Origin of the sequence: Budvicia diplopodorum, assembly GCF_009800925.1 — a bacterium.
GTDB lineage: Bacteria > Pseudomonadota > Gammaproteobacteria > Enterobacterales > Enterobacteriaceae > Budvicia > Budvicia diplopodorum.
Genome location: NZ_WOYF01000008.1, coordinates 1 through 115,343, shown reverse-complemented (window position 1 = coordinate 115,343; position 115,343 = coordinate 1). Strand labels below are relative to the sequence as shown.

The 115,343-nt window shown below is 49.2% G+C and carries 72 protein-coding genes and 1 pseudogene (1 of these 73 running past the window's edge); 28 read left to right on the top strand and 45 right to left on the bottom strand.

What is annotated here, in order from left to right:
* The 7 genes from GVI43_RS09770 to GVI43_RS09745 all read right to left on the bottom strand — a co-directional run.
* Positions 1-11,519, bottom strand: partial view of an autotransporter outer membrane beta-barrel domain-containing protein gene (locus GVI43_RS09770; RefSeq protein ID WP_159566678.1) — the 5' portion only. It extends 2,485 nt beyond the left edge of the window; 11,519 of the gene's 14,004 nt are visible here — the first part of the coding sequence; the start codon lies at positions 11,517-11,519; its stop codon lies off the left edge, out of view.
* Between the two features lie 1,484 nt (positions 11,520-13,003).
* The gene (locus GVI43_RS09765; protein ID WP_159566677.1) at positions 13,004-16,441 is read right to left on the bottom strand and encodes an autotransporter outer membrane beta-barrel domain-containing protein; all 3,438 of its coding nucleotides are present in this window, start codon (positions 16,439-16,441) and stop codon (positions 13,004-13,006) included.
* A gap of 1,046 nt (positions 16,442-17,487) precedes the next feature.
* The gene (locus GVI43_RS16070; RefSeq protein ID WP_425482141.1) at positions 17,488-17,703 is read right to left on the bottom strand and encodes an IS1/IS1595 family N-terminal zinc-binding domain-containing protein; all 216 of its coding nucleotides are present in this window, start codon (positions 17,701-17,703) and stop codon (positions 17,488-17,490) included.
* A gap of 179 nt (positions 17,704-17,882) precedes the next feature.
* Positions 17,883-19,406, bottom strand: coding sequence for a TolC family protein (locus GVI43_RS09760; RefSeq protein WP_159566676.1), 1,524 nt, complete (start codon positions 19,404-19,406; stop codon positions 17,883-17,885).
* Positions 19,399-21,585 carry a peptidase domain-containing ABC transporter gene (locus GVI43_RS09755; protein ID WP_159566675.1) on the bottom strand — a complete coding sequence of 729 codons (2,187 nt, stop codon included), beginning with the start codon at positions 21,583-21,585 and terminating at the stop codon, positions 19,399-19,401. The genes GVI43_RS09760 and GVI43_RS09755 overlap by 8 nt, the downstream gene beginning before the upstream one ends.
* A 39-nt stretch (positions 21,586-21,624) precedes the next feature.
* Entirely contained in the window at positions 21,625-22,878 is a 1,254-nt protein-coding gene (locus tag GVI43_RS09750; RefSeq protein WP_159566674.1) for an HlyD family secretion protein, read from the bottom strand.
* An 83-nt stretch (positions 22,879-22,961) separates the two neighbouring features.
* Positions 22,962-23,282, bottom strand: coding sequence for a hypothetical protein (locus GVI43_RS09745; protein ID WP_159566673.1), 321 nt, complete (start codon positions 23,280-23,282; stop codon positions 22,962-22,964).
* Between the two features lie 833 nt (positions 23,283-24,115).
* On the opposite strand from GVI43_RS09745, the gene GVI43_RS09740 reads away from it, so the two are divergent.
* The 5 genes from GVI43_RS09740 to GVI43_RS09720 all read left to right on the top strand — a co-directional run bounded on the left by GVI43_RS09740 (position 24,116) and on the right by GVI43_RS09720 (position 33,776).
* Positions 24,116-27,772 carry an Ig-like domain-containing protein gene (locus GVI43_RS09740; protein WP_159566672.1) on the top strand — a complete coding sequence of 1,219 codons (3,657 nt, stop codon included), beginning with the start codon at positions 24,116-24,118 and terminating at the stop codon, positions 27,770-27,772.
* A gap of 83 nt (positions 27,773-27,855) precedes the next feature.
* Positions 27,856-29,943 carry a type I secretion system permease/ATPase gene (locus tag GVI43_RS09735; RefSeq protein ID WP_159566671.1) on the top strand — a complete coding sequence of 696 codons (2,088 nt, stop codon included), beginning with the start codon at positions 27,856-27,858 and terminating at the stop codon, positions 29,941-29,943.
* Between the two features lie 13 nt (positions 29,944-29,956).
* The gene (locus GVI43_RS09730; RefSeq protein ID WP_159566670.1) at positions 29,957-31,192 is read left to right on the top strand and encodes a beta-barrel domain-containing protein; all 1,236 of its coding nucleotides are present in this window, start codon (positions 29,957-29,959) and stop codon (positions 31,190-31,192) included.
* Positions 31,192-32,805: a TolC family protein gene (locus tag GVI43_RS09725; protein WP_159566669.1), complete on the top strand. Its 1,614-nt coding sequence runs from the start codon at positions 31,192-31,194 to the stop codon at positions 32,803-32,805. Before GVI43_RS09730 ends, GVI43_RS09725 begins: the two co-directional genes overlap by 1 nt.
* A 353-nt stretch (positions 32,806-33,158) precedes the next feature.
* Positions 33,159-33,776 carry a helix-turn-helix transcriptional regulator gene (locus GVI43_RS09720; RefSeq protein ID WP_159566668.1) on the top strand — a complete coding sequence of 206 codons (618 nt, stop codon included), beginning with the start codon at positions 33,159-33,161 and terminating at the stop codon, positions 33,774-33,776.
* A 194-nt stretch (positions 33,777-33,970) separates the two neighbouring features.
* Here the strand turns inward: GVI43_RS09720 and GVI43_RS09715 are convergent.
* A pseudogene (locus GVI43_RS09715) lies at positions 33,971-34,102 on the bottom strand (transposase); the annotation flags it as partial.
* A gap of 727 nt (positions 34,103-34,829) precedes the next feature.
* On the opposite strand from GVI43_RS09715, the gene GVI43_RS09710 reads away from it, so the two are divergent.
* Positions 34,830-48,428, top strand: coding sequence for an autotransporter-associated beta strand repeat-containing protein (locus GVI43_RS09710; protein ID WP_159566667.1), 13,599 nt, complete (start codon positions 34,830-34,832; stop codon positions 48,426-48,428).
* 108 nt (positions 48,429-48,536) lie between these two features.
* The gene (locus GVI43_RS09705; protein WP_159566666.1) at positions 48,537-49,199 is read left to right on the top strand and encodes a DUF1345 domain-containing protein; all 663 of its coding nucleotides are present in this window, start codon (positions 48,537-48,539) and stop codon (positions 49,197-49,199) included.
* A gap of 175 nt (positions 49,200-49,374) precedes the next feature.
* Here the strand turns inward: GVI43_RS09705 and GVI43_RS15955 are convergent, their stop codons facing one another.
* The 20 genes from GVI43_RS15955 to GVI43_RS09605 form a co-directional block, all read right to left on the bottom strand.
* Positions 49,375-49,857: a BMC domain-containing protein gene (locus tag GVI43_RS15955; protein ID WP_159566665.1), complete on the bottom strand. Its 483-nt coding sequence runs from the start codon at positions 49,855-49,857 to the stop codon at positions 49,375-49,377.
* 31 nt (positions 49,858-49,888) lie between these two features.
* On the bottom strand, positions 49,889-50,674 hold the full coding sequence (gene pduB, locus GVI43_RS09695; RefSeq protein WP_159566664.1) for a propanediol utilization microcompartment protein PduB: 786 nt from the start codon (positions 50,672-50,674) through the stop codon (positions 49,889-49,891).
* Positions 50,675-50,693: 19 nt separating this feature from the next.
* Entirely contained in the window at positions 50,694-50,981 is a 288-nt protein-coding gene (grpH, locus tag GVI43_RS09690; RefSeq protein WP_159566663.1) for a propanediol utilization system shell hexameric protein GrpH, read from the bottom strand.
* Between the two features lie 263 nt (positions 50,982-51,244).
* On the bottom strand, positions 51,245-52,390 hold the full coding sequence (gene metK / locus GVI43_RS09685) for a methionine adenosyltransferase (RefSeq protein ID WP_159566662.1): 1,146 nt from the start codon (positions 52,388-52,390) through the stop codon (positions 51,245-51,247).
* A 195-nt stretch (positions 52,391-52,585) separates the two neighbouring features.
* The gene (locus tag GVI43_RS09680; RefSeq protein ID WP_159566661.1) at positions 52,586-53,614 is read right to left on the bottom strand and encodes a response regulator; all 1,029 of its coding nucleotides are present in this window, start codon (positions 53,612-53,614) and stop codon (positions 52,586-52,588) included.
* A gap of 95 nt (positions 53,615-53,709) precedes the next feature.
* Positions 53,710-54,984, bottom strand: a complete 1,275-nt coding sequence (locus GVI43_RS09675) for a sensor histidine kinase (RefSeq protein WP_159566660.1) — start codon at positions 54,982-54,984, stop codon at positions 53,710-53,712.
* Between the two features lie 21 nt (positions 54,985-55,005).
* Positions 55,006-55,923: a glycyl-radical enzyme activating protein gene (locus GVI43_RS09670; RefSeq protein ID WP_159566659.1), complete on the bottom strand. Its 918-nt coding sequence runs from the start codon at positions 55,921-55,923 to the stop codon at positions 55,006-55,008.
* 148 nt (positions 55,924-56,071) lie between these two features.
* Positions 56,072-58,621 carry a glycyl radical diol dehydratase GrpM gene (gene grpM, locus GVI43_RS09665; protein WP_159566658.1) on the bottom strand — a complete coding sequence of 850 codons (2,550 nt, stop codon included), beginning with the start codon at positions 58,619-58,621 and terminating at the stop codon, positions 56,072-56,074.
* A 93-nt stretch (positions 58,622-58,714) separates the two neighbouring features.
* Complete coding sequence (locus tag GVI43_RS09660) at positions 58,715-59,290, bottom strand: DJ-1/PfpI family protein (RefSeq protein ID WP_159566657.1); 576 nt, start codon at positions 59,288-59,290, stop codon at positions 58,715-58,717.
* A gap of 1 nt (position 59,291) precedes the next feature.
* On the bottom strand, positions 59,292-59,600 hold the full coding sequence (locus GVI43_RS09655; RefSeq protein WP_159566656.1) for a BMC domain-containing protein: 309 nt from the start codon (positions 59,598-59,600) through the stop codon (positions 59,292-59,294).
* Between the two features lie 39 nt (positions 59,601-59,639).
* A complete protein-coding gene (locus GVI43_RS09650; protein ID WP_159566655.1) occupies positions 59,640-61,223 on the bottom strand; it encodes an aldehyde dehydrogenase family protein in 1,584 nt (527 codons plus the stop codon).
* A gap of 65 nt (positions 61,224-61,288) precedes the next feature.
* A complete protein-coding gene (gene pduB, locus GVI43_RS09645; protein ID WP_159566654.1) occupies positions 61,289-62,074 on the bottom strand; it encodes a propanediol utilization microcompartment protein PduB in 786 nt (261 codons plus the stop codon).
* Between the two features lie 19 nt (positions 62,075-62,093).
* Positions 62,094-62,381, bottom strand: a complete 288-nt coding sequence (gene grpH, locus GVI43_RS09640; RefSeq protein WP_159566653.1) for a propanediol utilization system shell hexameric protein GrpH — start codon at positions 62,379-62,381, stop codon at positions 62,094-62,096.
* Between the two features lie 309 nt (positions 62,382-62,690).
* Complete coding sequence (gene tdcD, locus GVI43_RS09635; protein ID WP_159566652.1) at positions 62,691-63,890, bottom strand: propionate kinase; 1,200 nt, start codon at positions 63,888-63,890, stop codon at positions 62,691-62,693.
* A gap of 75 nt (positions 63,891-63,965) precedes the next feature.
* Complete coding sequence (locus tag GVI43_RS09630) at positions 63,966-64,478, bottom strand: GlcG/HbpS family heme-binding protein (protein WP_159566651.1); 513 nt, start codon at positions 64,476-64,478, stop codon at positions 63,966-63,968.
* A gap of 34 nt (positions 64,479-64,512) precedes the next feature.
* Positions 64,513-64,779 (bottom strand): microcompartment shell vertex protein GrpN, encoded by a 267-nt coding sequence (grpN, locus tag GVI43_RS09625; RefSeq protein ID WP_159566650.1) that lies wholly within the window; start codon positions 64,777-64,779, stop codon positions 64,513-64,515.
* Positions 64,766-65,569, bottom strand: a complete 804-nt coding sequence (locus GVI43_RS09620) for a flavoprotein (RefSeq protein ID WP_159566649.1) — start codon at positions 65,567-65,569, stop codon at positions 64,766-64,768. The genes grpN and GVI43_RS09620 overlap by 14 nt, the downstream gene beginning before the upstream one ends.
* A gap of 14 nt (positions 65,570-65,583) precedes the next feature.
* On the bottom strand, positions 65,584-66,405 hold the full coding sequence (gene eutJ / locus GVI43_RS09615) for an ethanolamine utilization protein EutJ (RefSeq protein WP_159566648.1): 822 nt from the start codon (positions 66,403-66,405) through the stop codon (positions 65,584-65,586).
* 23 nt (positions 66,406-66,428) lie between these two features.
* Entirely contained in the window at positions 66,429-67,220 is a 792-nt protein-coding gene (locus GVI43_RS09610) for a phosphate propanoyltransferase (protein WP_281351004.1), read from the bottom strand.
* A gap of 84 nt (positions 67,221-67,304) precedes the next feature.
* Positions 67,305-68,423 carry a 1-propanol dehydrogenase PduQ gene (locus tag GVI43_RS09605; RefSeq protein ID WP_159566647.1) on the bottom strand — a complete coding sequence of 373 codons (1,119 nt, stop codon included), beginning with the start codon at positions 68,421-68,423 and terminating at the stop codon, positions 67,305-67,307.
* A gap of 435 nt (positions 68,424-68,858) precedes the next feature.
* Between GVI43_RS09605 and GVI43_RS09600 the strand changes: the two genes are divergently transcribed.
* Complete coding sequence (locus GVI43_RS09600) at positions 68,859-69,764, top strand: DUF7973 family transport facilitator (RefSeq protein WP_159566646.1); 906 nt, start codon at positions 68,859-68,861, stop codon at positions 69,762-69,764.
* A 36-nt stretch (positions 69,765-69,800) separates the two neighbouring features.
* Here GVI43_RS09600 and GVI43_RS09595 read toward each other — a convergent pair whose 3' ends face one another.
* The 3 genes from GVI43_RS09595 to caiF form a co-directional block, all read right to left on the bottom strand.
* A complete protein-coding gene (locus GVI43_RS09595) occupies positions 69,801-70,634 on the bottom strand; it encodes an AraC family transcriptional regulator (protein ID WP_159566645.1) in 834 nt (277 codons plus the stop codon).
* 9 nt (positions 70,635-70,643) lie between these two features.
* Positions 70,644-70,985: a DUF6506 family protein gene (locus tag GVI43_RS09590; RefSeq protein ID WP_159566644.1), complete on the bottom strand. Its 342-nt coding sequence runs from the start codon at positions 70,983-70,985 to the stop codon at positions 70,644-70,646.
* Positions 70,986-71,118: 133 nt separating this feature from the next.
* The gene (caiF, locus tag GVI43_RS09585; protein WP_159566643.1) at positions 71,119-71,526 is read right to left on the bottom strand and encodes a carnitine metabolism transcriptional regulator CaiF; all 408 of its coding nucleotides are present in this window, start codon (positions 71,524-71,526) and stop codon (positions 71,119-71,121) included.
* 361 nt (positions 71,527-71,887) lie between these two features.
* Between caiF and aes the strand changes: the two genes are divergently transcribed.
* A complete protein-coding gene (gene aes, locus GVI43_RS09580) occupies positions 71,888-72,862 on the top strand; it encodes an acetyl esterase (protein ID WP_159566642.1) in 975 nt (324 codons plus the stop codon).
* 84 nt (positions 72,863-72,946) lie between these two features.
* On the opposite strand, the gene GVI43_RS09575 is transcribed toward aes, so the two are convergent.
* The 6 genes from GVI43_RS09575 to fixA form a co-directional block, all read right to left on the bottom strand.
* Positions 72,947-73,906 (bottom strand): L-carnitine dehydrogenase, encoded by a 960-nt coding sequence (locus GVI43_RS09575; protein ID WP_159566641.1) that lies wholly within the window; start codon positions 73,904-73,906, stop codon positions 72,947-72,949.
* Between the two features lie 34 nt (positions 73,907-73,940).
* Positions 73,941-75,260: an MFS transporter gene (locus GVI43_RS09570; protein ID WP_159566640.1), complete on the bottom strand. Its 1,320-nt coding sequence runs from the start codon at positions 75,258-75,260 to the stop codon at positions 73,941-73,943.
* Between the two features lie 184 nt (positions 75,261-75,444).
* On the bottom strand, positions 75,445-75,732 hold the full coding sequence (locus tag GVI43_RS09565) for a 4Fe-4S dicluster domain-containing protein (protein WP_159566639.1): 288 nt from the start codon (positions 75,730-75,732) through the stop codon (positions 75,445-75,447).
* Complete coding sequence (fixC, locus tag GVI43_RS09560) at positions 75,729-77,021, bottom strand: FAD-dependent oxidoreductase FixC (RefSeq protein ID WP_159566638.1); 1,293 nt, start codon at positions 77,019-77,021, stop codon at positions 75,729-75,731. Before fixC ends, GVI43_RS09565 begins: the two co-directional genes overlap by 4 nt.
* Before the next feature lie 225 nt (positions 77,022-77,246).
* Complete coding sequence (locus tag GVI43_RS09555; protein WP_159566637.1) at positions 77,247-78,191, bottom strand: FAD-binding protein; 945 nt, start codon at positions 78,189-78,191, stop codon at positions 77,247-77,249.
* Between the two features lie 11 nt (positions 78,192-78,202).
* Positions 78,203-78,976, bottom strand: coding sequence for a putative electron transfer flavoprotein FixA (fixA, locus tag GVI43_RS09550; RefSeq protein ID WP_159566636.1), 774 nt, complete (start codon positions 78,974-78,976; stop codon positions 78,203-78,205).
* A gap of 637 nt (positions 78,977-79,613) precedes the next feature.
* Between fixA and caiT the strand changes: the two genes are divergently transcribed.
* From caiT to caiD, 5 genes are all read left to right on the top strand, one after another.
* A complete protein-coding gene (gene caiT / locus GVI43_RS09545; protein WP_159566635.1) occupies positions 79,614-81,146 on the top strand; it encodes an L-carnitine/gamma-butyrobetaine antiporter in 1,533 nt (510 codons plus the stop codon).
* A gap of 61 nt (positions 81,147-81,207) precedes the next feature.
* Positions 81,208-82,347 (top strand): crotonobetainyl-CoA dehydrogenase, encoded by a 1,140-nt coding sequence (caiA, locus tag GVI43_RS09540; RefSeq protein WP_159566634.1) that lies wholly within the window; start codon positions 81,208-81,210, stop codon positions 82,345-82,347.
* Positions 82,348-82,436: 89 nt separating this feature from the next.
* Positions 82,437-83,648 (top strand): L-carnitine CoA-transferase, encoded by a 1,212-nt coding sequence (caiB, locus tag GVI43_RS09535; protein WP_159566633.1) that lies wholly within the window; start codon positions 82,437-82,439, stop codon positions 83,646-83,648.
* Between the two features lie 101 nt (positions 83,649-83,749).
* On the top strand, positions 83,750-85,309 hold the full coding sequence (gene caiC / locus GVI43_RS09530; protein ID WP_159566632.1) for a crotonobetaine/carnitine-CoA ligase: 1,560 nt from the start codon (positions 83,750-83,752) through the stop codon (positions 85,307-85,309).
* A gap of 274 nt (positions 85,310-85,583) precedes the next feature.
* Positions 85,584-86,369: a crotonobetainyl-CoA hydratase gene (gene caiD, locus GVI43_RS09525; RefSeq protein ID WP_159566631.1), complete on the top strand. Its 786-nt coding sequence runs from the start codon at positions 85,584-85,586 to the stop codon at positions 86,367-86,369.
* Between the two features lie 282 nt (positions 86,370-86,651).
* Here the strand turns inward: caiD and GVI43_RS09520 are convergent, their stop codons facing one another.
* A complete protein-coding gene (locus GVI43_RS09520) occupies positions 86,652-86,810 on the bottom strand; it encodes a hypothetical protein (protein ID WP_159566630.1) in 159 nt (52 codons plus the stop codon).
* Between the two features lie 26 nt (positions 86,811-86,836).
* Between GVI43_RS09520 and GVI43_RS09515 the strand changes: the two genes are divergently transcribed.
* From GVI43_RS09515 to GVI43_RS09500, 4 genes are all read left to right on the top strand, one after another.
* Positions 86,837-87,175 carry a type II toxin-antitoxin system HicA family toxin gene (locus GVI43_RS09515; RefSeq protein ID WP_425482140.1) on the top strand — a complete coding sequence of 113 codons (339 nt, stop codon included), beginning with the start codon at positions 86,837-86,839 and terminating at the stop codon, positions 87,173-87,175.
* Entirely contained in the window at positions 87,142-87,504 is a 363-nt protein-coding gene (locus GVI43_RS09510) for a type II toxin-antitoxin system HicB family antitoxin (RefSeq protein ID WP_246201657.1), read from the top strand. The genes GVI43_RS09515 and GVI43_RS09510 overlap by 34 nt, the downstream gene beginning before the upstream one ends.
* Positions 87,505-88,036: 532 nt before the next feature.
* Complete coding sequence (locus GVI43_RS09505; RefSeq protein WP_159566629.1) at positions 88,037-89,326, top strand: HAAAP family serine/threonine permease; 1,290 nt, start codon at positions 88,037-88,039, stop codon at positions 89,324-89,326.
* Positions 89,327-89,484: 158 nt separating this feature from the next.
* On the top strand, positions 89,485-90,852 hold the full coding sequence (locus GVI43_RS09500; RefSeq protein ID WP_159566628.1) for an L-serine ammonia-lyase: 1,368 nt from the start codon (positions 89,485-89,487) through the stop codon (positions 90,850-90,852).
* Positions 90,853-90,940: 88 nt separating this feature from the next.
* Here GVI43_RS09500 and GVI43_RS09495 read toward each other — a convergent pair whose 3' ends face one another.
* From GVI43_RS09495 to torS, 6 genes are all read right to left on the bottom strand, one after another.
* Positions 90,941-91,378, bottom strand: coding sequence for a helix-turn-helix domain-containing protein (locus GVI43_RS09495; RefSeq protein ID WP_159566627.1), 438 nt, complete (start codon positions 91,376-91,378; stop codon positions 90,941-90,943).
* Between the two features lie 396 nt (positions 91,379-91,774).
* Entirely contained in the window at positions 91,775-93,127 is a 1,353-nt protein-coding gene (locus tag GVI43_RS09490; RefSeq protein ID WP_159566626.1) for an MFS transporter, read from the bottom strand.
* 614 nt (positions 93,128-93,741) lie between these two features.
* Positions 93,742-94,884: a glycerate kinase gene (locus tag GVI43_RS09485; RefSeq protein WP_159566625.1), complete on the bottom strand. Its 1,143-nt coding sequence runs from the start codon at positions 94,882-94,884 to the stop codon at positions 93,742-93,744.
* Positions 94,885-94,891: 7 nt separating this feature from the next.
* Positions 94,892-96,157, bottom strand: coding sequence for a GntP family permease (locus tag GVI43_RS09480; RefSeq protein ID WP_159566624.1), 1,266 nt, complete (start codon positions 96,155-96,157; stop codon positions 94,892-94,894).
* Between the two features lie 118 nt (positions 96,158-96,275).
* Positions 96,276-97,412, bottom strand: a complete 1,137-nt coding sequence (locus GVI43_RS09475; RefSeq protein WP_159566623.1) for a sugar diacid recognition domain-containing protein — start codon at positions 97,410-97,412, stop codon at positions 96,276-96,278.
* Positions 97,413-97,785: 373 nt separating this feature from the next.
* On the bottom strand, positions 97,786-100,524 hold the full coding sequence (gene torS / locus GVI43_RS09470; RefSeq protein ID WP_159566622.1) for a TMAO reductase system sensor histidine kinase/response regulator TorS: 2,739 nt from the start codon (positions 100,522-100,524) through the stop codon (positions 97,786-97,788).
* 207 nt (positions 100,525-100,731) lie between these two features.
* On the opposite strand from torS, the gene torT reads away from it, so the two are divergent.
* Entirely contained in the window at positions 100,732-101,799 is a 1,068-nt protein-coding gene (gene torT, locus GVI43_RS09465) for a TMAO reductase system periplasmic protein TorT (RefSeq protein ID WP_425482139.1), read from the top strand.
* Here torT and torR read toward each other — a convergent pair.
* Positions 101,772-102,476, bottom strand: coding sequence for a two-component system response regulator TorR (gene torR / locus GVI43_RS09460; RefSeq protein WP_159566621.1), 705 nt, complete (start codon positions 102,474-102,476; stop codon positions 101,772-101,774). The two genes, torT and torR, sit on opposite strands and share 28 nt — an antisense overlap.
* A gap of 158 nt (positions 102,477-102,634) precedes the next feature.
* On the opposite strand from torR, the gene torC reads away from it, so the two are divergent.
* The 9 genes from torC to GVI43_RS09415 all read left to right on the top strand — a co-directional run bounded on the left by torC (position 102,635) and on the right by GVI43_RS09415 (position 115,145).
* Complete coding sequence (torC, locus tag GVI43_RS09455) at positions 102,635-103,798, top strand: pentaheme c-type cytochrome TorC (protein ID WP_159566620.1); 1,164 nt, start codon at positions 102,635-102,637, stop codon at positions 103,796-103,798.
* A gap of 29 nt (positions 103,799-103,827) precedes the next feature.
* Positions 103,828-106,347 (top strand): trimethylamine-N-oxide reductase TorA, encoded by a 2,520-nt coding sequence (gene torA, locus GVI43_RS09450; protein ID WP_159566682.1) that lies wholly within the window; start codon positions 103,828-103,830, stop codon positions 106,345-106,347.
* Positions 106,348-106,721: 374 nt separating this feature from the next.
* Positions 106,722-107,372: a molecular chaperone TorD gene (gene torD / locus GVI43_RS09445; RefSeq protein WP_159566619.1), complete on the top strand. Its 651-nt coding sequence runs from the start codon at positions 106,722-106,724 to the stop codon at positions 107,370-107,372.
* Positions 107,373-107,626: 254 nt separating this feature from the next.
* Positions 107,627-108,070 (top strand): MarR family transcriptional regulator, encoded by a 444-nt coding sequence (locus GVI43_RS09440; RefSeq protein WP_159566618.1) that lies wholly within the window; start codon positions 107,627-107,629, stop codon positions 108,068-108,070.
* A gap of 51 nt (positions 108,071-108,121) precedes the next feature.
* Positions 108,122-109,360 (top strand): HlyD/EmrA/EmrK family protein, encoded by a 1,239-nt coding sequence (locus GVI43_RS09435; RefSeq protein WP_159566617.1) that lies wholly within the window; start codon positions 108,122-108,124, stop codon positions 109,358-109,360.
* Entirely contained in the window at positions 109,357-110,883 is a 1,527-nt protein-coding gene (locus tag GVI43_RS09430) for a DHA2 family efflux MFS transporter permease subunit (RefSeq protein WP_159566616.1), read from the top strand. Before GVI43_RS09435 ends, GVI43_RS09430 begins: the two co-directional genes overlap by 4 nt.
* 467 nt (positions 110,884-111,350) lie before the next feature.
* Positions 111,351-112,766 carry an MBOAT family O-acyltransferase gene (locus GVI43_RS09425; RefSeq protein ID WP_159566615.1) on the top strand — a complete coding sequence of 472 codons (1,416 nt, stop codon included), beginning with the start codon at positions 111,351-111,353 and terminating at the stop codon, positions 112,764-112,766.
* A complete protein-coding gene (locus GVI43_RS09420; RefSeq protein ID WP_159566614.1) occupies positions 112,753-113,934 on the top strand; it encodes an SGNH/GDSL hydrolase family protein in 1,182 nt (393 codons plus the stop codon). Before GVI43_RS09425 ends, GVI43_RS09420 begins: the two co-directional genes overlap by 14 nt.
* Complete coding sequence (locus tag GVI43_RS09415) at positions 113,931-115,145, top strand: SGNH/GDSL hydrolase family protein (RefSeq protein ID WP_159566613.1); 1,215 nt, start codon at positions 113,931-113,933, stop codon at positions 115,143-115,145. Before GVI43_RS09420 ends, GVI43_RS09415 begins: the two co-directional genes overlap by 4 nt.
* Positions 115,146-115,343: the final 198 nt, after the last annotated feature.

The window sequence follows — 115,343 nt, the reverse complement described above, 5'->3', positions numbered from 1 at the left end:
GCACCCGCCTCTGGCGCTAAGGTTAGCCGGTTCCCGGCCAGCAGGTTAAGCTGCTTCAGGCCATACCCCAAGTACAGCCCGTCATTGGCGCTGCCGAAGGTCAAGGCGTAGTCGTAAGTACCCACCGCCGCAGTAAAGCCACCTTCAACAATATCGACCTGAGCGGCATGGGTGACTGGCGCACCGGCAGCATCAACCAACGTCAGATTACCCGCCGATGAGCCCGCCGCAATACGGCTTGCCCCCACCAGCTTCACCTGAGCGTTATCATCCTGAGCCAGCAGATTAGTGCTGCCCTGCCGAGTCGGGTTGATCAGCCCGCCGGTGGCAGTATTAATGGCTATCTCGCTGGCGGCAGTCACGGCCAGCGTACCGACGGTGATACTACCTTCAGCGGCCGAGTGCGCAGGAACGCGGGTGGCGGTGAAATTTATTTTGCCACCGGCCAGCGCTAAGCCGCCGATATGCTGAATGCCGCTACCCACGGTAGTCACGTTGCCGGAACCCACCAACAGTGTGGCACCGCCCAGCGCCGCCGTATTGGTGCCCGACAGATCAAACTGGTTATCGGCCAGAGCAACGGTCCCGGTAAAGGCATTGCCGGTACTGAACGAGAAGGCATGATCGTTATTAGATACGTTCAGCCTACCGCCGCCGGTCAGTGCATTAGTAAACGCAAAGGCATTATGGCTATGCACGTTCAGAATACCGCCGCTGGCCAGATCTACTGCGCCAGAACCGAGGTTAACGCTCGAACTTGCCGTCGCTGAATCAACCGTCGCGTTACCGGAAATAGCCCATCCCCCGGCGTAACCGGTATTAATACCGGTAATCGTCGCCATGCCCGCACCGGCCACCGAGGTCACGCCGTTACCCGACAAAACGTTGGCAAAGCTTTGATCGGTACCAAAGGCCAGATTCAAGCCCTGTTGCGCACTGCCCGTTGCGGTACTGACCACCACATTTCCACCGCCGAGGGCACCAGAGTGGGTCAGCGTCAGTTTACCGCCGCTAACCGAGGTACTGCCGCTGCGGCTATTCGCCGTGCCAATCGTTAGTTCACCGCTTCCGCGCTTCGCTAAGCTACCGATACCGTTCAGCGCATTGGCTATCGTCCAGTCGGTAGCCGAATCAACAACCATGCTACCGCCGTTATTTATAGCCGCACGGCCTAAGCTGGTTTCGGCCGTTGCCGTCAGGGTAGTGCCTGCCGCCGTATTCCATGAACCGGACAGTGAATGGGTGCCAGACAGGGTTACGTTGGCCGCATTGGTCAGATTAACCCGCCCCGTACCGGCCAGCGATTTCGACAGCGTACCGGTGGCATTATCAATAGTCAGCGCGCCGATGACGGTGGTGGTGCCGGTATTACCCAGCCCTGCTACATGGCTTAAGCGAGATGAAGCCCCGGCGGCGATGGTGACGTTAGCCGCTAACCCGCTGTTAGCACCGCTCACCGCCAAGTCGTTACCGTTCAGCGCTAAGGTGCCCGCGCCGGTCAGCGAACCGGCAGAAATGCCGCCGTGGCTGATGCTCAACGCGCCACCGTTCAGATTCAGAACAGAACCCGCCGAACCGGTGAAGGTATCAACAGTTTGGCTAAAATTATTCAGATCGGCCGCCGCGCCCGAAGCAATACTCAAATTGCTGGTATTACCCAGCACGCTGTTTGCCCCCAGTTGCAACGTACCGGAAGAGACCAACGTCGTGCCGCTGTAGCGGTTTAACGAGTTAGTCAGGGAAAGGGTTTTCCCGACGCCCGCGTCAACGTCGACATTACCGGTGCCGGTCAGGGTAGCCGATAAATCGGTGGCTAACCCGCTCGCACCCAATGACGGCGTTAAGGTCAGCGTCTGGCCTGCTTCAATCGCTACGTTTTTTAGCGCATAGGCTATATACAGCCCGTCATTGGCAGTGCCGGTATTGAGGCGATAGTCGTAAGTACCGGTCGCCACTTTAGCGGTGCCGTTAGAAATATCCACCAATTTACCGTTGCTGATGGCCACGCCGTTCTGGTCAACCAACCTTAGCGCACCGCCCGCGCCGATAATCGATCCTGAGGTTCCCAGCACCGCCAGCTTAGCCATCGCGCCGCTGTCATCCTGCGCCAGAAGGTTAGTCTCGATCGGCAGAACCGACGGATTCAGCACCTTGTTTGGTACGGCCACCTGCACCGTACCGGCCCCGTTCAGGTCAAGACGTTGAGCGGTAATGATACCGTTAGCCTGAGATTGAGCAGGAACCGTCGCATCAAAAATCACGTGGCCACCGGCAAAAGACAGACCACCAATTTGTTGATTACCGTGACCAACGGTAACGACCGAGCCCGCGCCCGCGGCTAATGTGGCGTTAGTCAGCGCAACAGTATTGTTGCCCGACAGGGCCAGCGCCCCGGTTTTCAGGTCAAAAATACCGCTAAAGCTATTGCCCGCTCCAGAGGTGAAATCAAAGGAACTGGCGTTACTGGCCAGCTGTGCCGTTAGCGTACCGCTACCCGTCAGCCGATTAGCAAACGACAGATTACCGGCCGCTGGCGTCATGCTTAATGCGCTGGTTGCGCCGTTAAGATTAACCGTTGCGCTACCGAGGTGGGTCATCGCGTTGGCACGGGCGGAGCCAGAGATGTCCCAAACGCCTGACAGGGTATTGGCTGCCGTCAGGGCTACGTTGTTGCCCGAAACGATCGCCCGGCCCGCACCTGAAACCACATTATTGAAACCGGCACCGTTAAAAGCCAGAGCCAGATTGCCACCGGATGCCACGGTAACCGCGGTCGTACCCAGCGATTGATTGTTTAATACCCTGACGGTACCGCCATCGACCTGAGTACCACCGCCGAGAGTGTTGACACCTGACAGGCTCAGCTGACCGCTACCGGTTTTAATCAGTAAGCTATTGCCGTTGAGCACACCGCTGAACAGCGTATCGGCCGTACTGTTAGCGCTCAGGGTGGATGAAAGTAATACCGTTCCTGCACCAGATAAGTTATTAAGCTGCTGCGCCTTGGCGTTCATATCCAGCGTAGCGCCGCTGTTGATGGTCATGGCATTGCTATTGAAAAACACGTTAGCCAGCCCGGCCTTGGCCGTGCCCGAAGAGACCGTCGTGGCACCGGTGTAACTATTGGCACCGTTAGAAATGGTGATGGTGCTGGTCGCCGCAACGTTCAAATTGCCGCTACCGGTAATTTTAGCCTTAAGCTCGGCGGCATTTCCGGTGGCAGTACTTTCATTTAGCGTCAGCAACTGTGAGGCCTGCAGGTCAAGCTGATTAAGCTGATAGCCCAGATAAAGACCGTTACCACCATCACCCGAGGAAGAGAGGCTTTGAGTATAGGTGCCTTTGGCAACCGCACGGCCCCCTTGGGTAATATCCTGAAGAGTGGAAGCGCCCGGCGCCATGCCGTCTGCGCCAACAATCTGCAAATTAGCCACAGAACCCGTTATCACGCCGGTTGTCGCCGCCAATTGGCTAACAATACCGTCATCGGTCAGCAGCACCCCGCTGGCAGTACTGATAGCAGACAGGTCAAGCTGTACCACACCGTTGGTAAGCACTAACTCGCCAGCGCTAATGCTATCGACTACCTGACCCGTGCTATTCAGACCGGCGATTAACATACCGCCGTTAAAGTGCAGGTTACCCACCGACTGATTGCCGCTAGCCTGAACTTTACCGCCGCTATCAAGGCGCAGCGTAGCATTGGTCAAGGCAACGGATGCATTATCATCAACCGTCATCAGGCCGCCGGATACCGCCGCATTGCCGGTAAACGCGGAGCCAACGTTGGAGCCAAAGCTAAACTGGCCGGTCGAAGCACCCAGCGCAACGCTCAAAATGCCGGAGCCGGTCAGGGCGTTATCAAAAATGAAATGGTCGGAAGCTGGCGTGATGCGCAGAACGCCGGTGCCGTTAATCGCCACGCCGACGCTACCCAGACTACTGGCCAGCCCCGCCTGAGCTGAAGCCCCGTTATCCACTGACCACCTTCCGCTAAAGGCAGTATTATCCGCATCCAGCATAATATTGCTGCCCCTGATATTAACCGTACCGCCACCTGTCAGGGCATTGTCGAGCACCGAGTCAGAGAAACCGGCATGCAGGGTAGTACCCGCAGCCAACGCAATAGCGCCGCTACCCGCACCGTCGGCGTTAGCCAGAGTGATTGAACCATTGGTAAGCGCAGTACCGCCGCTATAGATCGACGTATTGCTCAGCGTTAAAGTACCGCTACCGGTTTTCAACAGCTTGCCTGAGCCCGAGATAGTACCGCCCAGCGTCAGATGATGCGCACCGGTAGTAATGGTTTGGCTACCCGTTCCCAGCACAATGCCGTTAGCCACAGACAGGCCGGTGGCATTGGCGGCCAGCGTAGTGCCGTTATTCAACATAACCGAACCGTTCCCAAAGCCACCGTTGCTGCCGATACCGATAGCCCCGGCGTTAACCATCACGCGGCCGGAAAAATCGCCCCTGCTCGCATTAAAATTAAGCGTACCGGCACCGGTTTTAGTCAGGTCGCTGCTTCCGGTCAACGGCAGATTCGCGCCAAAGGTCAGTAGCCCTGTCGCATCGGCAACGTTCAGCGTAGTAGCAGAAGCTACGTTGCCGCTCATCGCCGCTGAGCCGGCCAGCGTTAGCGCATTAGGACCAATAGCGTTAACCAGACCGTTAAACGTCATGCCGTTATGCAGAATTTGAGCCCCGTTAATCGCCTGAATGAACGAGCCATTATTCAGCGAGAGTCGGCCAACGCCGACCGGCCCCATCGATACCCCGCCTAACGCATCGACAGCGCTTGATGCGCCAATCTGGAGCATTCCGCCATCAACCGTCAAACCGTTGGTAAAATTCGAAGCACCGGAGAGCAATGCCAGAGTACCAACGCCGGTTTTAGTTATCGAGGTATTCGGACCGGTGATGGCCCCGCTCAGCGTCAGGAAGCCGCTACCGTTCTCATTGATCGTCAGCATGCGTTTTAGATTCAGCTCACTGGCAATCGTCGGTGAAGCATTGCCAATCAAGCGGATTAGCGAGGGCTGGTTTGCATCGCCGGTATCTAACGTAATTGCTCCGCCGCTGAGGGTAAAGGCCTGACCACCGGTGCTTTCAAATGATATTGACCCCACGGTTACGCCACTGCCGGTCGAAATGGTCTGGCCATTGATCGACGTATCCAGGTCGGTAAATATCGCGGCATCGCCTACCGAGTTCGGCGAACCGACGTCAGTCCAGCTATTCGCCTGCCACTGGCCGTTCGCGGTATTGACGGTACCTTTCCAGATGTAGGCATTACCCAGCGGCACCAGTTCGATTTGGCCATTTGGGTTAATTAGAGCCTTAGCGCCCGGCGAATAACCGCCGGTAAACCAGACGTTATACAGTTTTTGACCATCGGTCAGGCCGCTGGTAACCCGAAACTGGTCCGCGCCGCCGCCGGATCCGGCCAGACCGCTCCAGTTATCTAAACTCAGGGTTAGCGCCGAATGACCAACCGATTTACCGTCAGACGACAGGTCGAGTGAACCGACGGTAACGATGCTGCCGGCGCTGCCGAAATCAATATGGCTGTCGGCATTGAGCACCAGCGCCATCGATGGGCTAAAGGTTTGGTTCAGGCCGTTAACCGCCAACGTACCGCCGTTCATACTCAGTTGACCAACGCCAGCGACCAGATTGGTATTGGTCAGCGACAGGGTAGCATTCGAGTTCAGCACCAGTTCCGGAGCCGCCAGCTTAGCGCCAACCCACGTGGTGGTACCGGCCCCGTCTTTAATCAACTGACCGGAAGCCGCGATAGAACCGGTGGTATTGGTGCCGGTAAACAGCGAATTGCTGTCAAACAGCGTTCTAATATTGCTGCCGCCGCTAATCATCAGGCTACCGGCATCGTTCATATTCATGCCTAAGCCAGACAGCCGGACGGTCGAACCATCGGTGGTCGCAATGCGCACGGTGCCGCTATCGATAATTAGTCGGCCCGTACCGAGGTAATTGTGGTCAGCGTCGAGAACGCCGGTAGTCACATCGCCCACGGCGGTAGCTAACAGCGTGGCCTCACCGGAGTTAACGCGGATACCATCGGATATTTGGTTATTCGCGTTCTTCAACGCCATGGTGCCGCGGCCAAGCAGCGTGATACCGCCTTTGGTTGCCGCATCCGCATCGATAAACCGGGACTCTACTGACAAAATAGCCGCCGCATCGTGGCCGGTAACGGCCCAGTCTAGCTTACCGTTACGCAGGGTTATGGTTGGCGTATCGAGGATCAGCGTGGTGGCATCTCCGGCGCGGGTAAATGCAGAGGTACTATTGTTCAGACTAATCGGATTAGAAACCCGACGGGAAGCGATGAGGCTACCGGTATCGCTGTAGGCAGAAAGCGTACCGCCGTTCCAGTGATAAGTACCAATGCCCAGTGCGCTACTGAGTAAACCGGAACCCTCTTTAACCGAATCGACCCCGACCTGAATGGTACCGAACTGATGATCAACTCTGCCGCTAAACGTATTTGCGCCTTCCAGCCGCAAAATACCATCGCTTGCGTAAACGCTTCGACTTCCCTTTTGAAGCCCGCCGCTACCGGCCAAAACGTGATCTTTGCCAAAAACAACCAGAGAAGACGCGCCCGTTTGAGCCAGACTAAATATGTTGGTAAGCGTACTGATACCGCTATAGTCAAATTTAATGTAACCATTCATGGTGGTACCATTGGCCAACGTCAACCTGTTATCGAAAACCAGCGGTGATGACTGGCTGGCATTGGTGGTGGCCAAAACGCCAAACGTTCCACTCTCTAGGGTCAAAAGCCCGGAGCCAAAAGCCCGATCGTGAGCCACGCTCACGCCGCCGCGGTTTAAGGTAAAGCCGCCAGAAAAGTCGTTACCCGTACCATTCAAATAGATAAAACCTAAGCCATTCTTATAAAGATGACCGCTTCCTGTCACCCTGCCGTTTAAATTCAAGGCAACGTTATCCGTTTGTGTATAAATGGCATTGGCGCTGGAATAGACGTTAATGGTTTTGCTGCCGCTCGCTAAGGTGACAGGACCGTTCAACGTTAGCATTCGCCCGACGCTTGTCGACGCGTCGACGATGCCGAGGTTGGTATCTTTTTGCAACATCAGATTACCGGCTAGGGTAACCGGCCCGTCGACGGCCAGTGAGCCGCCGCGCGTTTCCAGCGAGTAGGTTTTATCGCTGTTGTCACCAATGGTTAAGCCTCCGGTGCCAAATAAAGAACCATTGCTATTCAGCTGAATCAGTGAGGCATCCTGCCATAAAAAACCACCGGTATAGGTATTGGCTGAACCGCCCGATAAACGCAGCGTACCGGCTCCGGTTTTAATGATGTCACCGCTACCGGCAATGCGACCGGACCAGTCCAGATAACCGGCGGTATTCGCCACCGTATCCGCATAGGCTAGCGTACCGGCCAGATGGCTATTGGCGGAAAAGGTTACCGTGTTCAGGCCCGCGTGGCGGAACCGACTATTGGCACCGTTACCGTCAAAGGTCAAAACCCCGCTACCGCCCAGCGTGAGAGACTGACCAGAGCTCGATTCAATATTCAAACGACCAACGGAGTAATCGGCATCAACGTTGATAATTTTGCTATTTAAGCTGCTATCGGCATCTCGAACGGTGGCGCTTTTGCCCGCACCATCGGGCACCACGCCGGTTAGCCAGTTACCGGCGTGGCTCCAATTATTGCTAACCCCGGAGGCCCCGCTCCATTCGTTGGTAACCAGCCCCTCAGGCTGCAGGGTCCAGAAACCTCCATACCGCGAAGTAGATAAAACAGAGCCAGACTCATAGCCGGTAAAGGCGATATTAGATAGCTGAGCGGAAGTAAAATCAGGATTAGCCGAAAAGCGCACATAGGTACTCCCCGCCTGCGTCCAGTCCTGCCCCTCATTTTGCAGAGTCAAAATTTTGCCATCGACCCAGTCGGCGGCTCCGCCAGCAACCGATGAAAAGGTCAAACCGCCGCTGCTACCCAGCAGTAACGAAGAGTCGTTACGTAAGTAAAGCTTGCCCAGACTGTCGGTAAAGTTATTGGCATTCAGCGCCCCGCCGTTAAGCACAAAGTTGCTGGTCGACGCAATTTGATTATTGGCGCTAAGCTGTAGAACGCCGCCGGTTAAATAAATATTATCGGCGGCGAGGCTGGTAACGCTACTATCCAGAATGGTGGTGCCTGAACCCGCTTTGGTAAAGCTCGACAGGCCGGAAATCACCCCGTCGTTACCAGAATAAACGCGGCTAGCGCCGGTTAAGTTAGTTGAAGTAGCAACGACAATACCCGGCATATTGACCAAAGCAGTACCATCAAACGTTAAATCACCGGCAACGGTTAAGGTTCCTTTTGAGCCAGTTCCACCGTCAAGCGTTCCGCTGGCTAAAATAAAGGCACCGCCATTGAGAAATTTGAACTGCCCTTGATTATTCAAGTTCAGAACAGAATCCGATAGTGAGCCTGCATAGCCCGCGCTGTTAACCGAAATGGTAGCTGAACCAGTAGCTGAACCAACCGAAACGTCGGCCGAGCCAAGATAGTTATGGCCCGCGTTAAGCTGCCCAAGGGTTAAATCACTGCTTAAGGTGGTGAACAGCGTACCGTTTATGGCACTCAGCCCCCCGCCAAACGTGCCGTTCGGGCTAAGAATCTCTAAGGTTCCGCTACCCGACTTGATTAGCCCGCCGCTGCCGGTGAAGTTAACGTCAGCGCTAAAGGTGGTTGATGCTATTTCGCCGGGCACCACCGATAAACCATTGGTATTAATGGTGTGAACGGCATCGAGTACCAGATCGCCTGCGTGGGTAAACCGCACGTAGTCAGCGGTAAAATCACCGGCAATATCAAGCCGATTATTAATGGAATATTTATTGGTATTAAACTGGGTACCAATAGCGCCCGACTCGATGCGTAAATCTCCCGTCCCCAGATTGTTATTACTATAAACGAGAATCTGCCCGGACCTCAGCGTTATGCCACCGTTCCATGCTGCTGCCGCTAAAGCCGCTCGGGTAAAACGCAGCTGGCCGCCGTTGACAATAACGCGCCCATTACCGTTGAGGCTGGGCCCGCTAAAATAAATGATGCCATTTTCGGAATTCACGACAACATCGTTGTTGAAAACCATATCCGTGCCGAATAATAACCACACGTTATTCGCCGCCGTTGCCGTAATATGGGATACGCCACCGACAGCGCCACTATCAAAAATCAGGGTTCCGTTGGAAATCCGCAGCGACCCTCTGCCGGATGAAATACTAGAGTCACCGATAATGGAACCAACGGTGCGCGTAGCGCCGGCTAGCGAAACGGTTTTACCGACCAGATTACCGGCCTTATTGCCAAAGGTGACCGCCGCCCCGGTGTGGTTTGGCACGTTATAAGCATCGTCGCCCACCCAGTTAATGCCGCTATTCCAGAGACCGTCGTTGGCCGTTCCTTTCCATTCCGATGAAATATTTGCTACCGGCAGTAGCTCATTATCAACCTGAACGGCACCTTTCCCATACCCCTGAAACCACACTGAGCTGAGCTGTTCGGCATTGGCCAGGCCGTTAATCAGCACGCGGTCAAATGACGAAGTCAACGATCCATCCCAACCGCTGATGCGCAGTGCACCGGCGGTACCGGTTAACGCGCCCAGTGAAATAGTATTGGCCGTTGAAGACGCACCGCCCATATCCAGCGTCAATTGGCCATTGGTGATTGAGTTGATGCCCGAGTAAGACTGGTCATAGCCGTTAAAATTCAGGATAGAACGGGTATCATCTAGCAGAAACAGCTTCGCTCGGCTGGAAAGCTGATTAGTCTGATGCAGATTAACCGTACCGCCTCCCAAATTAACGGTATTGGTCACGATCGCCGCATCGCCCAGATCTAAAACCCCTCCCAGCGCCGACAGGCTCGACACGCCCAACCCCGTCAGGCCGCTTTGAACCGTTGCCGTACCGCCACCGGTTTTAGTCAATCCGTTTAGCCCATTGATATTGCCCGTACCGTTAATTTTCTGGGCGGTTGCCGAGCTAAGAATTAAATCGATACCCGACTGGCCGATGGTTGAACCCGGCATAAAGGTCAGGTCTTTACCGATGGTCATTGCCGCCCCAACTGCGTGCAGGAAGCTAGCGTTGCCCAAGGTAACCGAACCGGTGAAATTCAAAGCGCCTTTAGCCGCGCCGGTACCAAAATCTAGGGTGCCGCCTGAAAGCGTTACCGCAGCGCCGTTAAGCACATTGATTTTTGCACCGTTAATGGCACTGATACGGCTGCCAGCAAAATTTACCGTTCCATCAGCAGCCGCGTTAATATTCAACGCGGAGGAGGAATCGGTCAGACTGATGTCGCCGGTTCCTAACATATGGTTAGCGCCGTCGGTAGCGCCGATAACTAGATTGTCAGTAAAAGAGCCGGTATTAACGATTCCTTGTTGAACATTCAGCCCGCCCGCAAAGGTATTATTTTTTGATTCAAGAACCAGAGAACCATAGCCATTCTTAACCAGGCTGCCTGCGCCCTGTAATGCAAAAGCGGAGCCCAAATCCAGCGTGGCAACGTTACCGGTATTCAGCGTGAGCACGCCGGTTAATGGTGAATTCTGGCTGGCTGACAGGGTCAGGGTTTTACCTGAACCCAGCACGGAAAAGCCATCGTTGAGCGCCACTTGGTTGCTCAGGGTTCGGCTGCCGGACGACACGTCAAATATCGGGTTACCACCGTTAGCCAGCACAATGGTTGAAGTACCAAATGCCGCGTTGTTACCGACGATAATGGTACCTGCATCGAAATTGAAATTATTCGCAAAGGTGTTTGCCGCATTCAGTGCCAGCGTACCTACGCCATTTTTGGTGACTAACGCGGTATTGGCGATTACACCGTTAGCCACAATCTTGGTATTGATACCCGAGTCAAAAATCAGGCTATTAGCACCACCATTTAGCGTGCCGCCCAGCGTCAGATTAGTCCCGTATGGGCTGGTATTGCTGATATGTAGGTTATTTTCACTGGTGATAGCGGAGTTAATGGTCACAGCCCGGTTACCAGACAGTGATATCAGAGAATCTGCACCGGCGTTGTTAAAGTTCAGCGTGCCGCCGCTCAGGGTAAACGCCCGCAAAGAGCGATTATCAATACCCCCTACAGCCAGACTACCCAGCGTAAAGGTCGAAGAACCCAGAGAGAGGGTTTTACCGTTGAGGCTTGCATCGCCGTCAACAAACTGCACCTGCAGACCAGCCGCATTAGGCGTGCCCATCGGAGACCAGTTGGCCGCCGTTGCCCATTGAGAATCGACTCCGCCGATCCAATCGGTAGCCGCATTCGCATTGCCGCCAATAAGCATCACTCCACCGCTTAACGCGCCGAAAAGTACGTTTCGGGCAGAACCACCCATAGCGCTATACGCCTCTGGCCGCCCCTTGCGGGCAGAATTCAAAACCATTGCCAACGCGCTGGCCAGACGATTAAATGAAAATGTAGCATTAGGCCCGAGGCTATTCTTCATGTGTCATATCCTATAAACAAATATAATCGTGCGGCCGCGCCGGCACGTAAAAAAGCATTTTTCTTTGCTGTACCAACTTTCTTTGCCGTACCAACCAATGGAGTTATTTACCCGTCTCTATTTTTATATCGTTAGGTCGGTCTATTAGTCGGTCAAAGTAACGTTAAGCGAAGGAAGATAAATATCATTCCAAAGAATTAACAACCAAGAAGTTAAATAAGAAACGCTTAATAGCCCCTTAAGCAGAAATAAAAAATTTAGAGCGAATAGGCACGATAGCTTCAGGCCAGATTGCTCATATAAACGGCTTGAAATCAAATTTACGAAAATATTTTCTAAATAAGTTTACCTACGCATCAATGCGTTACCCGCTATCTCTACAGGTGCTACATTGAACTGTTTGCTACCGTTTTTCAACCCTCAATTTCCTTAATCATAATTTAATCCTTAAAGCGACCCACACCAAAAACATGAGATAGATTATAGCCTTATAAAAACCCATCAATCAGGCTTATTCAATTATTTAACGAATGAAATTATATTTTTATGCCAAAATAAATATATATTAAGGATATAAAAACCAAGATATAGATTAAAACCGATAGAGCTAATATAAAAACACCGACAGAATTCAGATAATTATTAATTTTAATGTTCACTCTTAATGAACAATGAAGTCATTACATGATTAAAATATGAATTAAATCCTAGAATATTTTTATCTTAAAATAGAAATATTATTAATTAACCAATTAAGTCGTTAAGGTAATTATGTTCCAATAATAGGTTATAGGTTCTCGTTACTTTTATTTCTAGTCGCTCGCCAGAAATTAAATATATTGCCTGATTCCCTTAATCTCTCGATTCTTTAATTGGCCTCACCGCGCTACCTGTATACTGGAGTTCATCAATCAATTTACGACGACATGCAAACAACAAAACCCCGTAATTCGGGGTTTTGTTGTTGCTGACAACGAGGTTTAATCTGCTTTCAGCGTAAGCTTCGTCCGCGAAAAAAACGTCAAAATATTAACTTTTCATCGAGGCCTAGGATTAACTCTGTTGAAGAATAAATAATTAACCGTTGGGTTTGTCATCAATAAGAAACGCCGGAATACGGGGTTTCTTACCATTACGTTATACAAGTGCGATAAGAGAACAGATTCAAACTCCGCCTCAATGTGTACCCGATTATTTATTAAATAGTCGATCCGTCTCGAACAACCTTCATGTAGTTTCAGTCTGTTACTTCCCGTTTATGGGAGAAAGATCTCATGGTTAAACGTATATCTGATGAGGGCACGGATGCTGGTAGCCAGTGTTTTTGTGACGGACGAAATATCAGTAAAAAATACCGCTACCGCCGGGAGCATAAAAAAAATCCGGCAAAATGAATATTCGCCGGATTTAAGCAGGATGCGGGTTGGCATGATTCAGACCATCAAATCTAAACGCCGTACCGCTGGTTAAGCCGTTTTAGAAAATTACCAGTTAACTCTCACACCAAGGTTGCCAGAGAAACCGTGCATATCTTCATCAAGACCTTTCTTATATTTAATATCAGCATATAGAGTGGTGTTCTTGGTGAGATCGCCGGTAAATCCACCGCCGACTTCGCCCCACTGAGAGCTGTAATTCTGATCGAAAGTAGTATTACTCACCGACACGTCCGGTGAACGGCCAATAACGTTCAGCAAATCTGCGGTGATGTAAGGGTGTACGTTCGATGTCGCTACGCTGTCATAGCCGATACGCGCACCTAACCGGGCTATCCCTGAGCTATCGTTAGTCGCAGATACCCCTGCAACGCCGTCATTGATGTCGCCTAAGTGCAAGTATTGGTATATCACCTGCGCCTGAGGTTCAATAAACCATCCGCTGGTATGTTTAAACGGTTTACCGATTTCAACCGACAGCGTCATACCGTCACCGCTTTGGCTGGCCGTATCGCTATAAATGCTACGGTAGTCGTTGTGATAATGGGTATATTGAGCCACCGTATCGATGTAAGAGCTGTCTGCCGTATAGCGAGTAAAGTATGCGCCAACGCCATAGCCTTTTGAGTTCACATTACCCGTGTTTACAGCACGCCCAAAGTAACGACTGCGAGAACCATCTTGCGCGTTGGTAGTGACCTGACCAACGGTTGCGGTAACGCCCGCGTGAGTTCTGGCACCTGACTCACTGTAAGCCTGATATAAATCGCCCCCGAACTGAGCAAACCAGGTTTCTGCATCGTAGTTAAACCGGCCAGAGCCTGACTTAACTCGGCCACCGCTGATTCGGCCCCAGGCTCCCTGATTAAACTCTGCGTTTTTACGCAGATTTTCTTGGTCGCCAACGCGTTCGTGCAAGGTTCCGACCGTATCAAATCCATACATACGACTAATATAGGAGCCTACAACATAGCCCGGAACTGATGGGTTATAAGATACCGGCGAAGGCGATGAATCTGAGGCAGCCTGTGAACGCAGGTACCAGTCATCCCGATCGTCAGCTCCGCCCTGATACAGCAAGTATTCATAAGCACCGGCGGTAACAGGATTAGCCAACGTTACCGATGTTCCGGTGGTGTCGCCGTCCAGTTGAGCAACTTTAATACCGTCGTTAACGGTTTTTGCGCCGGTACCTACGGTATTATTCACCAGAAGCTGATAGCTACCGCTGGCGTTACCCGTGACGTGTAACAGATCTGAATGCGTATTGGTGCCACCGTCATTGAGCTCAGTATTAACAATAAATTGGCCATTGCCGCTTAATGAGCCGGTGGTTAAAGTTTTATAGTTCACGCCATCACGAACAAAATGGACCTGACCATTATTAATCTGCAGGCCATTCGTTAATCCAGTAATGGTCGATGACTTCGTCATATTCCACTGTGAATTACTGAGGTTCGCTGAAGTTACGTTTGTCATTCCACCGGTAACGACAGAATTGTTGGTTGCAGTGAATGTCAGTGCATCCGTGCTCGCCGCCGGGGTGAAAATAACATCACCGCTCAATTGAGAATTATCGAGCTGAGCGTTCAGGTTAGATGAAGCATCGATTGCGCCCTGAATCGCAGAACCATTAACCGCACTGAACGAGGTGTTACCGGCGGTTGAGGTCAATAATGCGGCTTCGCGACCCACTAACTGGCTGTGGTTCAGAGAGATAATACTGTCGCCGGGTTCAACATAGATGCCCTTTGCCGTATCACTTTTCAGAACGGTATTGTTAAGCGTTAATAAGGCGGTACTACCATTAATCACTCCGCCGGAAATCCGCGCGCCATCGGCCTGACTGCCCTGAGCCTGAATTTGGCTGTCTGTTAGCGTAACTTGGCCACCGCGCAGTAGCGTAATGGCGTGAGCCGATCCTCCGCTGGTGACCACATTCAGGTCGCTACCGACGATTTTGCCTTGCTGACTAATGCTATACAGGCCATAAGCATCCTGGCCTGAAGTGCTAATTATCGCTTTGACAATATTCACAATGGACTGGCTGCTTGGATCAATATCACCCGTTCCGGTAAAGTCCTGCAAACTATTGCTGCAGTCTAGCCCGTCACCGTGCAGCGAACAGGCTTCTACGCCAAACCCATTTTTACCTGATGTACTAATAAGAAGGGTGTTAACGCCATCGCCGGCATTAATCACGGAGTCATTTATACCCAGACCTCTTACCTGGGCCAGTAAGCCTATAGCATGATTACCTGAAGTTTGAACTGAACTCACACCGGTCAAATTGACAACACCACCAAACTCAGCAACCACGGCAGATGCGGTATTTCCAGTTGGTTCCATTGCACCAAAAGTGTTAATGCTCAGGTTATTGGCATTGATAATGCTGCCTGAATTAAACGCATCGAGTCCGTAGGCACCATCACCATGGGTAGTAATTTTGGAATCTTGAACCGAGGCGGTGGTGTCCTTGATTCTTACTCCTGCTGATAATAACCCCTGAGTTTCAACCGTTGAATGGTCAATACTGAATGATGAACCGGCAGAGGCCACGCGAACACCGTCGCTGTTTACGCCGGTGGTTTTAATCTTTCCGCCAGAGAATATAGCGTGCCCGCCCTGCTCGGTGTAGCTACCAAAAGCCACATCTCCCGTGGTGCTAACGTCTAAACCCGATGCAACAACTTTCCCGTCGGTGCTAGCATGAAGCGTGTGGCTATAGCCACCGCTAGTGCTGATGCTGCCATTATTAAGATCGGCCAGGCTGCCGCTCCCTTTGGCATATGCGCCATTAGCACCAAAGCCATGGGTAGTAATTGCTATATTATCAATGTCTGCAATGCCGCCATTCTCGACTTGAATAGCAGAAGCCACATCGCCGAAGGTAGTCATCGTAGTATTGCTGAGCGTCTGCTTAGACGGGGTAGCACCAGAACTCAAGATATAAGCGCCATAGGCCTGATAACCATGAGTTTCAATATTCAGATTATCACCGGTCAGGGCTCCCGTACCGCTGGTCTTAATACCATGAGCAAGGTAACCCTGAGTAGTAATATTGCCGTGGTTAACGGTCGCAATACCATTTAGAGCTAAAATACCGTGTGCGTCATAGCCGCCGGTGTTGATGACAAGATTCCCGGCCGTGAGGGTCGCAGCGCCGCCGGTAGCATCAATATACAGGCCGTTAGAACTCTGGCCTTGAGTTGAGAGCGTTAGCCCTCCGTCGGCAATAAAATTACCATTATTAGAGATTTTTACGGCAGAGGTATACGCGGTGCTGCCGGTATTTTCAGTAACACCAGCAACCGCATGAGTCGTAGAGCCATTGACAACAATTTGTGCAAACGCGCTATGGGTACCGAGAATAATAAGCCCAATTGCAGCGGCTAATTTGGTGGGTTTGGTTGCTCTATTCTGCTTAGTTTTTCTAGATTCCAAACTGAATCGTTCTAATGTCAACGTCCATATCGATTTAGACATATCATTCCTTTATTTATCCATTAATAATTGAGTGTGTTAGCTTGATGATTTAACAACATGTTACTTATATAATTAACGTTCTATTTCATCTTTATTTACATCTAAATAAAGCGTAATTAATAGCACGTAAATCGCTAACGAAACCGGGGGTTTACTAATAAAAACCAACAAGAAAATCATTCTTTAGCTTATAAAAACCAGATTTAATAGTAACGAGCAATTATACATAACAAAAGCACTCACTCAACCATAAGATCGCAATATATGAATTTATTGGTATAATATACTGAAAAATTGCGTAAAATCCAGACGAATTGGATAATAAATTCAATTATTCCATTTAAACCAGAACCAAAGATCGATAATAGACAAATAGTCAGAACTTAAATCTAACATTAGCTTTTGGCTTAAATTAAAGAGTTAGAGTCATATAAATAAAATAATTTAAATCCAATTTAAACATCCAAGAAGTAATTAAATAAAAAGGTGTCAAAGAAATACCAATATCTGCTGTTAACTATCGTAAATTGATTATATAGAGGTGCAATAAGGTATGATGTCGAGGATGATATCATTATGATTTACTTTATTTTGTTAAGTCAGATTGGATTAGATAGGCCAAGAAAGTACTCATTATGACAATCTAGAGACAACAACCAATAAAAATCGACCGCGCCCAAGGCCGTTTACTTTCAGCAGCAATATGAATATTCGGCGCATCAGATCGGGTTTGTCTAACATACCCGGAGAAAGGACATTTTGGCACCGTGGAAATAATCGCTCCACGGTGCGATATGACTATGGTATGGGGTATGGGGTATGGGGTAGCGGGCAATTATCTGCCCGCTACCGTTCAAGGTGATGCGCTCATTACGATAACATTACCGCGACTACCTTTAATGCTCTATAAGCTCAATAATATGTTATCCAACTTATAGGAATTAACTCTGTCGACCAGTTGGCTTTAATCACTAAACTGAAAAACCAAAATAAGCATCACGCTCTTTTCCACCGATTAATAGAATCGGGCGAATTAATTAACGCGCTCAACAGACATCAGAGAGCGCCACCGCATCATGGATAGGTCGATCAAGCTTTTGCTCTTCACTTTTCTGTTTATACATATGATAAATATATTTAACCTGAAAAGTTTTTTGGCATTCACAACAAAAATATCGCTGGAGCCCCGAGCGTGCTTTACCATGCTTACGAACGCCGCGCTTCTCACTGCAATAGGGACAATCAGGCAAACCCCTTTTCATATTAACGCCTCCATAATAATCAGAATAATTGGTTAATCGTGCGTGCTATTTATCGCCTTTGCCCAATAGGGTCATTGGCATTGGCCGGAAATGAAAATAGATTTCACAGATAGACCAACAGGTTACTAAACTCACTGAAATCTACAGTCGATAGCCAGCTATCTCACTGTCATTCAGCGTTATTGCCCTAACGTAGAAATACTTAATTGCCCAAGGCTAGACGCTAGCCCCAGCCGGGCTAAATGCCAATCCACTAACATATTGACGTTATTCATTTCGGCTTCAGAAAGGTTATTCTGGGTATTCAGTAATTCCAGAATACTTCCCACCCCGGACTGATAACGACCTCGGGCAATGTCATAGGCTCTGCGCGAAGACTTCACGAGCTCACGCATAGTTTCTAAATTATTTTGTGCCGTAGAGAGACGTTGATAGGTCTCCCATACGTTCAGTGCCACATCCTGCTGAGTCTGTAACAGCTGGTTTTTACTGGAATCCAGACGATTTTGAGCGGTACGAATATCGTTGTACTGGCTAAAACCGCTAAAAATGGGCACTTTTACATTCAGGCCGACATAGAATTCATCGGTTTCATAGCCGGGACCGTACTTAGGGCGGTCGTTACCCATCCGGGAAGTCAAATAGACCGAAGGCAGTAATCCTCGCTGGGCCTGAGACAGCGCTTTCTCGGAGGTTTCAATCTGTTGTTTCGCCGCCAGTAGCTGCGGATGCTGGTTCAGCGCTTTACCAATCATCAGGTTAATATTCTGCAAACTAAGCGCTGACGGATCGCGGAGACTATTCTCAAAGCGGATGTTTTTTGTGATGTCTTTACCCAGAATTGACGCCAGCGACCCCATGGCAATATTCAGTTCGCCTTCGGCCTTAATCCTATAGTTTGTCGCTGAAAGCGCGGCATTTTTCGCCTGAAGCTCGTCGGCCAGTTCCCCTATTCCAGAGGCATGCTTACCCTGAGTAACCTGCAGGCTTTTATAAGACATCAGCTCAATATCACGGGCCGCATCCAGATAGGCCTGTGCGGCAATCACGGCAAAATATTTTTGTGCCGCATCCAGAACGATATCCTGTAAGGATGATTGCGACAGTAATTCAATCGCCTGTAGTTCGCTTTTGGCCTTATCAACGCCAGCTTCACGCTGGCCGAAGTCAAACAGTAGCCAGCTCAGCTCTAGCGTGTGCGTCCATGACTCTTTATCAATATCAACGGTCTGTTGGTCAACGTGGGTCCGGTTTTCACTGTGATTGAACGATGAATTCAAATCGACGGTGGGCATATAGCCCGCGTAGCTTTTGTCTCTGGCAATCTGATACTGGCTTAAGGTTAACCATGTTTCTTTGGCTTTCGGGTTATTACATATGGCCAATGCCACTACGTTATATAAGCTGAGCGACGTTTTGGCTGACGTGTCAGTCAGACAAAAATCCTCCCTGACGGGCTCCGGCTTGGTCAGTAAAATATCGTTACTCGGCTCAGCGGCTGGCGGTACTTTTACCTGCTCCAGCGTCAGGGATGGGTCAGGCAGTCCGTGGGGAAAGCGATCGGTTATCGGCTTTGCACTATTTATCGAAACCGGCTCAGATAGCCGGTCGACTAAGCTAATCATGGCCTCTTGACTCGCGGCCACGCCGTTCAGTGGGCCGCAGGCCAGATAAATCACGCCAACGTACGCCAGCTTATTCATCGCCTATCTCCTTCTGTTCGACGGATTCAGGCGCTTGGTCGATTTGTTGGGTACCGAACAGCTGAGCGGGAAGTAACTCTTGAGATACCGTTCCGTTTTCAATCACAATAATCCGGTCAACCATCGCCAACGTTTGTGGACGGTGCGCAATGATTAGCCTGGTTATCGCTAACTGGCTTACCGCACCGTTTACCCGTTGCTCAAGATCCACATCCAGATGGCTGGTCGCTTCATCCAGAATTAGCAATAACGGCCTTTTATACAGCGCCCGGGCCAGTAAAATCCGCTGTTTCTGACCGCCCGATAACGCCCCCCCCATATCGCCCACCAGCGTGTTGTACTGCATGGGCATCTGTTCAATATCATGATGAATCGCCGCCATTTGCGCGCATTGGTACACCCACGCTAAATCAACCTGGCGATCAAAAAAGGTAATATTTTCAAGAATTGAACCGGCAAACAGCACATCGTCTTGCAAGACCGTGGCGCTAAAGCGGCGTAAATTGTCCACACCAAGCTTGCTCAGGCTAATGCCGTCAATCAGGATGTCACCGGAATTCGGTTCCAGACTCCCGCACAGCAGTTGGCTTAAGGTGGTTTTTCCACAGCCGGAAGCACCGGCCAACGCCACGCTCTCACCGGGGTTAATTACAAAAGAGGCGTTTTTAATCACATCAGGCTCATGCTCTGAGTAGTGAAAGCTAACCTGCTGGTATTCCACGCGAGGCGGAGTGGTCTGTGTCACCAACTGGGTGGAATCCACCTCGGCTTCCGGCGGAGTCATGACGATATCCGCCAGACGCTCGGTCTGAATACTGAGCATCTTTAACTCAAAGAACTTATCAATCAGACTGCTAACCCGGCTGCTGAACTGGCCTTTGTAGGCCATAAAGGCCATCAGTACGCCAACGGTGAAGGTCTGTTCCATCACCATCGAGGCACCCAGAGCCATAATCACTAAATTCTCAGCGCCAAATAAAATGCCGTTAAGCTGCTGGTAGTAAATTTGTAGCTTCTGCGCCCTGACGCCGGAATTGATCTGGCGGACTAACAGCGCCAGCCAGTCCGATGTGCGCTCGCTCTGGCGTTGAAATAGTTTGATCGTTCTGACGCCGCGAATAGTCTCTAAGAAGTGGCTTTGCTGTTTAGCACCGTGAATAATTTGCTCTTCGGTGGCCATTCGCAGCGGGCGATACCATAGGATGCGGCCAACAATATATAACAGCATGGTGACGAGATTGATGGTGGCCAGCAGTGGGCTATAAACGTACATCATGATCAGCGTCATTATCGTCATCAAGCCGTCAAGAATGGCGACAAAAAATGAGGACGATAGCGTCGACTGAATGGCATCGATGGAACCGAAGCGTGAAACAATATCGCCCAAGTGACGCTTTTCAAAATAGCTAATGGGCAGGCGCATCAGGTGGCGAAATACGCTATCGCGCCACTGTAAACTGATCGAGGTAGAGATATACATCATCACCCAAGCTCTGACCGCCGTGATCAGTTGCTGAACCAGCATCATGAAGCCAAAGCCAACAATCAGCGTAGTCAGTAGATCTTTATCATTCGAGATAATCACATAGTCGATGGTCCACTGGGTGAGCAAGGGTGAGATTAACCCGAACACCTCAATAGCCAGCGCCAGAACCAGTACCTGAATAAAGCTGCTTTTTAGCCCGCTAATTTTACCGATCAGATCGCTGAACCGGACTCGGCGTTTTGCCTGTACCGGTTTGAATCCTTCATCCGGCCATAGCTCAACCGCAACGCCGGTGAACGATTTAGAGACTTCTGGAAACGTTAGCTCGCGGGCACCAAATGCCGGATCGTGAATAATGCACCGGTTTCCCTTGATGGCTTTAAGCACCACGAAATGGGAAAAATCCCAATGCAGAATACAGGGCAGCTTTAGCTTACTCAGGTCTTCCATCTCAAGGCGCAGTGAGCGATTAGCCAGATTCATCTGTCTGGAAATCGTGAGTAGCTGGCTCAGGTTCACGCCTTTTTGAGAAACGCTGAATTTTCCCCTGAGAGTAGCCAAATCGATGCTATAACCATAATAGCCGGCAACCATAGCCAGACAGGCTAGCCCACATTCAGCCGTTTCCGTCTGAATAATAGCCGGTAGCCGCTGACTGACTAAGCCGAAATTAATTTTACTCACAAAACTCATTCTGGTATTCCCTGTCTATTCCCTGCTTTTTGGCCAAAATTAACCTGCTGATTTTTTAGTCATGCTAAATAAAGGCTCTAATACCCATTCATAAAGCTTTCTTTTATCTAACGTAATATCGGCCTCCAGCTCCATTCCGGGCTGTAGGTCTTTATCATTGCCATATACAGAAATGGTTTGCCATTCGGGTTTTACGATGATCTGATAGATAGAAGGCTCATTGGCCGCGTTGCGCGTGCTGGAAAGCTCATTCTGGGGTAGGGCAACCTTAGATACGGATAGTACTCTGCCGCGATATTGGCCAAACTTCTGATAAGGGTAAGCCTGATAGCGTAGCCATACCTCTTTTCCTTCCTGAATAAAACCGACCGACTTACTGGGTGCATAAAGGTGAACCAGCATTTGAGAGTTTTCAGGGATCAGGCTCACTAAAGGGCGCGTATTATCAACATACTGGCCAATCTGGGTGGTCAGCGCCGTGATAATTCCAGCCTGAGGAGCCTGAATAGCAATTTCACGCTTGGCTTCGCTCTCGGCCAGTTCTTGCTTAGTGACGGAAATATTGCGTTCAATGGCTGAACGCTGTTGATCGGACTTGAGTAGCAATCCCTCTAGTTCAGACTGACGGCTGAGCAGATCTTTGCCGGTGTTAATCCTGTCGCGCTCATAGCTGGTTAATGCACTTTGCTGCTGAAGCAGCTCCTCTTTAACCCGCTCATACTGTTCTCGAGAGATAAATTCTTTTTGATAAATGTCTTGATATTGCTGCTGGCGGCGTTGAACCAGACCGACTATTTTAGTTTGATTAACAATCTGCTTATCTAACCAGCCCAACTGCTGCTTTAGCTGAACAATATAGCTTTCTAGCATTTTTTGGTCGGCCACAAACTGCCGATCGTTTTTTACTAAATCATCGTTTAATGAAGCTAAACGAGACTGGATCTGTGCGCTGATAGTTTTTTGGGTTCCCGCTGCGTTTTGCGCATCTCGCTCCCCAGAAATAATATAAAGCACATCACCCTTTTGCACCCGGCTGCCTTCGGTCACTTTTTTATCGATAACCACGCCGTATTGCGGGCTGTAGATCTTAATCACCCCTTTATCCGGTACCAGTTGCCCAGTGACGGTTTGCTTGCGGGTGTAAGAAAATAAAATTAAAAAGGCCAAAACGGAGATAACAATGATGCTGACAAAATAAGTAAAAAACGTCAGCTTAAGCGGGGTGCTTAGCACTACGCCGCCTAACCACTTCTGTTTTTCAGCCTGTATGGCTTCTTGGCGAAACAGCCCCATCAGCACACCTTTAGATAACGTTTAACGCACTGTTATATAAATAGGCCATTACAAGAATGGCCCAGAATAAGGTTAGCCTTTACTTACTTAGTAAAGTTAAACCAGTTGTTAGCCAGATCGTTTGCGCCTTTAAGGGCCGCATCTTTACCTAAACCAACACCGTGGCTGATAGCACCAGGAATGGCCAGAATTGGGCCAAGGAATAGACCAACAATGGCACCGATTGGAGCAAAAATTGGACCAGCGGCTTCTGCGCCAAGGCGAACGCCGTTGAACATACCAGAGTACAATCCTGACCATGCGCCAATCAGGCCACCGGTGGCTGCATCACCCAGAGTTTTTTCGCCGCCAAACAGACCAGCACCTGATACTTCCTGTATTTCATTAGTATTTAATTCACGCATATTAATAATCCTTAATTAAAAAGTTAAATAGAATGTCTATCGACATAATCTTTTTAGGAAGAAAGAGGTTTTTAGATACATAAAACATGATGAACTGAATAGAATCAGTTCAAGATTAATAAATTTAAACTTACGTAGCATAAGCAAATAAATATAAACAACATATCCAACACTTACTAAAAGTAAGCGCTGGCAATTGATCAAACCTAATATCATCCAAAAAGACGCTGCAAGTATAATTAGAGAAAAAGTCATGTCAATGTAATTATCGGCAGAAATATTCTATATTTATGTTTTCTAACATCCCCCCTAGGAATATCTAAGATTTTTTTGTGTTGAAAAATAAAATTAATATGGAATTAAATAACGAAAACCTTACAGCACACGATCTGCAATAAAATACAAAAAAATCGAAATATATTATAATTCATTAAAAAACAATGAATTAAATAGATTAATAATTTAAAATTAAATAACCATTAATGGTTAGCGTCAAAAACAAAATACTTTATAACCAAAATGACCACTTATAAATAAAACATAAGTAATAATAAGATTTTATTTACTTACATATAAATATTAGACGTTATCATTTATTTAATCTTGCAATAAATACTCTTTTTGTTAAATTTGGCTGAATAGGAAAAACATTATCATTTTTTAAGGGAGGAAAAGGATTTATTCGATTAAAAAATACAACATTGCATTCCATGTAGAAAACCAGAATTAACCGCACACCACAATTCCGACTATTAATTTTATAATAGCACTAAGGAAGCCAAGTGCATTTAATTAATGAAACTAATTTTACACCTCAAATATAGGTTACGGCTATGAAACTATTCGTACAAAAGGCAGGGCAAGCTGTTCAGGAAGTTCCGTTATCCGGTTCAGTAAATATTGACGCTAACGCAGGTACTCGACTGTTTGTTGAAAACAATAATGCCAATATTAGCCATATGAGCCGCTCTGGCTCAAAGCTAGTCATTAATACCACTGATGGCAAAGTCATTAACGTAGATAACTTCTTTGGCTCTACGGAAAATAGTTTAAGTTCACTGACTATTGATAATGCACCCAATTCAGGGGCCCCAGAAAAGCAGATAGTTTTGGGTGATGAGAAAATCTATGCGGACGGAGCTGAAGTAACGGCCTATACGCCAGAACAACTTAAAGAAATCATTGCTGGCAATGAGTATTACGAACAGCGCGCTGCAGAAGCCGCTGCCGGCGGTGAAAGCGATGACAATACCGGAATGTTTGTGGCTTTAGGCTTAGGCGCTGCCGCCGTAGCCGGTCTGATCGCACTAGCCGTTGACGACGACAACGACGGCAACGGTTCAAGATCGAACAGTTCGGCGAACCCTGCTCCAACCAACCTTACCGATCCAACCATGTTGGTGGTCGATCGTTCTAACGGTTCCAGCCTGACAGGTATCAGCGATCAACCGAACGGAACGCTTTATATCGACATCAACGGTGACGGAAAATCCGATCACACCGCAAAGATCGATGCTAACGGTAAGTGGTCATTCAATTTCCCGGTTGCTCTGGCTGATGGGCAAGTTGTTACCGCTTGGTTGATGAATAACAAAGGAGAGAAAGTCACTCCGGTCTCTATTACCGTTGATGCGCTACCGCCGGAATCACAATCCGTGGTTATCTCACAGGATCTCACTACGGTAACCGGAAAAACCGAAGCGGGCGCAACGGTTAAACTGGATGTTAACGGTGACGGCGTTGCTGAATATCAGGTAAAAGCGGATGAAAAAGGAAACTACAAGATTACGCTGAACGGCGGCACGGCACTAATTCCGGGCACCAGCGTTATCAGTCTGGCTGACGATCTGGCTAACACGATCAAATTTAAAATTCCGGCATCGTCTAAAGTGAATATTCTGGGCATGAGCGACGGTCAACACGCGATGGACCTCTCTTCTACCACGGTAGAAAGCTCGCCAACTATCCACGGCTTGGGCAAAGCAGGCTCCGTTATCAATATTCTGGACGGCGACAAAGTTGTTGCGACCACAACGGTCGGCGCCGATGGCCAGTGGAAAGCTAAGATCGATAATCTGGCCGCCGGTGCGCATAACTTCGGTATCCAGACTTTAGTCCCGGCACCGGCGATTGACAGTCAAAAGACGGTCAATGTCACGTTCCAGGGTAAGCCTTATAATATGGCGGTAATGAATGCCGACATTCGTGCGATTGAAACCAATGACACGATTGATGCGCCGATTTCTATTACCCGCGCATTGCCTAACGGTGGCTATTTGGTTGCCTATCCGCAGGCTGAAGTAGCTGGCTCTAAGTTCTATGACATTAAAGTAAAAATCTTTGATGCGAATGGACAAGTCGTGTCAGAAATGACGCTGGGCGAAAAAGGCATAGCTGACGGTTACTCGGGCAGCTCTTATCAGTCATTTATGAGCAACTTCGACGTTGCCGTATCTCCTGTAGATGGCGCCATTACCGTTCTATATGCTAAGAATGAGAGCAGCAACACCTACATCGGTCACGACGTGGTTTTCCAGCGTTTTACTGCTAACGGCACTGAAATCACCAGTGGTCCACAGTTAGTTAAATCTAGCAACGACGTTGGTGGTATGAACGGCGCTCTGAAAGAGTGGCTACCGGACAATATTGCTGACGCGATTACCAATACCCTTTCAGGCATTGTTAACCCAATTGCAGACTTCATGACCACTGCACTGAAAACGGTCGACTTTTTAAATATCCTGCCGGATACCGATTTCAAAGCCATGGTTGACCTGTTTGTTAACGGCCTGACTAATCGCGTATATGGCGCACTTTGCGGTCAGGGCCTGCTGGATTCATCCATTATTCAGATGGAAGACGGCAGCGTTATCTTCACCGGTTCTAGCTATCGTCAACTGCTGGATCTCGAAGGCTTGGCTGACCGTATCGACGTTTCAGGCTTTGTCAAAGATTTCTGTGACGCACTGGGCCTAAAAGGCATTCCAATTATCGGCTCTCTGATCAATAGCATCACGGCAGGCGTTCTGGGCCTGATCGTTCAGCCGATTGAATCACTGGCCGATACCCTTCTCTCCTTTGTCGATATTGACCTGCTTGACGGCGGCTCAAATCTGTACAGCTCGCGCTATGAAACCGATGCCAAAGGCAATCTGGTCAAAGTCAGCGATAATACAGAAACCCCTCACGATATCCTGATGGGCGGGTTCCTGTCTGAGAATGGCTATATCAGCACCAATTCAGGAATACTGGATGCGGTTGCTAACATTATGTTTGGTACCAATCCGGGCAGCGATAGCCAAGGTTTAGCCGGTGCCGACATCGGTGGCGGTAACTATGCGGTTGTCTGGCAGCAAAGCTGTAAAGACTGGAGCATCGATCAACTGCTGAATAATCCGGTAGATCTGAAAATTTCGGTAGTTGACTTCAAAACCGGCAAAATTGTGATTGACGGCTATACGCTAAACTCTGGCGCTAATGGTAATACTGCCGACGTTGCACCGAAAATTGTCACTCTGGCCGATGGTAGTATCGCCGTAGCCTGGACTCGCATCTCCGGTACCGATAAAGGCGATGTCATGATGCAGCGCTTTGAAATGGTTGGTAATAAACTACAGCCAATTGATGCTCAACCCATTCGTGTTAATCAACAAACTGAGGGCGCACAGGGCGTTCTGATGAATTCGTTGGTTGGCGCGATGGACCTGACCGTACTGGAAAACGGCAACTATGTCGTGACTTGGGCATCGATGGCCACCAACGGCGAATCACACATTGTTTCCCGCGTATATGACATTACGGGCAACGCCGTTTCCGGTGAAATCTATGCGGATAAAGGCGTTAATGATGCCGGTACCTGTTCATTACCTTCCGTTGTTGCTTTAGCAGACGGTGGCTTTGCTGTGACCTGGTCTGAAGTCTCAAACACCGGCAGCGGTAACCTGTACAGCCGGACCTATAACGGAGACGGCTCATTCCGTGCCGCAGGTACGCCTGGCGATATTACTGCTCCGGGCAAATTCGTTGAGGGTACTTATCAGGCCGCTAACGGCACCGACGGCAGTGATGCTATCGACGGCCGCCATGGCGTAACTAACGTTACCGCTGGTAAAGGTGATGACACCGTTATGGTGATGAAAGACAAGTTCACGTCAATTGACGGCGGAGACGGGTTTGATACCGTCATGTTTGCCGATAAAGATGCCATCATCAATTCAGCCACGCTGAGCAAACTGAAGAATATCGAGCAAATCGATCTCAACACCACTTCAGCGAATACCTTAAATCTTCAGTATGACGATTTAATTAAGCTGAACGGTGAAAAGCACCTGTTTGTTAGCGGCAATAGTCAGGATAAGGTCGATCTCGATCTGACTAACTGGTCTAACGTTGCTGCAGCAAACAAAAACGGCGTTGAGTACAACCTGTATGTCTACAACAAAGATGAAGATGCACAGGTCTGGGTACAAAATACCGTGGCTGTAATTTAATAATCCTTCCCAAAGGGGCGTGTTCAGCGCCCCTTTATTAAAAATAAAATCATATTGTTATAAAACAGTTCAAAGGATTAACGATGAATTTTTCCGCGTGGAACGACTGTGCCATTATTATTGCCAAAGAGCTCGGCATTAACGTTACTCAGAATAATTTACAGCACATCACGCAAAATGGCGGGAATAACGACGAGTTATTAAACAGTCTAATTACCCATATCGGATTAAAATGTAAAAGGATTGAACAATCGCTGGCAGCCGTTCCGGCATTACTATTCCCAATTTTAGTTCCTCTGGCCAACGATCAGGCCGCCGTAGTTTATGGCATTAATGATAAGACGGTTACCCTCTCCTTCAGCATTTCACCTGATGTGAAAACTCAGGTCGATCTGGCAAAGCTTAACGGCCTGCGGGACGGCGGATTCTGGCTTATTTACCCAAAAGAACGCGGTGACGACCGTCGCGTTGACGACTTTCTAAAACCCTATAAAGAAAACTGGCTACTCCAGCTCATCGCTAAAGATAAAAAATTCTATGGGCAGATTGCCGCCGGTTCACTATTTGGCAATATTCTTGGGCTCTCCAGCGCCCTGTTCTCCATGCAGGTTTACGACCGCATTATTCCGGCACAGTCCTATTCAACGCTTTGGGTGCTATTTATTGGTGTAACCCTTGCGTTGCTCATGGACATGGGGCTAAAGCTGGCCCGTGGGCATTTAGCCGACGCTATCGGTAAAAGAACCGATCTGTTTATGTCAGGCCTGTTTTTCTCCCGGGCGCTGAGAATGAAAAACGACGCTCGCCCCAGTTCAACCGGCGCGTTTATTGCCCAACTGCGGGAAATCGAACATATCCGGGAACTGCTCACCTCAACCACGGTTATCGCGATGGTTGATATGCCCTTTATCATGATTTTTATCGGTGTCATTGCCTATATTGGCGGCTGGTTGGCAATTGCCCCCCTGCTGGCAATTCCCTTAATTGTGATCCCCGGGCTGATCGCTCAGTGGCCTCTGGCCCGGCTTTCACAGGCCGGCATTAGAGAAAGCGCCATCCGCAATGCCATGCTGGTCGAAACCGTTGAAGGGCTTGAAGACATCAAGCTGATGCAGTCAGAGGAGCGCTTCCTGCGCATCTGGAATAACTGTAACACCACCACGGCTCAGATCGCGCTGGAACAGCGCCACTGGTCAAGCTTAGTCACCAACTGGTGCCAGTTTATTCAGCAGTTTGTCTATATCAGCGTCATCGCCATCGGCGTTTATCTGGTAATAAACAATGATATTACCACCGGTACACTCATTGCCTGCTCCATTCTGTCTAGCCGAACCGTCGCCCCCTTAGGGCAAATAGCTCAGGTTTTAACCCGCTGGCAGCATGCCAAAATGGCTAAAACCGGCCTTGATGAGTTTCTTAAAAAACCGTTAGACCAAAAGGAGTTTAGCCAGACGTTACACACCGATCGGATCAACGGAAATTACAGCTTAAGAAACGTCAAATACCGTTTCAACCCGGAAGCACCGATGGTGCTGAATATTGCCGATCTGAAGATTAACCCGGGTGAAAAGATTGCGATTCTGGGGTCTATCGGTGCCGGAAAATCAACCCTACTGCGATTGCTGTCAGGCATTGCCGAAGCGACCGAAGGTGAACTATTGCTCGACGGGCTGATCATGAAAGATCTTTCAGCCAATGATATTCGCCGCGATATCGCCTACTTGCCACAGGGTGCCCAACTGTTTCATGGCACCATCCGCGACAACCTGATACTAGGAAAACCGCAAACTTCGGCCGAAAGCATTGTGCAAGCGTTATCCATGGCCGGTGCTGCCAGTCTATTAAAAACCGGCCAAGGGCTTGAACTCTCTATCGCGGAAGGCGGCCGGGGGCTGTCGGGCGGTCAGAAACAAACGCTGCTATTAGCCCGAACCTTATTGCGGGACTCTCAGGTGCTGTTCCTCGATGAGCCAACGGCAAACATGGACGAAAATTTAGAAAAACACGTGGTGAAAAACCTTGCCACGTATATCGCCGACAAGACATTTATCGTGGTCACCCACCGGCAGGCTCCGCTACAGCTGGCAGACCGAATTATCGTTATGGATCAGGGAAGCATTGTCCTTGATGGCCCCAAAGACTGGGTTTTGGAAAAGCTAAAAGCACAATAGTAGAGACAATAAAATGAGTTGGTTTAAAAAGAAAAAGACTATTGATATTAGCGAAAATAACATCGGTAGCAACGCCACAATTATCTGGCTAATTTTGTCCGCCTGTTTAGTGCTGTTTATCTGGGCCTACTACGCCCAGCTTGATGAAGTCACCAGCGGGCAAGGTACGGTGATCACCTGGAACCGATCGCAAATCATTCAGGCCAGAGACGGCGGCGTTATTCGTGAACTGATGGTCCGCGAAGGCGATTTCGTCAGCGCTGGCCAGCAGTTAGCCATTCTCGATGCCACTCGTTTTCAGGCGGGCTACGACGAAATTGGATCGAAGGTTAAGGCGCTGGCGGTCAGCATTGCCCGTCTGACCGCTGAAATTAAAGGTGAAACCGACGCGCCCGATTTTATCGCCCTGCTGCGCGAATATGACGCAGGCCAAAGCAAAACCCTGAACGATACGCAGCTATTGGCAGAGAACCAAGTACTGATTGACCATGAAATGTCGCTGCTTATCGCCCGTCGCCGTAGTCTGGAGGAGAATATTTCCGGTCTGCAACGTAGCCTGAAGCTGGCACAAAATGAGCTTAATCTGGTCCATCCGTTAGTCCTGAAGGGCGCGGTTAGCCAAGTAGAAGAACTACGGCTGAGGCGAGAAGAAAATGAGTTCAAAAACAAGATTTCCGAAGCCCGTAACCACTATTTTGAACAGGCCAAAGAAGAGTTGGTTAAAAAGAAAAACGAGCTCGACTCTATCTACTTCCAACTGATACAGCGTAAAGACCAATTGGCCAGCATGGTGGTCACTTCTCCGGTTAAAGGCATCGTCAAAGATGTGCAGATTACCACCATGGGCGGCGTACTTGAGCCGGGTGGAAAACTGATGGAAGTGGTTCCTTCTGAAGAGCAACTGCTGATTGAAGTGCGGATCAATCCACGGGATATCGCCTTTATTCATCCAAAGCAAAAGGCCATCGTCAAAGTCAGCGCCTATGAGTCATCCATTTACGGAACCATGGATGCCCTCGTGGAGCGAATATCGCCGGATACCATCCAAGATCCTGTCCGGCGAGAACAGTATCACTATATCGTTTTTGTCCGCACCGACCGGGCCGCGCTGGAAACATCCGACGGTAAGCTGCATGAAATTGTACCGGGTATGCTAGCGACCGTTGATATTAAGACCGGCCAAAAGAGCGTGCTGGACTATCTAATCAAACCCCTGAATAAAGCGAAAGAAGCGCTGAGAGAAAGATAATGAATATATATAAGCATTTTTTGCTGGTGGCAGGCCTAAGCTGCGGGGCCACCACATCAACGATGGTTATGGCACAGTCACTCTCTGAAGCCTTACAAACGGCGGTTAACCGCTCACCGACCATCAAATACTATTCAGGTAAGGTCGCCGCGGCAGAAAGCTCCGTCGGAGAAGCTAAAAGCGGATGGCTGCCCAGCGTATCGCTCAGTTCCGGTAACGATCTGCTAGGACGGGATGATGATGACGGCAACGGACAGACCTACTCCGTAAAGGTAGAGCAAAGCCTGTTTAACTTTGGCCGGACCGGCGATCGGGTTGATTATGCGAAATCAAGCAAGGATTCGGAACTGTTTAATGCCGTCGATGAGTCAGAGATACTGTCATCAAAGGTGGCCGAGGTTTATCTGAACATCCTTAAATATCGCGATCTGATTGAAATCAACAACCGCAATCATCAAGAACATAACAATATTCTCATGGTTGCACAGGCCCGAGCCAGCGGTGGCGTAGACAGCCGTGGCGATGTTGAACAGGTCGAAGTCCGGATTAAAGGACTGGATGCAGAGCTGTCAAACTATAAGGCTCAGCTGGAAGCAGCAAAAGAAGACTACCTGATCCTGATCGGCCGAAAGCCCGACGGACTCTCGGTTCCCGATATTGCATTTTTAAAAGATAAGCTGGCTGGCCATATGCGAGAGCGGATCGCCAGCTCCCCAAGGGTTCAGGCAATAAAAGTGAGCAAAGACGCGGCCAAGGCGGAATATGAATATACCCGAAAAAGCTGGCTGCCAGAGCTAACGGTTTCCGTTGTTCAGGGAAAGACCTCGACCAACGGAGAAAACGACACAAGAGTGATGCTTAACGTTAATAGTAATATTTTTGACGGCGGTGGTTCGATCTATCGCAGCCAAGGTGCTGCACAGCGGGTAGAAAGCGCCAGATGGAATATTGAAAAATCCATTGAAGATTTATCCACTAAAGTCTCCCAGATGTATCAAGAAGCGCTTAGCCAAGAAAATCAGGCCGCTATCTATGCACAACGAATTATTCACTCACAGGAGGTTAAAGATCTTTACCATGAACAATATAAAGTTAACCGCCGCTCAGTGCTGGATTTATTAAACTCGGAACAGGAGTTTTTCCAAACGCTAAGCAATAAGGCAAACGCTGAGTTTAACTTTAAGATTTTACTCATTCGCGTATTTTCCGAACTGGGTGAGGTGAATAATGCATTTAATATCCAAGTTAACTTAGAAAAAAATGATGACGGTAATATCCTGAGTGACACCTTAGGATTTGCTAATAGCAGTGATAAAAACCAGACCAATCAGAATAACAAACCGGATAACCAAGAAAAAATAAACGTAATAAAGGAAACGGCCCCCGAATTATCGCCACAAATCCCGGCCAATTTACCAAAGAGTACCGACAATATCACTCCGCTAACGACGAAAGATGATAACCGCAACGGTGATAGGAAAATTGATATGGATAAGGAGATAAGTATCGATAAGCAGACAGGTGTGACCTGTACGGGCGACTGTGACTTTAACCAGAGCAGTCCGCCTAAAAATATAGAAGACCCTCTACTGCTGCTTGGGTTGGTTAAATAATTTCCAATATATGGCATTACCTGAGAGTGTATCTATTAATACAATCAGATTAATGCCACTTAAATATAATCTTTGGTGATTACATTCAATCAATGATTGCTTTAATAGCTTACTTTATGAACGATATTTATCGCGTTAATTATAAGTTTTAACTATTGAGGTTATAGCCATTAACAAATGAATTATTGTTAAATAATAAAGCCATGAAAAACGTGTTAAAATTAAAAAACAATAAGACAATACAATATAATTATAAAAAATTCTAACGGTTCCGCCATCACATGTTCAACAGTTTACTGGGCCAACTAACTGAAATTAATACATATATTAAAAATATATAATAGGTACTCAATATGAATAGTGAAAAAGTAAAGACGCTAATTGTCGAAAATAACAAGCTAGTATGTTTTGCTATCAGTGAAATACTGAAAACAACCGGGTATCATGACATCGTAGACATTTTACATACAACATCAGACGTTGTTAATGTAATCAAAAAACAAGAAATTCAACTTATTCTAATCAATATTAACCTCATATATAGTGACAACGAAAAGCTGGTAAGTGATATTTACGATGAAAATTCTGAAATTAAAATCATTGGCTTATCATCTGAGAATTCAAAATCTAATCTAATTAATATGTTGGATATCAGTATAGACGGGATTATTGACAACACGCATGACATAGAATCCCTGACAATGGTCTCTAAGCTGGTAATGAACGGGTTTCAGTGTATACCCAATAACAAGCTCTGCTGCAAAAAGGTCAATAAAACCTCAATGCTCACTAACCGAGAGCGTGAAATTTTACAGCTGATAATCCAAGGCATACCTAACAAAGAGATCGCTGACAGATTGAATATTAGTAGCAAAACGGTCAGCGTCCATCGCTATAATATTATGTTTAAACTGGATATTAAAAACTCGTTAGACCTGTTTAAGTTCGGTCAATACACTACAGCAGTATAGAAACCAAGGGGGCGATTACGCCCCTCTTTTTCCCTATAGCTCGCCTGTTCGACATCATTATTCTATTCCCGGTTAAATCAAGTCCAAACTCCATCACGCACCGGCCACCCACGAATAATCCATTTTATTATTTATTACATGGCCGCCAATGCTAAAAGCATATATTTATCCACCACAGGTCTAAACCTACGCCAGTAAACATACATACATCGGTAGCGTTCTTCATTAATATTACCGTTAAAGATCTTGTACCTGTACTTTGGCGTCCAGACGAAGTGATACTGACAACGATAGAATACGTGTGAAACAAATTCATATCTGCTCATGCTATTTACTACTTTTATTTGCTGCCTAATAAGCCTAGCTAATATTTAGCACGGCATCCTACGGGCAAAGCCCCACAGGAACACTCACCACCTCCATAGAGGTAGTTTAAGAATAACAACAAAATGACTAGTCTGGGTTGACAAACCTATATTAGAAATTGATACTAACGTATCGACTTGTGAAATTAAATCTATCTCATCTCTAAGCAGCCCGAAGCCCGAAATTTATTGGCACTATCGTCTATCAGACGGAGGAAGACGCAGATGCGATTAGCAAGGATGTTACCCATTTCCAAACCCAGTCACCGCAGCGGCCCGATATTACCGGGTTAAAGCGTGATCGCGTGGTGTTGCAAGTAAAGAATACCTTTTAGGCTAATTCAGAGCCAAATAATACCCCATGTTGGGTATTGATTAATAGCCAATTAACAACTCTTATATACCTAGTTTTATTCAATTAGTTGGCGCAACAAAATTCTTACAAATTTTATTATCACACTAATTTAATGATTAACATAACTTTTACTTAAAAATAATTTTAATTACATACCACCACATTTATTAAATTTAAACGCATTGAACGCAGGGCCAAATGAGCGGATATAAAATATCATTTCCACTCGTTTGTTAATTAATTAATTAGCTACTAAACTAATAAGCTAAGCCTTTAAATATACTATAAAGATCACGTTCCGCTTTGCGCGGATTACCCTAAGGACAAGTAATTATGGACAACAAAATCAGCGCAAAGAAGAATAAGAGAAATGCGCTTAACTCGTTACAAAAAGCTATCGTTATTGCATTCCCCTCGTTTTATTTGGGACTATCCCTCAGTGCCTTTGGCGCGCCAACCACGTTAACCAATAATCAGGATATTTATACTAATGGCCTGAACATCGGCGTTTATGACTTAATACTTGACGGTGATGTGAATTGGAACACGGGTTTTGCTGTAAATAGTGCGGCTAGATCTATTATTTCGATTGACGGTAATGGCTACACCATTTCTGCCGCTGCTTCCAGCGGCCAGCGGTTATTAGATCTGTCTGCAACCACCAGTACTATCTCCATTAATAATGCCATCATTACCTCGAAACCGTTCACGGGCCCTCAGAACGCGTTGATAAAGATGTCTCAATCCAATGATGTTGCCAATATCAATTTGGAAGGTACTACGTTCCTGAATATTGGCCCGACGGATTACAACACCTTTGCTTCCGCAGACTATGGACCTATCTTAGCGATTCGCGGTGGTACAAATTCCACCATGAATATCGATGGTGGCACCGCCGGAGTCGTGTTCAGAGGAAACCATGGGCTAGCCGATCAACCCGGCGTAGTTGGGCTTTATGGTCAGAACACCATGAACTTTAAAGGTAAAGTCACCTTTGACAGCAACTGGACGGCTGACTACGGCGGCGCACTATCGGTATATGATGTCAATGGCGGCACAATGTCGTTTGCCGACGAGACCAATTTCACCAATAACCATTCATCGGTTTTCGGTGGCGCCATTGATGCTTGGGGAGGTGCTGCCAGCATACAATTTAATGGGCCTACCACGTTTTCCGGCAACTACGTCTACGGTACAACAACCAATTCCGCTACTTATCCCGATCACGTTGACGATCAGCATTCGCGCGGCGGTGCGATTAATATTGGTTACCTAAGCCCCGGCTCGGCCGGCGTTAATCTAATATTCAATAATACAACCACCTTTGATGGCAACTATGTTATTGAGCCGAAGAATAATTATAACGCACTGGGCGGAGCAGTCAGCGCCTATGGTAATGGTGGTAACTACAACTACCTGATGACCTTTAACGGTGCGACTACGTTCAAAAATAACTACGCTTATTCATTAAACGGGTTCGGCTACGGCGGTGCCATTTATTACGATGCGGGCTCGGCGGCAACGCTAACCCTTGGAGCGGGTTCCAGCGTAACCAATAACTATGCTAAAACTCTGGGCGGAGCCATTTACCTGAAAACAGGTACCATCAACCTGAATGCCAACGGTGGTGATATTACGTTTCAGGGTAACCGTCAGGCCGCTAGCTTCACCCCAACTAGCGGCGGTCTTTATGCCCCGGTAGCCGATTCTGGTAACCCCAATGCCATTTATCTCGGTGGCGCAGGCAGCCTGAATATGGATGCTTCTGCGGGCAATTTCATCCATTTTTATGATCCTATCGCGTCAATATCTACCGCTACCATTGTCGTAAATAAGACCGGTGCCGGTGAGGTAATTTTCCACGGTAATAATGGCGATGCATTATATAACTCAGATATTCAAACCAATACCACGGTAAACGGGGGAACCTTCTCGCTTACCGACGGAGTTCGTTATGGTAACGCTGGGTTTGGTCTTTTTGCCGTTAACAACGGCGGAACCGTGCAAGGTAATAACGGCAGTACGCTGCAGGCACAGACCATCAACATCAATTCTGGCGGCACGGTAGCGGCTAACGGAGGGGTGTTTAACCTGAATGCGGGAACCGGCGGTATAACCTCCACCGCAGGCCGTTTCAGCGGCAATGGCAGTATTGTTGCCCCCAGCATTTCGCTAAGCACCAACGCGGCAAATATATCCACGGCAGACATTGCCAGCGGTAATATTCTCATACTGGATAGCCTACTAACCAATGCCGGCGGGCTAAGTAAAGTGAGTGACGGTACGTTAGTACTGACTAAAACCAATACTTATACCGGCGCAACCTCCATTGCGGGAGGTGTGTTACAGGCTAATACCACCAATATTATTACCGCCAGCTCTGGCCTGAATATTACCGGCGGCACGTTTGATTTAAATAACTTTAACCAAACGCTAAAAAGCCTGAGCGGTACGGGCGGCGCTATTACCACAGGAACCGGGCTGCTAACCGTTAACAGCACGGCAAGTACTACCTATGCCGGTACTATCAGCGGTAATGGAACGGTCTCTAAGCAGGGAAGCGGTACGTTAACATTAACCGGCGCGATAGCGCTGTTAGATCCAACGTCTTTATTGCAGGTTAGCGGCGGAGGCGTGGTTATCAACGGTGGAAATACCGTTCAGGTAACCAAAGGTACCATTGATAACGCCAGTACGATGACCGTGAGTAACGCCGGTTCAAACGTGGTGATGGACACGTTGTCCATTGGTAATGCCACCGCAGGAAATAACACACTAACCGTGAATAATGGCGGTCAGGTCAACGTTGCTAACGCCCTATATCTGGGTTATGCAGCGGGCACTGCGGGCTATATGACGATTGACGGTACCGGCTCTCAGGTCAATGCGGGTAGCGTGCAGGTCGGCAACGGTACCGGAAACGGCACGGTTAACCTGAACAATTCAGGCACGCTATCAACAAATAGCCTTCAACGCGGCACCGGCACCACAGGGATCGTCAATTTCAACGGCGGCGTACTACAGGCCAAAAGCGATAACAATTCATTCATTAGCGGTTTTTCTACCAGTAATTTGGTACTGGGTACCAATGGCGGCACTATCGACTCCAACGGTTTTGCTATTGCCACTGACAACATTTTTAGCGGTGCGGGTAAACTAACCAAAACGGGAACCGGCGTTTTCACCCTCACCGGCGTAAATACCTATACCGGCGGCACGGCCGTTTCTAACGGAACCTTGCGCCTGACCAACGGCGGAACGGTCAGTTCCGGCGCGGTCAGCATTGCTTCGGGAGCATCACTGTTTGTTGATGAGCCGTCGGCCGGCAACTATACCTTTAATAACGCACTTTCCGGCGCGGGCTTACTACAGGTTGGTTTACTTGCGGATAGCAACACTTTCCAGTTTGGGTCTGGCGTGGGAAGCGCATTCGCCGGTACCGTTCAACTGGGTAAGAGCAGTTTTGTTTTATCAGGTAACAATACCGCCGCATTAACTAACGCGATTTTACAGCTGGATAGTGGCAGCTTAACCACCGTCGGTGCTAATACTCAGAATATTGGAGGCCTGACGCTCAACGGCGGTAAGCTAACCTTTAATAATCTGGCGACTGGAACGATTAACTCCACCGGGCTACTAACGCTGAACTCCGGTAATATATCAATCGATCCGAATTCAATTGTTAACACTTCAGCTAGCTTACTGACTCAGGACGATGGTATTAATTTCCGCCTGATAACCTCTAACGGCGTATCGGGAAGTTCTGAAAACTTAACGCTGACCGACTTGGCCGGTAATCCGGTGGTGGATACCGCCAACATTGTTCAAAGCTCAAATATCGTTGCTATCGGCACCTATGGTTTTGCTCTTGGCGATGATTCAACCGGCCTGTTTACGCGCTATACCCTTTCGCAACTTGATTTACAGAGTGGGCAGACCCTGTCGCTGTCAGGCGATACCACAACGCCGTCAGGCGCGAATGAACTGCGAGCCAAGCTGATTGGCAGCGGTAATCTGGCGATTAATGCCACCACTAGCATCACGCTGAATAATGCGGCCAATACCTATACCGGAAGTACTACCGTTGCCAGCGGCACCTTAATTGCCGGAAGCGATAACGCATTGGGTAAGACCAGTAATTTGATTATCAGCAGTGGCGCGAACACCAACCTTAACGGTAAGACGCAAACCGTCGGCCAACTGAACGGTGCGGGTAATCTCAATATTAACGCTGGTAATCTCAATATTACCAGCGGCGGTAGCTTAGCCGGCGTGCTAAGCGGTACAGCAGGAACGCTAACGCTACAAGGCGGCACCTTAACGCTGACCGGAAGTAACAGCTATACCGGCGATACCCAGATTAATAGCGGTTCTACGCTACAAATTGGTAGCGGCGGGCTCACCGGCGACTATGCCGGAAATATCGCTAACGACGGCGTAGTGCTTTTCAACCGTAGCAATAATTCAGCCTATACCGGCGTTATCAGCAGCGATGGTAGTGTGACCAAAAATGGTGCTGGTACGCTAACCCTTAGCGGGGCGAATACCTATACGGGTGGAACGACGATTAGTGCCGGTACGCTGCTGGCCACCCATGGTGGTGCGCTGGGAACGGGAACCGTGGCTAACGGCAGCACCCTCCAGCTCAATTTTGCCAGCAACAGCACCCTGAATAATGTACTCAGCGGTACCGGCAGTCTGGTAAAAACCGGCAGCGGTGTCGCTACTCTATCCGGAGCGGGTTCAACTCAGGGCGAGATAGCCGTCAACGCTGGCACCCTGAATCTCACTCAGACCGGCGCATTTAACGGAGAAAGCCTGACCACCGCCAGTGGCGCAACCACCGCACTGGCGGCAGATTCGACGTTAATCCTCAGCGACGCACTAAGCCAAACTGCCGGAGCCATACTGAACATCGCGATGGGAAGCGACACGCCAAAGATCAGTGCCGATAGCGCAACGTTAGGCGGGACGCTCAACCTATCGGGCATCGATACCAGCGTAACGCCAACCAGCGCCAGCGACCTGCCCGACAGCCAATATACTGTGATTCATACCACCGACGGCATCAGCGGTAGCTTTTCCAGCGTCAATCTGGGCGGCGCTGCCAGCAGCGTCGACTACCTCACGCTGGCCGGTCGCGTGGTGGACGGCGTTGACTACAACGTCGGCTTTGGCCTGACGTGGTTAGCGGGTACCACTCTGGGTAACGGCCTATTTACGCTTACCGACTCAACTGACGCGTTTAATGTCGATGTAGTACTGGCTAACCAAGCCGCATCCGGCATCTGGAACGGTACTACCCTGACCAAAGCCGGTCAGGGAACGCTGACCCTATCCGCCGCCAATACCTATACCGGCGACACCCTGATTAACGCAGGCACCTTACGCACCGGCGTCGCTAACGCCTTTGCTAACAGCGCCAACGTCTCAGTGAGCAGCGGAACCACGCTAGATTTAAACAACTATGCCCAGCAGGCCAATAACCTAACCGGCCTCGGTCAAATCACCCTCGGCACGGCCGCGCTAACCGCCAACAATAGCGCCAACACCACGTTTGGCGGCGTTATCAGCGGCACCGGCCGTTTAGCCAAAACCGGCACCGGTAGCCTGACTCTGAGCGGTAACAATACCTATCAGGGCACCACCACCGTTAGCGCCGGTACGCTGATTGCCACCAAAAGCCAAGCGTTGGGAACCGGTGCCATAGCTAACAGCGGTACTCTACAGCTCGATTTTTCCGCCGATGGAGCCCTGAGTAGCGTACTCAGCGGTACCGGCAGTCTGGTGAAAACCGGCAGCGGTATTGCCACATTGTCCGGAACCGGTTCAACACAGGGAGCTATCGCCGTCAACGGCGGTACCCTGAATCTGACTCAAACCGGCGCATTTAACGGAGCCAGCCTGTCTACCGCCAACGGTGCAGCCACCGTGCTGGCAACAAACTCCAGCTTAGTCCTGAGCGGCGCACTGACCCAAAATACCGGCTCAATGCTGAGCACGGGTATCGGCAGCGTTAATCCTGCTATCACGGCCCTGAGCGCCTCACTGAGCGGCTCGCTGGCCATCAGCGGCTTCAGTGCTACCGCCCCAACCAGCGCCAGCGCCCTGACCAACAACCAGTTTACCGTGATTCATACCACCGGAGGCGGCATCACCGGTGACTTTACCAGCGTCGATCTCGACGGGGCTGCCAGCAGCGTCGACTACCTCACGCTGGCCGGTCGCGTAGTGAACGCTGTCGATTACAACGTCGGCTTTGGCCTGACGTGGTTAGCGGGCTCCACCCTTGGCAGCGGCACCTTTACGCTCGCCGACTCAACTGACGAGTTTAATGTCGATGTGGTACTGGCTAACCAAGCCGCATCCGGCGGCTGGAACGGTACTTCCCTGACCAAGGCCGGTCTGGGAACGCTGACCCTATCCGCCGCCAATACCTATACTGGAAATACTTTGATTAGCGCTGGCACCTTACGCACTGGCGTGAACAATGCCTTCGCCAGCAGCGCTAACGTTTCGGTAAGCAGCGGAGCCACGCTGGATTTAAACAACTATGCTCAGCAGGCCAATAACCTATCCGGCCTCGGCAAAATCACCCTCGGCACGGCGGCGCTAACCGCCAACAATAACGCCAACACCACGTTTGGCGGCGTTATCAGCGGCACCGGCGGTTTAGTCAAAACCGGCACCAGTAACCTGACCCTAAGCGGTATCAATACCTATCAGGGCGGCACCACCATTAGCGCCGGTACGCTGATTGCCACTCAAAGCCAAGCGTTGGGTGCCGGTGCCATAGCGAACAGCGGTACCCTGCAGCTCAATTTCGCCACCGCGGGCACCCTGAGTAATGTACTCAGCGGCACCGGCAGTCTGGTAAAAACCGGCACCGGTATTGCCACATTGTCCGGAACCGGTTCAAAACAGGGCGCGATTGCCGTTAACGGCGGCACCCTGAACCTGGCTCAGACCGGCGCGTTTAACGGGGCCAGCCTGACCACCACCGGTGGCGCAACCACCGCGCTGGCGGCAAACTCCAGCTTAGTCCTGAGCGGCGCACTGACCCAAAATACCAGCTCAACGCTGAGCGTGGGTATCGGCAGCGTTAACCCTGCTATCACGGCGCTGAGCGCCACGCTGGGCGGCACCCTGTCCATCAGCGGCTTCAGTGCTACTGCCCCGAACAGCGCCAGCGCTTTAACCGGCAGCCAATATACTGTAATTCATACCACCGACGGCATCAGCGGTAACTTTTCCAGCGTCAATCTGGGCGGAGCCGCCAGCAGCGTCGACTACCTCACGCTGGCCGGTCGCGTGGTGAACGGCGTTGACTACAACGTCGGCTTTGGCCTGACGTGGTTAGCGGGCACCACCTTCGGCAACGGCACCTTTACGCTCGCCGCCGCCGCTGACGCCTTTAATGTCGATGTGGTCCTGGCTAACCAAGCCGCAGCCGGCAGCTGGAACGGTACCGCCCTGACCAAAGCCGGTCTGGGAACGCTAACCCTATCCGCCGTCAATACCTATACCGGAAATACCCTGATCAACGCAGGCACCTTACGCACCGGCGTCGTTAACGCCTTTGCCAACAGCGCCAACGTATCGGTGGGCAACGGAGCCACGCTGGATTTAAACAACTATGCCCAGCGGGCCAATAACCTGTCCGGCCTCGGCAAAATCACCCTCGGCTCGGCAGCGCTGACCGCCAACAATAGCGCCAACACCACGTTTGAAGGCGTTATCAGCGGCACCGGTAGTTTAGTCAAAACCGGCACCAGTAGCCTGACCCTGAGCGGTAACAATACCTATCAGGGCGGCAGCACCATTAGTGCCGGTACGCTAATCGCCACCCAAAGCAAGGCGTTGGGAACCGGTGCCATAGCGAACAGCGCTACCCTGCAGCTCGACTTCGCCACCGCGGGCACCCTGAGTAATGTACTCAGCGGCACCGGTAGTCTGGTGAAAACCGGCAGCGGCATTGCCACATTGTCAGGAACTGGGTCAAAACAGGGCGCGATTGCCGTTAACGGCGGCACCCTGAACCTGGCTCAAACCGGCGCATTTAACGGAGCCAGCCTGATCACCGCCAATGGCGCAACCACCGCGCTGGCGGCAGACTCCAGCTTAGTCCTGAGCGGCGCACTGACCCAAAATACCGGATCAACGCTGAGCGTGGGCATCGGCAGCGTTAATCCTGCTATCACGGCGGTGACCGCCTCACTGAGCGGCTCGCTGGCCATCAGCGGCTTCAGCACCACCACACCAGCCAGCGCCAGCGCTTTAACCGGCAGCCAGTTTACCGTGATTCATACTACCGGCGGCATCACCGGTAACTTTACCAGCGTCAATCTGGGCGGAGCATCCAGCTCGGTGGATTATCTGAAGGTCAACGCAGGTAAGAGCGTCGATAATAAAGACTACAACGTGGGCTTTGGCCTGACGTGGTTAGCGGGTAGCACGCTGGGTAACGGCCTATTTACGCTCGCTAACGCAAATGACGCCTTTAATGTCGATGTAGTATTGGCTAACCAAGCCGCATCCGGCATCTGGAACGGTACTACCCTGACCAAGGCCGGTCTGGGAACGTTGACTCTATCCTCCGTCAATACCTATACCGGCGATACCCTGATTAACGCAGGCACCTTACGCACCGGCGTCGTTAACGCCTTTGCCAGCAGCGCCAACGTCTCTGTGGGCACCGGATCCACGCTGGATTTAAACAACTATGCCCAGCAGGCTAATAACCTGTCCGGCCTCGGTCAAATCACCCTCGGCACGGCGGCGCTGACCGCCAACAATAGCGCCAACACCGCGTTTGGCGGCGTTATCAGCGGCAACGGCCGTTTAGCCAAAACCGGCACCGGTAGCCTGACCCTGAGCGGTAACAATACCTATCAGGGCGGCAGCACCATTAGCGCCGGTACGCTGATTGCCACCCAAAGCAAGGCGCTGGGAACAGGTGCCGTGGCTAACAGTGGCACCCTGCAGCTCGACTTCGCCACCGCGGGCACCCTGAGTAATGTACTCAGCGGCACCGGCAGTCTGGTGAAAACCGGCAGCGGTATTGCCACATTGTCCGGAACTGGGTCAAAACAGGGCGCGATCGCCGTTAATGGCGGCACCCTGAATTTGGCTCAGACCGGCGCGTTTAACGGAGCCAGCCTGACCACCGCCAATGGAGCAACCACCTCATTAGCGGCAGACTCCAGTCTAGTCCTGAGCGGCGCACTGACCCAAAGTACCGGCTCAACGCTGAGCGTGGGCATCGGCAGCGTTAATCCTGCTATCACGGCGCTGAGCGCCTCACTAAGCGGCTCGCTGGCCATCAGCGGTTTCAGCGCCGCCGCACCGACCACCGCCAGCGCCCTGACCGGTACTCAGTTTACCGTGATTCATACTACCAGCGGCGGCATCACCGGTAACTTTACCAACATCAATATGGGCGGAGCCGCCAGCAGCGTCGACTACCTCACGCTGACCGGTCGCGTGGTGAACGCTGTCGATTACAACGTCGGCTTTGGCCTGACGTGGTTAGCGGGTTCCACCCTCGGCAACGGCACCTTTACGCTCGCCGCCCCAACTGACGCCTTTAATGTCGATGTGGTATTGGCTAACCAAGCCGCATCCGGCGGCTGGAACGGTACCACCCTGACCAAGGCCGGTCAGGGAACGTTGACCCTATCCGCTGCCAATACCTATACCGGCGACACCCTGATTAATGCAGGAACCCTGCGTACCGGCGTGAGCAATGCCTTCGCCAGCAGCGCCAACGTCTCGGTAGGCAGCGGAGCCACGCTGAACTTAAACAACTATGCCCAGCGGGCCAATAACCTGACCGGCCTCGGTCAAATCACCCTTGGCACGGCGGCGCTAACCGCCAACAATAGCGCCAACACCACGTTTGGCGGCGTTATCAGCGGCACCGGTAGTTTAGCCAAAACCGGCACCGGTAGCCTGACTCTGAGCGGTAACAATACCTATCAGGGCGGCAGCACCGTAAGCGCCGGTACGCTAATCGCCACCCAAAGCAAGGCGTTGGGAACCGGAGCCATAGCTAACAGCGCTACCCTGCAGCTTGATTTCGCCACCGACAACACCCTGAGTAATGTACTCAGCGGTACCGGTAGTCTGGTGAAAACCGGCAGCGGGATTGCCACATTGTCCGGAACCGGTTCAAAACAGGGCGCTATCGCCGTCAACGGCGGCACCCTGAATTTGGCTCAGACCGGCGCGTTTACCGGAGCTAGCCTGACCACCGCCGGTGGCGCAACCACCTCGCTGGCGACAGACTCCTCCTTAGCCCTGAGCGGCGCACTGACCCAAAGTACCGGCTCAACGCTGAATATCCACATAGGAACGATTGAACCAATAATCAGCGCGGCTACTGCGACACTTAGCGGTACGCTAAACGTTACCGGTATTGATGCCAGCATCAGCCCGACAAAAGCCAGTGAATTACCCAACACTGAATTTACTCTGGTTCGTACAACGGGCGGTATCAGCGGTGATTTTGCCAACATCGATCTAGGCGGAGTATCTAGCTCGGTAGATTATCTGAAGGTCAGTGCAGGTAAGAGCGCCGATAATAAAGACTACAACGTGGGCTTTGGCCTGACGTGGCTGTCTGGCGCTCTAACGGGCAATGGTGTTTTCACTCTGGATAACGAAGCTGATACCTTCAATGTGGACATCGCATTAGCCGATCGGGCAACGTCAGCAACCGGATGGAACGGTAAAGATCTGACTAAAGAAGGCGCAGGAACCCTGATCCTTTCCTCAGCCAATACCTTTACCGGTGGTGTGAAGATCAAGGACGGAACGCTACAAACCAACGTAAATAACGCATTCTCTAACGCGGCAAGCGTAACGATGAGTAATGGCGCCGAACTTAACCTGAATAATTTTAGTCAGATAGCCAATAATTTATCCGGCCGCGGTGCAATTCTGCTAGGCAATGGCCACCTAACGGTAAACAGCCTAGCGGCGACCACCTTTGATGGCTCTATTAACGGTAACGGTAGCCTAATTAAAACCGGTACAGATACGTTCACGTTAACCGGTATTAATTTCTACAGCGGCTCAACCACGATCAATCAGGGACGACTGGTTGGAACCCAAGCGCAGGCTCTGGGTTTATCAGGCATTACCAACAACGATGAACTGGAACTGGCATTTGCGCAGGATAGCACGCTGACTAATCAGCTCAGCGGCGGCGGAACCCTGATTAAATCCGGCGCAGGAATCGCGACGTTAAGCACCCTTGGCTCATCACAGGGCCAAGTGTTAGTCAATGAAGGTAAACTGAAATTTACTCAAAACGGAGCATTTAACGCGGGTGATTACCAAACGGCCGCGGGCGCAACCACGTCAATGGCGGCGGATGCCTCACTGACCATCACTAATCAGTTTGAAACCGAAGGTACGCTGGAAATTGTGGCGGGCAATACTAGCCCGGTAATAACGGCAGATACCGCCGATCTCGGCAGTAATTCAATCTTTAACCTGTCCGGCTACAGCGCTCCTGAAGCCGCCAGCGCAACGCAGTTGGCCTATAGCCTGTTCAACGTTATTCAAACGTCGGCGCCGGGTAACCTGACGGGAGATTTTGCCGCGATTAATCTAGGTGGCGCTTCTAGCCCGGTGGATTATCTGTCTATCACGGCCATTAATGACGGCCAGACCTATAATATTGGTCTGGCATTAACCTGGTATGCAGCACATACGGCAACCCCGGCCAACGCGAATGGAACATTCACGCTGAGCGACGCTAACGAATATTTCGACATGGACGTAGTTCTGGCTGATGAAGCGGCCAATTCGGCAACCGGCTGGGATGGAAAATCCTTGACCAAGGCCGGTGACGGTACGCTACAGCTAACCAAGTCCAATACTTATAGCGGAACAACGTTAATCAATGGCGGTACCTTACAGGCCGGACATACGGATATCATCGCTAACAGCCAGCAGGTGCTCGTTGCCGATGGCGCAACGCTTAACCTTAATCACTTCGATCAGCACGTTAATAACTTAAGCGGTGCCGGTAATGTTGTGTTAGGTAGCGCGACCTTGACGACAAATAACACCACTGACAATACTATCAGCGGAGTTATCTCCGGCAGCGGTAACCTGACGAAAACCGGCAGTGGTACGTTAATACTGACCAACAAGAATACGTTCTCAGGCATCACCACTATCGATTCCGGCACCCTACAGCTGGGCAACGGCGGCGATTACGGTAGCGTAATGGGAGACATTTCTGACAATGGCGTACTGATCTTTAACCACGGTAGCAACCAGTTATACGATGCAGTTATCAGCGGCAGTGGCGATGTGATTCAACAGGGCACTGGCAAGCTGGCTCTGAATAAAAGTCAGACCTATACAGGTACCACCTCGGTTAATTCCGGAGGGCTGGTTCTATTTAATGATTCAGTCTTAGGAAGCCTGCAAACGGTTACCGTTGCTCAAGGGGCAATGCTCGGCGGTTACGGTGGCGTGAACGGCAGCGTTATCAACAATGGATTGCTGGCCGTTGCCGATGCCGCCGTTGGCGTAACGGCCTCACCAACGGGTAATTTTACCGTCGGTGGCAATATGATCAACAATGGCCAAATATTGATGGCTAGCCCAGACCCTCGCAGCCGGTTAATCGTTAAAGGCAACTACGTTGCTAATAATGGTCAGCTGACGCTGAGCACCAGGCTGGGCGACGATAGTTCGGTTACCGATAAACTAGTGGTATTGGGTGATACATCAGGTACCACCAATGTAATTATCAACAACGCCGGTGGAACCGGTGCCCAGACGGTTAACGGTATCGAAGTAGTCAGCGTTGCCGGGCAGTCAAACGGCCAGTTTACGCTAGCCAATCGCGTGGTCGCCGGTGCATACGAATATAGCCTGTATCAGGGACAACCTGGCTTAGCCGATGGTAACTGGTATCTGCGTTCATGGGGCGGTAACTCCCCGGCGCCAACCCCCGGCGTAATACCGCAATACCGCCCGGAAATCGGTGTCTATCTGGGTAACCAGTCAATGACCAACCTGCTACAAATGCAAACGCTGTTCGATCGTCAGGGCAGCCAGTTTAAGAGCGATAACGGTAACGCATGGGGTCGAATTATCAGCGGTCACGTTGATAGCAAGGCCGCTGGCGGCAATATCGATATGAACGGTGATTACACGCTGGTTCAGGTCGGTGGCGATCTACTCGATTTCACCGATAGTGAACAGCGCCTGTCAATTGGAGCAATGGGTAGCTGGGGCGATGTAGATACGGATTCTACCGGTAACCGCAACCTGAACGGTGTAAACCATAGCGCAACCGGTTCACTGGACGGTTTCAGTCTGGGTATGTATGCAACCTGGTTTGCCGATGCCAAAGAGCATTCGGGTGCCTATGTCGATAACTGGTTCCAGTACGGTTGGTACAATAACGATGTATCAGGCGATGGAATGGCAGCGGACAAGTATGATTCTCGTGCGTTGACTGCCTCGGTGGAAAGTGGCTACAGCTTTATTCTTAACGATAACAGCAAGGTTGAGTGGCGTCTGATTCCTCAGGCTCAGGTGGTTTATAGCAAATATTCTGCCGACCGTTTCGTTGACTCAAGCAACGCCGTGATCGATGGTCAGAATAATGACAGCTGGAGCACCCGTCTTGGTAGCCGCCTGACCGGCAAGATTAAATATGATGATTACACGCTTCATCCGTTTACTGAAGTTAACTGGTGGCACACCCAACAAGGGGCATCGGTGACGTTGAACGAGATGCGTATCGATCAGGATATGCCAAAAAACAGGGCTGAGATGAAAGTCGGTATACAGAGCGAATTTACCGATAACTTGAACACCTGGGTTCATCTGGAAGGCCAAACTGGCGCAGACGGCTATCGCAGCTTTGGCGGAGGCGTAGGCGTTAGCTATAGCTGGTAATGAGTTAGGTAACACCGCGTTAGCAGCCAAGTCAGGCTGCTAACGCGGATAACTGTGGCTAAACTACAGTTATCTCTCATTGCTTTGATATAGTACGAGGTAAACGTTATGCCCTTCATCCCGGTGAGGCACTACTTAAAGACCCGTCCAAATTTCCTCATATCCATATTGGCAGGCATCGCCTGCTATTTCTTGCTTCCTGCCAAATTTGCCTTATCACAGAAATTACTGATCGGTTGGAACGTGCTGGCGTGGCTGTATCTGATTTTCATCTGGATACTGATGATGTTTTCCGGGAAGAAGCGTATTAGCGAGATTGCCCGTACGCAGGATGAAAGTGCCAGTCAGGTTCTGGCGCTGGTTAGCATGGCCTGTATGGTAAGCATGGCGGCAATTTTTCTGGAACTCAGTACCGTTAAAAATCTTTCAGGTTCAGCCAAAACGCTCCATCTGGCGCTGACCGGCAGTACGCTCTTTGTCTCTTGGGCTTTATTACCCACGGTTTTTACCATGCATTACGCTCATCTGTTTTACCGAAAAAGCGCCAAGGCAGAAAAAGTACTGATTTTTCCCGATAAGGCTGAAAAACCTGAGTACTGGGATTTTCTCTACTTCTCGTTCACCATCGCTGTCGCATGTCAGACTGCTGATATTGAAACCGGCACCACGGAAGTTCGGCGCATTGCCCTATTCCAATCGGTTCTCTCTTTCCTGTTCAATTTGTCGATACTCGGGCTGTCGGTCAACGTGGCGGCGGGTTTGATGAGCTGACTGCTAGCATAAATGGCTCGCCGGTAGTCCCCTTTCAGAACGCCAACCTAATGCCGTCATCCCGTTGAAAAACGGGACCCAGGTTTTAGCTAACAAATTAGCGCTTAGCCTAAAGGCTGGACCCCGGTTTCCACCGGGGCGACGAGGGGGAAAGACCGATGATAAAACGGCAGAACTATTTACGCTTTTTCTTATTCGAATCAGGCGTCTCGGCGTGGTTAACCGGCTGTGACGCCGCTTTAGCCGACGGTTTCTCATCGTCTAAGGCAATGTCTTGCGCGGCCAGTGAGCTACAGTCTAGCGAGAGGTCTTCATTATCTAGCACGGTGACGGCAATAGCCTGACTGGCTTTTGTTTCTGGCGCTTTAGCCTGCGCGGTTTCAGGTGAAGCAACCATCAGCGCCAGCCCTTCCCCCATGCGCGCAATAACTTTAGTTGAAACCACCCTATTCACCCTTGCCGCCGCCACGGCTGCCGCAGAGATTGCAGCGTTAACCGCCCCAACTTCTCCCAGCATTTTGACCATCACCATGCCGCCGCCTTTGGTCAGCTCATAGCCAATAATCTGTACGTTGGCCGATTTTACCGCGGTATCCGCCGCTTCAATTGCGGCCGCTAAACCGACGGTTTCAATCAGGCCCAAGCTTTGTCTTATCATATTCAGTCCTGCCTGTACGTTCATTGACTCATTAAATATAAGGCACCGTTGTTGACTTAATCTCTGCCGGGTCGAGCGTCGCCAGAAGCTGTAAGCCAACCTCTCTGGCCGCGATCACCGCCTGCCGCACCGCACCTGAATCACCGGCGAAGGTGAAAATTACTTCGTTACTAAAGCTAGTGCCTTTGGCCGGGCTGGAATAACCCACCGGTTCAATAACCGCCGCTTTAGCCGCCACATCTGCAATCACCACACCGATTGCAGCCGGAGAGCCCACGGTGATACCAAAAGACTTACCCAGCGGAGCGCCAAACGCCTTGTTCAGCGCATAGCTGGCGCGGGCGGTATATTGGAATTCAAGGTGACCGGCCGGGGAGCCATATACATCCCCCATGGTTCGTTGCACTTCGGATAAGGCAACTTCAATCGCCCGCCGCGCGTCTGAAACGTCTTCAGCGCCGAAAATAATCAGGCTACCGTGACCACCGCCGCCCATGGTATCGCGCGGCAGTTCAATCGACAGCACTTCACAGTTTGTGGCTTTAACCGCTTCATCTGCGGCAAAAATATGTGGACCCGCGCCGGTTCTGGCACCAAGAATACCAATAGAACGGTATCTTTTGTCGATCCCCATCAGTTCATGGAGCTGAGAGTCCACATTGGCTATCACTAGCCCAATGGTGTTACCAATCGCCGTTCCAACAAACTCAGTCAGACCACAGCCCCTTAAAAAAGAAGGGGACGCTATTTCCGCAGTTCTGCCGTTTTGTTTGCGCATCACTTCGGAAACAATCTGCTCAACAAGGCTGTTACTCATCTTACCCCTCCCTCTTTATTTAGTTTTTTGTTCCGGCCTGAGGAAGAATTTTTTCAACTTCAGTGTGAGGGCGAGGAATAACGTGAATAGAAACCAATTCGCCAACCTTGCTGGCAGCGGCAGAACCCGCGTCAGTAGCCGCTTTTACTGCGCCAACGTCGCCGCGAACCATCACGGTCACTAAACCAGAACCAATTTTTTCATAGCCCACTAGCGTAACGTTGGCCGATTTCACCATGGTGTCGGCGGCTTCGATTGCAGCGACCAAGCCTTTTGTTTCCACCATACCTAATGCTTCTTGTTGCATATTGACTCCTTAATCGCCTTTCGGCTGCTTAATATAGTTAATTTTATGGCGTCAGTTAGTCAGCGCTAACCGACAGACAGGGATTGACTTAGCATTGATAGTAGGGAGCTTAAAGGCAAATGTCTTGACAACTAACCGGAGATTTTTGTCATCATCCCCACTAAACAACAAGATATTACTAACGCCAAAATAACGGTTATGAAACAAACTGATAAGACCGCCAACCGCCGAGAATCCGCCTGAGGTTGGCGGGCGAAATATCGCTATATGGCGTCTTTAAGCAATGGGGCGTGAGCGGTTTTTTCCCACGGGAAGATATCGCGGCCGAAGTGACCATAGCAGGCGGTGCGGGTATAAAGCGGGCTGAGCAAATCAAACATCTTGATAATGCTGTAAGGGCGTAGATCGAAGGTTTGTAGGATCAGCCGTTGCAACACCTCAGACGGTATTTTCTCCGTGCCGAAGGTATTGACCATGACTGAAACCGGGCTGGCCACTCCGATAGCATAGGCTATCTGGATTTCACAGCGATCGGCGAAACCGGCAGCAACAATATTCTTGGCAACATAGCGTGCAGCATAGGCCGCAGAGCGGTCAACCTTAGAAGGGTCTTTACCTGAAAACGCCCCTCCACCGTGGCGCGCCGCGCCGCCATAGGTATCGACAATAATTTTTCGACCGGTTAAACCACAGTCGCCCATCGGGCCACCCACCACAAAACGGCCGGTTGGATTAATCAGGTATTTTGTGGTTTTTGACAGGTAGCGGGCTGGAATAACCGGCTTAATAATCTCTTCCGTTACCGCTTCGCGTAGGTCAGACAGGCTAACCGCTTCCCGATGTTGAGTGGATAACACAATGGTATCGATATCTTTTATCCGGCCATTTTCATAACGGAAAGTCACCTGACTTTTGGCGTCCGGCAGTAAAAAAGGTAAGCGCTCGCTTTTACGCAACAGCGCCTGGCGCTCCATCAATCGATGGGCATAGCTAATGGCGGCAGGCATCAGTTCCGGGGTTTCATTGGTCGCATAGCCAAACATAATGCCCTGATCGCCAGCCCCCTGCTCATCCGGGCTGTGCCGAAGAATTCCCCGGTCGATATCCGGCGACTGGTGGCCAAGAAGATTCACCACGCTACAGGTATTGCCGTCAAACCCGATGTCGCTACTGGTATAGCCAACGCGATTAATGGTTTTTCGCACGACCTGTTCAATATCGACTCTGGCACTGGAGGTTATTTCACCGGCAACGATGGCTACGCCGGTCTTAACCAGACATTCGCAGGCTACGCGGGCATGAGGATCCTGAACCAGATGTGCATCAAGAATGGCATCTGAAATTTGGTCAGCCAGCTTATCCGGATGACCTTCAGAAACCGATTCTGATGTGAAGAGATACGAATCCATACTTAGCCCCAGCATAACGCCCTATGCGCTTTTCCCGATTCTAATACCGGCAAAATAGAATATCTTTGTTTCGAACAAGACTTTTTTGTTCAGTTAAGCGCGATAGGACAAATATCCCCTTATGTCTATGGAGTTCTGCGGGATGACGACAGGTGGTGATGACAAGGGGAAACAACGAGGGCTGCCGGAAAATAGCTATACTTCAACCATATTCTTTCTATATTCCGACGGTGACAGACCCGTTTCCTTTTTAAACAGACGACAAAAATAGTTAGCGTCCTGATAGGAAAGTTCCAGCGCAATCGCATTAATCTGCAAATCGCTGAAGTTCAACAATAGCTTGGCTATCACCATCTTACGGTGCGTCAGATATTCCGAATAGCCAATACCAAACTGCTTTTTAAATAACCGGCTCAGGTAACACGCACTGATATAGGCATGATCGGCGACATCGTCTAGCGTCATATTCTTGAATATATTTCTTTCGATATAATACTGCGCGCGATGGATTGAATTTAACTTAGCCCCGGAAGATAAAAAGGCTACGTCAAAAATGTCATTACCAATAGATAATAATATACGAAACGTATTGTAATAACTTCGCTCATCAAAATTGAGATTGCTCATCAATTTTTCTGTGTTATTCAGAGCATCAATTTTCCATCCGTTTGATTTGGCTATCTGTTGTAATATCATAATAAAGTTAGCAATGATTCTCTGCTGATCTTTTGCTGCCCGGTAGGCCTCATTAATAACATTATTGATGATCAAATCATTCCATTGAACATAATCGCAGTTATTAATCAGTTCATTAATATAGACCTTTTGCTCTTTTATTTTATTGTTTAAATTTTCATCGAAGTTAAGGCTATTCTTAATGGCCTTAATTAAATACTGCGGCTTAACCGGCTTAAGCAAGTAGTCATCAACCTTAAACTCAAACATATTTCTGACCATTTCCACATCATCATTGGCGGTGATAACAATGATTTTTGTCTCTCTGGATTTTTGTCTAAGGTAACGGATAACGTCAAGCCCGTTAGGAAGGGGGATATTAATATCAACTAATATCATATCAATTTGGTCAAGCTCATCGATTAGCCGGATAGCTTCGGAGCCTTTGGTAGCCTCAAAAATTTTAACGCCGCTGATGTCACGGTTAATAATAATGCGAAGCGCTTCTAGCTCAATAAGTTCGTCTTCAACAACAACGATATTATACATAATGACTCCATTCTTATTATTATACCCGTCATGCTTCAAGTCACCGGTGCGTTAGCTCTCTGGAATGCCTAAAAAATCCATTCCCGATAGGCCCATCACTCACTTACGGCGTTACTGCAACTCGAATCATTTTCGGTATATCGTTGAGTCATAGGAAAACGTAATCTAATTATCGTTCCCATGTTCGGTTTATTGGGGCTTTCAATCTCTAAGCCATAGTGGTTACCAAAAAACAACCTTAGCCTGTTCTGAACGTTATTAATACCAATACTGCTGCCATTATTACAAACAATATCGCCCGATAAAATATGACCAATCTTCTCGCCCGGTATTCCATCACCGTTATCGGCAATTTCTAAAATCACATCCCGACCGTTATCAAAAGCTTTAATTGAGATAAAGCTAATGCATTCTCTGGGTTCCACCACATAGTTAAAACAGTTCTCAATCAGCGGCTGTAATATTAAGAACGGGCTGGCAATGCCCAAATACTTTTTCGGCACGTCGATCTCATAGGTAAAGCGATCTTTCATTCTGATTTTCTGGATCGCCAAATAGCTCTTTACGTGCTTCAGTTCGCTGTTAATGGTAATTAGCTTGTTATCACTCTTTTTAAGAATATAACGCATCATATCGGCAAAATCATACACCGTAGTTTCGGTACTTTGAGCCCCTTCTAAAAAAGCTAAACGGCCAATGGTATTCAGCACGTTGAACAAAAAATGAGGATTAATCTGATAGGTGAGCGCTTTAAATTCGGCCTCATGAAGCAAACGCTCAAGCTCAGCGCGCATTCTTAATTCATCGGCTAATTTAACGCTGTTGGCGTTAAGCTCTTTTTGAATAATATTGGAATAGCCTTGCTCGGCCAGATAAAGGGTAACGTGCAGCAACGAATAGGCGGCGGCTTCAAATTTTTCATAGGGAATAAAGTGCACATTCTTATGCAAATCGATCAGGTTGGGATCTCTGCGCCAGGAATCATCAACCCCCAGAATATGCTCAATACTCTGCTCTATTTCGGGCTCAACCCTCACCTGACCTGAAATAAATGCGCCAAAATATTGGCCATGAACGGTAATAGGAACGGCGAACTCAACAAAATTGCAGTAGCAGCGATAAACAATTGGCTTATCGTGGAGCATCGCGGCACGACCGCCCGCGTTATCGCACTGGAAGCACTTCTCGGCATTCAGCGGATTCTGACGAGAGGCAACGCAAAACGGCGAAAAACCGCTGGGCTTGGTGACCGGAATGCCTTCAGCATCGACAACGACTAATGCGATCCCCATGGCTTTACTTAAATTGTCCTGTAGCGTTTGTAAACGCTCAACCTCAAGTAAATCCCTTAGATGGAACGCATAATCCATTGGATACTCCGTAATCTAAATTCATCCACCAATATGGCAAGTAAATCCCATGCTCTCGATCTCACGTTTGAGCGTATTCACTCTGTCTTCATCAATAAAACCGGCACCGTCCATCGGATAAATACGCCCAAGCAATGCATACTTGTTCTCACCGTAGTTGTGGTAAGGCAAAATATGAATGGTTTCAACGTTGTTCATAAGTTTAGCAAAACCGGCAATTGCCCGTATCGAATCCAGATCATCATTTACCCCCGGAACCAACGGGATCCGCACTGAAACTTGAGTGATATAAGAAATTCTAATCAAGTTTTCAAGAATCAGTTGATTCGCTACGCCGGTGGCGTCTTTATGTATCGCGGGATCGATAGCCTTAATATCGGCCAACGCCAAATCGACATAGGGGAATACGCTTTCAATCACCGCTTTTGGCGCTAGCCCGGTGGTTTCCATGGCGGTATGCCAGCCCTTTTCTTTACAGGCCATCAGAAGTTCGCGGGTAAATTCGGGTTGAGAGAGTGGCTCGCCGCCGGACAGCGTGATCCCACCGTTAGAACGCCGGTAAACGTTCTCATCTTTTTGTAATTCCTGAACCACTTCCCACACCGTCATACGTTTACCTTTCATCAGTAACGCATCGGTCGGGCAAACCTTGGCACACTCACCGCAGCCGGTACAGCGCTGGCGGTCAACAAAATAGGGGTTTTGTGACGACAGTGCACCGAACCGGCAGGCTTCTAAGCACTTACCGCACTGAATACAGTTACTTTGCTGGAAAATTATTTCCGGCTGGGGTTTCTGAGACTCGGGGTTGCTACACCACTTACACGACAAGGGGCAGCCTTTCAAAAAAGGAATGGTTCTGATGCCCGGTCCATCGTGCAAAGAGTATCGCTGAATATTAAAAATAATGCCTTCAGTGTCGTATACAATATCGCTCATAAAATGATCTTCATGTTGCGTGACTTCATTATTATTTACTTAGGTTGAAGCCCATTGATGTAGGGATTTACCCGTCAGATTACGGCTAACTCAGATTACGGCTAACAATGGGTAAGGCCAAATAGCCTTACCCATCGCACCGTCGGCATTAGAACGTTTGTTCGGTACGGCTGATAATATCGTCCTGAACGTCTTTGGCTAATACCACGAACTGGGCGCTATAACCCGCAACGCGAACCACCAGATCCCGGTACTTCTCTGGGTTTTTCTGCGCATCGATGAGGATATCCCGGTTAACCACGTTGAACTGAACGTGCATCCCCTTCTTGTCGAAATAGCCACGAACCATGCCGCTGAAGTTCTTAAGCCCGTTATCGCCCGCCAGAGCAGAAGGCAGGAATTTCTGGTTATACAGCGTGCCGTTAGAGGCAATAAAGTGGTCAAGCTTGGCCACCGAGTTAGCCGCCGCCGTTGGGCCTAGGCTATCTTTACCCTGACGAGGAGAAACGCCATCGGCCAGCGGTTCTCTGGCTAAGCGACCGTCAGGCAAAGCCGCAACGTCTTTACCAAACAGCACGTTAGCCGATACCGGATAGATACCGGCCTGGAACTGACCGCCGCGCGGGTTGGTGTATTTCTCCACTTCTTTACAGTAAATCAGCGCACACCGACGGGCGACTAAATCTACCGCGTCGATATCATTACCAAAGCACGGCGTGCTTTCTAAAATACGACGGATTTCCTGATAGCGATTGTTGCCCGCAGGCTCTGAAGCAGCGGCACCGCCCGACGAAAGCTGACGATAAACTTCATTTTTAATCGAACCGGCATCCAGCGAACCGTTTTGCGCAATCACGCGCTTAACCACCTCATAAATCTCTTGCTCATTCAGCGATGCCTTGCTGGCTGCAGCAGTAGACTGCGCGCCAACCGGATAGCCAAAGTTGGCATTTAACGCCTCTTTCAGCTCTTGCACTGAAAGCCTGTGGTCTTCAAACACTTGCTTTTGAATGGCGTACACCGAGTCACCGGTGTCCGCTACGCCGAAGGCCTGAGGCCCGGTGAAGTTATAAATCGCGCCACCTTCCTGAATAGACTTCCCGCGGCCGATACAGTCATCAACCATGGCGGAAAGGAACGGCAGCGGGCAGCGTTCGCCGTGAGCAATATCAACGCTGTTACAGGCTTCCACCAAGTGGTGCACAAAGTATTCCATCTGAGCCTGAAAAGACGCGTAGAAATCGTCAATGCTGCGAAAGTTAGCTAAGTCTTTGGTAACAGGGCCTAGCTGAGTATCGTTAACCTTGCCGCCGTTTAGCGTAATCTCAAGCACTTTAGCCACGTTAAAGAATGCGGCATCGTGCCAGCCTTCGGTACGGTGAGGTGCCTGCGGTTCAACGCAGCCAATGATGCAGTAATCACGCGCATCGCGCAGCGAAACGCCGCGGTTTTGTAACGACGGGATAATCACTTCATCGTTATACATCGCCGGAACGCCCAAGCCTAAGCGCACTACTTCACAGGCGCGATACAAGAACGCATCGGGCGTGCCTTGCCATACGCGAATAGAGAACGACGGCTGCGGTAAACGCACGTGAGCCGTGGCTTCCATACACATGTAGCTCAGTTCGTTAGTGGCATCCAGGCCATCTTCCGTTTGACCACCCACGCACAGGTTTTGGAATACCGCATAACCGGCAAACGCTTGAGCAGAGACTTCGTCACGGGTTTTATTGACATCGTTCAGCTTGATCCAGCAGCAGTCCACCAGCTCTTGGGCAAACTCTTTAGCGATGCCTTTATCAGCCACCAGATACGGGTACATGTATTGGTCAAAACGCCCCGGAGAAATTGAATGGCCGCTTGACTCAATTTGCAGCATGCAGTGAATAAACCAGAAGGTCTGGCACGCTTCCCAGAAGTTAGTCGCACCGTGCTCAGGAACCCGGCTGCAGTTTTTGGCAATTTGCAACAGCTCGTTTTTACGCGTTGGGTTAGTTTCTTGAGCCGCCAGTTCATTCGCCTTAGCCGCATAGCGATGGGCAAAGTTAATCGCTGCGTTATAGCTGATGATAACCGCGTTATAGAACTGCTCTTTCTTAATGTAGTTCGGGTCCATGCGGTCAAGCTTGGTGATAGCTTCGGCAACCTCTTTGATTATGCCGCGAAAACCAATTTCCAAAATTTTACCGTAATCAACCGTCACGTGGCCTACGCCGCCAAAGAAGTAGTTCCCCACGGTAAAGACGCCTTTTGCCATGCTGTCTTTGGTTTTTTGCGACATATAAGACGAAGCAAGATCGCTGGTAGTTTTACCCGGCCAATATTTAAAGGCTTCATGGAGCTCCTGCGCGGTCTGTTTGGTAATAATGAATGGATCGGCAATACGATGTTCCATGGTCTCGAACTCTTTCTCTACCCAGTCATAAGAGAACTCAGGGCAAATCTCAGTGGAACGAGGATTTTTAGTAATCGCGCCAACCACCAGCTCACCGTCGCGAATAGTGACCGGCAGGTGGTTAAAAATGTTCTCAACGACCTTGGCACGGCGCAGGATCGGCGATAAGCCTTCATTTTCTTTATAGGCTTCAGTGGCTAATACCGCCCGCTCTGATTCAACGTAAGGTTTTGCATCAATAATCATCGCTTTCAGTTTGATGATGCGGTCCGTCGGGTTAGAAAAACCTTTCTCTATCATGGTGTATGACTCCTATTAATCGTTAACTTGTTCTGCATAAACACGCTTAAGAGCGATTTCAGTGAGAAATCAGTAAATTTGTTTGATAAACAGTCAGTAAAAAATCTTCACCCCTAACAGACGGGTAAAATCGTTGAGAATGGCCGGATGGGCTAGCCAAGTCGCCGCGGTGACTAAGTTGCCGTCAACCACCGAACCGTCAGTGCCGACATCGATGAAAGTCCCACCGGCAAGTTCAACCTCAGGCTTTACTGCGGCATAGGCAGTAAGCCTTTTGCCGTTCAAAACGTTAGCGGCAACCAAAACCTGTGGACCGTGGCAAATAGCGGCAATCGGCAGCGAAAAGCCCATCGCAAAGCGAACCATGTGCAAAACGTCGCTATCTAAACGCAGATACTCAGACGATCTTCCGCCGCTGATATAAAAACCGGCGTAGCTATCGAGCTGAATATCGTTGAAAGAAGCGGTTAGTTTAAACAAATGCCCCGGTTTTTCGGTATAGGTCTGATCGCCTTCGAAGTCATGAATCGCGGTTTTAATCAACTCGCCGCTCAGCTTATTCGGGCATACCACATCCACCTGAAACCCGAGCATGGTTAACGCCTGATAAGGCACCATGACTTCATAGTCTTCAGAGAAATCACCGGCCAGCATGAGGATCTTTTTCATCCTAGAATCCCTGTGTTGCACTATCGATATCTTCGATGGCCTGAATAGCCAACTGAACCGCTGAGGTTTCGCCAAATACCGCCAGCGTGGTGACGTGCTGCGGGCAGCTGCCAAAAACCTCAGAAATAACTACGTTAGAGCTTTTATTGGCCACATCGGCGTAAAAATAGAGATCGGGAATAGAAACCATGATCAATCCAATGGCATCAATAGCGCAGTGTTGTAAACGAGCGCGTGAATCACTGGGCATTTTGCGTTTAATCATGTCCACGACTTCCCGGCTTGGCGCATTGATAATTCGTTTCTTCATGGCCTGCTCTCTCCTGCCTTTATGGTTAAAACCGGCTCATCAACGGATGTTCAAAGACTCAACCATTACGCAGCGGCGCATTCTGGCGAAAGACTTAGCCGAGGTTAAACCTTCACCGGTAGGCCCGGCGATGGTAAAGGTGGTGTAGCCCTCACCGCCCACGCCCAACCCCGCGTAAGACGGGCCGTTTTTCACAAAAATTGTGGTTTGAATCAGTTTTGCCATTTTGGTCAGCTTCTCAACGTTGGTTGAGTGCATGATGGCGGTATGGCGATTGCCCTGCTCAAGCTCGATAGCCAAATCAATGGCCGCATCGACGTTATCAACGCGAACCAGCGGTAAAATGGGCATCATCAGTTCATGGACCACAAACGGATGGGTCTTATCGGTTTCAAGCAGAATGATTTTGGTATCGGCAGGCGCTGAAATATTCAGCTTCTCTAAGATATAAACCGCCCCTTTACCGACAAACGCCGTGTTCGGTCCGGTTGCTTTTTCGTTCAGCACCAGATCCTGTAATTTCTGAATCTGAGCGCGATCGCTGAGCAGGTAAGCGCCGTTTTTCTTCATATAATGAATTAAAAAATCAGCCACCTGATCGACCACTAACAGCTCTTTTTCAGCCACACAGGGCATGTTGTTGTCGAAGCTACAGCCGTTAACGATGTCTTTTGCCGCCTTCTCAATGTTGGCCGTTTCATCAACCACCACCGGAGGGTTACCGGCACCGGCACCAATGGCCTTTTTGCCGCTGGACATCACGGTATTGACGATAGCTGGCCCGCCGGTTGCGACCAGCATTCGGACCTTCGGATGCTTCATCAGTTGATTGGTGCTGTCAATTGACGGCTGCTCGACGGTGGTGACCAAATTCGCCGGAGCGCCTAACTCGGCCAGCTTCTGGTTAATCATGGCGATCGCCAGCAGCGAAACCTGCTTTGAACGCGGGTGCGGGCTAAACACCACGCAGTTACCCGCCGCCAGCATACCAATCGCGTTACAGATAATGGTCTCTGTCGGGTTGGTGGTCGGGGTAATGGAGCCAATAACGCCGTAGGCTGAATACTCAACCAGCGTTAGCCCACTATCACCGCTACAGGCCTGAGTCACAAGGTCTTCAACGCCGGGCGTTTGTAATACTGCCACCCGGTTTTTAATCACCTTATCGTGAAAGTTGCCCATTCCCGTTTCTTCAACCGCCATGCGCGAGAGCTGCTCCAGCACCGGCTGCTGACTAAACGCGTCACGAATGCCTTTGATAAAGCTGGCGCGATCGGCCATAGAACAAAGGGAATATTGACGCTGAGCGATATGGGCAGCCTCAATAGCCCGATCCATATGGCTAAAAATGCCATTATTTGAAGCATCGGCAGCGCTGGCGCTAAAGCCTATCGATGCCGGTGCGGGTACCGTAGCGCGGCTGGCGCTTTGCGCCGTGGTTTCACTCAATATCTGAGCCACCATTTTAGCGATCGGGTCTTCAGGCTCGGCTTTAACCTGTACCGGGGCAACATCAGCGTTGGCAGATGTCGGCGAAGCGCTTGAAGTGGCAGATGATCCCGTCGTTGCGCCATACTTACCCAATATATTGGCAACGGCCTGGGATATTTCTAAATCATTCATCTTGCTTTTCCTTGTCTTATTTTAACGCTTGATAACCCAAGACGGTCTTACTCAATACGGCCTGACTAAATGTAAGGCACGGTTGTAGATTTAATTTCTGCCGGGTCAAGCGTCGCCAGAAGCTGTAAACCAACCTCTCTGGCCGCAATAACGGCCTGACGCACCGCGCCGGAATCACCCGCAAAAGTGAAGATAACTTCGTTACTGAAGCTGGTACCTTTTGACGGGCTGCAGTAGCCTACGGGCTCAATCACCGCCGCTTTAGCGGCAACGTCGGCAATAACAACGCCGATAGCGGCCGGTGAACCGACGGTAATACCAAAGGATTTGCCCAGCGGTGCGCCAAAGGCTTTATTCAAGGCGTAGCTGGCACGGGCGGTGTACTGGAACTCCAAATGACCGGCAGGCGAGCCATAAACGTCACCCATGGTTCGTTCTACTTCAGATAGGGCAACTTCAACCGCCCGGCGAACGTCGGAAACGTCTTCGGCACCAAAAATAATTAAGCTACCGTGACCGCCGCCGCCCATGGTGTCGCGCGGTAGTTCAATCGACAGGATTTCGCTGTTAGTGGCTTTGACCGCTTCATCGGCGGCAAAAATATGGGGACCTGCTCCGGTACGGGCTCCGAGAATACCGATAGAACGGTACTTTTTGTCTGTTCCCATCAGTTCATGCAGCTGCGGATCGACATTGGCAATCACCAACCCAATGGTGCTGCCAATGGCGGTACCCACAAACTCTGTCAGACCACAGGCCCCCGAAAAAGAAGAGGCCCTTGTTTCCATCGTACCGTTGGCTTGTTTGCGCATCACTTCAGACACAATCTGGTCAACAAGGTTATCTTTCATCTTACCTCTCCTGCTCTAATCAGCTTTTTGTCATGGCGCTTGGAAGAATTTTTTCAACTTCGGTGTGAGGGCGTGGAATAACGTGGATAGAAACCAATTCACCCACTTTGCTGGCGGCGGCAGAACCTGCGTCGGTAGCCGCTTTCACCGCGCCAACGTCGCCGCGAACCATCACGGTGACTAAGCCAGAACCAATTTTTTCGTAACCCACCAGCGTAACGTTGGCTGACTTAACCATGGTGTCTGCGGCTTCGATGGCAGCAACCAGGCCCTTTGTTTCCACCATACCTAATGCTTCTTGTTGCATATTGACTCCTTAATGCCTTACGGCGGTTAGACGTAGTTAGTTTTTGATATAGTTAGTTTTTATCGCAATCGGTTAGCCCACGTTAATCGCACGCTGGCCGATAGACGGGACTTTTCTAAAATCGATAGTAAGTAGGAGGCAGGGAAATGTCTTGACAACTAACCGGAGATTCTTGCGATGAATAATTGCCTCAAGACAAAATATTCCTATCGGAAAAGAGAGAATAAGAATGGATTGAGGGCATTACGCCCTCAATGAAAATATTAATTGAATAAACAATAAATTAGAATTAACTCTACCAATTTTTAATTAGCAAATATTTGCTAATCTGACCACGTCCAGCGCAATCATTTTCTCTTCATTGGTTGGAATTACCGCCACAGCCGGGCTATTGGTCAGCGAAATAACCCCGCTCTTGCCGCCGCAGGTATGGGCATTTTTATCCGCATCCAGCCTGATGCCCAACACCGATAAATGATTTATCGTCAGCTCTCTAATCAGGCTGGAATTTTCACCGATACCGCCGGTAAAAATAATCGCATCTAAGCGAGACAGCGACATCATATGCCCACCGAGATAACGTGCCAGCCGGTGAACAAACACGTCAATGGCTAAAGAGGCTCGCGGGTGACCTTTACTGCGCTCCTCCTGTAAGGTACGGCAATCGCTGGAAACGCCGGATATACCTAACAGGCCAGACTGCTTATTCATCATGTCATCCAGCTCGTCTAAGGATTTACCGGTACAGCGGGCAAGATAGGTCAGAATGCCAAAGTCGATATCGCCGCCGCGGGTTCCCATGACCAAACCTTCGATCGGCGTCATGCCCATTGAGGTATCAACGCTTTCGCCGTTTTTAACCGCGCACACCGATGAACCGTTACCCAGATGAGCAACTAAAATGCCGTGATCGTTCGGGTCCAGCCCCAATAGAGCCACGGCCGACTCGGCAACGTAGCGGTGAGAGGTGCCGTGAAAACCGTAACGGCGAACCTGTAGCTCTTGCTGATATTCATAGGGAATGGCATAGGTATAGGCCGCCGCGGGCAAGGTCTGGTGGAACGAGGTATCAAAAACCGCCACCTGAGGCAACCGTGGAAAAACCGCCATCGTCGCTTCGATTCCCTGAGCGTTGGCCGGGTTATGCAACGGTGCCAGCATCGAGAATGAGCGGATATCGTCTAACACTTCAGGCGTAATCATCACCGACTGCTTAAACTTGCTGCCGCCGTGCGCCACCCGATGCCCGACGGCAACAATATGCGAAGTCATACCACGCTGGTCTAACTGCTCAATCAGCAATGCTAATGCACGTTGGTGACCCGACGGGGTTAGCGTCAGCGTGGTTTTCACATCCTGAGCGTCTTTAAATGAAATATAAGCGTTATCAAGCCCCAAGCGTTCTGCGATACCCGACAGCACCGGCCGGTGGTCATCAACCGCCAGAAGTGAAAATTTTAACGATGAAGAACCACAGTTAATAACCAATATTAAAGGTGAAAAGGACATCTTTGCTCCTGTCAGCAAGCGGTTTAATCAGATAAAGGGAACGGGCGTCACGACAATAGGAATAACCGAGCTGGGCTATGTTCTTTGCGGCGTAAGCTCAAAATCAGAGCGGCTAAACTGGGCAAGCGCATTAATGACAATCATCATATCTTGCGCTACGGTTCCGCCGCTAACGCCAATACCGGCAACTATTTTTCCACGGTGCCAGCAGGGGAAGCCACCGCCAACGCCGCTAATATTATTCAACTGCTGCAAACCGTATAAATCGGCACCCGGCGCCATTTGTTCGGCCAATAAGTGGGTCGGTATTCGCAACGCAACGGCAGAGTAGGCTTTTTTAAACGCCAGTTCGTGGCTGATTAATAACGCATCCGGCTGGCTGAAAAAGTACTTTTGCACACCGTTCGGGTCAACCAGGCTAAAAACAATCGGCAAGCCGATGGCATTGGCCTGCTCTTCAACCAGCTGGGCCAAACGTTTCATATCATTAAGGCTCAGAAACGGTGCGCGCTGAGCGGTACAGCGCTCAATACTGAGTTCGATCAGCCGATCGATCCGGCTGTCGGGTATCTGGCTCACGGTTGGCATCGTTGGCATCCTCTATCGCTATCGTTTCGGGCGTTCAGGCCAGCTCTACGGAATCAACGATGCCGACAATGGCAGCATCGAGCACCGAATGTTGTTTATCACAGGCTAAGCGGGCAGAGCTGCCGCAGGAAACAATCACAATTTCGCCGTTGCCGGCACCAACGGTATCTACCACCACCGCAGTACTCCCTTCCGGCTTGAGGTTTTCGTTCAGCTTGCTGATAACCAGTAGCTTCATGCCGATCAATGAAGGGTTTTTGGTGGTTGAAACCACGGTACCAATCACTTTAGCGAGATACATATTCATCACCTATACGGTTAATTAATTGGATGTTTCTTCGGTTAATTTCATCGCGCGCGGCGGGGGTTAATAGCATGTCCGGCGCAAGGCTGAACGGGCGTGAAGGATCGTGTAACAGAACGTCGCGCAGGCTAACCAGCCGTTTTTTCTGCTCAGCGCGACGATGGTCGCGAGGTGGATGGCAAAATGGATGAGCCAAAGCCGCCCAACTGGGTAATTCAATACCGGATACCAGCTCTGACGGATCGACAAAATCGACGCCGTATGCCTGTAGCCGGGCAATATGCTGCGCTATGTTAGCGGCATAGGCCGGTAAAACGGCGCTATTTGCCGGATGACAGAGACTGGCAACGATTCGCTTTCCCTGCGCCAGCGCGTGGGCTATCACCTCTGACGGCGTGCTATCGCTAATACCCAATGCCGATTTAACCAGCGTATTGAGTGACAGGCCCGGCAGTAGTAGCAAACCGCTTTGGTTAATCCGTTCGAAATAGTCCGCCGTGGTGTGTTCGCCAGGCTGACAAACATGCGCCGGTGACAACCCAGCTATCTCGGCCTGAAGCTGCTCCAGCATTGGCTGCGCGCTATAAGAAAACAGTAATGACAGTGAGTAATCTCGTTGGCTCAACGCCTGAAGCTGAGGTAGCGCTTGAATAAACGCGCGTTGGTCGCTGCCGGTAAACAGCACGGCAATGCGTTTTTTAGAACGCTGTAAAACCGCAATGACCCGCTCAGAAATCAACTCGATAATTGCTCTGTCAATCATCGCTGATAGCTCACATTGGCTCATTTAGCATCGCTCCTTTAACGCCGTACGCTAAGTGCAATCCCCAACGGGGTCACAAACAGCGGCTCAATCGAGCGAATCACTTGCCTGCCGGTCTGGTTGGCAAATACCGAGGTAAACTGTTCGAAATGGCTGGCGCCGCCAACCACATAGATATTCTTGGTGGCATAGTACCGTAGCCAACCGTCGACAATGCTGGCCATCTTCTCAACCACCGGCTTAATCATGGCAAACACCTCTTGCTCACGGGCGGGATCTTTTTTAATTTCATCCGCCTGTGCAAAAGAGATACCCAGCGCACCGGCCAGAACCAGCGTCATGTGCGTGCCGCCGGTCGGCTCATCGTCAGAGAAGATAACCTTGCCGTTGCGCAAAATGCTCATGCCGGTAGTACCGCCACCCACGTCGACAACCGCACCGTGTCTAATCTTTAATACGCTAGCGGCGGCAACCGGTTCATCCACAATGTTGGTTACTTCAAAACCGGCGGATTCAACCACGTTGGCGATAATCTTAGTATTACCGGCAGAAATGCCCGGAGGTATGGCGGTGGCGGCGTAGGTAAGCGTGCAGCCGAGTCGCTGTTCCAACTGCTGTTTTAGCTGCTTAACGACGCGCGTCGCGGTGGGGTAATCGACCACAATTCCGTCGCGCACCACGGTCGAAGGGTAAGTGACTCCGGCAATCGGATTATTTTTGCTATCGACTACCGCCAGAACAATATTGGCCGTGCCGAGATCGACGCCAACCTTTAAGTCACCGCAATAGGGGTTGCACGCCGCTTCACGCACCAGGCGGGCAAACTCGAGCAATAGCGTTTCCGATTCCGCGTTGGCCATATTCAATGCCCTGTTTATTTACTTTAACCAATAACCTTAACCAGACTGCCGTTAGTTAATCCGTAGGCATTGGCCTCTTCCACATCAACGTGCATTTCCAGTACTGAAGCCTGAGTGGCACGCACCGCAATACGCTGCATGATCCCAGCACGATGGCCTTCAGTTTGAACGCTAACCTCTTGCCCGTCGGTTAACCCGTACTGCGCCGCCATATCACAAGGAATATGAATATGCCGCCACGCAACAATCACGCCGCCGTCTTTGGTGACGCTGCCTTTCGGGCCCATAATCTCAATCGGGCTGGATCCGACAAGATCGCCGGACATTTTAATCGGTGCCTGAACGCCCAGCACAAAACCGTCGGCTATCGATATTTCAACCTGAGTTTCACTGCGCAGCGGCCCGAGAATGCGCACATTCTCGATCGCCTTTTTGGGCCCCTTAATAGTGACCGTCTCTGCAGCGGCAAACTGCCCCGGTTGCTTAACCGCTTTCATGCGGGTGAGCGACGATCCGTAGCCAAACAGGATATCCATATCTTCACGGGATAGGTGCACGTGCCGGTTGGATATGCCCACCGGTACCATTAGCGCAGGCTGCGCACTATCGCTTATCGCTCGGCTTGGTGACGCTGACTCAGGATGACTTTTTGCCATCTCAGCCATAATTTGCTGAGTGATCCATTGGGCTTGCGAGTTTGTTTCATTCATATTTAAACGCTCGGCTAAAGAACATCGTGACTGTTGGGTATAAACCGATGAACCGGTGAAATAGCGCTGTTTTATTTCTGTGCTTGAGCCAACTATTGATTCCACTATAAAGGAGCCGCTGGCAAAATGTCTTGACGGGCACGAGGAATTTTTTTACCCATGCCAAAAAAAACCACAAGATAATGCTGATTAACCAATAATTTTGGTTATCAGCCGGTCTACTTCGGCGGCGCTCGCTTTGCGTGGGTTGGTCTGAGTGCAACCATCGTCCAACGCGGCCTGAATAATACTGTCACGGTTTTTAGCCAGCAGCTGTAAATCAGAACCCAATGCTTTCAGGCTGTGCACAATGCCCATAGTCTGGTTCATACGCCTGATTTCATTGACCAGTTGCTTCACGGCATAGGGCCCGGAATGGCTATTCAGGCCAAAGATCTGTGCGCATGTAACGTAACGGTCGATCGCCGTTTTCTGTTGCTGTGCCGCGTTAAACTCAATGATTATCGGTAGCAGCATGGCGTTAATTTTGCCGTGGGGAATATGTAATACCCCGCCCAGCGCATGGGCTAAACCATGGACCAACCCCAAACCCGCTGAGTTAAATGCCATGCCGGCCATACAAGAGGCGTTATGGACCTTTTCACGCGCCTGAAGATTATTGCCATCGCGATAGATAACCGGCAGATAGGTATGCACTAAGCTCAGCGCTTTCTCAGCCAGCGCATCGCTAAAATCATTAGCATTGGTTGAAACGTAGGCTTCAATGGCATGAGTGATAACGTCCATTCCGGTATCTATCGACACAGAACGGGGCACGCTGAGCACGAGGCTCGCATCTAAAATAGCAATATCGGGGAGTAACTGATCCGATACCAGCGGATATTTACGCCCGGACTCCGGTTCGGAAATAACCGCATAAGAAGTCACCTCAGAGCCTGAACCACTGGTAGTGGGAATGGCAATTAATAGAATTTTTTGGTCGGGAATTAAATCCTGCAGGGTGACTAAAATACCTTTAGCGGCATCCAACGATGAACCGCCGCCAAGCGCAATAATTACCTCGGGCCGGAATGACTGAAAATAGCCCGCGCCCTGAACCAGAATATCGACGCTCGGATCGGGCTTAACGTCGCTAAATATTTTGACCGAGCACGACGAGAGCCTTTGCTGCACCCGGTCTGTCATTCCTGAACTTGCCATAAATGAATCGGTGACGATCCCTACTCGTTTATTGTGATACTGCTCAAGTAACGATAGAGAATCGGTGCCGGTATACACTTTGGGTTTCACATAGAATTGCTTTGTCATTGCGTATCGCTCGCTATTAGCGTCAATTTACATGGGTTAAATCTAGCACCGCTTATTATTTGGCTGATAGGTTATCCTTGTTCAAAAACAGGAATATTTTGTCATTATCCCAATTGCACCATCAAAAAATTCCTCTGATGCAACGTCATCCTCCCCTTATTTAAATAATATTTAAAAACAATAAGCACCTTCATGACCCAATAATAATTAAGCAGATAAAAATAGGCTAAGCCAAATATATAATATGATTATTTTAAATAAAAAAGCGAACCACAATAACGCTAGCATTATTTTTACAATCAAAGAAACGCAGTGCAAATTATACGTATCACCTGACAAGATAGTATAGCGACAGAAATAAACCACACGTGCTAGTTTCTCTTTGGCTATTAATTAGAAAAATAAAATCACCATCAATTAAAAGGTAATATTAGAATGAATATTCATGATTTATTAATTGTATTTGGTGCGGGAATATTTGGCGCAGCAATCGGGGCTTTGGCCGCGTTTGAATTCGTTGGTTTACTGGTGATTGCGCTGGTTGTAATACAGATCGCTACCGGCGCACCGTCTTCATTTATTGAACTGCCTTTTGGCATGTTCGGGCCGCACGTAGGTGGATTTGCCTCCGGCGTTGCGGCTACCGCCTATGCCGCTAAAAGAGGGAAATTAGCCAACGGGCGAAACATCGTCGCCGGGCTAAGCGGCCTCGCCGCGCCCGACGTTCTGCTAGTCGGCGGCATTTTTGGCGTAATCGGTTACCTCTGTATCAGCCTGGCTAGCAGGGTACCGGCGTTTTCATCGGGTCTGGCCTGGACGGATACCGTTGCGCTTTCGGTGGTAGTCTCCGGCATTATCACCCGCTTTGCGTTTGGTAAAACCGGCCTGTTTGGTAAACCTGATGCCGGCATTCGCCAGTGCTATCCGCCCAGTGATAAATGCTGGATGCCCTACCACAGCCGGATTGGGCAGTTAGCCACCTTGGGCGTTGGCATTGGGCTATTTGCCGGTTATCTTGGCAGCAGCCTTGGCGGCAACGGAGCGCTATTAGCCTTTGGTATTTCTGCGTTTTCCCTAATTTTCTTACATTTCAATACGCAGGTTCCGGTCTCTCACCATATTTCACTACCGGCGGCCACCGTCGCGGTGCTTTCAGGCAGCTTACTGTGGGCGGCGATTATCGGCGTGCTGTGCGCACTGTTGGGCGAACTCATATCCCGGCTATTTTTGGTGCATGGCGATACCCATATTGACCCGCCCGCGTTTGTTATTTTTATTATGACAACGCTGATTAACCTAAGCGCAACCTTTGGGCTGTTTGCCCTGATTCCGCTGGTCTAAACGTAATCAGCCTGAAGTAAGAATCCCTAGGGGGACCTAGCCAAGCTCGCCCTTGCCCTCGGGATAAATATAACAATTTAGCCCTCTATATTGCTCAGTGAGTAACTGGTTAGGGGTTAGCCCGGTAAAAAATCGGCAGGTTTTAATGAAATGGGATTGGTCGGTATAGCCATGGGCCAGCGCGCTGTCGAGCACGTCCTGACCGGATAATATCTGACGCAAGGTATGCTGAAAACGCGCAGTTCGGCAAAAATAACGTGCATCAACGCCAATAAAGTGACGGATACGTCTTTCCATCGTTCGCGGATTCAGCGCCAGCCGTTCACGCACCGTTGATAAATCTGCGCCATAGTAAAGCCGGTTGGCAGCCTGAGTCATATGAGGAACAGCAGTAAGATGTTGGTCTAACATGCTGATAAGCCAACGTTCTAACTGGCTTACTAATCCATTAAATGGCACTTCCAGTAGCTCAGGAAATGCATGTTTTAAAGCCATATCGTTCAGAGATATCGGCCGGTCTCTTAGTTCCTCAAGAGAAAGGCTAAACAGAGGAAAACTGGTACCGCAGCGTAAACGGGCCGATATAAATTTCACCTCAGACTGCATGGTCAATGGCGCAAGCCGGATCCGAACCCTGCGTGGGCTGAATAAAAATGCATCCCCGGTCCTGACGACCTGCGTATCGGTAATTATTCCGTTTTCCAAAGAAATCACCTTCAGCAGCAAAGGACCGCCTAAATTAAACAGCAGCTCCCCTCCAGTGCCGGGAAATAGCTCTGGTAACGCAGTCCCAGCGGGTAAATTCCAATACCAATAATGTGCTATCCACGGGGATAACACATTACCGGGTGACGCTATATACCTTTGCATCGTTCCAACTTATACCACCGCGGCATCTGCACCAGTGATTCCATTATTTCTGCTGTCTCCGCTACAAAATCCCATTAAGGGATGGGTATCAAAGCGCACCACGCCGACCTGCATTCGGCCTTTGGCTGCTTTAACCATAAGAGCAACGCCCTGATGACCAAAGCCTGCGCATAGCTCAACGGTTCTGATGCCTTCCTCATATAAATCGTCAAGAATATCGCACCCTTGTTGATAGCTAGCAACGGCCACGGTTTTAAGGTGAACACCCTCGGTTTTAACCCAACCGTTATGGATTGTCGGATCGGCTTTTGGTGAAGTAAAAATAAAAGCCGCTTTTATAATATCAGTCATTGGTTTATCTCCGGTTAGTGATGACCCGTAGACAATACCCCGTATCAAATTTAGTGGATTGTACCGTGACGACACATTGGTTCTTTTCACAGTAGGCTCTTTTCACCGTAGGTCATTCAACCAGTAACCCAGCCTAAATTGCCTTACGGCAGGACTTTGACAAAAACTGCTTCCACTTGTCTTTGTTATTCAGTTCCATCGGCAACATTGCGACGATGCTTTCCTCGTCCTCAATCTGCTGCGCGGTCTTTGCCTTATTCAGTGCATTTTTAACCCGTTCCTCAATAGCATCATCAATATGATTAACGCGAATTAAACGCTGACACTGACAGCCACTCCCGGCAAGATCGTTAGGAATTGTTTTAGTCATACAGGCGATTTCCGCTACTTCAGAAATCATATAGGACACAATGTTTATCACTCGTTTTCTGGATAAATCAAACTGCTCAGCAATCTCATTCGCATTGACCCACCGTTGTTGTTGCATCGACCAGCGGGCAATACTTAAATAGAGCGGTTCCCGATCAGATAATTCACTCATAAATTACACCTCACTTACCAATATTAAACATAATTTTAATATTTCATTATTTTTTCCATCACTCTATCAGCATACTAAGCTGTATATTTATCCTTATATAGATACTCCTTATTTTTGAAATCGCAAGCAAAAAATAATAACCAGACAGCACTCTATTTATCAATTTTTACAGGATAACAAAGTCACCAGAAAATATTATTCACACAGGGTAAATATGACATTTGAATATTCTAACAATGCGTTATACTGGTGAACATTAAATTAATAATTCAGTTAATTTAAACTTAGAGTACATAGCGAAAACCAATTTAATTCCGGAATATTATGAAATAACATAATTTTTATTTATCACGGAGTAACCATGAACAACATAAATAAAATTAGCCTACTCGAAAAACTCTCACACGAAATGCAGCAGGTTATCAAACAGCAAGAAATCAATACCACTATTGATAATCAACGCTCCGACGGCAGTTATGCAGCCATGCGTACTCAATATCAGAAAGAACGAGAGTACTGGAATCAGGGTGGTCCTGTAATGGACCATACGCTAGCGGTCGATGTTCCATTTGAAAATACAACCATTTCAACCAAAGTGTACTACCCGAAACATAAAGAATATGCGTCGTGCCTGTTCTATATACATGGCGGTGGCTTTATTGTTGGTAATCTAGATACCCACGATAGAATAATGCGAATAATGGCTGAAGAATCTCAATGTACCGTCATTGGCATTAATTATTCATTATCGCCAGAAGCCAAATTTCCACAGGCCATTTTGGAATGTATCGCAGCGACTGATTATTTCCGTCAGCATGCTGACCAGTTTAAAATTGATACTTCATCGATCGGCTATGTCGGTGATTCCGCTGGCGCACATATTGCTATGGCCACTTTTTTATGGCTAAGAGATCATCGTCAGGATACTTCATTTATTAAAGCCTTAGTCCTGTATTATGGACTGTATGGATTAAAAGACTCCCGCTCTATTCGACTTTACGGCAACGCATTAGATGGTTTAACAGAAGAAGATCTACAGCTTTATCAAGAGATGTATTTACAACAACCGCAGGATAACCAGTCTCCGTATTACTGCTTTTTTAATAATGATTTAACTCAGCAAATGCCCGCCTGTTTTATTGCTTCGAGTGAGTTTGATCCTCTGCTTGATGATAGTGAAACGCTGTACGCTATCCTGAAAGACAAAAATGTAGACTGCGAATACAAAATGTATCCGGGCGTGTTGCACGGTTTCTTACACTATTCAAAAATGATGGCATCATCCAAACGGGCAATTACCGATGGTGCGCACTACTTTAGAGCCCATATCAAATAATCAAAATAATGAAGATTGATAAAACAGAAGAGCGCGGGCCGGGCGCTCTTTGGCTGAGGTTTTATCCCATCACAAACGCAAAGCCTAAGACAATATTCCGTGCTGTATTTTGGTTTTAGCAATCGCGCTCATCACTGCCATCAGACAATCATCGCGATAGCGTTCCATTGCCGCAATGGAATGCGTTCCCAGCTGTTCAGTGGTTCCGTCAACCACCGCATCGATCAAAGCACCCGTCAGTTCAGGTGCCTGAAGGTGCGTCCAAGGTAGCCGTAACGCCGGGCCAAACTGGGCCATAAAATGGCGCATTCCGGCATCGCCGCCCGCCAGCGTATAGGTCAAAAAGGTGCCCATAAACGACCAGCGTAAACCGGCACCGAAGCGGATAGCATCATCAATTTCGCCGGTGGTCGCTACGCCGTCGTTCACCAAATGTAGTGCCTCGCGCCACAAAGCCTCGAGCAGCCGATCGGCAATAAAGCCCGGCACCTCTTTTCGCACCTGTAGCGGACGCATACCCAGCGCGCAATAAATCTGCATGGCGGCATTAACCGCAGCGGTCGAGGTGTGTTCCCCGCCCACCACTTCCACCAGCGGTAATAAATAGACCGGGTTAAAAGGATGGCCTACTACGCAGCGTTGCGGGTGGGCTACGCCAAAATAAAACTCAGAGGGTAAAAGCCCGGAAGTGCTGGAAGCAATAATAACCTCAGGACGGGCACTGCTAGCCATTCGGATGTGCAGCTCGTTCTTGAGATCAATGTCTTCAGGCACGCTTTCCTGAATAAAATCCGCGTGCTTAACGCACTCGTCAATGGTACCGGCAAAGTGTAACCGTGACTGGCTGGCTCCATCAGCAAGGCCCTGCTTTTGCAACGCGGGCCAGACATTAGCCACCCGCTGGCGAAGGTTGCGCTCAGTCTCTTGGGTTCTGGCCCAGGCAACAACGTCCGTTCCGTAGGCTAACGCACGGGCAACCCAGCCGCTGCCGATAACGCCGTTTCCCAAAGAAGCGAATAGCTTAACGTCGGTATTAATGCTCATTTTCGGCTCCAAAGTGATTGACGCTATCCATTAGCTAATCTGAATACCCGAGCTGACTGGTTTTTTCCAGCGATAGCCCCCGGGTTTCAGGTGCCATCGCGATTGAAACCAATAGGCCAACCAGTGAGATCGCCGCCCCCGCCAGCATGGCGTTTGAAATACCATAGTTAATAATAAAAATGGGCAGCGCATAGGTAGAAAGAACGGTACCTATGCGGCTCAGCGACATCGCAGCCCCTACGGCGGAGGCTCTAATTTCCGTAGGAAATAGCTCATTAGGATAAAGCCATTGCAGTATGCCCGGTCCGCCGGAGAAGAAGGCATAAATGGCAAAGGCAATCACCACCAGCACGATACTCGGAGTAGAAAATAGCCCCAGAATGCCCAGTGCCATCGTCATAATGGCAAAACTGCCAATCAGCAAAGGACGCCGCCCGATAGAGTTGAGCCAATACATGGCCGGGATACAGCCAATCAGGAAGAACATGCTGATAACGATATTGCCCAAAACGGCATTTCTACCGGCCTCTAAGCCCAGTAGCCCAATGATTTGCGGACCAAAAGTATAAATGGCAAACATCGGGATCACCTGACAGGTCCAGATAATGCCAACAAAAATAATGGATTTCAGATGACGCTTTTCGAACAGCGAACGATAAGAGGTCGCTTTGGGCTCTTCAAACTCAAAGCTCACTTCTTCGCCAAACATATCGAGCATCAGTTTACGGCACTCTTCCACCCGCCCTTTACGCATCAACCATCTTGGTGATTCCGGCAGGTTAACCCGGCCTAATAAAATCAGCAGGCAGGGAATGGCTGCGCTTCCCAGCATCCAGCGCCAACCGTTTTCAACGTCATACAGCAGGTAGCCGACAAAATCAGCGGCGGTGGCGCCGATATACCACATGGCGGCAATAAACCCCATGCTGAAAGCCCGCTGTTTGGTGGTAGAGAATTCGGCAATCATCGATGTGGCAATCGGGTAATCGGCACCGATCACGATGCCGATAAGAAACCGCATGATAATCAGTTCAACGGGCGATGAGATGAACATCGTGGCGGTAGAAATCACCCCGATGGCAATGATATCGATCAGAAACATCAAGCGTCGGCCAAATAAATCGGCAATATAGCCAAACAGCGACGTTCCGATAAAAAGCCCGACCAGCGTTGCGGCACCGACCAAACCAATCCATTGAGCATTAAGATGTAGCTCAGTTTTGAGAGGCTCCAGCGCAATACCAATAATGACTAATACATAGCCATCAAGAAAGGGGCCGCCGCTTCCCCATAACAGGATTTTTTTATAGATCGATGTATTACCCATATCATCGAACTGCTTTTTCTGTTCCATATGACTTTTCGCTATATTTTTCATTATTAGCACATATGTCCCGTGGTCTGGAATCATCAGAGATACCGGCTAATAGCGGGGACTAAGCCCATGTTATTAACCAACAGGCATCGAGAAACGGCTCACTGTTTATAAAATGACAATTCATCGATATGACAGAATAATGGCGTTCCCCTGCCCCCGGTTATCCGTACCGGTATTCGATACCAAACGATCCGCGGGGAAACTCCCACTTTTCAATTATTGAATTGCCGCATAGGATCCGACAGGTTCCACATTCCAGACAGCCGGCATAATCGAACTGCACCGAACCGTCGTCTTTCAGCTTATAAAGACCGGCCGGACAGGCCAGCATTAGCTTACGGTATTCCTGCATGTCCACATCCGTTTTAAGTACAATATGCGGATGACCTTCATCGACATAAAACTTATTTATGCCCAGTTTGAGATCTACGTTAACGGGTTCACTCATATCGCACCGGCTCCTTTAATTCCGTCTTTGATCAGGTTCAGATATCCGACCTGTTTAGCTCGCGCCATGATTTTTTTACGCAACGGCCGGGCCGGGGTTCCGTCGACGGTGAACAGGTCAGACATAATGCCGGTCATCATCTTCGGATACTGGTTAAACATGCGCGGGTTTTCCATCATTGACGGCAGCTTTTTGTAGAACTGGAAGTCCTTCATTATTCCGGCTTCCAGCAGCGTGCGGTAAGCCGACAATCCTTGCTCGCTAAAGTCATTTTTCTCTTTAGCAGCCAGAACGGCTTTCGCCGCCGCTTCGCCGCAGGCAATGGCCATATCCATGCCGCGGATAGTAAAGCCTAAGTTCAGACATAGACCGGCCGCATCACCGGCAATCAACACCCCGTTTCCAACCATCTTAGGCACCATGCTGATGCCCGCTTCCGGCACAACGTGAGCGCCGTACTCCACCATTTTGCCACCGGCAATCAGCGGTTTAACCACCGGATGCTGTTTAAAATCTTCCAGCATTTGTGGCACTGACTTGCTGGAGGTTCCGATATGGTGCAGGCCGCACACCAGGCCTAGAGAAACGGTGGAATCATTGGTATAGAGGAACCCGCCGCCCATCAGACCGTTTGATGGCGAACCGGCAAACAGCCAGGCTACGCCGTCGTTACCCTGAAGATTAAAGCGGTCTTCAAGCTGGCCTTTAGGCAATTCAATCAGCTCTTTAACGCCGACGGCAACGGAACCCGGCTGAACCCGGGGTGATAGCATGCCCAGCTTTTCGGCCAGAATTGAATTCACACCATCGGCCAGAATCACCACCCGAGCTTCAAGCACATCGCCGCCAGCCTCAACGCCGGTCACCTTGCCGCTGTCATCTTTGAGAACGTTATCAACGCGAATACCCGGAATAAACTGCGCTCCGGCTTCTTCAGCCTGTGCCATTAGCCATTGGTCAAATTTACCGCGCAGTACCGAGTAAGACTCCTGCACGGGCTTATCGGTTATTGGCGCATGGTAGTCCAGCGTCATTGCGCTCTCGTCGGTGAGAAATGACACTCGCTCTTTGGTAATTTTGCGCTCCACCGGCGCCCGTTGAGCAAACCCGGGCATAATCTTTTCCAGACTGTGGGCATAAAGCCGACCGCCGGTCAGATTCTTACTACCGGCATAATTCCCGCGTTCAATAACCAGCACTTCTGCGCCCGCTTTGGCAAGAATATAGGCCGCCACTGCCCCCGCGGGCCCGGCCCCTACAATAATTGCGTCAAATGCATCTTCGGACATAATCACACCTTCACACTGTTAATATCGGCAGTAACGCCCTAGATTGATGACAAATTCACTGCTTAACCAAGCGATCGTCTGTTAGCTAAAAGCTGGGTCCCGGCTTTCGCCGGGATGACGATAGTTTGAGAGCTCAATCTTATGGTCTAACACTCAATCGGCGGGAGAGGCTGCGGACGAAACCTACGCTAATCTCACATTACATTTCGCCGCTTAAGCCTCATCCTAACTCTTCAACACTTTCGTCAATGCCGGAACAACCTTAAACAAATCGCCAACAATGCCATAATCCGCATATTGGAAAATCGGCGCATTTTTGTCCTTATTTACCGCCACAATAATCTGCGCACCGTTAGCGCCCACCATGTGTTGGATCTGGCCGGAAATACCCAGCGCCAGATAAACATCAGGCTTGATCATAATTCCAGAAATGCCGACGTAGCGTTCATGCTCCATCCACTTTTCGTTTTCAGCTAAAGGACGTGAGCAGCCAAGCTCTGCGCCAATCGCCTTGCTCAGGCTTTCGGCAATATGAATATTCTCTTTACTGCCGATCCCGCGCCCAACGCTAACCACCAAACGGGCCTTGCCCAGATCGACTCTTTCACTCTGTTTCACCCGCACCTCAGCACAAATAATCGGCGTTTTAGGCATAACGAACGGAGTAACTATGGTTTCACCGGCGAGGGAATCATTTGGCACCGCTGGCGGGAACACGCCAGCACCAACGGAAACCACGGCTACCGGCGAAACAATTCGCTCTTCGCCAATGGCAAGCCCGCCGTAAACCATATGCTTAGCCTGAACGTTACCCTGAACGATAGTGATGTCTGAGGCATCGTTGAACACGCCAGCATTAAGCTTGGCGCCTAATTTAGCCGCCAGCGCTTTCCCCCTGCGGGTGGCGGGTAACAAAACCAGCGTGGGTTTCTCGCCGTCGGCAATCGCATTGGCCATGGTATCGGCATAATCTTCAACGATACGATCGGCAGCCCGCTCGCCCAGCGAAAACACTTTTGTTGCGCCTAACCGGTGCGCCGTACTAACGTCAGCCTGATTTCCCAGTACAAACACCGAGACGCAGTCGCCTAACTGGGCGGCACCTGCCGTCATTTCGGCTAAGCGGGATTGGTTATCACTAAATACCCATACGTTTGAAAGCTTGCTCATATCTCCCCCAATCAGTTAAGAACTTTACGCAGATGTTCTGCAAATTCAGCAATTTGTTCTTCGCCGTCACCGTCAATAATGATGCGCATCCGCTGTTTCTGTTTTGGTGCCAAAATCGATACGGTTTCAATCAGCGAAGGCACTTCACCGATATCTAAATCACCGATATGCAGCACTGAAACCGGCTTTTTAGCCGCAGACAGAATGGATTTCATTGAAGGAATTTGAGGGTCATTGATATCGGTCGAAACTGAAATAATCGCGGGTAACGGAATGTCTAACACTTCGACTTCATCGTCTAAGGCGCGCTCTACTTTCAGCGTATTACCCTGATACGAAAGGATTTTACTAACGCCGTTAATGGAGGGAATGCCCAGCAGTTCACCGGTTAATATTCCGACCTGTTGAGAGTACAAATCCCCCGAACCGTCGCCACAGACCATCACATCAAACGGCCTGTCTTTTACCGCGGCGGCCAGCACTCTGGCGGTGTGATAAGCGGGTAAATGGCTAAAGCTCTCATCAATAACAACGGTTAACTCATCAGGTCCACGAGACAGTACGTCTTTGCGCGCCTTCATATTGTCTAAGGCGCTTGCGCCGATACTCATGGCGGTGATATTGCCTTCCCCCGCCAGCGCTTTTAGCTCAACGGCGGCCTCAATGGCGTTAAGGTCAAACTGGCTGATTTTAAACTCAGCCTTGCTCAGGTCCAGCGAACCGTCGGCGTTGACCGCGATATCCTGTTCTTCTGGAACCAATTTATAGCATGCAATAATATTCATCTGTTCTCCAATGCCGATCGCTGATCTTTTCCGGGGTAATTGAAAAATATCGTTAATCTGAAATTTGGTGTATTCTCAAAAATTGATACGTTTTAATCTTAAAATTAGAAATATAGAACAGGCTAAAAGACAGAATATATAACCCACATAACAAACTATATTTTTAATAAAAGATATTTAGCCAATATACCTATATTTGGGAATAGTAAATTTACTTTCACGGAGTAAAGTTATCACAGCGTTAATGCCGAAAATAATACACACATCACCAATATTGAAAACAATACCTCTATCACCAATATTGAAATTACTTACTTCGACCCCTCCAGTTTCTATTTTATATTGATTTCGATCAAGGTTTATTAAGCAAGCCACAAGCACTATTAAATCCATAAGTACCTAGACTTTAAGCGGCAAGGTAATAAAGTTAAGGCGACTTATAGTCGTTTATTTATGGAAACACAACTCGGCAGTGGTTTAATTTAATGAAAAATATTTTTAATACTCAAACTCACTTCTCAACGTAAACAATAGTCGATAGCTTAAGGTTTGAGCATTAATATCTTTGGCATCTTTTGCTATATATTATTTTCATAATAATGGCAGAGGACTCCTATATAAAATAGGATAAGCATAAATGAATAAAAGTGAAAATGAAGATACCGCTAAAAAAGTTGGTATCGAACCAAAAGTTTTCTACCCATCACTTATTATCGTCGCAATTCTTTCTTATTTAACCGTAAGAGACTTAGATGCATCGAATAAAATAATCAACGCCGTATTTGAATATATCACTAACGATTGGGGCTGGGCCTTCGAGTGGTATATGGTGATTATGTTTGCCTTTTGGTTCTGGTTAATATTTGGCCCCTTTGCCAACAAAAAATTAGGCGAAGAAGCGCCCGAATTCAGTACCGCCAGTTGGATATTTATGATGTTTGCCTCCTGCACATCAGCCGCGGTGCTGTTCTGGGGGTCGATAGAGATCTACTACTACATATCAACGCCCCCTTTCCATTTAGCACCGTTCTCGACGGGCGCTAAAGAGTATGGGTTAGCCTATAGCCTGTTCCACTGGGGACCTTTGCCGTGGGCGACGTACAGCTTTCTGTCGGTTGCTTTTGGCTATTTTATGTTTGTTAAGAAGATCAACGTTATCAGACCAAGCGGTACGCTTGAGCCGTTAATTGGCGAAAAGCTTTCCAAGGGCATGATTGGCGTTATTGTCGATAACCTGTATTTGGTTGCGCTGATTCTGGCCATGGGAACCAGCTTAGGCCTGGCCACGCCGTTGGTCACCGAGTGTATTCAATACCTGTTCGGCGTTCCGCATACCCTCGAGCTTGACGCGATTGTTATCTCCTGTTGGGTGGTGTTCAACGCACTATGCGTGGCTTTCGGCCTGCAAAAAGGGGTGAAAGTCGCCAGCGATATTCGTACCTACCTGAGCATTATCGTTCTGGCATGGGTGTTTATCGTCGGCGGTGCAACCTTTACCGTTAACTACTTCACCGACTCGGTTGGCCTGCTGTTAACTAACTTCGCCCGCATGATGTTCTATACCGATGCGGTCGGTAAGGGTGGATTCCCACAGGGATGGACCGTTTTCTACTGGGCATGGTGGATTGTTTACGGCATCCAGATGTGTATTTTCCTCGCCCGTATCTCTAAAGGCAGAACCGTGCGTCAGCTCTGTCTTGGCATGGTCGGCGGCCTGACGGTTTCTACCTGGATCCTCTGGACCATCCTTGGCAGCAATACGCTGAACCTGATCAATAAAGGCGTATTGGACATTCCAAACCTGATTGATAAGTACGGTGTGCCTAGGGCGATTATTGAAACCTGGGCGGCGCTGCCGTTAAGCACCGTCACTATCTGGGGGTTCTTCATCCTGTGCTTTATCGCCACGTTAACGCTTATTAATGCCTGTTCCTACACGCTGGCCATGTCGACCTGTAAGGGCGCCACCGGCTATGACGAACCGCCGGTATGGGTGCGGGTTGGCTGGTCAGTATTAGTCGGCGTTATCGGTATTATTCTTCTGGCTTTGGGTGGACTAAAACCAATTCAGACCGCCATTTTAGTCGGAGGATGTCCGCTGTTCTTTGTCAACATTCTGATCATCGTTTCATTTATGAAAGATGCGAAGAAAAATCATTGGAAGAGTTAGCCGAATACCGTTACCGAATTTCCTATTATGAATATTTTATGAACAGATGAGGCATCAAGCTATGGATTTTAAACTAACAGACGAACAAGAGTTATTTGTCTCCGGCGTGCGCGACCTGATGGCCACTGAAAACTGGGAAAGCTACTTTGCCGAATGTGATCGCAACAGCGTTTATCCTGAGCGCTTCGTCAAACAGTTGGCCGATATGGGCATCGATAGCCTGCTGATTTCGGAAGAACACGGTGGCTTAGACGCCGGTATGGTTACACTCGCCGCCGTGTGGGAAGAGTTGGGCCGTTTAGGCGCGCCAACCTACGTGCTATACCAACTTCCCGGCGGATTCAATACCGTACTGCGCGAAGGTACCCAAGAACAGATCGATAAGATCATGGCGTTCCGCGGTACCGGTAAGCAAATGTGGAACTCCGCCATTACCGAGCCGGGTGCTGGTTCTGACGTCGGTAGCCTGCAAACAAACTACACGCGTAAAAACGGCAAAGTGTATCTCAACGGCAGCAAATGCTTTATTACCAGTAGCGCCTATACCCCTTATCTGGTGGTAATGAGCCGTGATTCTTCATCTGAAGAGAGCATTTATTCAGAGTGGTTTGTCGATATGACAAAACCGGGCATCAAGGTGAATAAGCTTGAGAAGCTTGGCCTGCGTATGGACAGCTGCTGCGAAGTGGTTTTCGATAACGTTGAGCTTGAAGAATCCGATCTGTTTGGCCGTGAAGGCAATGGCTTCAACCGGGTAAAAGAAGAGTTCGATGCAGAACGTTTCTTAGTCGCGCTGACTAACTACGGTACCGCCTACTGCGCCTTTGAAGATGCAGCAAAATATGCCAACCAACGCGTCCAGTTTGGCGAAACCATCGGCCGTTTCCAGCTGATTCAGGAAAAATTTGCCAATATGCAAATTAAGCTCACCAACATGAGAAACATGCTGTACGAAGCGGCCTGGAAAGAAGACAACGGCATTTTGACTTCGGGCGATGCCGCCATGTGTAAATACTACTGCGCTAACGCGGCCTTCGAAGTGGTTGACTCAGCCATGCAGGTGCTCGGCGGCATCGGTATTGCCGGTGAACATCGGGTTACCCGTTTTTGGAAAGATCTGCGCGTCGATCGCGTGTCGGGTGGTTCTGATGAAATGCAAATTCTGACTCTTGGCCGTGCCGTACTAAAACAGTACCGCTAAGCACAATCATCAGATGAATGGGATGCCTTTTGCCACCGACTGACATAAAGGCATGCTAGTTCAGTTTCTATTAAAGAAGGGGAATATCTATGTCTGAACGGTTATCCATGCCTACATTTGGCCCTCTTGCCGGTTTGCGGGTGGTCTTTTCCGGTATTGAAATCGCCGGTCCCTTTGCCGGGCAAATGTTGGCTGAATGGGGAGCAGAGGTTATCTGGATCGAAAACGTTGCCTATGGCGATACGATCCGAGTTCAGCCCAACTATCCTCAACTTTCAAGGCGTAATCTACACGCCCTATCATTGAATATTTTTAAAGATGAGGGTCGGGAAGCCTTCCTAAAACTCATCGAAACAACCGATATCTTCATTGAGGCCAGTAAAGGCCCTGCGTTTGCTCGTCGCGGCATTACCGATGAGCTGCTGTGGGAGCACAATAAGAAGTTGGTGATTGCTCACCTTTCTGGCTTTGGCCAATACGGCACGGACGAATTCACCAATCTGGCAGCCTATAACACCATTGCTCAGGCATTCAGCGGATATCTGATCCAAAACGGTGATAAAGAGCAGCCAATGCCGGCCTTCCCTTATACTGCCGACTACTTTTCTGGCATGACCGTCACGACAGCCACCCTCGCGGCGCTGCATAAAGTCCGTGAAACCGGCGTTGGCGAAAGTATCGACGTCGCCATGTACGAAGTGATGCTGCGTATGGGTCAGTACTTTATGATGGACTACTTCAACGGGGGCGAAGTGTGTCCGCGCATGACTAAAGGAAAAGATCCTTACTATATGGGCTGCGGTCTGTACCAGTGCAAAGACGGCTACATTGTAATGGAGCTGGTCGGCATTACCCAAATTCAAGAAATGTTCAAAGATATGGGTATTTCTCACCTGTGGGGAACGCCGGAAGTGCCGGAAGATACCCAGCTGATTCACCGAATCGAATGCCCGGTAGGCCAACTGGTGGAAGACAAACTGGACCAGTTTCTGGCAACAAAAACGATTGAACACGTGCTTGAGCGCTTTGCAGAGCTTAAAATTGCATCAACCAAAGTGTTAACTATTCCTGAACTGGAGCATAATCCACAGTATATTGCACGTGAATCTATTACACATTGGCAAACTATCGATGGCCGCGACTGCAAAGGGCCAAACGTCATGCCTAAGTTTAAGAATAACCCAGGAAAAATCTGGCGCGGAATGCCAACTCACGGTATGGATACGTCGGCCATTTTGACCAACATTGGTTACAGCGCGGCAGACATACAAACGCTGGTAGCCAAAGGGTTAGCCAAATAAGGACGTGGCTTTAACTCACCATAGCCCCTTACCGGGCTATGGTTTATCGCGTCATTGCACCACCCACCGGAAAAGTGACAGCATGATTGGGTAGGTATTGAATGGATATGGTAGGTAAAGAAAACTTACGCCAGATGTGGGATAACCTTGCCGAGCAGTACCATGATAAAACGGCACTGATTGTCGAAAACCAGCAGGGCGTTGCGTGCAAATATAGCTATCGTGAACTGAATGAAGAGATTAACCGCACGGCAAATCTGTTTCATACGCTGGGAGTAGCCAAAGGCGACAGGGTTGCACTGCATCTCAACAATTGCGCTGAATTTTTCTTCTGTTGGTTTGGTTTAGCCAAGATTGGTGCCGTCATGGTGCCGGTTAACGCGAACCTGCTCAGAAATGAGAGCGCTTATATTATCGCTCAGTGTGAAGCCGCGCTCGTGGTGACCAGCGCTGAGTTTTATCCGATGTATCAAGACATTCGACAGCAAGACGGCCTATCGTTACGGCAGTTGATACTGATAAACCAGCCTCAAGATGCCGTATTACCGCCAGACGTATTGGATTTCCATGCGCTAAAACGGGTACAACCCGCTTATCTTATCCACCACGAAACGCTACACATTGAAGATACTGCCGAAATCTTGTTTACATCAGGCACCACGTCTCGTCCCAAAGGCGTAGTGATTACTCACTATAACCTGAGGTTTGCCGGTTATTACACCGCCTGGCAATGCACGCTGCGCCAAGACGATATTTATCTCACGCCGATGCCCGCGTTTCATATTGACTGTCAGTGTACCGCCTCCATGCCGGTTTTCTCCGCCGGAGCAACGCTGGTGCTGTTGGAGAAGTTCAGTGCCCGCACCTTCTGGGGGCAAATCTGTAAACATGGTGCAACGATAACCGAATGCATACCGTTGATGATTAAAACCCTGATGATGCAGCCCCAAATGCCATGGGAGAAACAGCACAGCCTGCGTGAAGTCCTGTTTTATCTCAATCTTTCTGAACAGGATAAAAACGCATTTGTGCAACGCTTTAACGTCAAGCTACTGACTTCTTATGGCATGACAGAGACCATCGTCGGCGTGATTGGCGATCGCCCGGGCGACAAACGTCGCTGGCCATCTATTGGCCGGGTCGGTATCGGTTATGAAGCCCAAATTCGCGACCATCAGGGTAACGAGCTGGCGGCAGGTGAATGCGGTGAGATCTATATCAAAGGCATACCGGGAGAAACGCTATTCAAAGAGTATTACCAGATGCCGGAAGAGAGCGCTAAAACGCTGAGCGCCGACGGCTGGCTACGCACCGGCGACTATGGCTATGTCGACAGTGAGGGGTATTTCTACTTCGTTGAACGAAGCTGCAACATGATAAAGCGCAGCGGTGAAAATATTTCGTGCGTGGAGCTGGAAAACATTATCTCGACTCACCCCAAAATAATGGATGTTGCCATCATTGGCTTAAAAGATTCGATTCGGGACGAAGCCATTAAGGCCTTCATTGTATTAAATGAAGGCGAAGCGATAACCGAAGACGAGTTCTTCCGGTTTTGCGAAAGCCAGATGGCTAAATTCAAGGTACCGACCTTTCTGGAGATCAGAAAAAATTTACCAAGAAGCTGCTCCGGGAAAATTATCAAAAAGGGTCTGCACTGAGTGAGTTAACAACGCTGCGCGACATCGCTATTTCATCGTGAGGTCGTATCGGCTTTCCGCACTTTATATCGGCCCAGTGGCGTAATGCTTGTCAGTTAAGCATTTCTACATAATGTGACTCTACTTTGTCGTCATCTCGGCGAAAGCCGGGAGCCAGATTTTAGCTAACAAATTGGCGCTTGGCCTAAGAGTTGGCCGGGGTGACGAAGGGGAGCCTCTTAACTGATAAGTATTGGCCAGTGACATTATTTATTCTATTTAATGGAGTCTTAACATGAGTGAATCATTGCACGTTAGCCAAAATGGCGACATTCTGGAAATCATTTTAGACCGACCGAAAGCAAATGCTATCGATGCCAAAACCAGCTTTGAAATGGGTAAAGCCTTTATTGCCTTTCGCGACAACCCCAAACTGCGCGTTGCGATTATCAGCGGTGCCGGAGAGCGATTCTTCTCTGCGGGCTGGGATCTTAAAGCAGCGGCAGAAGGTGAAGCCCCTGACGCTGACTTCGGCCCCGGCGGCTTTGCCGGTCTGACAGAGCTGTTTGATCTCAATAAGCCGGTGATTGCGGCGGTTAATGGCTACGCTTTCGGCGGTGGCTTTGAGCTGGCACTGGCTGCAGATATGATCGTCTGTTCACAAAATGCCAGCTTCGCCGTACCAGAAAGCAAGCTGGGCATTGTACCGGACAGCGGTGGATTACTGCGTTTACCTAAGCTATTACCGCCGGCTATTGCCAACGAAATGATGATGACGGGCCGCAGAATGGATGCCCAAGAAGCGCTACGCTGGGGAATTGTCAACCAAGTAGTAGAAAGCGATCGGCTGATGGAAGCCGCCCGAGAGTTAGCGCATCAGCTGGCACAAAGCGCGCCGCTGGCGGTAGCCGCAATCAAAGAAATTTTTCGCGAAACCGGCGAAATGTCAGTAGAAGAAGGCTATCGCCACATTCGCAGCGGCAAGCTGAAAAACTACCCGTCAGTCCTGCATTCTGAAGATGCGCTGGAAGGACCAAGAGCGTTTGCTGAGAAACGCGACCCGGTATGGAAAGGCCGGTAATCATAGCGCCTGATTGTTTATCGGCAGCTTAAGCGCTGCCTAGATACCAATTGAAAACGGGATCTGCCCCTTAGCTTCAAAAAGCTAAAGGTCGGATCCCTTTTTTTGCGTACCGTTTCCACAATTTAAAATTCTCCCCTTCCCGCCAATTGACCAACTCAAAAGACAAATCTACTGTGCGTCAGTGAGCCTGAGCTGGCGAAAGAATAGTGTCATTCGGCCGCAGGGAAACGATCGTATTCCAAGGTCGAATTTGCAAACAAAACCTGCGCAACGGCTAAATTAAACCACGCTGTCAGCATAATGCGTTTTCACATTATGTAGCCCCACCGTCGTCATCCCGGCGACCGCCGGGACCCAGATTTTAGCTAACAAACGGGTACTTAGCTTAACCACCGGGGTGACGACGGGGAGGGTCAGCATAACAAAAAATGACTTCACAAGTTGACTTCAATAACAGAAGGTATATGATGACTTCACAAAATGACATCAAACAACGCATCAAAGAAAGCATTGAGAATTTAAGAAACAGACAAAAAGAGACGCTGGAGCAAATCTTTAAATTACCGGTTCCATCTAACGTTAAATGGATAAGCATTGAATCACTGATTACCGCGTTGGGTGGAGAAATAAAAGAAGGTACCGGTTCACGGGTGCGCTTTCTGCTCAACGGCAGCATCGCCCGACTTCACCGGCCGCACCCTAACCCAGATACCGATAAAGGTGCTCTGGTCAGCTTACGCGAATGGTTAGAAAGCATAGGAGTCACACCATGGGTAAAACAGCAGATGCAATTAATGTCATGACCGTTGCCGGGCAAAAAGCAATTATCAGCTATGTGCCTGAGATCGGTAGATTACGCGGTAAATTTTTAGGGCTTTCAGGCTATTGTGACTTTGTCGCAGACAGTATTGAAGAGCTCAGAAGTGAAGGTGAAATTTCACTGCGCCAATATTTAGAAGACTGTCAGGAAAACGGCATTGACCCTTATGAAGCGGAAGAAAAGGTAAAAACGTTCACGCTACGTTACCCCGAATCATTTGGTGAAACGCTGGCGTACCGCGCAGCAGAGAGCCAAATGTCGGTCAATGCCTTTGTTCTTAATACGCTCAGCGAACGTTTAAAGCATTCATAATCGCCAGCGGGTCGCACAGTGCGCCACCCAAGCAGATCGGCAAACAAAATACGATCTTACTCGGGCGGTCACCGTTCAGACCTCTTGGTTATCAACAGCATTGGGTTAATTATCTAATATTAGATATATGAACAGTTTGTAATCTTTTATTATTTAGACCTATAATAAATCAAGCATAAAAATATATTTTCCAAAAATATTAACTTTGATACTTTAAATAAAACACAAATATAAAATATCAATTTTGATACTTTATTTAATTAAGGTTCTCTTCTTACTCATCGACAACACCCCAATAAAGTATCAATAATCATTCATTACACCCTATGATATATAAAGAATCACCGCTGATACTTTAAAAAATTTCGCCACAGACGCTTTCTGTGATCCTTATATATTATTGACCTCAATAAAACCGTTAGAATTAAAATATAGAAACAGCACGCTTTAATTATATTTAATCGTTAGGTCAGCCCCGGCATTATTATTAATGCTGCGGTTAATTATTATAAATTCTTTCTTGGGATCCACTATGAGCGCAATACATTCAGACACAACTATTCCAGTACAGGCTAGCAGTTGGCGTAAAACCGACACCATGTGGATGCTGGGCCTTTACGGCACGGCTATCGGCGCTGGCGTACTATTTCTACCGATAAATGCCGGTATTGGCGGGCTTATTCCGCTAATTATTATGGCAATTATTGCTTTCCCAATGACCTATTTCTCGCACCGCGGGCTTTGCCGGTTTGTTCTTTCAGGTAAAAACCCGGGCGAAGATATTACTGAAGTGGTCGAAGAGCATTTTGGTATTGGGGCCGGTAAGCTGATTACCCTGCTCTATTTCTTTGCTATTTACCCAATTCTATTAGTTTATAGCGTGGCAATTACTAACACCGTCGACAGCTTTATTACCCACCAAATGCACTTACCTTCGCCGCCCCGGGTTATTTTATCGTTAATCCTCATTCTGGGTTTAATGGGTATTGTTCGCTTTGGTGAGCAAATGATTGTTAAAGCGATGAGCATTTTGGTGTTCCCGTTCGTTGCCATACTTATGCTGCTGGCGCTGTATTTAATTCCTAGCTGGACCTCCGCCGTTTTTGAAACGGCGAGTTTCTCTGCATCAGCCAGCGTGACCGGTAAAGGATTATGGATGACCCTATGGCTAGCCATTCCGGTCATGGTGTTTTCATTTAACCACTCCCCTATTATTTCTGCCTTTGCCGTCGCTAAAAGAGAAGAATACGGCGATAAAGCCGAGAAGAAATGTTCAAAAATTCTGGCCTGTAGCCACGTTATGATGGTTATCACCGTTATGTTCTTCGTCTTTAGCTGTGTATTAAGCCTGTCACCGGCAGATCTGGCCGCAGCCAAAGCGCAAAATATTTCGATTCTGTCCTATCTGGCTAACCATTTTGATACGCCGATCATTGCCTATATGGCACCAATCATTGCCTTTATTGCTATTACTAAATCGTTCTTAGGACACTATCTGGGTGCCCGCGAAGGCTTCAACGGTATGATCATTAAATCGCTGCGTAGCAAAGGCAAAACCATCGAGCTCAATAAGCTAAACCGAATTACTGCCATATTCATGTTAATCACCACTTGGATTGTTGCCACGCTGAACCCGAGCATTCTTGGAATGATTGAAACGCTGGGTGGCCCAATTATCGCGATGTTACTATTCCTGATGCCTATGTATGCCATTCATAAAGTCCCGGCTATGCGCAAATACAGCGGTCATATCAGTAACGTGTTTATCGTGATTATGGGTCTAATTTCCATGTCAGCCATCATCTATAGCCTTCTGGGCTAACTGTTACTCAACATATACTCAAAACCATTCAAGTTGCAGGTAGGCGGCAACCAAGCAAATCCCGATGAGCTTACTCAAGTAAGCGATTCGGGTGCGTGAGGGAAACCAACACTCCTGCAATTTGAAGGATGCAGGGTATAACGCTGTAAGGAAATCCTATGATTAGCGTATTTGAGATTTTTAAAATTGGTATTGGCCCTTCAAGCTCCCATACCGTCGGCCCGATGTTAGCAGGTACTCTATTTATTGAAGACCTCAAAGCAAAGCAGCTGGATACCCTAACCAAACGCATTGCGGTTAATATTTACGGTTCGCTATCACTAACGGGAAAAGGGCACCATACCGACATTGCGATAATCATGGGATTGGCGGGCAATAAGCCCGATACCGTTAAGGTGGAAAGCATACCCGCGTTTATCCAGCACGTTCATGAAAACGGTACGCTATCGGTTCAGTGCTCAGATAACGTTGAACGTCAGGTCAGCCTGACGCTGAACTTCTGCGATAACGTACTGCCGTTGCATGAAAATGGGCTGACCTTTGAAGCTTATGATGGCCACCTGCTGATCCACACCAAAACCTACTATTCAATCGGCGGTGGTTTTGTGGTGGATGAAGAGAACTTCGGCAAAGAGCAAACCTCAGAGGTTGAAGTTCCTTATCCTTTCTATTCGGCTAAGAACCTGCTGCGCCACTGTAAAGACAACTGCCTGTCACTTTCGGCCATCATGATGCAAAACGAAATCGCTCTCCACGGTCGGGAAGAGGTAGAACGCTATATGGCACTGGTATGGGAAACCATGAAAGGCGCTATCCACCGGGGAATGAACACCGAAGGCGTATTGCCGGGGCCGCTGAAAGTACCGCGCCGCGCCTCTGCGCTACACCGGGTACTGTTTACCCACGATCGTATGTCAACCAATCCAATGGCCGCCATGGACTGGGTGAATATGTTTGCCATGGCAGTCAGCGAAGAAAATGCGTCCGGCGGGCGGGTAGTAACGGCCCCCACTAACGGCGCATGCGGGATTATTCCTGCCGTACTGGCCTACTATGACCAGTTTATTCAACCGGTAACGCCGGAGTCTTATACCCGATACTTTCTCGCGGCGGGCGCAATCGGTTTACTCTATAAAATGAACGCATCCATTTCTGGCGCAGAAGTCGGCTGTCAGGGTGAAATAGGCGTTGCCTGCTCGATGGCGTCGGCCGGTCTGGCGGAGCTATTGGGCGGTAGCCCTGAGAAGGTGTGCAATGCCGCTGAAATCGGTATGGAACATAATCTGGGCCTAACCTGCGATCCGGTAGCGGGTCAGGTACAGGTTCCCTGTATTGAACGTAACGCCATCGCCGCAGTTAAAGCCATCAACTCGGCAAGTATGGCGATGCTGCGCACCAGCGACCCGCGGGTTTCGTTGGATAAAGTTATCGATACCATGTATGAAACCGGCAAAGATATGAACGCCAAGTATCGTGAAACATCGCAGGGAGGGTTGGCTATCAAAGTGGCGCTGTGCGAATCCTGATCGCTAAATCCTAATAACTAAATTCTAATACTAAGGCCATCTGTCCGCGACAGTCGCGAACGGATGGCCTATTCACCGCTAGAAACAGCTATTTCTTCTCGCTCTCAAAGCTCGACCAAACCACTTTACTGCGCGCGGCCGACGTATACCAACTGTCGCTGTCTAATAGATGGCTACGCTGAGCCGGAACAACGGTTACGCTATCGGCATCGCTGCCGTCCGCCCTCTTGCGAATACGCACCGGCACTTTTTCAGCATCCGGCGTGATTTGGGCATTAAAGGTTCTCATTTCAGAATCAAATAAAACGGATTCCAACTGGTGCAAACGGCCCAGCCCACGCAAAATACCAATCAGCGTACTTAACGTAACCGACTCGCCCATTTCAACCCGTTTTATGGTTGCTATACCAACCTGAGCCCGCTCTGCCAGCTCAACCTGAGACAATCGCATGGTAATACGCGTTTCTTTAATTCGCCGACAAAGTTCTGAAATAATTTCGCTATCAGACACGGTATCAAATTTCATGGTGTACCTGTGGAGTCACTGGATCAGGCGATATTATAACCGTGAAGTTCAGCGGGCGGGCACACAGATTTAAACAAATGAGACAATCGGAGCCAGATAAAAGCCACGAATGTGAATGAGGTCGCAATAATCAGGAAGGTTAATCTCGCCAGCAATTCAAAAGCAGAGATGTTTACATCATGTAGCCCCACCATGCCGTCATCCCGGCAAAAGCCGGGACCCAGGTTTTAACTAACAAATTAGTATTGGCTTAAAGACCGGCCCCCGGTTTCCACCGGGGTGACGACGGGGAAGGCCCAATGATAACCACGCAGATTACCATTTCAAGCATGTTGACGGCCCTTAACTGACAAGCACTACGGCAATTGCCACATCTTTTTACGTTAGTGAACGAGGTTACTTAGCCGCCACCGGCGTTGGGCTAATCTCTGGTTTGATCTTCGTCGTCCAACCACGGTAGGCCAGAGGCATAAAGGACACCGCAACCGCTAGCAGCGCTACGCCACCGACATAATAGGCCGGAGCCATATAGCTCTCTCTGAGCCATGCGCCGGTAATCATCGGCGTTAAACCGCCGAATACCGCATAAGATAGGTTATAGGCAAACGACAGCCCTGAGAAACGAATGTGGGCAGGAAACGCGCGGGTTGCCACAATCGGCGTTGTCGCGATCGCACCGACAAACAGCCCCATCAGGCCATAGTTAAACATCAACTCACCGGCAGTTATCCCAGAGTGCAGAGAACTATAGAAGTAGAATGACGTCAACACCAAACCACCCCACGCCAGCGTCATCGTGAGACGGGTACCGGCTTTATCGCTCATCCAGCCCCAGAAAATGCAGCCCAGCGTTAGCATCAGGGTTGCCACACAGTTAGCTTCCAGCGAAATGGTGCGGTCAATTTGATACATCTTCTCAACCACGATCGCCGGCGTCATTAAAATGGTCACCACAATGGCAGTCGACAGAGACCAGGTTAAAATTGCGGTAATAAAGCAGGCTACCTTATGGCTTTTCATTACGGTAATTACCGGCATTTCGCTGGCCAGTGCCTTCTTGGCGGCCATCTCTCTAAAGATTGGCGTTTCCTGCAAAAATTTACGCAGGTAAACCGAAATCAACCCAAACACCCCGCCCAGAATAAACGGAATACGCCATGCAAAATCGTTGATCTCGGCGCCGCTGTAGCTGCGCTGAATAATGATTGCCACAATGGAACCAAGCAAAATACCGCCAGTGATGCCTGAAGTCAGCGTACCGACGCCTAAGCCATAGCGCTGTGCCGGCGTATGCTCGGCAATAAACACCCACGCACCCGGCATTTCACCGCCGATAGCAGCGCCCTGCATAATGCGCATCAGCAGCAGTAACACCGGAGCCATTACGCCAATAGAGGCGTAGGTCGGCAGAAGGCCTATCACCAACGTTGGCACAGCCATCAGGAAGATACTTAGGGTAAACATACGCTTGCGGCCAATTTTATCGCCGTAATGCGCCATAATAATTCCACCGAGCGGGCGAGCGAGGTAGCCAGCGGCAAAAATACCCAGCGTTTTCATTTGGGCAATAAATTCGTTGTCACCGGGGAAAAAGAGCTGAGTCAGCGTTCCGGTAAAGAAAACGAAAATGACAAAATCATAGAACTCTAGCGTTCCCCCTAGAGACGACAGCCCCAAGGTTTTATAGTCATTCTTATTTAACGGTCGCGCCGCTGGCTGGCCTGTAGTGATTGATGAAGACGATGTCATGTGTAAATCCTGCTTTTAACTATTATTGTTTAACCTGCTGTATGAAATGTAGCTCAAAACTCAATACAAGGATCTGCGGGTATAAACCGCACGAGATCGATTCAAAGGCCAACGATATTAAGAATAGAAATGGGAACTCGTTCAGATTGAATCTGGCGATGAAAACATTCAGTCCGTTGATATGTCGCTAGCGGTGCATAGTTAGAATATGTAGTGAACTTCAAACGTTATATCAGCAAATTTGCGTGGTTGTAAACGGATAGACTGAAAAGCAATAACACTAGGTTTTACGTGGCTTTGAAGCAATAAACTAGACAGGCATCTAACTGAATGATAATAAATCGTCCGAAGGGTTACAGAGTTATAGATCCGTCTTTATAAGTCGGGTTTCACACTTCATTCACCTTTCTCAATTTATAGCATATTGTTCTGGTGATTGATTAATAAATAATCAAACAAAAACCCAAATCAATATAAACCACTGGAAAAATCAAATAGCCTCATCGGTCTGCCAAGGCTAAACGTCATCATGGCTTACCTGACTCAGGGCCCCAGCAAAAATCAGTTTCTGCCGGGGCCTGTAGCGGTAATAGTAATATTAGAAAACTGAATGGCTATCGGGCAGAGCGAGCCATCTTCCAGACGCTGGCAATATTCCTTGCCGTCACTCTCAGGTTTTCTTCTGCATCCTGCAGAGCTTCCGGTAGCGTTACAACGCGCGTCAGCACCGAAAATACCGCGTCCAGACCGTGATCGTGTACTACAGGATGATCTGCGGTTAATCCCCCGGCCAGTGCGATCACCGGTTTATTAAAGCGTTTGGCCGAACGGGCCACGCCAATCGGGGTTTTACCATGGATACTTTGGCTGTCGATACGGCCTTCACCGGTGATCACCAAATCGGCATCTTCGACTAGCCTATCCAGTTCCAGCGCCTTGATCACAATATCAATGCCCGGTTTCAGCTCGGCGTTGAGTAACCCCAACAACGCGGCACCCATACCGCCAGCAGCACCGGCTCCGGCGGCATTCAGAACCGGATTACCGGTGACTTTTTCAATCATCGAGCCGTAAGAGAATAGCGCGGCATCCAGCGTTTTAATCATCTCCGGCGTCGCCCCTTTTTGCGGCCCGAAGATTGCCGATGCGCCGGAAGGGCCGCACAGCGGATTATTAACGTCACAGGCTACGGTAATCGACACGCTGGCTAAGCGAGAGTCTAGTGCGCTTAAATCAATCTCAGCCAGACGGCAAAGCGCCCCACCGCCAACCTCTAGCGGCAGGCCTTGCTCATCGTTGAATGAAACGCCCAGTGCCTGCATCATGCCTGCACCGCCATCGTTGGTTGCGCTACCGCCGATGCCCAAAATAATGCGCTCAACCCCATGGCCCAGCGCCGCCAGTACTAACTCTCCGGTACCATAGCTGGTGGTGTAGAGCGGATTACGCTGTTCCATCGGAACGTGATGCAGCCCGGACGCGGCGGCCATCTCTATCACCGCCGTTTTTCCGTCGCCCATCAGCCCCCAAAAACCGTCGACCGGTAGCCCCAGCGGCCCCGTAACAACCTGATTGAAATACTGACCTTGAGTTGCTTCAACCATCGAGATAACCGTACCTTCACCGCCGTCGGCCATCGGTAATTTGACGTATTCAGCATCAGGATAAATTTCACTGAATCCCCGCTGAATTGCCGTAGCAACCTGCATAGCAGAAAGGCTTTCTTTAAATGAGTCGGGCGCAATTACAATTTTCATATCACCTCTATCCTGCCAGTCCGAATACGCCAAACATCAAGGTAGAAACAATCGTGATGGTTAAACCGATGATGGTTTCGTAAGGCAATAGCTTAAGGCGTTCTCTAATTTGCATATTCACGCTACCCCCGGTGGCGTGGAAGAAGCTGCCGTGTGGCAGGTGGTCAAGCACGGTCGCACCGGCGTGAATCATCGCAGCACCCGCTAACGCACTAACGCCAAGCTCAAGTAAAGTTTGGCTAAATACGCTGGAAGCCACGGCGGTACCCGCCGTGGTCGACGCGGTCGCCATCGACATAATGGCACCGGAGATTGGCGCTAGCAAATAAGGCGGTAAGCCAGAAGCCGTCAGGCCGTTAATCAGCACCTCTTTTAAGCCCGAGTTACCAATAATACCTGCCAGCGTACCGGTACCGAGCAGCATAATGGCGACCGGAGCCATTCGGCTCAGGCCTGCGGTCATGAATGCATTACTCTGCTTAAGCCTACCCATCATTAACGCACCAAACAGGCCGCCGACCGGCAGTGCGATCAGTGGGTCAATGGAAATACCGGCAATCGGACGCAGTGATAACAACGCAATGGCGACCAGCGGAGCGCTGATAGCGGCAAAAAAGCCGGGCTGAGCTCCTGACTGGTGAGAGACCACTTCACTCGGATCAACTTTGCTACCTTTGTTGACTAAACGCTTAGCCAAAAAGTAAGCCATCACTAATCCAAAAATCCCCGGCACAATACCGGCCATCATGACCGACGTCAGCGGAACGTGAAACGCATCGGCTGCCGCAATAGAGTTAGGATTTGGTGACATCACGTTACCCGCTTTACCGCCGCCAATCATCGCCAACAAAATGGCCATTTTGGACAGATCAGCGCGCTGGGCAATAGATAAAGCAATCGGCGCTACCGTGATAACCGCCACGTCGATAAATACGCCGACCGCGGTTAATAACATCGTGGCGATCGCCAGTGCTAATAACGCTCTGGTTTCTCCCACTTTTCGTACCACCGTTTCAGCGATGGTATTGGCGGCCCCTGATTCAATCAATACGCCAGCCAGTATACCAGCGGCAAGAATGCGTAATACGGCGTTAGTGATGCCCTGCGCACCGGTCACCATTAACGTCACGGTTTGAACCAGATCGGCTCCGCCGATCAAACCACCGACTAAAGCACCAATCATCATGCCGTAGGCCGGTGAGACCTTTCTTAATATCAGAACGATAGCAACGACTAACGCCGCTAGTGCCCCCAATGCAGAGACAGTTGTCATTATTATTCTCCAAATATAATGTTCCAGGGTAATTGTGTCTGGTCGTGCAGACTAAAGCTTGATACATCCGGCTAAATCGCCGGATGATTTGGCGGAAAAAACTGTAGGAAACGACAAATCAACGCTGTAATTGCATACCGATGTAAAGCCAAACGGCCTGCTGTAAGTCGTTAATCTTTAACGCAGTTATCTCTTCTATACGCTGTAATCGATAGCGTAATGTATTGATATGAATGTGTAGGCTGGCGGCGGTTTGAGAAAGATCACAGTTCTGTTCAAAATATTGCTTCAGCGTAACCTGTAAAATGCCTTTGCTATCCTGAGAAACCAACTTTAGCCACACTTTTGATAATTCCTGAGCCTGCCAGCTATCTGCCAGCCCCCCCAACAGCGCAGGTAAGGTATGGTCGGAATAAAACACATACTTGTTTTTGAGCTTCATGCGCTGAGCCATAACCTGAGTGGCTTTGGCAGACTGATAGGAGCGGCGAATCCCCCCTTCGCCAGCAAAATAGCCGCCGACAATCATACGGGAGAACCCGGCTGACTCCATCTGCCCTTTGAAACGCTGTAGCTCTACCAGTTCCTGTTGAGGATCCCAGCGGTCTTGCTTAACCGTGACGGGTTTCAGCACAACTAACTCATTAAAGTCAGTAAAGGTGACCAAATGATCCCGGGCACTGTATTCAAAGAACTCAATCAGGTTACGCAGCACCTCACTGTCAGGCTGATGTAGCTCAATAATTAATACTACTCTGGGTTGCAATAAATTAACCCCCAGATAGGAGACCATCGAGCTTAGCGATGACGAGTAGACATCTTTTAGAATCAGTTGATTAACCAGCTCTTCCCGGTAACGTTTATCCCACTGTTTTTGTTCCAGCAGCGCCATTTGTTCAATAATCAGCTCTGCGGCCATTTTTACCAGCTCGGCGTAGGCCCTGACTTCTGAAGGCTCTCCGGATATGCCCAAAACGCCGATAAGCCGATCCTGAAAGCTGATTGGCAGATTAATTCCCGGTTTAACGCCTTTTAGCTGGCTTGCCGTAGCGGTGTCAATTTCCACGATACGGTTTTCGGTCAGGGCTAGCACCGCCCCTTCATGACGTTGATGAATGCGGGAAGGCTCTCCGGACGCAATGATTACCCCGTGTTCATCCATAACGTTTACCGAGTATTGAATAATACTCATCGTGCGCTGAACAATCTGACGCGCAGTGGAATCTTTAAGGTAATTGGATCGGGTAATGTGCATTTAAGTCTCTCAAAATAGGACTGAATCCGGTAATTCGAGCGGTTGAATATCCGTTGAATAAACAGCCAGGCTATCTTTGCTTATTCTATCGTTGCTTATTATAGGATCGGCGCTGCAATGTCTTGGTTGATGCCACAAGAATATCCCGGATATGCGATGAGGTATTGTTCATCCGCACAAAAAAGATCGGGCTGAAAATAATAATGAACCGATAACTTACGGTAATTTATTGTAATGGCTTAGCTTTATCGCTCAGGGTTATTCAGTCACGAGGGCCGTAAGCAGAAATGATACGGTTCACGGTTTAAATAATTACCCAAAAGATCGCGGCGTTGGTCATTAGAATCGAATAGAAATATTCGCTATGCTCGTTCTACCCGCGTTTCAACGCTTTATCAATTGAGTTCAGGCCGTTTAGTACCAGGCTATCCAACATCGCTTCATCCAGCCAGCGAGTTTGTTCAATATCACGAAAATAGTGGGCTAATGCGCTCAGACACAGGCTTTCGCTGCTGCTTTTTAGCTGATGGGCCAGCGTTCGTACTTTTTCAGTATCTCCGGCCCGATGGGCTGATTTCAGCGTTTCAATCAGCGGTAAATTATTCTCACGATACAGGCTAAGCCACTGGCTGAGCTTTACCGGGCCAAATAGCTGAAGATCTTCCTGTAGCTGTTTTGTGTTTAAGGTTTCGTTCACGGAGATGGCTTTTTCACCGGTTAAATGGGCCGACAGATATTCGGTTAATTCGCTTAAGCGCAGCGGTTTACTCAAAAATCCGATAAAGCCGGACTGATAGCAGCGCTGTGGAAGATGGCTTAGAAGGTGGGCGCTAAAAGCCGTTAGCGGTAAATCAGGCACCAAATCTTTTAGTCGGGTAGCCAGTTCACAGCCATCCATATCGGGTAAATCCAAATCGACCAATGCCATATCAAAACGCGGTAGTGAATTAGACAACAAATCAATCGCCTCCGTGGCGGTACTGGCTACGGTGACCTGCACCTTGAGCTGATGCAGTAACGCCGTCGTCACCCGTTGATTAATCAGGTTATCCTCTATAAGCAGCAAATGAGAACCCGCAAACTGCTCAATAGGCTGTAACACAGGCTGAGAAATGCCAAGCGGTTTTATGGCTGGTTCAAGCGGAAGACACAGCGTAAAGCAGCTCCCTTTTCCGTACTGACTGCTAAACGATAGCTCCCCGTTCATCGCCTGAGACAAACGCCGACAAATCGTTAGCCCAAGACCGGTACCACCCCGCCGATGGGTTAATTGAGTAAACGGCTGAAACAGGGTGTTTTGCTGCTCGGCCGCAATACCAATACCGGTATCGGACACGGAAATTTGCCACCTGTTTTCCTTTTTTCGGCTACTCAGCGTAATGCTACCGCTGTCGGTAAACTTGATCGCATTACTCACCAAATTACAGACAATTTGCCACACCCGCTGCCTGTCGGCATTAAGATAGTCCGGCAGGGCTGGATCCTGTTCAACGCGCAGCGTTAAGCCCTTTTTGTGAGCGGCGCTGCTCATTAACTGATAAGCCTGCTGAATCAGTAGGTCCGGTGCAAACGCAGAAGATGAAATGACGACTTTTCCGGTTTCTATCGACGAATAATCCAGAATATCGTTGAGTATCGAGAGTAGATTTTCCCCGCTGCCGTTAATCACTTCGATAGCGGACCGATCCTCATCGGAAAGCGGTTTTAGCAGCAATAGCTCGGCCGTTCCCAAAATACCGTTGAGCGGAGTGCGGATCTCATGGCTCATGGTGGCTAAAAACGTCGACTTAGCCTTATTGGCCATTTCAGCATCCTGCCGGGCCAAAGTATGCTGTTGAACCAGTTCATTCAGCTGTTCCGTTCTCTGGGCGACCAACATCTCTAAATGACGCTGTTGATGATGAAGAGACAGCGTGTTGGTCCGAAATCGTTCAACCAGAGAACCAATGGTTTTTAGCTCGCTGGCTGAAATCGTCTGAGGCAGCGGAGTTTGTAGATCGCCATCGAGAATTCGCTCAAGCGCTTCAGTCTGCATGGTTAACGGCTTGGCTACAGAGCGCCAGACGATCCACCAAAGAATAAACAGCAGTGCCACTAAAGAGAGGATACTCATCACCACCAGTAAATTCTGGCTAGTATCACGGGCCACGCTTATCTGTTCCAAATCTTGCTGGCTCTGCGCATTAACCTGTCGCACTAAAGCGTCTAACTCACTATTAAACTGAGAAAATAGCAGTAAGCTATATTGGCCGGACAGGCTCAGCCGCCGCTGAATGTCCATACTTTCACGTTTATATTCAAACAGGCCATAGTAAGATTCCAGATCGGTAAGCAGCGGCAACAGCAGAGAGCGGCGATGCGGGTCCTCAACCAGTTGAATACGGCGTTTTACGATGGTGACCAGTTGGCCAAAATGGGTTTCAATTTCGCTTAGCTTCTCTTCCGATACGGTATTGACTGCCTGAGATAGCAAATTAGCCACTATCAGTGATTGTTCGTGCAGTTCGGTCATCCGGCTTTGATGATCCAAATCAACCTCCACTAAACGATCGAGAGCATTCTCAACCGCTTTGTGGTTATTTTTTTCAACATCATCATAGATAGTCGCAATGTTGGCGCTCACCGCCGTACCGGCATTACTGACCTGGCTTTTACTTAATACCGTTATTTGATTGGCCGCTAAGGCGATACGGTCGTGAATATCGCTGAACTGCCGGTCAGCCACTAAACGATTTTCAACTAACGCTCCCTGCGTGCTGAGGTGCTCCGAAAGCCGTAGTTCCTGTTGCTTAATTTTGGACGTATCAAAACCAGAATCCTGTAATTGAGAAAGCAGGCTACGGATTCGGATACTTTGAGTAGTTAATATTTTTCCCTGAGCCTGACGCTCATCTTCTGAAGTGACTTCATTCAGAGCCTGACCGGAGAAAAGAATATAGGCCCCCGCCTCATTCAGTTGAAATGCGGTTTTCATGGTGGGCAGCAGGTTTACGGTGCTTTGCTGTTCAATCTGCTTGATATGACGAAACCCAGCCCAGCCGATCAGGGCGCTGGTCAGTGACAACATGGCCATCAGCACAAAAGCCAACCACAAGCGGTGAGTTAACGACATTCAGATTTATTGACTCAAGATGTATGAATATATTTCCAAACAGTTTATCAGATAACTATTTTTCTGTGTTGTGATCTCTTAATGAATAATAGAGTGCCGTAGCGAAAAAATAACAGTAGTAGATATTTTATTTATGGCTTATTTTAAAGCAGTAAATTTATCACCAAGATAAATTATCGCATTAATCTTATAAATATAATGAGTGATATGACTATTTTTTCTATGCGCTTATTTACCTTTATTTTACTTTTAATAAGTTTTTCCGTTACAGCTTTTGTCGGAGAAATTAACCTTTGGTCTCCGGGGTTTTCATATACGACAAAACCTGAAAAAGTGGTGTACCGGTCAAAACCGGCTAAACGACCGTGGCGACTATGCGCGCTTTACCCTCACCTTAAAGACTCCTACTGGCTATCGGTTAACTACGGCATGGTTGAACAATCGCGGGAATCCGGCATTCAGCTACAGGTTTATGATGCTGGAGGCTATGACAATTATGCTCTGCAGCTTGAGCAGCTACGCCAGTGCGCCAGCTGGAAAGCCGACGCCATCCTGCTAGGTGCGGTCTCTCACGATAAAATTAACGAACGGCTTCCCGAGCTAGTTGGCAATATTCCAGTGTTAGGGCTGGTGAATGAAGTCAGTCAGCAAAATATTGCTGCCAGAGTCGGCGTTCCCTGGAGTGAAATGGGCCACAACGTCGGGCTATTTCTGGCTAAGCTGTCGGAACATCGGCCAATTAACGTGCTATTGCTTCCCGGCCCGAAAAATCGCGGCGGTACCGACTTAACGGAAAAGAGCTTTAATCAGGCAATTGCTAACCACAACGTCCGGGTGGTGGATATTGCCTGGGGAGATAACGACCTCGAAGTACAGCGTAATTTATTGCAGCACATGTTGGAAAAGCATCCGGATATTAACCTTATCGCAGGGAGCGCAGTGGCCATAGAGGCCGCCATTCCTGAGCTACAGTTAAGAAAGCTGAACGGAAAAATTGATCTGGTCTCTTTTTACCTTTCCCACGAAGTCTATCGGGGTTTAAAAAGACATCGGGTATTAATGGCTAACAGCGATCAAATGGTGCTACAGGGCAGGCTGAGCATCGATCAGGCAATCCGGCTACTGCAAAAGGAGCCCTTTTTAGCCGACATTGGTCCCACTATCCTGACCTTAACGCCAGAAAATATCTCAAAGATACAGGTTAACCTATCCCTGTCACCCGGTGATTTTCACCCCGAGTATCAGGTTTATTCCACCTCAGCGCAGAATAAATAACCTTCGCCATGAATCGAGGTAAACAGCTCTGGGTGTAGCTTATTGCGCAGGCGGCGGATCAGCACATCAATGGTGCGTTCATCAGGGCTACCATTGCGGTGAGAGATCATCGACAGCAGCCGTTCCCGGCTCAGCACCTGCTGAGGATAGCGAGAAAAAGCCAGCAGCAGCTCAAATTCAGAACGGGTCAGCTTAGTTAAATTTTCGCCGAACCACAGCTTACGCTTGGGAATATCAAGACGATAGTTTTCAAAGTGAATCGTTTGATCGTTATCCGGTAGCTGAGCGTTTTGCTCGGCTTTTTCAACCAATGAAATCCGCCACAGCAAGTTTTTCACTCTGACCGCCAATTCCCTTAATTCTACCGGTTTAGTCACATAGTCATCGGCACCCATTTCGAGACCGACAATACGATCGACGCTGTCGGTTCTGCCGGTGACAAGAATAATACCGATATCAGAACGCTCTCTTAACTGCCGGGTTAATAATAGTCCATTCTCATCGGGCAAATTAATGTCTAATAAAATCAAATCAACACGTTGCAGTGCCATCACCTCTCTCAACTGAACGGCGTTGGCTGCTTCAGAAACTTGATATCCCTCTTGATGAAAATAGCTAATCAATCGACAACGCGTTATTTCGTCGTCTTCTACTACGACTACATGCCATTTTTTCATTTACTCACCCGAACCGTATTTCTAATAATAATTATTTTCATATTTTTTCATATTTTATATTTGGCTGTTCACATATGACCGCAACTCTATTCATATATAAGGGCTAGTATATCAGAAATAATAAAAATACCGTCCATGCCATAATTAAGGAATTCAAAATGAAAAGTCTGTGGCTGAAATTAAAGACGCCGAGCAAAAAATGGTCCGTTCTTGCTATTTTAACTATCGGAATCATTATTGGTGTCGCTGCGATCTTACTCCCACATGCGGGTATTGAAATTACCGGATCGACAAAGTTTTGTGTCAGTTGCCACGAGATGGAAGATACGGTTTATAAAGAATATAAACAAACCGCTCACTTCAGTAACGCCTCGGGCGTTCGGGCTGAATGTAGCGACTGCCACATCCCACCGGGAACGTTAGCCACCATTGGCCGGAAGCTCGAAGCCACTAACGATCTTTATCAAAAGTTCATCACCGGTTCAATCGATACCCCTGAAAAATTTGAAGCCAAGCGGGCCGAGCTGGCCGAACGCGAGTGGGCGCGGATGAAAGCCAATAACTCTGCCACCTGCCGTTCTTGCCACGATTACGACGCGATGGACCATACCAAGCAGCATCCGGAAGCCGCCAAGCAGATGAAAATCGCGGCCAAAGATAACCAAAGCTGTATCAGTTGCCATAAAGGTCTGGCGCATCAAATGCCTGACATGAGCACCGGGCTAAAGAAAGATTTCGAGAAGCTGGTGAAAGATGCCGAGGCTCAGTCTGACGCCAATACGTTATACACCCTGAATCAGAAGCCTATCTTTGCCAACAAAGGCGATAAAGAGCCTGAAGGTTCACTGCTGCCGGCCTCTGAAATCAAAGTGCTCAAACGTGACGGCGACTGGCTGGAAGTCAGCATTGAAGGCTGGACTGAAACCGACGGACGCCAGCGGGTACTTTCCCTCTTACCGGGCAAGCGGATCTTCGTGTCCACCCTGAGAGGTGAAGTGCAGCAGCGGGCCAAGGTTCTGGAACAAACCGTGGTTAAAGATACCGACGCTAAGTGGAGCAAAGTGAGCACCACTGCATGGATACAAAAAGGCGAGCTGATTAATCGCGTTGAACCAATATGGGAATACGCAGGAACGCTTTACAACAGCACCTGTAATCAGTGCCACGGCGCGCCGGATATCAAACACTACGATGCCAACGCTTGGATCGGCACCCTGAAAGGGATGATTGGTTTTACCAGTCTGAATACGCAGGAAGAGCGCATCTTGTTGAAATATTTGCAGGTAAATGCATCAGACATGCCTAAAGAACAACAAAAATAACAGGACGCCGTCAGGAGAAACCAATGAATATGAAAACTAACGCCATGAACGTATCCAGACGCCACTTTTTATCCGGTATGGGAGCCTGTGCTGCCGTCGGTTTATTAAGTCCGTCGCTGCTGGTTTCTGCCAAAGCGCAGGCCAGTGCCGATACCACTCGTTTAGTATTAACCGGCTCCCACTGGGGAGCAATCCGCGCCAAAGTGGTCAACGGCCGCTTTGTCGAAGCCGTTCCCTTTGAGCTAGACGCGCACCCCACCAAGATGATCAACGGGCTGGCTGACCATGTGTATGCCACTTCACGGGTTCGCTATCCGATGGTGCGCGTTGACTGGTTACGTAATCGCCATAACAGTGACACCACCCAACGCGGTGATAACCGGTTTGTCCGAGTCAGTTGGGATGAAGCGCTGGATCTGTTTTATCAGGAATTAGAGCGCGTCCAAACCCAGTACGGCCCATCCGCACTGCTGACCAGCAGCGGCTGGCAGTCAACCGGTATGTTACATAACCCGGGCGCCATGCTGAGCCGCGCCATTAGCCTGCACGGTACCTCATTAAGTACCGGCGGTGACTATTCAACCGGCGCTGCTCAGGTGATTCTGCCCCGCGTTGTTGGCGCGATGGAAGTGTATGAGCAACAAACTTCGTGGCCACTGGTGCTTAAAAACAGCAAAACCATCGTTATTTGGGGTTCCGACCCGTATAAAAACCTGCAGGTTGCCTGGTGGTGTCCGGATCATGATGAATATGCCTACTACGCTCAGTTAAAAGAGAAAGTAGCCAGCGGCGAAATTAAAGTTGTTAGTATCGATCCGACCGTTTCATCAACTCACGATTATCTGGGCCGGGATAAGGTGCAGCACATCGCCCTGAATCCTCAAACCGACGTTCCGTTGCAGTTGGCGATTGCCCATACGATTTACAGCGAAAACCTGCACGATAAGCGTTTCCTAAACGAGTTCTGCGTCGGCTTCGAACAGTTCCTGCCGTACCTGCTAGGCGCTACTGACGGCCAGCCAAAAGATGCCGAATGGGCAGCCAAAATATGTGGCATTGACGCCGACGTTATTCGGGCGCTGGCAAAACAAATGTCTACCGACAGAACCCAGATTATTGCCGGCTGGTGCGTTCAGCGCATGCAACACGGCGAGCAGTGGGCGTGGATGATTGTGGTCATTGCCGCGATGTTGGGACAAATCGGGCTACCGGGCGGAGGCTTTGGCTTCGGCTGGCACTACAACGGTGCCGGTGTTCCAACCCGTAAAGGCGTTATTTTGGGTGGATTCTCAGGAGCCACCGCCACGCCGCCAATTCATAACGGCGACTTCAAAAACTATAGCAGTTCTATTCCGATTGCCCGGTTTGTTGATGCCATGCTCAGCCCCGGCAAATCCATTAACTGGAACGGTAAAGCCGTTACGCTGCCGCTGATTAAAATGTGCGTATTTGCCGGAACCAACCCGTTCCATCGCCATCAGCAATATAACCGGATGATTGAAGGTTGGAAAACGCTGGAAACCGTTATCACGGTTGATAACCACTGGAATGCCACCTGCCGCTTCTCAGACATTGTTCTTCCGGCAACCACGCAGTTCGAACGTAATGATATCGACCAGTTCGGTAACCACTCTAACCGTGGCTTAATCTCAATGAAGCAGGTGGTGACACCGCAGTTTGAATCGCGCAATGACTTTGATATTTTCCGCGAGCTGTGTAAACGCTTTGACCGTGAAGCTGCCTTTAGCGAAGGTCTGGATGAGATGGGCTGGATTAAGCGCATCTATCAGGAAGGCGTACAGCAGGGGAAAACGAAATCAATTACCCTGCCCGACTTCGATACCTTCTGGAAAGAGAAAGAGTACGTTGAGTTTCAGGGTGAAAGCCTGTGGGTCCGCCACCAGTCTTTCCGTGAAGATCCCGATCTGGAACCGCTGGGCACGCCAAGCGGCCTGATTGAGATCTACTCAAAAACTATCGCTGCCTTTAATTACCAAGACTGTCAGGGGCATCCGATGTGGTTTGAGAAAGCAGAGCGTTCTCACGGCGGCCCGTCTTCGGATAAGTTCCCGCTGCATCTGCAATCCTGCCATCCAGATTTCCGTCTCCATTCGCAGCTTTGTGAATCTGAAACCCTGCGTAAGCTCTACGGCGTAGACGGTCGGGAACCGCTGTTTATCAGCCCGAAAGACGCTGAATCCCGCGGGATTAAAAACGGAGATACGGTCAGAGTATTTAATAATCGCGGTCAGGTACTGGCCGGGGCCGTGGTATCAGACCGGTATAAGCCGGGCGTTATTCGGTTACATGAAGGTGCGTGGTACGACCCGGTATCGGGCGGTGAACATGCCGGGCTGTGCCGCTATGGTAATCCGAACGTGCTGACGCTGGATATTGGTTCTTCCGAACTGGCACAGGCCACCTCGGCACACACCGCGCTGGTACAAATTGAGCGTTTCAACGGAGACAGCATCAAGGTTGAGGCCTTTAACGGCCCCAAAGAGATGATTGCTCAATGTGAATATGTGCCAAAACCGGCAGAGAAATAGCGTAAAATGGCCGCTGTAAATACGGCGGCCAACAGATTGATGACAAACCTTAATCATTGAATGCTTGGTCTTAAAATAGTCAATCGAAGGGAGAGTTTTATAGGCTACTTCCTGTAGCCTGCCCTACGGGCCAACACTTACGTGTTGTTCAACCCCGTTCCCGACGGCGTTGTCCGTTGGGGTCGTAGCGGGCTTGCCCGCCGGAGCGCCCCTAGGAAAGCTATGCCCGGAGCCCTATGCACCTAAAAACGCCGCCCCTCGGCCGCTAGGCAAAGCGAATATTCCGGCGTTGATGACGCGGACGAAACTTACGATAAAACCAAATTGAACGACTTTGTCAGCAGTCTGATGGCAAAGCCAAACGGGAGTACCTCATGAGCCACAATCAAGATCTGGCGCTTATCTGCCAGCACAGGGCGACTATTTACGCTTGGTTTAGCGGGCTGTTTGCCAAAGAGCTAGATTCAGAGGGCATTGCCCGCCTGCTTTCACCACCGGTTAATCAATGGCTAACCGCGCTGGGCACCGAAGCGTCATTAACCGCATCGGTTAATCAGTTTAAGCAGTCTTTAACGGCATTAAACCTGCGACAGGACGCCGTGCTCGAACTCTCAGCCGATTTTGCCGGTCTATTTTTAATGCCAAAGCCGGTTGAAACCCAGCCTTATGCCTCTATCCATACCGATAAAAGCAGCGCGCCAAAGTTCAGGCAGCAGGCCTGCTCCGACGTTCAGGCACAGCTAGCCAGCCTCGGGCTCAAGCTACATAGTGCGTTTAACGAACCGGAAGATCACCTTGCCGTTTTGTTGGAACTGATCGGCCACTTAGCCTATGCATCAGCAGAGCAGCCTGAACGACAAGAGGCGCTACTGTTACTACAAAAACAGCAAATTGCCCAACTGCTAAGCTGGCTGCCAGACTTTAGTCAGGCATGCAGAAAACACGACGCATTCGGCTTTTATGCCAATCTGGCGGACCTGATGGTTAAGTTCATTCAGTCAGATAGCCACTGGCTGGAACAGTAACCGAGTACTTCCCTTCATTTGTAATAAGATGTGTTCACTTCTACACTTCCTCCATTGGGTCATCACGGCTTCAGGCCAGCGGCGATACGGATAAATACGGATAGTTAAGAAACCGGACTATCGCCGCTTTCGCGTCATAACATAAATTTTTTTCACCGCCGGATTGACGACTTCGGGTATCTTACCCTATATTTGCCTAGGCAATTACCTCCATATTCTTGATGAAAAAGACAACGTTAACCCTGAGTATCTAAATGAAAACTTCTGGTGACAACGTGCCCGCTAGCGAAAGATCGTTAGGGCACTTAATACATTTGCTGAATCAGCATAAAGACCGGGAACTCAATCAGCGTACGGCTCATCTGGATATCACCGCAGCGCAGTTTAAAGTGATTATTTGTATCAGCAAGGGCATGGTTAATCCGGTTGAAATTTGCCGTCGTCTCAGCCTCGACGGAGGGGCATTGACCCGTCTGTTAGATCGTTTAGAGAAAAAGGGCCTGCTGGTTAGGGTAAAAAACGCTCAAGACCGCCGTCAGGTCATCATTCAGCCAACACCGCGCGGCGATGAGCTGATAGCCCAAGTTCCTCAGATTGTGTTCGATACCTCTATTAGCATGACCCGGAATTTGAACGATGACGAAATCAGTACCTTAAAGCACTTGATTAAGAAAATAATCGATTCCGGCGCAGAGTAAGTTTCATACCGGCCTCTACGTTTAACCATCAGAGAACTATCAGGAAATATCATGGCAGAGCAGCCTATTCAAACCTCGGCTAACGATACGCCATCGTCAGGGCAGTCGATTAAAAAGAGCAATAAACGCAAACTGTCGTTTCTTATTTTATTGGCGATTATCATCATCGGTGGCGTCGGCAGCTATTTATACTATGCGCTCTATAGTCGCTATTACGAAGAGACCGACAATGCCTATGTCAACGGTAACCTGATCGTGGTTACGCCACAGATTTCCGGCATTGTCACTGAGGTGGTGGCCGATGAGGGAGACTATGTTTTACAGGGCCAGACGATGGTTTTGCTCGACCCTCACGATACTGAGATTGCCTTACAAAATGCCGAAGCGAGCCTAGCTCAGGCCGTTCGTCAGGTACGCGGCCTGTACAGTAATGTCGACAGCTATCGGGCTCAGGTTGAAATGAAACAGGTCGCCTACGCTCAGGCGACCGATGACTATAACCGCCGCCAAAAGCTATCGGCTTCAGGAGCCATTTCACAGGAAGATCTGCTCCACTATCGTGATACCCAGCGCTCGGCGAAAAACGATTTGATTGCCGCTCAAAAAGAGCTGGCAACCAATATTGCGCTGGTGGACGACACCATTATCGAGTCTCATCCGGAAATTAAAGCGGCCATTGCTCAGCTACGCCAGAGCTACCTGAATAACCAACGAACCACCATTGTCGCACCGGTCAGCGGCTATGTAGCAAAGCGAGTGGTTCAGGTTGGTAGCCATATTCCGTCGGGCACATCTATGATGGCGATCGTGCCAAAAGATCAAATCTGGATTGATGCCAACTTTAAAGAAAATCAGATGCAGGAGATGCGTATTGGCCAGCCTGCCACCATCACGGTGGATTTATACGGCGATAAGGTCAAATACCGCGGTAAAATTGAATCGCTGGGAATGGGAACCGGCAGCGCTTTCGCACTATTACCGGCCCAAAATGCCAGCGGTAACTGGATAAAAATAGTTCAAAGGTTGCCCGTTCGCATTCAGCTAGACGGCGATAATCTGGATAAATATCCGCTACGAATCGGGCTTTCATCCGTGGTTAGCATCGATCTACACGATACTGATGGCCTGCTATTGCCCAATGCACCAACGGGAAAACCGCGTTTTTCTACCAACGTTTATCAGGATCAAATGGTCAAGGCTGACCAACTGGTTGAGTCTATTTTGCACGACAACGGCAGCAACAGGCCCGATGCCGCTCAGACTAAAAATGTGACCGGAATGAATCAATGAGTGATGCGGATTTTCGGCCCCTTAGCCTGCCGTTGGCCACCATTGGTATTGCGCTTGCAACCTTTATGCAAGTGCTGGATACCACGATTGCCAACGTGGCCCTGCCGACCATTGCCGGTAACCTTGGCGTAAGTTCCGATCAGGGCATTTGGGTTATTACCTCGTTTTCCGTTTGTAATGCTATTGCCCTGCCCTTGACCGGCTGGTGTTCCCGCCGGTTTGGGCCAATAAAGCTGTTTTCCGTGGCTATCGGTCTGTTTTCCATTACCTCATTTTTATGCGGTATGGCTCAGTCCATGCCGCAGCTCATTTTCTTTCGCGCGCTACAGGGATTCTTTGCCGGGCCGCTGTTCCCGATGTCACAAACGCTGCTACTGGCGATTTTCCCCAAAGCTAAGCGAGGGCTGGCATTGGCGCTCATATCAATGCTAACGGTGGTTGCACCGATTGTCGGGCCCATAACCGGCGGATGGATCACCGATAACTACACCTGGCCGTGGATCTTCTTTATCAATGTGCCAATCGGGGTGTTTGCCATTTTCGTGGTGCTGACTCAGCTGAGAGGAATGCCGGAAAAAATTGTAAAATCACCGATCGACTATATCGGGCTGATGCTTCTGGTGCTTGGCGTCGGCACCCTGCAGGTTGTGCTGGATAAAGGCAACGATCTCGACTGGTTTGAATCTCATTTTATTCTCTGGATGTCGTTGATCGCCGGGGTTGCACTGACTTGCTTTGTTATTTGGGAGCTGACCGAGAAAAATCCTATCGTAAAACTCAATCTGTTTAAGGATCGCAACTTTACCATCGGAACGCTGGTGCTGGTGCTGGGCTATTCTGCCTTTTTCTCTATTAACATCATCCTTCCTCAATGGTTACAAACACAAATGGGATACACGGCCATTTGGGCCGGGCTGGCCGCAGCGCCAATGGGAATAATTCCGTTTTTCCTCGCGCCGATCGTGGGTAATTACGCTCACCGGTTCGATCTGAGGCTGCTGACCAGCATTTCATTTACCGTTATCAGCAGCTCTTGCTTTATTCGCGCGCTGTTTAATACCGATATCGATTTCAGGCATATTGCCGAAGTGCAGCTGTATATGGGGATAGGCGTTGCCATGTTCTTTATGCCGTTGACGTCAATTCTACTGTCGAAGCTCTCTGGCCCCGATATCGCCGATGGCTCAGGGCTGGCCACCTTCCTAAGAACTCTAGGCGCCAGCTTTGCCTCATCGCTGACAACCTGGATCTGGAACCGTCGGGAAGTCTTTCACCACGCCAATATTAATGAAAACGTCAGCATCTATAACCAAAATACGCTGGATTACCTACATTCCGTTGGCGGCATCACTCAACAAAATCTGGCTAGCGTTGATAATCAGATAGTTCAACAGGCCTATATGATGTCAACCATCGACTACTTTACCCTGTTAGGTTGGATTTTTTTGGCGATGATTGTGCTTATTTGGTTTGCTAAGCCCCCGTTTATTATGGCGGCGAAGGGCACGTCTAGCGGGCATTAATGCTGACTCGCGTTGGCGTTGGCTGCCGTTGTTAGACAGTAAACGCGCTATCGCCACATGAAGCACCATGATGAAACCAATAGCTAATTTGAAATTGCATAAAGAAACGGTGGCAATAGCGCATCTAATAATAGCCAATAAACCGCCGGTAATTATTTTCCCCTTAACGTAATAAAACGGTTAATAAAGCTATTAATAAAAGACTAATCAGTAAGTTTTTGGCTATTTATTTAATCGCCAACTTTTTCTGAAATAGAATAAAAAGGCGTTGGTTTTAAATTCGCGAAATGGGATAATCTCACGCAATCATAGAGTAATTTCCGTCTCTGATAGCATATAGGCCCTACAACACCGCCCCGTCGGGATGCTGCTTCATAATTCATCACCGCTGATGGTTATCGGCCTTTATCGTAAATTATTTGCCTATCAGGGACAGATACCAGTATTTAGCGTACAGGTCGGGGCAAATGAGTTTTTTCTCGTTAGATTTTTCTTATTACTTTGTCATTTTCTTTTTACTCTATTGGTTACTCCGGCCTTATGTTGCCGTTCAAAACTATTTGCTCATTGCGGCAAGCTATCTGTTTGTCTATTCATTTTCTATCGGTTCAGCCGTTATCCTGTTTGGATACAGCATATTCATCTATCTGCTGGGGCGGTTATCGACATCCAATAGGCTGAGCGGCAAAAAGCCGGTTTACATTTTGCTGACCGCTCTGGTGGTCTCCTGCTTTACCCTGTTTAAATACTATCCTTTCTTTCGCGAAGGGCTTCAGGCTAAGCTCGCGCAGATCGGTTTAACCGTTGAGATGCCGGTGCTCGATATACTGGTTCCTCTGGGGCTGTCGTTCTACGCGTTTCACTCCGTCAGCTATGTGGTCTCGGTGTGTAAAGAGGAAATTAAACCGGCATCATTTCCAGACTTAATTCTCTACCTGTGCTTTTTACCCAGCATCGTCGCTGGCCCGATTAACCGGGCCAGCGTATTTCTGCCGCAGATTCATCCGCAACAGCCCCGCGAACTGCTCAACGTTAATCGGGCTATCGCCCTGATCGCATGGGCCATTGCTAAGCTATTTTTGTGCAGCGCCTTTCTGGCAGAGAACTTGGTTAACGGCGTATTTGAATCCCCCGACAACGCCGAGCCATTGCAAATCCTGATCGCCGTTTATGCCTATGCGTGGCAGATCTATTTTAACTTTTCAGGCTATACCAACTTAGTTACCGGTCTGGCGCTGCTGCTGGGCTTTCAGGTACCCAAGAACTTTAACTCGCCGTATTTATCTCACAACCTGCAAGAGTTCTGGAAACGCTGGCATATCAGCCTGTCTGAGTTCATCCGGGACTATATTTATATCCCGCTGGGCGGCAACAAAAATGGGTTTATGCGAAAAAACGCTAACCTGATGGCCGCGATGGTTATTTCCGGTATCTGGCACGGCGTGGGCCTTAACTTTATCGTTTGGGGTGCCCTGCATGGGCTTGGGCTCGTCCTGTTCAATATTAAACATAAATACCGGCCAGCCTCGGCCAGCGGCCATATCGTCTCTAATCTGGCAGCCCAGCTGCTCACGTTCCACTACGTTTGCTTCGCGTGGATATTTTTCCGCGCCAGCGATTTTGGCAGTGCCGGGGTGATATTGCATCGCCTGAGCGAAATCTCGCTGTCATCACTATTCTTAGACTGCAATGCAGTCCTCGTCTGGCTGTTTGTACTGTTAGTGTCGATTTATCCGCTGTGGACCAAAATCAAAGCGTCGTTGGTCAACATGGTTGAACGATTACCCTGGTATGCCTACCCCGCTCCATTAATCGCCTTTTTAACGCTGGTATTCATATTTGCTCCTGCTGGGGTTCCGGGGTTCATTTATGCTAACTTCTAACTATAACGATGTCTTAAGCAAGGCATATAAAGTGGTTTATATCCTGCTGCTCAGCGCATTGGGGCTAGTCTGGCTAAACCAACAGTCCCTCTCGCTATACTGGCAACAGCAGTTCCACCGCGAAAGCCCGTGGTCGCGCGTTGAAAGCCCAATCTGGACCAGCGGTGGTCGCCTGACCAGCGCCTTTGTCGCCGCCAAGCAGGCGTTTGTCGCTACGCTAAGCGGCGAAACCAATAGCGCCACCGCTGAAAACACCGGTGATGACCAGCAACCAACCGGTGCAGAAAAATCACCGGTATTAGCGTCTAACCAAGCGGACTGTGAATGGAATACGCCCGAGCTACGGGAAAAGCTACTGTACAAAATACCGACGTTCCTGAAGATTACCTCTATTACCACCGATGTCGGCTCAGGGACCATGGTTGAATCAGGCATCATTACCACTGAGCCTGAAGCCAAAGTGGACAATACCAACCGTATTATTCCCGGTCAGCCAATTCACTTAAAGCCGGAAAACCAAGTACTGTTTGTCGGCGACTCGATGATGCAGGGGGTTGCGCCCTATGTGATGAAAACGCTAGCCACGGCGTATGAGGTTAAAAGCATTAACCTCAGTAAGCAAAGCACCGGTCTGGCCTATCCGGGTTTCTTTAACTGGCCGAGAACCATTGCCGATACGCTGGAAAAGAATCCAGATATCAGTCTGATAGTCATCTTCCTTGGTCCCAATGACCCGTGGGATATGCCGCCAAATAAAGGCGCCAGATTCTATAAATTTATGAGTGCAGAGTGGGAACAGCTTTACCGTAGTCGGATAGAAGACATCCTGTCGCAGGCAAGAGCTCGGAATATTAACGTTATCTGGGTCGGGCCACCCAATATGCGCAAACAGGCCCTGTCTGACGGCATACGCTACCTGAACGGTCTGTATAAGTCTGAGGTTGCTCTGGCTGAGCAGCTGTATATTCCGGTCAATGATATCTTTGAATATCACGATGGGGCATACTCAGACTATCTTGAAGTGGGTAATAGCAAGGTTAAACTGCGTAGCGATGACGGCACTCATTTTACTCCGACCGGGCAAAAGATGATTGCTGAGCGTATACTCTCCTTTGTTTCGGTGGATAAAACAGCGAAAGAAGAAACAAAAATAGCAGAGAACAAATGAATAAAATTTCAACAAAACAAGACATGATCAGGACATCGCTCAGGCTGATGGCATTAGCCACCACGCTACTGTTGGTATCCTGCCACTCCACAAAAATCGAGAAAACGTCCCCAATCAATCCCGGCGAACATTACCAACAATTAACCAACTATGGTGAAGCCAATCTGGCGACTTTCTCGACCAAGTTAACTAACGCAGCTAACCACAGCGTACATATCGTTCAGCTGGGCGATTCCCATACCGCCGCTGATTTCTTCACCGGCCAGCTAAGAGATCGTTTCCAAAAACGGTTCCATAACGGCGGTATTGGCTTTGTTAATCCGGTTGCCGTTCCGGGACAACGCTATTCCCACATCATTTTTAGCCATGATAAAAAGGCGTGGAACGTACTGACTAGCCGTAAAGATAAATCGGATCAATTCCCGCTTGGCGGGTTTATTGCTGAACCAACGGCCCAACAAAGTAGCCTTAGCATCAAGCTGCGCACGGCAGATAATCAACGCTATCTGGCTCAGGCTCTCTATTCATCGGCCAGTGACGCTAGTCTGGCAGTCAATTCCAGCGCCGTAAACTTAGCGGCCACCAACGGGCAGTGGCGTTTCTCACCAACGCAGCCGGTCTCATTTCCGTTAGAGGCTACCGCCAGTTCAGGCCAAGGGCTTAAGCTGGGTGGCTGGTTTATTACCCGTGAGCAGCCGGGTGCCATTGTTTCAGCGTTAGGCATTAACGGCGCAACACTAACCATGGTCGACAAATGGCAGCCTCAGTGGATAGACACGCTGGCTCAGACCAAGCCGGATATGATTATTTTGTCTTACGGTACCAATGAAGCGTTTAATGACACGCTGGATCTGGCCAACTACAAGCAGCAGTTAGAACAAAAAGTGATCCAGATTCGTCAGTCAATGCCGCAGGCCGTTATTCTGCTAATGGGCCCGAGCGACAGCATCAAAAATAAAAACCAGAGCGGATGCCAGCGAATGCAGCCCCAGCCGCTGAATGCCGTTATTCAAATCCAACGGGAAGTAGCGCAGGCTCAGGACACGCTATTCTGGGACTGGCGCGCGTTTATGGGCAGAGAATGTTCTATCCAGAACTGGGCCGCAGAAGGTAACGCCCAGCCCGACTTGGTTCATTTATCACAAAATGGATACAAGAAAAGCGCCGATGCAATGTATAGCCAGCTAATGGTCGCATTGGGGCTTAAATAGGCTGGGGCTTAAATAATTATTAGGCCAGAATGCAAAACACCTCCGTCGTTGGAGTAATGCCGATCAGTTAGGGATCGGTTGACCGATCCAGTGGTTGTGTAAGAATCCGGAAATGCTCACCCGTTTCCGGATTTTTTTATGCACATTGGACAGGCCCTTGATCTCGTTTCTCGTTACGACTCCTTGCGTAACCCACTA

Coding starts and splice junctions, on each gene's coding strand:
- caiA (WP_159566634.1), top strand. CDS start 81,208: ATGGATTTTAAACTAACAGACGAACAAGAGTTATTTGTCTCCGGCGTG.
- GVI43_RS09760 (WP_159566676.1), bottom strand. CDS start 19,406: ATGAATAAGCTGGCGTACGTTGGCGTGATTTATCTGGCCTGCGGCCCA.
- fixC (WP_159566638.1), bottom strand. CDS start 77,021: ATGTCCGAAGATGCATTTGACGCAATTATTGTAGGGGCCGGGCCCGCG.
- GVI43_RS09510 (WP_246201657.1), top strand. CDS start 87,142: ATGGGTAAAACAGCAGATGCAATTAATGTCATGACCGTTGCCGGGCAA.
- grpH (WP_159566663.1), bottom strand. CDS start 50,981: ATGCAACAAGAAGCATTAGGTATGGTGGAAACAAAAGGCTTGGTCGCT.
- torT (WP_425482139.1), top strand. CDS start 100,732: ATGACTATTTTTTCTATGCGCTTATTTACCTTTATTTTACTTTTAATA.
- torA (WP_159566682.1), top strand. CDS start 103,828: ATGAAAACTAACGCCATGAACGTATCCAGACGCCACTTTTTATCCGGT.
- GVI43_RS09660 (WP_159566657.1), bottom strand. CDS start 59,290: ATGAAAAAGATCCTCATGCTGGCCGGTGATTTCTCTGAAGACTATGAA.
- GVI43_RS09600 (WP_159566646.1), top strand. CDS start 68,859: ATGAATATTCATGATTTATTAATTGTATTTGGTGCGGGAATATTTGGC.
- GVI43_RS09720 (WP_159566668.1), top strand. CDS start 33,159: ATGAATAGTGAAAAAGTAAAGACGCTAATTGTCGAAAATAACAAGCTA.
- caiT (WP_159566635.1), top strand. CDS start 79,614: ATGAATAAAAGTGAAAATGAAGATACCGCTAAAAAAGTTGGTATCGAA.
- grpM (WP_159566658.1), bottom strand. CDS start 58,621: ATGATAGAGAAAGGTTTTTCTAACCCGACGGACCGCATCATCAAACTG.
- GVI43_RS09675 (WP_159566660.1), bottom strand. CDS start 54,984: ATGGATTATGCGTTCCATCTAAGGGATTTACTTGAGGTTGAGCGTTTA.
- GVI43_RS09495 (WP_159566627.1), bottom strand. CDS start 91,378: ATGAAATTTGATACCGTGTCTGATAGCGAAATTATTTCAGAACTTTGT.
- GVI43_RS09730 (WP_159566670.1), top strand. CDS start 29,957: ATGAGTTGGTTTAAAAAGAAAAAGACTATTGATATTAGCGAAAATAAC.
- GVI43_RS09475 (WP_159566623.1), bottom strand. CDS start 97,412: ATGCACATTACCCGATCCAATTACCTTAAAGATTCCACTGCGCGTCAG.
- GVI43_RS09415 (WP_159566613.1), top strand. CDS start 113,931: ATGAATAAAATTTCAACAAAACAAGACATGATCAGGACATCGCTCAGG.
- GVI43_RS09555 (WP_159566637.1), bottom strand. CDS start 78,191: ATGAGCAAGCTTTCAAACGTATGGGTATTTAGTGATAACCAATCCCGC.
- GVI43_RS09505 (WP_159566629.1), top strand. CDS start 88,037: ATGAGCGCAATACATTCAGACACAACTATTCCAGTACAGGCTAGCAGT.
- GVI43_RS09650 (WP_159566655.1), bottom strand. CDS start 61,223: ATGAATGATTTAGAAATATCCCAGGCCGTTGCCAATATATTGGGTAAG.
- GVI43_RS09425 (WP_159566615.1), top strand. CDS start 111,351: ATGAGTTTTTTCTCGTTAGATTTTTCTTATTACTTTGTCATTTTCTTT.
- GVI43_RS09485 (WP_159566625.1), bottom strand. CDS start 94,884: ATGAAAATTGTAATTGCGCCCGACTCATTTAAAGAAAGCCTTTCTGCT.
- GVI43_RS09440 (WP_159566618.1), top strand. CDS start 107,627: ATGAAAACTTCTGGTGACAACGTGCCCGCTAGCGAAAGATCGTTAGGG.
- GVI43_RS09765 (WP_159566677.1), bottom strand. CDS start 16,441: ATGTCTAAATCGATATGGACGTTGACATTAGAACGATTCAGTTTGGAA.
- GVI43_RS09570 (WP_159566640.1), bottom strand. CDS start 75,260: ATGGAACAGAAAAAGCAGTTCGATGATATGGGTAATACATCGATCTAT.
- grpN (WP_159566650.1), bottom strand. CDS start 64,779: ATGTATCTCGCTAAAGTGATTGGTACCGTGGTTTCAACCACCAAAAAC.
- grpH (WP_159566653.1), bottom strand. CDS start 62,381: ATGCAACAAGAAGCATTAGGTATGGTGGAAACAAAGGGCCTGGTTGCT.
- caiD (WP_159566631.1), top strand. CDS start 85,584: ATGAGTGAATCATTGCACGTTAGCCAAAATGGCGACATTCTGGAAATC.
- GVI43_RS09575 (WP_159566641.1), bottom strand. CDS start 73,906: ATGAGCATTAATACCGACGTTAAGCTATTCGCTTCTTTGGGAAACGGC.
- GVI43_RS09480 (WP_159566624.1), bottom strand. CDS start 96,157: ATGACAACTGTCTCTGCATTGGGGGCACTAGCGGCGTTAGTCGTTGCT.
- GVI43_RS09515 (WP_425482140.1), top strand. CDS start 86,837: ATGATGACTTCACAAAATGACATCAAACAACGCATCAAAGAAAGCATT.
- torC (WP_159566620.1), top strand. CDS start 102,635: ATGAAAAGTCTGTGGCTGAAATTAAAGACGCCGAGCAAAAAATGGTCC.
- fixA (WP_159566636.1), bottom strand. CDS start 78,976: ATGAATATTATTGCATGCTATAAATTGGTTCCAGAAGAACAGGATATC.
- caiC (WP_159566632.1), top strand. CDS start 83,750: ATGGATATGGTAGGTAAAGAAAACTTACGCCAGATGTGGGATAACCTT.
- pduB (WP_159566654.1), bottom strand. CDS start 62,074: ATGAAAGATAACCTTGTTGACCAGATTGTGTCTGAAGTGATGCGCAAA.
- metK (WP_159566662.1), bottom strand. CDS start 52,390: ATGGATTCGTATCTCTTCACATCAGAATCGGTTTCTGAAGGTCATCCG.
- GVI43_RS15955 (WP_159566665.1), bottom strand. CDS start 49,857: ATGATAAGACAAAGCTTGGGCCTGATTGAAACCGTCGGTTTAGCGGCC.
- GVI43_RS09655 (WP_159566656.1), bottom strand. CDS start 59,600: ATGAAGAAACGAATTATCAATGCGCCAAGCCGGGAAGTCGTGGACATG.
- GVI43_RS09755 (WP_159566675.1), bottom strand. CDS start 21,585: ATGAGTTTTGTGAGTAAAATTAATTTCGGCTTAGTCAGTCAGCGGCTA.
- caiB (WP_159566633.1), top strand. CDS start 82,437: ATGTCTGAACGGTTATCCATGCCTACATTTGGCCCTCTTGCCGGTTTG.
- GVI43_RS09420 (WP_159566614.1), top strand. CDS start 112,753: ATGCTAACTTCTAACTATAACGATGTCTTAAGCAAGGCATATAAAGTG.
- GVI43_RS09725 (WP_159566669.1), top strand. CDS start 31,192: ATGAATATATATAAGCATTTTTTGCTGGTGGCAGGCCTAAGCTGCGGG.
- GVI43_RS09630 (WP_159566651.1), bottom strand. CDS start 64,478: ATGCCAACCGTGAGCCAGATACCCGACAGCCGGATCGATCGGCTGATC.
- GVI43_RS09680 (WP_159566661.1), bottom strand. CDS start 53,614: ATGTATAATATCGTTGTTGTTGAAGACGAACTTATTGAGCTAGAAGCG.
- GVI43_RS09745 (WP_159566673.1), bottom strand. CDS start 23,282: ATGCGTGAATTAAATACTAATGAAATACAGGAAGTATCAGGTGCTGGT.
- GVI43_RS09740 (WP_159566672.1), top strand. CDS start 24,116: ATGAAACTATTCGTACAAAAGGCAGGGCAAGCTGTTCAGGAAGTTCCG.
- GVI43_RS09500 (WP_159566628.1), top strand. CDS start 89,485: ATGATTAGCGTATTTGAGATTTTTAAAATTGGTATTGGCCCTTCAAGC.
- caiF (WP_159566643.1), bottom strand. CDS start 71,526: ATGAGTGAATTATCTGATCGGGAACCGCTCTATTTAAGTATTGCCCGC.
- GVI43_RS09490 (WP_159566626.1), bottom strand. CDS start 93,127: ATGACATCGTCTTCATCAATCACTACAGGCCAGCCAGCGGCGCGACCG.
- torD (WP_159566619.1), top strand. CDS start 106,722: ATGAGCCACAATCAAGATCTGGCGCTTATCTGCCAGCACAGGGCGACT.
- GVI43_RS16070 (WP_425482141.1), bottom strand. CDS start 17,703: ATGAAAAGGGGTTTGCCTGATTGTCCCTATTGCAGTGAGAAGCGCGGC.
- GVI43_RS09735 (WP_159566671.1), top strand. CDS start 27,856: ATGAATTTTTCCGCGTGGAACGACTGTGCCATTATTATTGCCAAAGAG.
- GVI43_RS09435 (WP_159566617.1), top strand. CDS start 108,122: ATGGCAGAGCAGCCTATTCAAACCTCGGCTAACGATACGCCATCGTCA.
- GVI43_RS09620 (WP_159566649.1), bottom strand. CDS start 65,569: ATGAGCCAATGTGAGCTATCAGCGATGATTGACAGAGCAATTATCGAG.
- GVI43_RS09750 (WP_159566674.1), bottom strand. CDS start 22,878: ATGGGGCTGTTTCGCCAAGAAGCCATACAGGCTGAAAAACAGAAGTGG.
- GVI43_RS09565 (WP_159566639.1), bottom strand. CDS start 75,732: ATGAGTGAACCCGTTAACGTAGATCTCAAACTGGGCATAAATAAGTTT.
- GVI43_RS09710 (WP_159566667.1), top strand. CDS start 34,830: ATGGACAACAAAATCAGCGCAAAGAAGAATAAGAGAAATGCGCTTAAC.
- torR (WP_159566621.1), bottom strand. CDS start 102,476: ATGAAAAAATGGCATGTAGTCGTAGTAGAAGACGACGAAATAACGCGT.
- eutJ (WP_159566648.1), bottom strand. CDS start 66,405: ATGGCCAACGCGGAATCGGAAACGCTATTGCTCGAGTTTGCCCGCCTG.
- tdcD (WP_159566652.1), bottom strand. CDS start 63,890: ATGTCCTTTTCACCTTTAATATTGGTTATTAACTGTGGTTCTTCATCG.
- GVI43_RS09430 (WP_159566616.1), top strand. CDS start 109,357: ATGAGTGATGCGGATTTTCGGCCCCTTAGCCTGCCGTTGGCCACCATT.
- GVI43_RS09595 (WP_159566645.1), bottom strand. CDS start 70,634: ATGCAAAGGTATATAGCGTCACCCGGTAATGTGTTATCCCCGTGGATA.
- GVI43_RS09590 (WP_159566644.1), bottom strand. CDS start 70,985: ATGACTGATATTATAAAAGCGGCTTTTATTTTTACTTCACCAAAAGCC.
- pduB (WP_159566664.1), bottom strand. CDS start 50,674: ATGAGTAACAGCCTTGTTGAGCAGATTGTTTCCGAAGTGATGCGCAAA.
- torS (WP_159566622.1), bottom strand. CDS start 100,524: ATGTCGTTAACTCACCGCTTGTGGTTGGCTTTTGTGCTGATGGCCATG.
- GVI43_RS09670 (WP_159566659.1), bottom strand. CDS start 55,923: ATGAGCGATATTGTATACGACACTGAAGGCATTATTTTTAATATTCAG.
- GVI43_RS09605 (WP_159566647.1), bottom strand. CDS start 68,423: ATGACAAAGCAATTCTATGTGAAACCCAAAGTGTATACCGGCACCGAT.
- GVI43_RS09705 (WP_159566666.1), top strand. CDS start 48,537: ATGCCCTTCATCCCGGTGAGGCACTACTTAAAGACCCGTCCAAATTTC.
- aes (WP_159566642.1), top strand. CDS start 71,888: ATGAACAACATAAATAAAATTAGCCTACTCGAAAAACTCTCACACGAA.